This is a genomic window from Candidatus Palauibacter sp., assembly GCF_965208055.1.
In the GTDB taxonomy this organism is placed as follows: domain Bacteria; phylum Gemmatimonadota; class Gemmatimonadetes; order Palauibacterales; family Palauibacteraceae; genus Palauibacter.
The window spans coordinates 2,931,195-3,046,537 of sequence record NZ_CBDBNY010000004.1; the positions used below are offsets into that span (position 1 = coordinate 2,931,195).

The window sequence follows — 115,343 nt, forward strand, 5'->3', positions numbered from 1 at the left end:
GCTCTCCGGATCGAAGGTCGCTCCGGAAAGGGACTGGAGCGACAGCACGCGCCTCACCAGATCTGCCTGCCTCCCAATACCCTGCTTGCGAAAAATCTGCTGGAGGTGCCAGTGGACGCTCCGGTCCTTCCGACCAGTCGCCGCGGCGATCTCCCGCACGGTGTGACCGGCGGCCAGCATCACCGCCAACCGGCTCTCCGTCGGCGTGAGCCCGAGGGCCGACGCCACGAAAATCCGGATCAACCCGGACCCGACTTTCGGCCTCTCTCGCAAGCGGTGCCCCACATCCAATTCTGGTGGTGCTCCCCCTCAAACTACGTGGCCCAACCTCCCGAAGTCACCGTCAGAACTACCGGCGCGCCGGACCGCCCTTTCCCTGCAAGTTGGTGGTGCGAACCGGGCTCGTGACCGGACGACAATGTCTTGGAGGTGCCACGATTCGATTAGGCCGGGTGCGGATCGGGACACCGTCGCCCCCCGGACGACTTCCCGGAGCTTCCATAACGAACGGTGAGGATCATGTTCAGAATCCGACGTATCGCAGCACTCGGTGTCCTCGCCCTGGCGTGGCCCGCCGCGGTCGCGGGCCAGGATGGGGCGATCAGCGGAACCATCACCGACGAGACCGGCCTCGCCCTGCCTACGGTGAGCGTGACCGCGACGGGTCCGGCGCTCGGGGATGAGTCGCGTACGGCACTCAGTTCGGAGCAGGGACTCTACTCTCTGACCGGACTCCCGACGGGGACGTTCTCGCTGCGGTTCGTCTACCCCGGCTTTGCGATCGAGACGCGGGCGGGCGTCGCGGTTACGGCCGGCGACCGGACGTTGCTCGACGTCGAACTCGTCTCGCTGCGGACGGTGACGCTCGAAGAGTTGACCGCGGTGGTGACGGGAACACACTTCGCGGCCCCGCCGATCAGTCTTCCCTACGCAGTGGACGTCTCGACCCGAGAGTCGCTGCAGGAGGAAGGGTCGCCGCTGGTGGTCGACTTCTTCAAGCGGCTCGGGGCGAACCACGGCTCGCTGGGGGAACGGAACAGCTGGTACAACCGCAGCGGAGCGCTCGTCCCCGAGACGGTGGCCAGCGTCAACCTGCGGGGGCTGGGAGCTTCGCGAACGCTCGTGCTGTTCAACGGACGCCGGCAGGTGTACACACCGTCCCGGCTCCCCGGCGGCCGATTCGTGGACGTCAACGCCTTCCCGAGCATCGCGCTGGACCGGATTGAGGTGCTGAAGGAGGGGGCGTCGGCGATCTACGGATCCGACGCGGTGGCCGGCGTGGCGAACTTCGTCACGCGGCAGGACTTCGAGGGCTTCGAGGTCACCGCCGCTCACGACTACTTCAGCGGGGCCGGGGACTCGAACGCAGGCGCGATCTGGGGCGGCCGCCTTGGGGCGTCCACGAACGTGGTCGTCGCCGCAGAGTGGGCGGCGCGGCAGGAACTCATGCCCGAGGAGCGAGACTGGGGGCTGCGACCGTACCCGGGGCCCGGCGGCGGGGGCTGGTCATACTACGGGAACCCCGGGGCCTTCCTCATGCCGAGCCTGACCGGGAACGAGACGCCCGGTGAGTTCGTGAGCGCGCTCATCGGCTCGCAGTTCGGCGCCAACCCGAATCTGTTCGTGGATCCCGAGTGCGAGAACTTCGGCGGAGTGAACGAGGGTGTCACGTGCCGGTTCCGCTACCAGCCGTACGACAACCTGGTCGATAAGCAGAACCATATACGGGCCTTCGGCGAGATCAACGGCGAACTGGGCGCAAGCACGACGTTCCACCTCGAGGGCCTGTGGTCCGAGGCCACAATCCCGGACTGGCGGACCACGCCCTCGTTTCCCCCGATCTCCCTTTACGACGGCCTTCAGCTCGTCGTACCGGAAAACCCGGGCCGGCAGGCGTTCTGCGCGGCCAACGCGGGGCACGCCGGGTTCGCTTCCGCCGCCGACTGCCTGCAGGACGACTGGTACTTCTACGGACGGATGGTGGGGAACAGCGGCCCGGGACGGACGCTGCACCGGTCGTCGCGCACCCAGAGGATCGCGGCATCGATCGACCGGCACTTCGAGGAGACCGAGGGCCACCTGGACATCTCCGTCAGCTACTCGCGTGCCTCCGGCAACGTGAACCAGCCGGCGGAGTACGCCTACCGCAAATACCTCGCCTACCGCGGCTTCGGAGGCCCGAACTGCGGCGTCGATGTGGTCGTTGACCCGACTTCGCCGGCCGGCATGTCGCTCGGTTCGACCGGCGGCGCCGTGGCGGGGCAGGGCGACTGCATGTTCTACAACCCGTTCAGCAACGCGATCCAGCGCGCCGAGCAGCCGGGGACGCAATACACCAACGCCAACAACCCCGGATACGTGGCCGGTGCGGCCAACTCCCCCGAGTTGCTCGGCTGGATCAACGAGGAAGTCGATCTCTTCAACACCGCCGACCTGTTCGTGGCGGAGGCCACCTTCACGGGCCAGTTCACGGAGGCGCTCGGCTACGCGCTCGGATATCAGTTCCGCCGCTTCGACGTGACGGGGACGCCCAACGACGCCGGCAACCAGGCGCTCAACCCTTGCCAGGTGCCGGGGGATCGCACCTGCCTCGAGCAGGCGGGGCCGTTCACGTTCACGACGGGGTACTTCCCGTACGAGGACGGGCAGACCGTGCATCGCTTCTACGGCGAGATCCCGCTCAATCTCGGGGACCGGCTCGATCTGCAGTTCGCCGCCAACTACGAGTTCCACGACGTGGCGAGCAGCTTCGACCCAAAGGTCTCACTTCGGCTGAACCTGACCGACTCGGACAATCACGAGCTTTCTCTTCGTGGCTCGCTTCAGTCGACATTCCGCGTCCCGTCCGTGGATGACGTGAACACGGACCAGATCACGGCGCTCGAGTACGTGCAGGAAGTGGATGTCTACAAGGCGGTGGACACCTTCGGAAGCGCCGATCTGGACCCGGAACGGGCGGTGACGGGCAACGTGGGGCTCATTTTCTTTCACTATCCGAGCCGCCTGCAGGCGACTTTCGATTACTGGAGCTACGACTTCAGGGACGTGATCAACGTGATCCCCCATTCGAGTATCACGCGGCTCTATCACGAGGGGGGCGCCAGCCGCGCCGCGGTCCGGGGGTTCGTGAAGTGCCCGGACGGCTGGGGGACGGGGACCTGTGACGCGGCCCTCATCGAGCGCATCCGGATCGATCTGATCAACTGGCCGGGCATGCAGACCTCGGGCTTCGATTGGAGCCTGTCGACCCGGCGCACGCTCGGGAGCGGGGAGCTTGCACTCGGGATCGACGGCACCTACACGCGCACCTACGACATCAAGGCGCTCGAGGTCGGCGGCGTGGAGCTGGTGGGCGCGACGGAGGGCGTCGGGACGCTGAATCGCAACAACCCGCTCGCCTGGCCCCTGCCGCAGTGGAAGTGGTCGGCGTCGGCCGGATACCACGCGGATCGCTATTCGATCATCGGCAACGTCAACTACATCTCATCCTACGAGGACGACCTCAACGCGGGCGACCCGACGTATCCCCACCGCGTCATCGACGCCTTCGGCACCTTCGACGCCACGGTGATGATGAAGCTGACGGACAGCATCGACGCCTTCGTGACGGGCTTCAACCTGTTCGATACGGCGCCGCCGCTGGTCAATCAGGAAGGGGCCTACGACGGCCTCACGCACGACCCCAAGGGGCAGCGCCTCAAGGCCGGCATGACCTACACGATCAACTAGAGAGGTGGACCCTGGATCACCTGATCGCCAGATACTCGATCGAGGCGGAGAGACCGTCGTCTAACTCCTGCTGCAGGCCGGCGTCGATCCCCACGCCCGGAACGACCTTCGGAACTACGCCCTCATCAACCATGGAGTTGCCCAATTGATCCAGAGAGATTTTTCCGGAAGCACACGCCTCGCGATCTCCGCGGCGGCGGGACTGGTCGTAACGACCTTGTTCACGTCCGCATGTCGAGACGGGACGACCAACCCCGAGCGGGTGAACGACTCGCCAGTCGCAACCGGGACGATTCCCGCCCAGACCGTGGAAGTGGGAGAAACCGTCACCGTGGACCTGTCCGACCACCTGAGTGACCCGGATGGAGATGCGCTGACCTATTCGGCTCAGACCTCCGACCCCCGCGTGGCCACCGTCTCGGTGTCGGGGAGCAACGCGCTCGTGACCGGCGTAGCGAAGGGAGCGGCGACTATCACCTTGACGGCGACGGATCCGAGCGGCCTCTCGGCACAGCAGAGCTTCGGGGTCGAGGTGCCGAACCGTGCGCCGGAAACCGTGGGGAACATTGCGGACCTGGAACTGCTCGGTGGAGACACGGTCACCATCGATGTCTCCGGACACTTCACCGATCCCGATGGCGACGCCCTGACCTTCGAGGCCATCACTTCGGACGAAGGGGTGGCGACCGCTTCCGTGCAAGGCGCAACCGTCACCGTCGTCGCCGTTTCCGACGGCACCGCGTTGCTGACCGTCACCGCGGGCGACCCCGGGGGCCTCTCTGCGGAACAGGGCTTTTCCGCCACGGTGGATCGTTCGGGCGACCCGATGGTGAGGTTCCTGACGGGTCCGGTGTCAGTCCTCGAGGGGGAGAGGGTCGTCGTGGAACTGGAAGCGCGCCCGGTACCCGAATCGGCACTCGAAGTGGGCTACACGGTCGGGGGAGACGACGACCCGCAGACCGACGACGCGGACGCAGCGGACCACGACGCCGGGACCGGCGGTACGATTCGATTCGAGGCCGGATCAGGGCGTGCAACGCTCGAGATCACGGTCCGGGATGACCGCGAAGTCGACCCGACGCGCGAGGTCCTCGGAGTCTCGCTCGATACGCCGGCGGCAGGGGCGGGCTACGGCCTGGGTTCCTCCACCGTTGCTTTGGCGACCATCGAAGAGGGCGTGTGCGACCGGACGCCGCGGGTCCGGGACGAACTGATGGCCATCACGGCGGTAGACCGGTGCCACGCGATCGCAGGCTCTCATCTGGCGGCGATAAATGCGCTCGACCTGCGGGGGCCCGCGCCGCAGCGCTCGAACGTGGCATCGGATCTCCCCGGGGCGGAAGGAGCGCGGAGCCGCGGCTGCAGCCCTCGGGAGAGCTCCGCCCTGCGTGGACAGGGCCGCGGGCTCTCGGCGCCGGAGCTGGCGGAATGTTTGCCGATGGCCCAAGCGCGCATGTCGCCGGCGTCTCCGCCCTCGAGCGCAAGCGCGGGCGCGAGCACCGGAGAGCCCCTCACCGAACTGCGCGCCGGGGACTTCCTGGAGTTGACCGAACTGAAAGAGTTGCGTCTGCTCGACAACGATCTGACCGAACTCCCGGGGGGCATCTTCTCCGGGCTGAACGAGTTGCGCGTCCTCATCATGGACCGCAACCGGCTGGAGAAACTCCCCGGTGGGCTCCTGTCGGGACTCCCGCGGCTGGAGGTCTTCGCGGTCGCCGAGAACGAACTGACCCGGCTCCCGCCCGATCTTTTCTCCGGGCCTTCACGGCTGGAGGGTGTATGGCTGTACGGGAACAAGCTGACCGAACTGCCGGCGGGGCTGTTCACGGATCTCGACAACCTGGAGCAACTTCACCTCGCGGATAACCGCCTGGACGTCTTGCCGGCAGAGATCTTCGCCGGGCTGGGCCGACTCAGGATTCTCACTCTGCACAGAAACAGGCTGGCGGAATTGGACGCAGCGGTGTTTTCCGAACTCGGCGACCTGGAGCAACTGTATCTCTCGCACAACGGACTGACCGAGCTGCCCTCCGGCGTGTTCTCGAACCTCGGCGGCCTGGAGATATTGCTGCTCGCCGAGAACCGGTTGACCGGGCTGCCGCTTGACGTGTTCGCGAACCTCGGCAGTCTTGAAGGCTTGTACCTGGACGACAACCGGCTGCGGGGACTGCCGAACGGGCTGTTCGACGGCCTTACGGGTCTTGTGACGCTGCGCCTCGGCGGCAACCGGATCGCCGAGGTCGAGAGCGGCGCCTTCGCCGCCCTGTCCGGACTCCGATGGTTGCACCTGCATCAGAACCGCCTTGTCCGCCTCGAGCCCGGCGTGTTCTCGGGGCTCTCCGGATTGCACGGCCTGGCGCTGGAAGAGAACCGGATCCGTGATCTCGGGCCGGGAGTGTTCGACGGGCTGTCGCGTCTCGAAGTGCTCATCCTGAGAGACAACCAGTTGGACGTGCTGGAAGGCGGTGTCTTCACCGGCCTTCCCGCGCTGGTTGAGCTGTGGCTCTACAGCAACCAGATCGCGGAGCTGTCGGAAGACGTGCTCGCGGACCTTCCGCTCTTGAGGAAACTGAGCATGTGGGACAACCGACTGACCGAATTGCCGCCGGGAGTGTTCTCGGAGCTCACCAGGCTGGAGGAGTTGTCCGTTGCCCAAAACCAGCTCGCCAAGCTGCCGGAGGGGGTCTTTTCCGGCCTCGCCGCGTTGAAAGTTCTGTCTGCGGCGCGCAACGATCTTGCCGCGCTGCCCGACGGCGTATTCGAGGGACTTTCGGACCTGGCCTACCTCAATCTGGGCTCCAATCCGGGCGCGCCCTTCCCCCTCGATGTCCGGTTGGAAAGGACGGATACGCTGGATCTCAAGGCCCCCGGGCCGGCCAGGGTGGTGCTGTCCCTCGCGGAGGCGACGCCCTTCCCCATAACGATCCCGCTGGCCGTGGAGGGAGGAACGCTGTCCACCGACAGGGCGACGATCGAGCGAGGGCGAACCACGAGCGCCGAGTTCACCGTGACCATGAACCCGTCCAGCCAGACCGGCACCGCAGTTGTCCTGGGGCCGGCACCCCTGGTTCCGGAGCCGATGATCGGAGTGTATCCGGTTGCGGCCGACAGGCTGGTCCTCTTCACGACGGGAGGTTGACATCCATCGGCGGGTTCGCGCTGGAGCCGCCCTGTTCCTGGTCGGCGCCATCGCGTGCGTTGACGGCCCGTCCGAACCGGCTTCGATCGAATTCGGCGGCCGCTCGGCAAGCATCACATCAGTGCCGACGAACGGGGGGACGCTGTCCGGCGGTGGGTCGTGGCGCCTGGCGGCGGGACAGACGGTCACCACCAGCCTGAGTGCGATCCCCAACCCCGGCTACGACTTCGACCGTTGGACGGAAGACGGAACGACGCTCTCCACCGATTCGGTGTACCTCTCATTATTTCCGCCAGAACGAAGCGGGTTTCCTCGGCCCCTAGTGGTCGCAAATGGACGCCTCGCCCCGGAGTTGCTAGGCGTACACGCACCGGCGACGGGCTCGTGTGAACGAAGCTGGGGGTGCTCCGATCCCTAAGCTCGCGCCCAACCCACTCGATGTGGCGGCACGGAGAGCGGGCGCCACGTGCGCCTACCGTTACCGTCCCCGGCTGTTTTGATACGGTAAGTGGAGCACGGGTGGCGCGAACCACGGCAAGAAACAACGTAAGTTCAATCAGGACTGTACGATCTGCCCTTCGTGTCGCCGGATCATGTCTTGATCCGCCGTGCTGAAATGGCCGGCAAACGGCATCGGTTTACGGCATTCGGAGTGATCGAACACCCGGTCAAGCGGTCGTGCTTCCCCTTTCCTCAGTGGTACCTCCGCCGTGGCCGCTCTTCGGATCGACCGTCGTTCCGAAAAGAGTCTGCATCGACAACACGCGCCTCACCAACTCAGCCTGCCTCCCGATGCCCTGCTTGCGGTAAATCTGCTGCAGGAGCCAGTGGACGCTCCTTTCCTTTCGACCCGTCGCGGCGGCGATCTCCCGCACGGTGTGACCGGCGGCCAGCATCACCGCCAACCGGCTCTCCGTCGGCGTGAGCCCGAGGGCCGACGCCACGAAATCCGGATCAACCCGGACCCGACTTTCCGGGCTCACCGCCAGGACGATGGCGGCCACACGGTGCGTTCGGTCGTCCCTCGACTCCGCTCCCACCGGATTGACATGAACGATCAACGTCTTCGAAGGGGAAGGGCGCCGGATGACCATCGACCCACCGACCGCCTGACCGCCGAAGGGCGGCAGAGCACCCGCAAGCAACAGCTGAAGTTCGGCATTCTCCGCCTGTCTCGCAGCGCGAAGAAAACCTCCCGGGTCGATCAACGCGTCGCCCTGCCGCAGGATGTCACGGGCCACGTCGTTTGCCTCCACGACCCGACCCCGCCGATCCAGCTGGATGGCGCACGTGCGGGTGTTGTCGAGCAGGCCGGCGAGTGTCTCGCCATATGCGCGGGCATCGACGAGAACCTGTCGCACGCCGATGGAATGGCCCATGTGCGGCAGCAGGCGCTCGATCATCTCGACCTGTCCGGACGACCAGCCCGCCGACTCGCTGGAGTCGGCCAGGGCGACGACGATGTGCGTTCCCGCGGGCCCGTCCAGACGCACGTTGAGGCCGTCTCGCCCCCGCATGTCGCGCAACATCTCGTTGTAGACGGCCGACGTCTTCCGCTCGCTCTCGGTCAGGAGATCCCCGGTAGGCGCCACCTCGCCACTCGCCAGCCGACCGAAGGCGGGCAGGCGTTCGTCACGAGTCACGTAGTCACGGAGATACGCGCGCTCCCAATCCCTGCGCCGCCGCCGTCCGAAGACGAAGCGCAGCGCCAGGAGGTCCCCGTCGCGGTCCGGATACCCCGGGCCGAATCCGAGGCCGTGGCCCCTCGTTCCGGTGGCTTCGTTGAAGCCGGCAGCGGCGGAGAGCCAATACCCGTCCTCCAACGCCGCCCGTTGCAGCAGCGCGAGGGTACGCTGGAACAGATCCCCCTGGCTCACTTCGGCCTCTCTCGCAAGCGGTGCCCCACATCCAATCCTGGTGGTGCTCCCCCTCAAACTACGTGGCCCATCCTCCAGAAGTCACCGTCAGAACTACCGGCGCGCCGGACCGCCCTTTCCCTGCAAGTTGGTGGTGCGAACCGGGCTCGTGACCGGACGACAGTGCATTGGAGGTGAAAGAATTCGACTAAACGGGGTGGGGATCACGATGGCGGCGTGGGGTCGATGAGCGTGACCGGGATTGGGTTGATCCGCAGCCTGATCGAGCGTCGCGTTCCGCACGCCGTGGGCATCTATGCAGGTGCCTTCTGGGGTCTCTTCGAGTTCACCGAAGCAATCGTGGTGGAGCGGCTGCTGCTCTCAACGCACTACGACAACCTCGTCTTGTTGGCGGCCCCCCTTCTGCTGCCGAGCGTGATCCTGCTGGCGTGGTTTCACGGCAAGCCCGGCCGGGACAGGGAGACGCTCGCCCGGACCGAGAAGATCGGGATTCCGGCGAATCTGGCGCTGTGCGGGATCGTACTCTGGGCGGTCTTCGCCGGCACGGATCTCGGTCGCATGACGACTGCCGTGACGGTCACGGACGAGGACGGAGGCGTCGTCGAGCGGGAGATCGTGAAACCCGGGTTCCGGAAGTCCGTGGCCCTGTTTCCGTTCAACCTCGGACCCGGCGCCGGCGAGGACGACACGTGGCTCGCCTACGCGGTGCCGTTCGCACTCGAGCTGGATCTCCTGGCGGACGACTTCTTCATCGCGAAGGGGGGTTTCCTCGACAGGAACGAAGCCCTCTTCCGCGACCGCCTTATCGAACGGGGCTTTGCCGACCTCCGCGGCGTCCCGCTGACCCTCAAACGGGAGGTTGGCGAAGAGGCGCACGCGGAGTTTCTGACCGACGGCGAAATCGGTCGCACCGGTGATCTCTACCGGGCGGTCCAGCGGGTGTACAGGGTGGACGACGGGTCGCTGGAGAACGAGACCGTCCATGAGGGAACGGACCTCCTGGCGCTGCTGGACGACCTGTCGGTCTCGCTGAAGCGGGCGGTCGGGATTCCGGCCCGGGAGGGTGTGGAGGACCTTCCCGTTCGCGCACGGCTCTCCGACGACGACGCGGCCGTGGAGGCGTTATTCCGCGGCCTTGAGGCGGCCTTCGTCAGGGCCGATCTTGCTGCTGCCATCGAACTCACGACTGCGGCGATCGAGCGGGACCCCACCTTCGCGGCGGCCCAGTACATCCTGTCGACTTACGCGCAGCTCGCCAACCGGGGGGAGAAAGCCGCCGCCCCGATGCAGGCGGCCATCGATCACGAGTACCGGTTGCCGGAGCGCGTGCGCCTCGGTGTCAGGAAGGATTACTACCTTGCGCTGGGGGATCTCGAAAAGGCGGCCGCCGCCGCAAGGATGTGGGTCGAGCTCTACCCGGACGACCTGCTCGCGCTCACCAACTACAAGGAGTTGCTGGACGCCCTGGGCGACAAGGAAGGCGTGCTCGCAACGCTGGAGGCCATGCGGGATCTCGACCCGCGGAATGGTGATCTCCCCCAACAGATCGCCCGAGTTCACGAAGAACTGGGAAACGACGAACGGGCCCTTCGGGCGCTAACCGACTATGTAGACAGCTTCCCGGAGGATGCGAGCGGGTACGCGGGGCTCGCCGCGCTTCAGAAACGCCTTGGGGACTACGGAGCCGCGCGCGGTCTCCTGGACGACGCCATCCTCCTGGAGCCCTTCTCGGCGGCATTGACGGCCCAACTCGCAGCCCTTGAACTGGACGCCGGCAACTACGCGCAAGCATGGGCGGGATACGAGCGCGCCCTGGAGGCGGCCCGGACCCCGGAGCAGAAGATCGAAGTGCTCGGTGGGATCGCGAAGTATCACCTGCGCCGGGGCGAGGTGGTGCTTGCCGTGGAGGCCACGGAAATGTTGCTGGAAGGGGCGTCCGGCCTCACAAGCCCGGCGGAGGTCTCGGGTGTGCTGGTCCTTTTTCTCCTTGACATCCTTTTTTCCGGTGGCCGTGCGAGTGACCTCTCGGCCCTTATTGAAACGGCGAATGACCCGAACATCACCCAGTTCGGGATGATGCTCGGGATGGTCGAGTCGGCGGCGCCGGAGACCGCGCGCGAGCTCTACCGCACGTTTGAAGCGGCCGCTCCCTCCGATCCGACTCTCCTGCGGTTAATCGGATCGCTGGCGGAACGCGCGGGAGAATATGAGCCTGCCGCCGAAGCTTACCGGCGGGCCACGGGGCTGGACCGTAGCCTGAACTTGCACGGCGATGCCGGACGTGCGCTGCGCATGGCCGGGCGGCTGGACGAGTCCGAGGCCGAACTGACCGAAGCGTTGCGTCTGGTTCCCGGCGATCCGAGGGCGCACTTCGAGATGGCGCTGCTGCTGGAGGCCCGGGGTGACCTCGATGGCGCGGCAGAACATCTGCGCGGCGCGTTGACCGCCTGGGAGAACGCGGACGAAGACTACGAGCCGGCGACACAGACGCGGACGAAGCTGGACGAACTCGAGCGATGACAGCTCGCGAAAGGAGAGGCTGATCCAATGAAGATTCTCGCTTGCATGCTTGTGGTGGTTGCGGGGCTTGCCTGTGCGTCGGCGGCCTCGGCACAGGTCATTGGCGACGACGAGTTCCACTGGAACGTCAGGGAAGGGCGTGTGACCTACGCAGGCACTTTCATGACGGAAGACCCGGTACTCGGGCCCATTCGTCCCGCCCTTTCGATCGGGAGTTTTTCGATCGGCGAGGACTCGGACGAATTGTACGCCGCAGCGGGGCTCCGCTTGGGGGATCGCCTGTTCGTCCAGTGGGTGGCGGGCTACCTGAACTACGATGACAAGTTCGGAGATGGCGATGATGCCACCTTCAGCACGTTCGAGGGTGTCGGCGGAATCGGCACGGTAGGCTTTCAGACCGGCGACAGTGGATTCAGCGTGAAGCTGTTCCATCAGTTCGGAGACGACGCCGCTCACGATACGGTCCTGGGCTGGAGCTTCGGCATCTTTTCGCTGAGTCCCCTGTGACCTCGAGTGCGATTCGTTTGTCGCAGTCGAAAGCAACGTGGATCAACGGACTCGTACCGGCGTCAGATGTGGAAGCGGAGGAAGACTGCGGGGATTCGGGAGTCGCCGTCGTGCAGACCGAATTGTCGTTCGTGAACCAGTTGGTTGGTCTGCTCACGTTCGGCATCTATACGCCAGTAACTGTGCGGCTTGTTTGTGGCGCTCAGAATGGTGACGATGTTGATGCCGGTGAAGACGAGTCGAAGGACGGGAATCAAGATCAGGAAGCGGAGAAGGAAAGAGGTGGGGCCAGAGAAGGCGTCGAAGCAGTGATAGGGCGCCGACGCGCTGATCAACGTCAACGTGACTCGCTGCGCGACGGAGCAGGAGCGCTTCGAGGGGTCGAGGGAAATCGTCGAGCGAGTCGGAGACAACACCCGCCGCCGAACCGTGACGGAGCATCACGCGCGCACCAGGGTGGCCTTTCGGGCGACGTTCGAGGTCGTCGATCCGTCCACCGGTCTCGTGGCCGCTTCGCGCACGCTCGCCTACGAGCCCGAGTTGACCAATTCCAGCGTCAGCGGACAGCCGGACTTTCCGTCCCCGGGAGTGGTGGCGAGGCGAGCCTACCGCGGAACCATCGAGGACATCGCGCCGATGGTGTTTCACTGGGTCGAAGCGAGGGAACTGGTTTTCTTCGACGACGAGAGATGCGGCATGAACGTGGCCCACCGCGCCGTGGAGGCTGGCGACTACGAGCGCGCGCTCGAGATCTCGATTGCGAACGTCAGTTCCTGCCAGCCCAATCCGGCGGTGGACATCACCGACAGGGATGTGGCGGCCGCACACCACAATGTCGGCGTGCTGTATCGGATCCGGGGAGACTTCGAGTCGGCGCTGGCAGAGTTGACCGAAGAGGGCTTGAGCGCGGCGGTGATTGCGGCCATGGTGCGGCGCGCCGGAGGTTCGGACGCGGAGGCCGGGACCGCCGACGGCCGGAGGGGTGCGTCATGAGCCGGCGAGGTCGTCCGGCGGCCGTGCTCTTGCTGGTCGCCGCCGTGTTCGCGTCGTGCGGGGATGACTCGGCGGGACCGGACGCGGTGAGCGCCGCGGGATCCTGGGAACTCTGGTCGCTCAACGGGCAGGCGCCACCGGTCTCGGTCGACATACTGACCATTCACTCCGGGGCCCTCGACCTTCGTGGGAACGGCAGCTACGCCTTCGCGCTCAGCGGTGTGGTACTGGAGGAACGGTGGGGCGCAACCGAGTCCGGCGTGTGGAGCCAGACCGGAAACGCGGTCTCCCTGAACCCGAACGACGGGTGCACCAATCCTTGGTCATCCCCGCGCAACCAAACCCGTCGCCGGGCGTGTCTCCGGTTCGGTCGCTCTGAAACGGTACCGTCACGGAGGGGAATCAACTTGGCGATAACAAAGTGGGGATCGGCCGCAGTGGCAACGCTGCTCACGGTCGCGGTGATCGGCTGCGGCGCCGCGAGAGAGACAGCGCCTCCATCAGCCCCGAACCCGGTGTCGGCCGTCGGGGTCTGGGAGCTGGCAGAGATCGACGGGTCCGCACTGCCCTGGCTGATCCCGTCCGGACAGGTGACCTCGTGTGAGGCCAGGGCCGAAACGCTCAACCTGCGCGAGGACGGGTCCTACACGAGCGAGGCGACGACCGCCTGCAGCATGTTGGACGGAACGTGGCTGTCCGCGACGGCCTCGGAGGGCGGAACATGGCTGCAAGCGGGGACAGTCGTGACGCTCACACCGGAAGAGGGGTATGTAAGCGTTCGCGACGGCTTCACGATCCTCGAACCGTGCGCGAACGTCGGGACCATCACGGCCGAGACGATCCGGATTCCGACTGGGTGCATGAGCGGCGCGCCTCCGGTCTTTCGGCACTCCGGCGGATCCAGCGGCGTGGCTTCCGTCTACCGGCGCTCTGGCGGCTAGACCGTCCTGTTCAGACTCCGAGCCGCCCAGAAGGCGGACGCCTAGGGATGGTCTGAATAAGTCACCACCGCCAGATTGATGGACCAGGGGAGTTGAACGGGCGGTTCGGGAATCACGCTCATGTCACACGGACCCAGGAAGGTCGTATTCGGCCCGCTCGATCGAGTTCGGATCCTAATCTCTTCGACGAGGGCGTTGAACGCCTCTTGGGAGCGACTCCTGCCCATCTGATCTCCTGTTACTCGCAGAGATCGAGCCCTGCGAAACGCAACGTGCTGATGTTTTTTCGCAGCGGCAGAGTGCTGCCGAGCGTCTCTTCCCGCCACGCCCAGATCGGCTCAATCTCAGGCAGTCCACGCGACATTGCGACGCCGTTCAGCGCATAGGTTTGGCCTGCGGTAAACGTCACTGCGTCACCCTCGCAGCGCAGCACACCGGATTCTACGATGAGCGGCCAAGCGTCTCCGAACTCCTTCTGCGTGACTTGCCGCTGTCGCGTGCCCTCGGGAGGCGTGCTCTCGGGATGCGCGTTCTCGGGTGGTGCTGGGGAGAGCATGACCACTGCGACCCAGGCACCGAGGCACACAAGCACAACGTAGATGATACGCATACAGGGGCTCTCTTTCCGGGAATGGGTGCGAGCCAATGGGTGGGTAGCAGCGTTCTAGGTCAAGCGAGACGCACTCCGCTGTTTTGCCTCATGGACCGCTGCACCATCCTGCCTCGTCGCCCCGTCGCCCCGCGCGAATTGTGCCCGGCGGATCGAGCCCCAAGGTTCGCAGGGAAAACCGGACAGACGGTCGAACGGAGAGCGGATGATGTTCTACGCTGAACTGGTATCGGCGGTGTCGGCACTCGTAGCGGTCTGTGCGTTGTGCATTGCCCTAGGGGTTGCGCGACGAGAGAAGCGGGACCGTCTCGCTAGAATCAATCTTCACGAACCGGCCACGACCGGTGAGTACATTCAGGGAAAGGATGCCACACCGCCGCTAACCGGTTTGAGCTTTGGTGAGATGCTACGCCTTCGAGCGAGCAAGCCGAACGAGGACTTTTATTGGGAGCCGCACTTCAGCGTTTGGCGTACGGTTGTAGGGCGAATTCTGCGTTGGCCCGTGTTCGGTCTTCGCCGCTCGTGGGCCAGATGGGCAGATCGGAAACAGACGGCGCTCTTCGGGAGCATCGACGCCAAGCGTCTGCCCAACGACGGAGCGAAGCGACCTCCCCAGTACGAAAACGAGGCTTGTCAGGGATCGTCCCTGCGAGCCTCGCCCCCCTGTTGCGCCGCCGCGCCGCCGGGTGCCGGTCAGCTCCCCGATCCCCCCGTCGCCTCGACCCGCCGGAAGAAGCAAGCCTCAGCTTGAGACGTACGCTGCCCACGCCTCCATGAGCTCCCGCCGCCGCTCGAACAGATCCGAGCGCGCGTACGCGGCCTCGACCTGGTTCTTCACCATGTGAGCGAGCGCGGCCTCGGCGACCTCCCGCGGCTACCCCGTCTCGCCGCACCAGTCCCGGAACGAGGAGCGGAAGCCGTGCGGCACCGCCTTGATGCCGTTCCGCGAGAGCAGCTTCGAAGCTGTCCCGGCGTGAATCGACTTCCCCGTCACGGAGGGGAAGATCAGCCCCTTCCCGTGTGAGAAGCGCCGCGCGTCCTCGAGCAGCTCGATGGCTCTCGTGGTGAGGGGGGCGCGGTGCGTCCTGCCCGACTTCGCGCGGTCCGCGGGGACCTCCCACACGCGGCCCTCGATGTCCATCTCCGACCAGACGGCCTTCCGGACTTCCCCGGGCGGACCGCGGTGAGGACCTGAAACTCGAACGCCGCCTTGAGCGGCGGCCGGACATCGGCCGCGCGCACCGTCGCGACGGCCTGGGCGACCTCCCCGTGCGGGATGGCCTTGAAGTGCTTCTTCTTGACGCCGCCCTTCGGCAGGGCTGCGGCGATCGCGTCGCCGGCGGGATTGTCCGTGCGGTAACCTTCGGCGATGGCCCACTTCATGACGGTGCCGATCCGCTGCCCGACCCGCTTCGCGGTGGCCCGCTTCACGTTCCACGTGGGAGTGAGGACGCGCATCACGTCCGTGGTCGAGACGGTGTCCACGGGCATCTTGCCGATGTGCGGGTAGGCGTAGGTCTCGAGAGAGGAGCGCCACTGCGCCTCGCTCGTCGAGCCCGGCCGCCCACGAGTCCCGGTGAATCGCGATCACCTTCTCAACGGCCTCCCGGAACGTCGGGATCCCGTTCTGGGCGCCCGGCTGGAGCGTCCGCGGGTCCCCGCCGGCCCGTGCCAGCTTCCGGAACTCGAAGGCGAGTCGCGCGCTTCGGCGAGCGTCGTGTACGGTCAGCCGCCCAGGCCGAGGTCCACGCGGCGTCCTCGAACCGTGCCGCGCCAGATCCACTGCCTTGATCCGGAGGGCCGGACGCGTAGGATGAGTCCGTGCTGGTCGCAGTACTTTCCGGGCGTCGTGACCGTACGCACGAAGGCGGCCGTGAGCATGGAACGCCTCGGAGCCTGCGTCGATGAATCCTGTCGGTTTTTCTGTGCGGTCGTCGTCATTTCGTCTCCCCCTTTCTGTCCCACAAAACGTGTGGTATCGAACGAGACTGTGTGGTGCTCATGCAACAACGACGATGCCGCAGGGAGAATCAGGTCAACAAGTTAGCGGTACACATGGAACGGTGCGGAACGGTTTGCACCGGCGCTCTGTCGGATACGTCGTCGATTTCATCGCATTCCTGAGGCACGAAGATCAGTACCTCGGTTCAGTCGACCTGCTGACCTTCTTCCAGTACCTGGTGGACAAGGGATACGCGCCGGCCCACCACTATTTTGCGGCTATAGAGCTGGGTAATGAGGCGAGGAGTGGCACCGGTGAGCTCTGGCTGAAGAAGTTCGAGGTGACTCAACGCTGATCGAGGCATTCAGATAGGAAGCAGCCGACCATGAGGGGGCGAGGACGAAGTGGACCAGCCAGGCGCCAGGAGCCCGCACCCCATCGGCCTGCTGGGCCTCGGCATCTATCTGCCCGAGCGCGTCATGACCAACGACGAATGGGCAGAGCACGTCGACACCTCGGACGAGTGGATCGTGGCGCGCACCGGTATACACACGCGCCGCATCGCGGGGGATGACGAGAGCACGGCCGATCTCGCGCTGGCCGCGGCGCGGGCGGCTCTGGCCGACGGCGCCTTCGAGCCCGCGGATATCGACGAGATCATCCTGGCGACCGACACGCCCGAAGGAACTCCTCACCCGATGAACGGGTGTTCGTCAACGTCCACGAGTATGGCGACACGGGTGCCCTGCTGCGCTTCCAGGCCGCCCGCGGACAAGACCTGCTGGCCCATCCCGGTTGCTCTTTAATGAGAATCTCTTATCATTACGGCCGAAACACTCTCGGCCACTCCCCCGGTGCGACCCCACCGGCAGCGAGCGAGAGCAAGCCCGGGTTCCAGGACGGGGATGATGAAGCGACTCATCGCAGTTCCATTTCTTCTGAGCATGGGCCTGAGCGCCGCCGCCGTGCCTTCGGCCGCGCAGGTGCAACAGGACGAGGGCATCCTCGAGGGGATCGTCCGGTCGACGGAGGGCGGGATGCCTCTCGCGGGCGCGACGGTCACGGTCGTCGGCACGGGCCGCGGCGCCGTCACGCACGGAGACGGCGCGTTCCGAATCGCCGTGCCGGATGCCGAACAGTACCAGCTCCGGGTCGATCGCCTCGGGTACGCAACGACGACCCTCGAGGTCGGCCACGGGGAGTCGGCCACGGTCGACCTTGAAGTCGCCGCCGTTCCTTCGCCGGATCTCGTCGTCACGGCGGTCCTGAGCCCCACGGCTGCGAACGAGGCGATCCGGCCTTCCGCCGTCTTCGCGGGGGAGGAACTGCAGCGACGGATGGCGGGAACCGTCGCGAAGACGGTTGCAACGGTTCCGGGCGTCGCCGTGAACAGCATGGGGCCCGGCACCGCCCAGCCGGTCATCCGCGGCCTGACCGGAGACCGGATCCTGATGCTCGAGGACGGCCGGCGCGTGGGCGACGTCATCAACAGCGGCCTCGACCACGCCTCGGCGCTCTCCCCTTCCACGGCTCGGCGAATCGACGTGATTCGCGGGCCGAGCGCGATTCTCTACGGCAGCAGCGTCCTCGGAGGCGTGATCAACGTGGTGCGGGAAGAGATACCCCGCGCGGTGCCGTACCGCCCGACCGGCTTCGCCTCAATGCAGGCGCAGTCGGCGACGCGCGCCCTCGGGGGAAGCGGCGAGATGACCGTCGGAATCACCGAACACGTGCCCCTCCGCGTCGAGGTCTCGAAGCGAGAGTCAGGGGATCTGCGGACGCCCATCGGGAGGCTCGCGGGAACGCAGACCGACGTATGGAGCGCGTCGGCCGGCACCTCGTGGGTGGACGATTGGGGATACGCGGGCGGTTCATTTCGCGTCTTCAGGAACGACTACGGGATCCCCGGAGGCTTCCTCGGCGGCCACGCGAACCCGGTGCGCACGGAGCAGGAGAGGGTCGCGGGCCGCTTCCGCAGCGTCATCCGGCCCGGGCAGGGTCTGGAGGCGATCGAAGTCGATGCGGGCTACACGTCGTACCAGCATCACGAGATGGAGTCCTCCGGCATCCTCGGTGCGCTGTACGAGCGCGAGATCGTGAGCGGGGAGGCTCGGGCACGGCACGGGCGATGGGGCCCGTTCACATCGGGCGCCATCGGAACGAGGGTCTCGTGGGAGTACTTCGGATTCGGGGGGGTCCTCTACACCCCGAACGCCTGGCGCAGGACACAGGCCGCGTATCTCCTCGAGGAGATCCAGCTCGATCCGGTCTCGATCGAGGCCGGGCTCCGCTACGATCGGGTCGAGCTGGAACCGGACCAGGAGGATCAGTTCTCCGACATCGGACACATCCGCGCACGTTCCTTCGGCGCGCTTTCCGGGTCGCTCGGCGCGCTTCTGCGGCTGTCCGGCCCCCTCACGGTGGGTGGGAGCGTGGGCCGTGCCTTTCGCACCCCGGATGTACACGAACTCTACTCGGAGGGGCCGCACCTCGCGTCCAATTCATTCGACGTCGGCAATCCCTCGCTGGAGACGGAAACCGGACTCGGGATCGACGTGTTCGGGCGGATCACGGGACAACGCCTGAGCGCCGAGGCGACGTGGTTCCGAAACGCCATTTCGGGCTACGTCTTTCCGCAGGCGACGGGGGAACTCAGCCGCATCCGGCTCCCCATCTACCAGTTCGTGGGCGAGGACGCCGTTCTGACCGGCTTCGAGAGCGTGCTCGAGTGGTCGGCGCCGGCCGGATTCAGGGTGGAGGCCGTCGCGTCGTACGTGCGCGGCACGATGCGCGCCACGAACGAACCCCTCCCGTTCATGCCCCCGCTCCAGGGTCGCCTTGCGATCGGCTATTCGCCGGTGGACTGGTTCGTGGAGGCCGAGACGCGGATGGCGAAGAGCCAGGAGCGGACGGGAAGGTTCGAGCAATCGACCGACGGATACGCGATCTTCGGCCTCTCGGGCGGCGTGCGTTTCACCTTCGGCGGGCGGCTGCACGCCGTCACGCTCCACCTCGAGAACCTCGGCGACACCGAATACCGGCATCACTTGTCGAGGGTGAAGGAGATCATGCCCGAGGCCGGAAGAGCGCTCAGCGTCTCCTACCGCGTCGTATTCTGAGCCCCGCCCTTCATATCGTTCACCCGCCCTTCCGGTGGCGGACGATTCGAGTTGACGGCCGCGCAGGGAGTTTGCATCCTCCGGCACGCGACCGGTTCACCCTCCGGCCGAGTCGTACCAGGGAGGCACATGATGCTCAGGAACATCCTCGCCGCGATCGTCGGCTACATTGCCATCGTCGCCGTGCTCTTCGCACTCTCATCGCTTCTGTGGCTGCTGCTGGGCCCCTCGCGCGCCTTCCAGCCGGGTACGTGGGAGGTAGCCGGCGGCTGGATACTCGGCTCCATCGGGCTCGGGTTCGTGGGGGCGTACATCGGCGGACGAGTCTGTGCCCGGGTGGCGCACGATGCCAAGGGCGCCACGATTCTGATCGCCATGATGATCGTGCTCGGAGTGGTGTCGGCCCTGATGCCGGTGGAGATGGCGGCGGGACCCCGCCCCGATGACGTGTCGATGCTGGAGGCGACCATGAGCGCCAGCCAGCCGGCATGGCTCCCCTGGCTCAACCCGCTGATCGGGGTCGTGGGCGTCTGGCTCGGATCGCGGAAGTTGCGCGCGTAGCCGTCCATCCCCCGGCTTGGGGGGAATACGCAATATGTAGAAAAAAAGTTGGCCCCTGCGTCCGTTAGGTAGACGACCAGGAATGGGTCGCCCCGGCGCACAGGGGCCGCTCATAAGCCTCGTTGATGGCCACGCTACACGGCGCAACAAACGGCGTCAAGCTCCACCCTTACCCATGAGTACACCACCGCGTCGCGGCCGGGTTCGCCAGCGGTCGTATCGGATTCCCGCATGTACGGTTCCCCCGAATTGTCGTAGGCTCTGGGACGATGTGGCCAGCGATTTGCGCACATCGCCGGGGGCCATCAACGACAGAAATCAACCGTCCGTGAAAGCGGGACAGCTCCAAAGCTCCAGGGAGGCCCATAATGCTCAGGAACATCCTCGCCGCCATCGTCGGCTACATCGCCATGGCCGCCGTGCTCTTCGCACTCTTCTCGCTTCTGTGGCTGGCGCTGGGCCCCTCGCGCTCTTTCCAGCCGGGTACGTGGGAGGTATCCGGCGCTTGGGCACTCGGCTCGGTCGTGCTCGGGCTCGTGGCGGCGTACATCGGCGGACGAGTCTGTGCCAGGATGGCGCACGACGCCAGGGCTGCCACGATGCTGATCGCCATCGTGCTCGTGCTCGGGCTGGTGGCGGCCCTGATGCCGGTGGAGATGGCGGCAGGGCCGCGCCCCGACGACGTCTCGATGATGGAGGCGACCGCGAGCGCCCGCCAGCCGGTCTGGATCAGCTGGCTCAACCCGTTGATCGGCGCCGTGGGCGTCTGGTTCGGATCGCGGAAGTTGCGTGCGTAGCGCGAGGAACGGCATTGACGAAAGAAACTTGCTCCCCGCCCGACACGCCGGAAGGCCTCGGGCGGGGTTATTTTTTGACTCGAGAAACCGTCGAACTCCGAAACCGCGTTCAGGGGCAGCATGTCTGGTTGGACGAGTTTCGGACCCGATGCCGTGCTCTTCGAGCGCACTCCGTAGGGATCAAACGCAAGAGCCCCGAGCACGAAACGGCCTCGGGGCTCTCCTATCTCAGCGTCTTGCTGCGCCCGAAGGTTCTGTGCAGTAGAGGACGACCTGAGACCTACACATGAAGTGTCGTCAGACCCCACCCATAGCGCAACTTATGGAGTTGCCAGGCTATCCATCGAAGGCCTTCGGAGTGCGCTTTCAGCGGAGCGGCTGAGTGCCTATGCCCTGCCTCGGGACACCGACGAGGTCGACTGCGTGGCTGGGTACCCGTGGAATCTGGCGCTGTGCAGCGCCCTCCACCCGGCGCTTCATACCCTTGAGATTACCGTCCGGAACCTACGCCAGGAGCGGGCGAAGGGTCGAAACGCGCGCTGGACCGCGGCATGAGGCCGGTGCACCCGGGCGAAATCCTGCGCGAGGAACTCGAGGAGGTCGGGCTGTCGGCCAACGCGTTGTCCAAGGCGCTCGGCGTGCCGGTGAACCGGGTCACCATGATCCTCAACGGCCAACGCGGCGTGAGCGCTGATACGGCGTTGCGGCTGGCCAGGTACTTCGGGACAACGCCGCAACTCTGGTTGAACCTTCAGAAGACCTGGGAGCTTCGCCGGACCGAGATCGAGGCGGGCCGCGAGATCGCCGAGCAAGTCACTCCGCGGCACGCGGTGGTGTAGGTCTTCCGGCATACGTCCAGCGTCCGCGCTTGACCCACAGAGAATCGTTGCCGTTATGCCGTTGTAACCGGCGGACCATACCTCATCGTCGACGAGACCGGCTACGCCCCCGTCTCTCGCAATGGCGCAGCTAACGGTGGGACCGCAGGAGACCAAGCCCGGTTCTCAGCAGATCCACGATCGGGAGTGACTCGACGGTGTGAATATCGTGCCACGCGCAAAGGTCGGTGCTGCCGTCGACTTCGTGGGTCAGGGAGCCTCCGAGCACTTCGGCAAAGTAGATGATTCTGAGACTGTGCGTGGCGAGGCCTCCGTCCGGTACGACGAGCGAGTCGATCCCCGCCACGCCGGTGGCCCGAACGAGCAGTCCGGTCTCTTCTCGAACTTCTCGCACCATCGCTTCGGCGGGATCTTCACCAAACTCGACCCCGCCGCCGGGAAGGGTCCAACGACCTGCCCATTCCGAGACCCGCGTCGAGATGCGACAAACGAGAATCTGGTCCAACCGCAACACGACACCGTACGCGGCTATCCTGGTCGAGGCCTTTGTAGACAATGGTGTCTCCTGGAACCGGGTCACGCCCTCGGCTGGTTGCACCTGAAGCGCTCGGCGTGTCCGCGCCACGCTCGCTCCAACTGCGCGAGTTCGCCTTCAAGCGCGCGCCGTTCCTGCTCTTCGTGCAGCGCCATATCCAGCGCGAGGCGCGTGGGCTTGGGCATCTTGCGGACCGCGACGGGGAAGGCCTCCACGACCTCGTTCGAGCCGACGGGGGTTGCAAGTCACATTTGCGGACCGCAGACGAGCGGGATCAGGAGTGGATCCCGACTCCAAGAAAGTCTGTGGGCTTTACGATTCCGATGCCACGGAAGGGGTCCAGCACGAGAAGATCGGCATCCCCCGTGACGATCCAGTCGGCACGACCGCAGACTGCCAATTCAAGCACCCGGTCGTCCTTGGGGTCGCGACAGGCCCGGATCGTCTCGGTGATCTCTACCAAGTGCGCGTCCCGGAGCAGCAGTCCAAGAAATCGTTCTCGCTCGCTCGGCGTGACATATCGGTCAAACTTCGGGCGAGACACCACGTCATGAAGTTCCCTCATCAAGGGGACTGATACGAGAATCTCGCCCGTGTCGTAGGCATGCGCGAGGGCAACTCCGGGCGTCGCATTCTTGGAGAGCATGGCACTGATGATCGCGTTCGTGTCAAAGACATATCGCATCATCTAGTCTCTCAGGAGCTCCTCCAGAATCTCGGGAGTCAAGCCCCGCGTCCGCGCGTTGCGCGTGATCTCCGCCATGACATCGTGGAGCGACTCTCCGGTCCGCGTGACGTCACGCAGGCGAAGATTGAGGAGGAGATCCAGCTTGCGACGATCCTGGTCCGACGCGGCCCGATAAGCGTCGGCCAGATCCGGATCCACGGCGATAGTGATTGTGTCCGTCACTCGCGTCCTTCCCCCCGAGGTGAACTCGTGGTCGGTTGCCTCCATGATAACGGACAAAATATAGCTCGGGACGGCCTCCCAAGGCGATGCCGGCGGAGCTGATTCCGACGCAGGCCGTCCAGCCATCCCGAGCCATGCCGTCAGGCTGTTAATGTAACCTGACACGCTCACATCGATCCCTCTGTGGCGAGGGGCCCGCTCGAGGCACGGTAGCGATACATTGACCGGACAGATAGGCTAGGTTGCGATGCTACTATGTCCGGTACGGGTGGAGGAGGTGCAAACCACATGTTGGACCAGTCAGGCGCACGGGTAGCCCGAAGGCGACGAAGGTCGAGACCCCTGCCCCCTCGGGTATGAGGCCAATCGCCGGATGAGTGACGCGAGACCGTTCAGCCGCATCGCCTTCTTCGGGACGGTCGAGGATTGCTTGCCGGACGACGGGTTTCGGGCTTTGGCGAGACAGCTGTCCGCCGCCGGTCGGGCTGGACCGTCTCCGAGCCTGGTCGTGGCTCTGGCGAGTGCGCTGCTGGGCCGGGACCGGCTCAAGCTGCCGGGTTGGGTGGATACGGACACACGCTACCTGGTGGTGCTGGACGTGCCGGAGCAGGCGGTGCTTCGTCTCGCCTCGAGGCTTCGACTCCACAAGCCGGATCGGCGGCTGCAGGTGTGCCGGGACCCTTCCGTCGTGAAGCGTCTGGTCATCGCGCTCACGCGACCGGCCGCGTGGGAGGGCATCCTTGACGCCTATGTCCTCGAGAACTCTCTGGTGGTCGTCCTGGGGGACATGAGCGTGTGGCAGTTCCCGGTCGGAAGGCTTCCCAAGGTCAGGCGGTTCGAGCCGGCCGCGGTCCGCCGGTTCGTGATCGATTCCGCCGGATCCTGCCTGCATTGGCCCGATGAGGACGTGCACATGGGTCCGTGTCAGATGTTGCAGGCCGTGGATCCCGTGCATCTCGCCGAGGTGGAGATCCGCCGGTACGAGATGGAGAACGTGTCGCAGGCCCTCCGTGAAATGAGGCATGACCGGCAGTTGAAGCAGACGGAGATCCCGGGGCTGTCGGAGAGGCACGTTCGGCGGTTGGAAAGGGAGGAGATACGCCTCAGCGTCGAGGCGGCGAGCAAGTTCGCGCGGGCGCTGGGGCTGACGTTGTCGGAGTTCCTCGACGAACTGAGTGGGCGGATCACGGGTCTACGAAGGACGACGGAGTCGAGGCGGGGATGATACTCTACGACCCCGATCCTACAGATCAGAACGACCACGCGTGGAACGAGGATGACGTGAGAACGGCGGGCTGGTGCTGCACCGGCCTCCTGGATGCAGGCGGTCAGTGGTATCTCACCTTGGAAGAGGGTTCTTCAGGGGACGTGATCGGAACCGTCGAGTACATCGAGGCGGGCGGTCCGAGCATGCAACCGAGGATCGTTTCGGGGACGGTAAGCGGGAGACACAGCGGCGCGGACGTCTCGTTGGGCTTCCGCTACGATGACGGGCGCCGAGGCAGCTTCACGGGAGCGCAGAACGCCGAAACCGCGTTCCGCGGCAGCATGTCTGGTTGGACGAGTTTCGGACCGGATGCCGTGCTCTTCGAGCGCACTCCGTAGGGATCAAACTCTCCCTCAGGTCGTCGCCTCCGGCCGCGTGTCACACTTTCACCCGCCACTGACAACTGGGATTCCGCCGAGCAGCCGGAGAGCACGCCCGCTGGCTCCTTACCAGCACCGCTCGCCCCGCGGGCGTCAACTTCGCATTCTTGTGTACGCTCAGCGGGTCCTCCGACGAGTAGGGTGTGAGCTCTCTGATACGAATGTGACTGCAGGTAAACGAACGCACCATCCACCGAACGGAGGGACCGCCCGCTTGGTTGGCACGGCGGGCTTGGCCCTAGTCGTCGCATGCGGCGACGGGACGACGGAACCGCCTCCCCCTCCTCCACCGCCGATTCCATCCCGCGCGACGACGGTCGACGTGAGGCCGGCGGAGGTCGAACTAACGGCGCTGGGCGAGACAGCGCGGTTCTCCGCTCAGGTGCTGGACCAGAACGGACAGGCGATGGGGGCGGCGGTCGCGTGGTCGAGCGGAGATTCGTTGGTGGCGACGGTCGACGCATCGGGGCTCGCGGCGGCCGCGGGCAACGGGATGGCTACGATCACGGCGACATCGGGCTCGGCCTCGGGGAACGCAGCGGTCACGGTAGCCCAAGCGGTGAGCGCGGTCGTGGTTTCCCCCTCGGCCGACACGCTCGTCGCCGGCGACACGCTGCGATTGGCGGCTGCGGCCACCGATGCGAACGGCCATGCCGCCGAGGTTGAGGTTTACTGGGCTTCAGGAGACACTGCCGTGGCGGTCGTGGACGCATCCGGGCTCGTGACGGGGGTCGGAGCGGGGGAGACGGACGTCACGGCGACGGGGGCCGGAGTGACCGGGCGGGCAACGCTCGTGGTGGCGGCCGCCCCACCTGAGACCGTGGCCGTCACGCCGGATACGGTCTCGCTGGTCGCCCCGGGAGTGACTGTGCGACTGAGGGCCGAAGTGCGCGATCGGTTCGGGCGCACGATCCAGGGCGAGGCGGTCGCCTGGGCGAGCGGGGACACCCTGGTGGCGCGGGTCGATACGGCCGGGCTCGTGACTGCGATGGGAAGGGGGACGACCACGGTAACCGCGATGGCGGGGTCCGCTTCCGGAAGCGCCGCAGTGGCCGTGCTGCGGTCGGTAACATCGGTGGCCGTGGCGCCCGTGGCCGATACCATCGCGCCGCGGGATACGCTGCGACTCGCCGCCACGGCGTTCGACGAGAACGGTGCGGTCCCGGCAGCGGAGTTTTCCTGGTCGTCGAGCGATCCCTCCGTCGCAACCGTCGACACGACGGGGCTGGTGCGCGGGGTAGCCGCCGGAGTCGCCACCATCCACGCGACCTCCGGACCGGCACGGGGCGGGGCGGAGATCGCCGTCGTGAACTCGGAGCGCGCAGTGCTGGCGGCGCTCTACGAGGACACGGACGGGCGGAACTGGACGAACAACAGGGGTTGGCTCACCGGCGCGCCGCTCGACCAGTGGCATGGCGTTCAAGTGGACCACACCGGTAGGGTCGCCGAACTGCGACTGGCCCGCAACGGGCTTGCGGGTCCGCTCCCCAAAGAGATGGGCAGCCTCGAGCACCTGCGGCACTTCGACGCCTGGGAGAACAACCTCGCCGGGCCCATTCCCGCGGAGTTGGGAAGCCTCGCACGGCTCGAATTTGTGCACCTCGGCGGCAACGACCTTTCCGGTTCCATCCCCCCGGAGCTGGGCAACCTTGAGCGGCTGGCGTTCCTGGAACTCGGCCGGAACGAGCTTTCCGGTCCGATCCCGCGGGAGCTCGGGAGCCTGGTCCGTCTTGAACACCTCTACGCCGGCGGGAACGTTCTGTCCGGTTCCATCCCGCCCGAACTGAGCAACCTGCGGAACCTTGAAACGTTGGCGCTCGGCTGGAACAGGCTCTCCGGTCCCATCCCTCCGGGGCTGGCAGGCCTCGAGCGGCTGGCGGTGCTGGAACTCACGGTAAACGACCTCTCGGGTCCGATCCCTCCAGAGTTGGGAAGGCTGACGCACTTGGAGCGGCTCATGCTCGGCCACAACAAGCTCACGGGCCCGATCCCTCCGGAACTGGGCGGCCTCTCCAGCCTCAGACGCCTGGACCTCGGTCCGAACGATCTCCGCGGTCCGATCCCTCCCAGTCTGGGCGATCTTGCCAGCCTGGAGTCACTGGACCTCAGATCGAACGAACTCGAAAGTGTGATTCCGCCAGAACTGGGTGCGCTTGCCAGCCTCCAAATGTTGGATCTCAGATCAAGTGCGCTCACGGGTCCGATCCCTACCGAACTCGGCAAGCTGGCGAAGCTGAAGATGTTGGATCTGAGATCGAACAAGCTCACGGGTCCGATCCCTCCGGAGCTGGGTAGCCTCTCCAGCTTGGAACGTCTCCTCCTCGAGCGAAACGCCCTCTCGGGGCCGGTTCCGCCCGAGTTGGGTCGGTTGGCGAGTGCGAGGGAACTGGAGCTGGCCGCGAACGATCTTTCCGGTCCCATCCCGCCCGGGCTTGGACAGGTGGTGCTCCTGGAGCGGTTGGGCCTGGCAAGTAACCCCCGGTTTGGCGGGGACACTCCCCCGCGAACTCGCGGCCCTTGCCCGACTGGAGAGGCTCCAGACCGGCGGCACGGGCTTGTGCGCGCCTGACGATCCGGATTTCACGGCGTGGCTCGAAGGCATCCCGGAGCGGTGGGTCGCACCGTGCGAGGATGTCGCGCCGCGCGTGTACCTGACGCAGCCGGTGCAGTCTCGCCGGTTCCCGGTCGCGCTGGTGGCGGGCGAGGAGGCGCTGTTGCGCGTCTTCGTGACAGGGGACGGGGGCGCGAGTGAACGCATCCCAGCCGTTCGGGCGACGTTCTATCTGGACGGCTCCGAAGTGCACGTTGCGGAGATGCCGGCGGGCTCGGCTTCGATACCGGCCGAGATCGTCGAAGGAGATCTGTCGATGTCGGCGAATGCGCGGATCCCGGCCGAGGTGGTGCAGCCCGGGCTGGAGGTCGTAGTCGATGTCGATCCGGGCGGCACGCTCGACCTGGAGGCACTGGGCGTGGCCCCACGGATACCCGCCGAGGGCCGCTTGAGTGTGGACGTGCGGGAGATGCCCGTCCTCGATCTGACGGTGGTGCCGTTCCTTTGGGCCTCGGCTCCAGACTCGACGATCATCGGAGTCGTCGCGGACATGGCGACGAATCCGCAGAACGCCGAACTGGCTCTCACGCGCACGATTCTGCCAGTGGCGGGCCTTGAGGTGACCGGCCATGCGCCGGTGTGGAGCACCAGCAACAACGCCTACACGCTCCTTCGCGAGACGGCGGCTATCCGTGCCCTCGAGGGCGGTACGGGCCATTACATGGGCATGATGTCCGGCGACCCCTCGGTCACGGGTGCCGGCGGAGTGGCCCGCTCGCCGGGCCGGGTGAGTGTCTCCGGCCTCTGGGAGGATCGTGGCGGGCCGAGCAGCGTCATTGCGCACGAGCTGGGCCACAACATGAGTTTGGGGCACGGCTGGCACGAGAACGCTGCGACCGACGGGGCTGTGGATCTCTCGTACCCCTACCGCGACGGCAGCATCGGCGCATGGGGATATGACTTCCGGGATGGCGGCCGAATGGTCGCCCCGGCGACGCGTGATGTAATGGCTGGCGGTGGCCTCGCTGGCTGGATCAGCGATTACCACTTTACGAAGGCGCTCCTGCATCGCCAGCGGGAGGAGGTGCCGGCTGCCGGGGCGCGGATCGAGGGTCTGTTGGTCTGGGGAGGGTTAGTCGACGGGGCACCGTTCCTTGAGCCCGCCTTTTTCGTGGACGCGCCGGTGCTCCTGCCGGAGTCAGCGGGCGCTTTCCGGATCACGGGCCGGTCGCACGGAGGGACCGAACTCTTCTCCTTCACGTTCGCCATGCCCGAAGTGGCCGACGTGGACGGATCGAGCTTCGCCTTCGTGCTTCCCGTGGATTCGGGGAACGGGCTCGCGAGCATTACTTTGGCGGGGCCCGGCGGATCGGTCGCCCTTGAGGGCGCGGGGGACCGAGCGACCGCCATCCTGTTCGATCACGCGGCGAATCAGGTGCGCGGTATCCTGCGAGACCTGCCGCCCGACGGGCTCGCTCAGGCCAGAGCGACGGCGATGTTCCTCGACTCGGGACTGGAAGTACTGTTCAGCCGCGGGCTCCCCACGTGGAGATAACTGTCCTTTTTCCGTGAAACTCGGGGGTGTGGACTTACCCCGTCGCTGTCAACGAGAAGACGCATCGGCGCTCAGAGGCGATCCAGGGACGATCACTCTCATGAGTTCCCGGTCACTCACAGATGCGCCCTCCACGTCTACTCGGGTGGCTCCGGTTGCGAGGTACAGGGCTTTCGTGGCCCTGGTGGCGGTCGCGTAGTCGCCCGTGGTACGCTTTCGTCGTCCGGCAGAGTCTCCTCATCCTCATCGACCACGGGAGCGTCGGGCGTGCAGTCTCCCTTTGCGATGTGACCAGCCTCATGGGCGATGCGGAAAGCGACCCGGCCCGGCTCGTCATGCCTGTGACCCAACACGACGACGGGCGTGTCCTCGACCACCGCGGCAAGTCCCTGGAAACCAGGCGTCGGCAGCACGTGGGCTGGAACAACAGGAATCCCTCGCGTCCACAGGTCTTCGACGATGGCGTCCAAGACTGAGCTGCCGTCGAAACCCCCGATCTCCTGACGCCAGGCGAGTCCGTCCGATGGGGGGCGCGCGGGTGCCGGCACCGGCTCCTTCAGGTTGCGCACCACGGTGCCGGCGATCTTCATCGCAGCGTGGATTACCGGCGCCAGACGGTCGCGGTCGATGTCACGGACGCACCGAAGTCGGACATCGGGGTATCCCAAAGGCTCCAGCGTTGATTCCGGGTCGCTCACGGTCGAGAGCGGGATTGCCAGGAAGCGGCCTACCCGGATCTCGATTTCGGGGAGGAGTTCCGGTTCGTTCAAACAGCTCTGATCCCACCAATCAGGCAGGATCGCGGCAGAGACGAACTCGCTTCCGAAGCCCGCCTGGTGGAGCCGACGAATCAGCAATGGTATGGATTGCGTCGCGAGACTACTCCTCCAATCGATGGTTTCGCCGAGATATCTGAGGGCGCCCAGAAGGCATCTGCTTTCTTGGGCGCCCAGAAATGTAACCTGACACGCTCACATCGATCCCTCTGCGGCGATGGGGGCCGCTCGAGCTGACGCTGTCGGAGTTCCTCGACGAACTGAGTGAGCGGATCACGGGTCTGCGAGAGAATGGATGACGAAAACGACACCATCGTTGCCGCAGCACAACTCCGACTTCGTCGCCAGCGATACGTGGGGCCCCCGGAAGCGGAGCGGCACTCGGCCCAGCTTGATGACGAACGGTTGAGATTGCGGCGGACCGTTGAGTTACAGCCGCTCAGGCTCCGAGGACGTTCACCTCCGGTGCCGGGGCCGATACCTTTGCAACCAACATGGCAGGGTCCATCTTGAACACACCATCTCGGGTCACGGCCCCCTTCCTGGAAAGGATGATCGCCTTGGAGGTCATAGGTCACGCCCCGGCCGACTTGTACCTCGACCCCGAAAACCCGCGGCTCGCGAGCGAGTTGTTTTCCGTCGACGACCAGGAAGACATTCTCCGCTGGCTCTGGCGCAACAAGTCGGTCAACGAGTTGGTGGATTCGATCCTCGCGAACGGCTTCTGGGGCCATGAGGAGCTATTCGCGACCGAGGAAGATGGCCGTTGGGTTGTCGTCGAGGGCAACCGGCGGCTCGCGGCCGTCAAGATCCTCCTGGATCCCGGCCTTCGGGAGCGACTTGGGATCCACCTGCCCGAGAAGCCGTCCCGGAAAGTTCTCGAATCGATCCAGCAACTCCCCGTGATCCACTCGACGCGAGAGGAGCTGTGGAGCTTCGTCGGGTTCAAGCATGTTAACGGGCCGCAGGCTTGGGACTCCATCGCCAAGGCCGAATACGTGTTCCGCGTACGGCGCAACTTCGGCCTGAGTCTCGCCGACATCGCGTCGGGGATCGGCGATCGTCACGAGACCGTGGCGCGCCTGTACCGAGGGTATGTCGTTCTTCAGCAGGCGCAGGACGAGTTCGAGTTCGATACGACCGACACCCAGCACAAACGATTCCCCTTTTCCCACCTTTGGACCGCGCTGGGCTACGTGTCCATCCGGAACTACCTGGGAGTCGATCCCACGGCGCTTGAGCGCGAGAACCCCGTCCCCCGTGATCGACTGCGGAGATTGCGGCACCTCATGGAGTGGCTCTTCGGGAGCCAGTCCGGGAACATCGAGGCAAGGGTTCGTCGCCAGAACCCGGATCTTCGCAACCTTGCGCGCGCGCTTGAGGTTCAGCAGGGCGTGAACTTGCTGGAGAGCGGAAGCTCGCTTTCCGTAGCGCTGGACGCTTCGCTTGGCGACGCCCACCTGTTCCGTACTGCGCTCACGAAGGCTGAAACGAGCGCAAGGGAAGCCATGAGGTTTGTTTCGACCGGGTACGCAGGTGAGGAGGGCCTGCTGGAGACAGCAACCAGCCTCCTTCGACAAGCGGAGTCACTCAACGCCCTCATACATCGATGAGGCTGTGTCGGACATCTGGTGGGCGGTTCTGGAGCAGACCGACGAGTTCTCCGAGATGATTCACACGGTACCGCTCACCGTGGACGAGTGGCGCCGTCAGCGCGCGATCTACCGGGACCCGGGGTCGGCGTCACGTCTGGAACGTGCGTTCGCCGCGTTCTATCTGAACCGCTGCAATCGCTCCGGAATCATCCGCAACGGGGGTGTGATCGGCGGAATCAAGCAAACCGGGAAATGGCGTATCGACGCACGGTTCAACCGGAAGGGGCTCGTGGAGCGGTGCCAACGAGTCGCCCGGCACGGGGCGCGGATCCGCTTGTCCGCACAGGACGGGATCGACTTCGTTCAGAGACTTGCGAGCGACGGCGTGTTCTTCTTCATCGATCCGCCGTACTTCGGGAAGGGGCCGACGTTGTACCTGAATGCCCTCGATCCGCCGTATCACGCGGCGCTCGCCGAGGTTCTCAGGACGCTGAAAGACAGCCCGTGGATCCTGACGTACGACAACTGCCCGGAGGTACGAGCGCTCTACGAGGAGTGGGCGACGGTCAGGTCCTATTCACTCCGCTATTCGGCCTCCAGCCGTCGGCGCGGAGGGGAACTCTTGATCGCTCCTCGTTGGATGATTCTCCCCACGGAGACGGGCTCGGCGTCGATTCGCTGGCATTCGGCCTGAGCTTTCCGCCCGACGCCATGTGGCGAGCCGCGGCGCCGGCACCATTGACCAGGGGAAGGAGAGCGTTGATAGCTCGCCTGGCATCGTCGCCTTCGAACGAGTGCGGGCCTTTACGTGAGAGCGGTCCCTTGTGGATCTCGACGCGAAAGCTGGGTTCGTCGTCGTCGGCCCGAATCCGCGCGAATTGGGTGACGTGCTCCCGTGCGAGCTCGTAGCGCGTGCCGTCGGAACGCCGGAACTCCGCTACATTGGCCTGCCTGTTCAGCAATCGTTGCACCGTCGCCAACGCCAGCCCGGCGCCGGCGCCGCTCAGCGCGGCTGCGCCAGCTCCCCCGATTAACCCGCCCGTCGCCAGGTTGATGGTCGCGTAGGTACCGAGGTTCGCCGCCACCCCCGCCGACCCGGCCGCAATCCAGCGCCGACGCCGACGGCAGAACTGGTCGCCGTAGCGCCAGGCGGCGAACTCGGGACGGAGGGGCTCGCCGATGCGGACCAGTTCGAGGCCTTCGGTGTGCCGGGCCAGGCCGACGTTCTCGGTGGACGTGCGGATCCGCGTCGCGCGGAACAGCCTTTCGCAGGTCTCGACGGCCTCCCAGAGGGGCGACTCTTCGCCGGATCGAAGGCAAGGCGACGGCCGACGGGGAAGGCCTCCACGACCTCGTTCGAGCCGAGGGGCTTCTTGCAGAACATGCAGGTCCGGTACACGGCGGTCGGGAACGCTCGGGTTCAGGGGAGTTGGGGTGGGGATCATGTTGCTCGTCGCATCGGGCAGCGGCAACGGTCGCGCACCTTACGTTGCAGAAATCGACCGCCGTGAGTTCGCTTCGCCACTGCACCATCGTCTCCATGCCCACGCTACGCCGCATGGCGCGGAGCGCGGTCGGTCCCTCACCCGCCCCGCGGAACCCCACGCCCATGTCGACCGGAGCCCTATACCAGCGACAGGCTGCACAGGAGAAGGGTGGTGGAAGACGGGCGGGATGTCATGGCTTCGATCACGTCCGGCTCAGGTGGCGATGAGCGGGTGCCGTCTCGAGGAGAAGCCTATGGGCGCCAGGTCGGGGGGCAATTGGGGAGGATCGATATTGTTGAATAGTAGTGCAAAAGGATACCTTGTTCATGGCCCCCACCCTATTTGGGGGGGTGTCCTGTCAAGGCTACGTGGCCTTCGATCGAGAGGTGAAGGATGTCCGCCCAGCCCTCGCCGGGACCGAACTTCAGCCACGGGCCGGCCTGCGGCTCGCTGGCGGCCATCATTCTGCTCATCGGCGCCGTTCCGGCCGCCGCGCAGTCCGGGCCGGCAGCGGTGGTGTGCGTGGGGAGCGAGCGGCAGACCCTCGAGGCTGCGGGTCCCGTCCGGCGCGTCATCACGGAAGACGTGGCCGTGGTCTACCGGGTCGGCGTGCGGGCCGACGACCGGGAGGGGATGGAACAATCCCTTCTCTCGGAACTGGGCGACCCCGCGGAAGCGTCGTGCACGTGGTCGAACCCCGGAGACAGCTACATCGTGATCATCCGGTACACGGGGGCGATCCGGCGCGACCTGACGCTGGACCCGGATGACCCGCGGTTCCAGGCCTTCTCGGTAGGCTACGGGACGAGCGCCGAGGCGGCCGAGGAAAACGCGACGAGGGTCGACGCCCGTTTCATGACGTACGCCGACGAGAGCGGCTACGAGGTGCTGGTCGCGGAGAGCTGGGCGGCCGCTGCCGCCGGAGTCCCGGGTGACGCGGCCGCCCGCTCCCAGCCGGGCAGCGAGCGGCTCGATCAGCCTGACTCCCCGGTTGGCGGAGCGCCGAGTACCTCCGCGCCTCCCTTGGTCGGCCTCGAGACGTGCGCGGGCCAACCCGTGGGGTCCACATGCTGGATGGAAGTGGCCAACCAGCCGGGGTGCCATCTCTGGAACCCGGGTCTCCACGCGGGTGCCACGGTCACATGGATTGGCGAGTGTTCCGGTGGTTTTGCGCAAGGAACGGGAACGGTTCATTGGCGCTACGACGGTGGATGGCAGACTGCGGACGGGTCCTTCCTTGACGGCAAGCAGCACGGAACCTGGGTCGTCCACCAAGCGGACGGGGGTGTGTCTGAAGGCCTCTTGGTCAGCGGCCAGCGGCAGGGGATCTGGACTTGGTGGTTCACAAACGGGGACGTTCTGGAGTCGCCGTTCGTGAACGGCGAGGAGAACGGAACGGAGATCGAGTGCGAGCGTTCCCCCGGCGACGTCATCGCTTGGTTGATCTCGAACGTTGACGGCGAGGAGATTGGCCGGGAAACCGTCGGTCCCCTCGATTCGGACGCGCCGGCCCTGAGGGTCCGATGCGCCGCCCTCTTGAGCAAACCAAGGCCCGGGCCGTGAGCGCCGCCAGGTCCCATGCGCGAAGGCCGGAGATCTGCGGGAACCACCGCGGCGCGGTAACCGTTGCGACCACCGAACGTGGTGTCCGGGCGGAACCCCCGTTGATGAATCCGGGCTTGCGGCGTGCGTCGGCAGCGGCCGTCAGCACACTGGCGGGGCTGACTCTCCTGGTCTGCGTCCGTCCCGCCGCCGCCCAACAGGACCTTGGCTCCGTCGTGTGCGTGGCGAGCGAACTCGAATCCCTCTCGGGTGCGGGCCCCGTGCGGCGGGTGATTCGGCGGGACACCGAAATCGTCTACCGCGTCGGGGTCGACCTGTCCAGTCAGGCCGAGGCCGAACGGGCTCTCAGGGCGGAACTCGAAACATCAGGGGAGGTCTCGTGCGCGTGGTCGCAACCCGGCCAGAGTCACGTCGTCGTGGTGAGCTACAACGGCGTCGTGCGGCAGGATCTCACGATCGACCTGGAGGATCCCCGGTATAAAAAGTTTCGCGGTCGGGTACGGCACGAGTTGGGAGGAAGCCGACAGTTCGCCTGGCGAGCAACCACAAGGTCCAGTTTGTCGAATCTAGATGCGAACGAAAGGTCGAGAAGGTACCAGGACAGAACTTTTCTTGAGAACCAGAAAGAACGCCTTCGCGCGGACCGCCAGCGCCAGTACCGGGAGGTAGGATCCCTTTTCGCTGGCATCTGGGATGGACTAAGAGTTCTTCGCAACAGAGGAAGTGCCCAATTCTTGGTAGTCGGTGCGATAGCGTCAGTCACTGCGTTCATCCTCCTCTTTGAAGTGATATCGTTGAGATCCGCTGATCGTGGCGGCTACGTTTTGTCGATTATGCTCGTTGTCGTCCTCATGTATATCCTGTACTACTTCACAGCCCAGCGGTCTCGGGCGAACCGTCACACCGCGATAGCCGCCTCAGTGTGCTCACCAGCTAATAGGGTGTATTCTTGGGCATGCACGTGAAGAAAAAGCGTAGGAGACTGAAGCCATGAAAACAGGTACGACCGATGCCACATTCCGCGTCTGGCGGACGTTCCGAACCGGTCTCGATGTGGCCAGAAGGAAGGCACTCACCATCATTGCTCTTGCGCTCGTCTCCAGATTCGTGACGTTCGAGGTCATTTCCCGAGTCACCACCTTTTCAGGCACGTTCGGGTTAGAGTTAGACCTAGCTCAAATTGAGCGAGTGCTGGTGTTCTTCGGTTCACTTCTCCTCATGTGGTTCGCGGTTGTGCCGCTGACGATTCAGGCCATCGAAGCGCCACCACGCATGGAGCCAACCGGGACGCTTCTCGCGCGAGTATGGCGTGACGGGAGCCGACCCTATCGCGCCCTCTCGCTCAGCAGCTTTCTTCGGGGCCTTGGAATCGTGCTAATCACCAGCGCCGTTGTGGTTGCAACGTGGCTACTGTCTTTCGGGTTCGCGATCACTGCCAAGATGGTCGTCGAGTCCTCGCTGGTCACTGGTCTCGCCCTCAGCGGGCTAGCTCTCGGGCTGGTTGTCGGTTTGTCAGTGGTTTCGCTGAGGTGGTCTGTCGCGCTTCCCGTGATGATTATGGAGAACGTGCCGGCAGGAGAGAGTTTGCGGCGAAGCTGGCGCATCACCAAGTCGCAGGTATTGCGATTGTATGGGTTGGGCATACTCACGGCGGCTGTGACGCTCATACTGAGTGGATTGATCGGCTATGGTCTTGACAGAGGAGCGAGTCTGTTCTCAGAGACGCCCGGCGATGGTGTTCTCGCACTCGCGTTGTTTCTCGGTCAGACGGTAGGCCTTTTCATCGCGGCTCCGATCACGTCTGCGTCGTACTACTACCTGCGAGGAAACTAGCTAGCGTAGTGAGGACTGCATGCCGGGAGCGCGGGGCCCTCACCCGAACCGTGTGGCCTCGGAGGTGGAGGAGGCGATCCTGGTCCACGCCTTGGCGCACCCGACGCACGGGGCGCAGCGGGTGGCCGACGAGCTGATGCTCAGAGGCGTGCAGGTGAGTTCGGGAGGGGTCAGAGGGGTGTGGATCCGTAACGGGGTCAAGACGAGGCACGAGCGTCTGTTGCGGCTGGAGAAGACGGTCCGTGAGAGCGACTTCGAGCTCACCGAGGAGCAGATCCAGGCGCTGGAGCGCTTCGATCCCGAGTACCGGGAGCGTCACATCGAGGTGAAGAAGACGGGCGAACTGGTGGCCGTGGACACCTTCTTCGCGGGGACGCTGAAGGGGGTGGGCAAGGTTCTACAGCCAGATGGTATTGGACTGCTTCAGCCGCTACGTGTGGGCCCGGTTCTACACCTCGAAGATGCCGGTGACCGCGGTCCAGATCCTGAACAACCACGTACTGCCCTTCTTCGAGGAACACGGGGTGAAGGTCGAGACGGTCCTGAGCGACAACGGGCGCGAGTTCTGCGGCCGGGAGGACCGGCACCCCTACGAGCTGTTCCTCCAGCTCGAGGAGATCGAACGCCTCCACCGCACGCTCCTGGACGAGCACCTGAGGGTGAAGGGACGGACCACCTGGTACGAGTCGGTCAGCGAGATGCAGGAGGATCTCGACGCCTACATCGAAACCTACAACCGGAACCGTCCGCACCGCGGCCGCGGCATGGAGGGGCGGACGCCGTATTAGGTGTTCAAGAAGGGGATCCGGAAGCCCAGGACCCCGAAGCAGTCAACCAAGCAGGAGGTGAAGCCCGCAGCCTGAAGCACTGCCCTCGGCGAGGCCGGGTATCAGGTGATTGCCGTACTTGTACATCCGGGGTAACTGGGGGTGAGGATTCCATATTCCCTCGCGGTCCGGGTCACCGGCGCGCCGGATCGGTTTTCGAGGGATGTCAAAGAGATCGAGTTCACGGTGGCATCCGGTATCGATACAAATTGCGGGGACCGGTGCCCAAGCCATTTACGGATCTCGACCTGGCCGTCTCCGACGCCGGACGGGCAGGGCGGTACCGCTGCTACTTGAGATGCCGCAGCGGTTGACAAGTCAGACCGGGAGAGACGAAACGATGACTCGAAGGCGAAGCTGGGGCGGAACGGTGTTGGGCGCCGCGATGCTGCTCCTTGGCCCCTGGACGGGCGGTGGCGACCTCACCGCGCAAAGCGAGGAAACCCACTCGGTGGCCGCCGAGAGGATCATTGGTCGGCTGCTGGACCCTTGGCCGGAACGCGGTTTCCCGAGCGACGGGGGCGCGTGGGGACTGGTCGTCGGCCGGTTCGCCAAGGGCGACGCGAAGGCACTGGAGTTCACAGCCAGCGCGGGAGAGACCTACCACATCATTGGCGCCGGCCTCGATGGCGCGGATGTCGATATCAGGCTGTTTGGTCCCCAAGGCGAGCTCATCGACGAAGATGTCCTGGATGATGACGTCCCCGTGGTGATCTTCACCGCCGAGGCCCGGGGCACCTACCGAGCCGTCATGTCCGCGGCCGCCGTCGGCAGCGGAGGCTCGTACGCCGGGATGGTCGTGCTGCAGCCGCCGGAAAACGGTAACGAGGCCGCAGGTTCGCGCGACCCGAGGGACAAGAGCGGGGACCAGTGGTGATTTCGTCGGCTCGGGGTTGTCGCGCTGGCGACTCGGGCTGAGCCGAAGACCGGCCGAGCACAGACCTCGTCACCGGAGCAGGAGGAGAATGGGCATGCCCGCGGAGACCCGCCCCATCGAGCCCCCGCACTACCCGATCATCTACGTGCGCGGTTACGCGGCGACTATGCGAGAGATCGAGGAGACGGTCGGCACGCCCTACATGGGCTTCAGCCTCGGCTCGAGGAAGGTTCGGCAGGGGCACGCGGATGATCGGCCGGTACGGTTCATCTTCGAGTCGCCGCTCATCCGGCTGATGAAGGATGAGGATTACATCGACGCCTACCGGGACGGCGACTTCGTGAGCATGGGCCGGCGCGTCGACTCCCGTTCGGTCTGGATCTTCCGCTACTACGAGCAGGACTCGAAGTCCTTCGGCGACGGCGAGAAGGACACGATCAAGAGCTACGCCGAGGACCTCCGCAAGTTCATCCTCCGCGTCCGTGAACGGGTGTGCCTGGGCCACCCCGAGGAGCTCAAGAAGTTCAAGGTCTATCTCGTGGCGCACTCCATGGGCGGGCTGATCTTCTTCTGCTTCGTAGGAACGAACTACAGGGACTACGGCGCGTTCCTCGGTCTGTCGAAGCGCGGCACCGGCCCGAGCAGCGACGGACTCGTGATGATGAAGAACGCGTGGGTCGACGGCGCACCGTGCGCATTCGCCCACCGGAGCCACAGCGGGCCGTTCGGGATCGTCAACTCCGAGGAGGGATACCAGAACCTCCGCCGGTTCCTCTTCGGCCAGGTGCGGATCGACGCCCTTCTGGCCGTGGACGAGATCACGCTGCCGCGGGCGGTCGAGAAGAAGAAGGATGAGGGCAAGAAGATCCGGGCCCGGTACAACATCGACGCGTGCGCCAAGGTGCGCGGCGGCGGGTGCTACCTTAGCGAACGCCGGGTCCGGAACGAATCGGCCATCCGCAAGAGGTACGAGGACTTGGTCGAGGAGAAGAAGCCCGCGTACCTCTTCTCCGGCTTCCTCCTCGAGAGCGCCAAGACGAGCACGAAGGACACAGCCCTCGCCTTCGCGATCGAGATCGCGATCGAGGTTCCCGTCTTCGATGTCGAAGAGAAGTTCTGGTTCGACGAGCACTTCGAGGGCGAGACACTCCTGAACGAGACGGTCACCCTGCACCTCCGCTGGCGTGACGGCGGCAAGACCACGGTCCGGTACGGTCTCCGGACCCGCCTCGGCAGCGGCCACGCCACCAAGCGCGTCGCGCTCGCCGAGCCGGATGGGCAGAGCCGGGTGCGTGTCGAGATCCCGCTCGGCTTCAAGAAGGGCCTCAAGAACCCGCCCCGGCCGGGCTTCCGCGGCCGCCTGCTACTGATGGCGTCACCGTGGAATACGTGACCCAGTCGCCCTGACGCCAGCACGCGACTCTGCGGACGACGTGCCCGGCGATTCGCACCTGAGACGCTCAAGGATCATTCCATTCCTTGGTCACCCGCGACAGGGAAACGCAAGAGCCCCGAGGACGAAACGGCCCCGGGGCTCCTATCTCAGCGTCTTGCTGCGCCCGAAGGTTCTATGCAGTAGAGGACGACCTGAGACGTACACCTGAAGTGTCGTCAGACCCCACCCATAACGCAACTTGTGGAGTTCTTCCCTAGAACCCGGCGCACACGCCGCCGGATCTTCCGCGCTCAGGCCGAGGCCATCATCAAGTGATGCCGGCCCCGGGCCGGATGGCCGGACCGGTGATCTGCCGCTCGACCGTGTCGAGGGACTCGTTGAGGAGAGTGGCCGCCCGGACCGGCGAGATCAGCTCTTCACCGAGTGCGCGCCAGACAAGGCCTTTGAAGCGCTGGGGCTTCTCGAACGCCCCGAACCCCTGGTTGCCATCGATAGGTTCCGGTTCGGATTTCCGCCAGGAGCGGGCGAAGGTTCTAAACGCGCGCTGGACCGCGGCGCGAGGCAGCACGCCGACTTGGCCAAGGCGTACCAGCATGGCCGCCGCTGATACACCGTACATGTGCTTGAGGCGGACGATTTCGTGATAGGTGATGCGGCGGCGGCCTTCCCCCGCTTCTTGAATGAGATGTTGGCCCGGGACAAGGAAGGCGCCTGCGAAGCGGTTCATGGCCGCTTCCAGCTTGATGGCCGGGTTGCCGGTGGAACGGATGATCCTGTGCGCGAGTTCGTGGGCCAGGGTGAGGCGTTTGCGCTCGACGTTGGTCCGGCTCGATACGAGGACGGCGTCGGCGACCGGCTTACCCTCCCGCAGGACCTGGCAGGCCAGCCCGTTGATGCTTCCCCGCCGACCCGGACTTCACTCACTAAACCCCAAGAACCGGCGGAGCGAGGAAGCTGCCCAACTCCTGGGCGAGTTCTCGCCACAGGCCGGTGACGTGACCCACCGTGCGCATGAGCGCGGAAACGGGCACGATACCGGATCAATCGCTACGTTCCCACCGACCCGATTCGCACGATCCCAACCGGAGGCTTCCATGGCCAGTGCCGAGCAGCTCAAGGCGTTGCTGAGGTCGCATCTGGAGGGCGACAACGACCGATTCATCTCGGTCGCCATGCAGGTCGCCGCCCACGAGGCGAAGGTCGGGCACGGCAGACTGGCCACCGATCTGCGCGACATTATCGATAAGGCCAAGAGCCGGGGTGAGGCAGGATCCCCGGTCCCGATTGGTCGGCCGCGCGGGGAGCTGGCCAACCTGCTCCAGGTCTCCTACCCCAAGGCGCGGCTCGGGGACATGATCCTCGGAAAGGCCTTGGCGAGTCGGATTCACCGGGTCGTTCGCGAACAGCGCCACGCCGGCGAGATCCTCGACCACGGCCTCTCGCCGAGGCGCAAGCTCCTGCTCGTGGGCCCTCCAGGCACCGGGAAGACGCTGTCCGCCTCCGTTCTGGCCGGGGAACTCCGTCTCCCGCTGCTTCAGGTTCGGCTCGACGGCCTGATCACCAGGTTCATGGGAGAGACCGCAGCCAAACTGCGCCAGATCTTCGACGCCACCGGCCAGACAAGAGGCGTCTACTTCTTCGACGAGTTCGACGCCATCGGGTCGGAACGCGGGCTCTCCAACGACGTGGGAGAAATCCGGCGCGTGTTGAACAGCTTCCTCCAAATGATCGAGCAGGACGACTCCCACAGCATGGTGATGGCAGCGACGAATCATCCAAGGGTGCTCGACCGGGCACTCTTCCGTCGCTTTGACGACATCCTTCACTTCGAGATGCCGGACGTCCCCCAAATCGCCGAGCTACTGCAAACGCGGCTTGGTTCGGCCGCCTCGCGGGACATCGCGTGGAGCGACCTCGCCGACTGCGCCGAGGGCCTGAGCTTCGCGGATGTGGCGCGCGTAGCAAACGATGTTCGCAAAGACGCACTGGTCGGGCAGCGGGCGCGGATCCAGGCAGAGGAGATTCGGGTCGTGATCGACGAGCTCAAGGCGGTCAGCAACAGGCTGGCGGAGCCAAGCGCGTAGTCGGCGCATCCCCACAATGGCGAACGGAAACGATGGGCGGAATCGGCACTTCATTCTCGAAGGCGTAACAGAAACCGAGGCGTATCGGTATCCAGGTGGTGGTGGTGGGGATGGCCCGGAGATTCCCGAACGCGACCGGAGCACCCACGCCGCGGCGCTCCGAGGGCAACTGAGCAAAGTTCGCGCAACTGCCGAGGCCACTGCGGGTGCCCAGCGGGACGCCGGCATGGAAGAGGGTCTCGGACTTCAAGTCGAATTCGAGAGTTTCTCGGAGTTGGAGCTGGCGTTCGAGAGTTTGGCTCGAGAGAACCAGGGAATCGAGTTGCTGAATGTTCGCCGTGGGAAAGAAACCACGCGCGCCACGGTTTTTGTGCCCGACGGCAAGCTCGATCACTTCGAGAACTTGATCGTAGCCTATCTGGAGCGCCGCAAAGATTCTCGTGATTATCCTCGAGACAACAGGCGGCTGCTCGACACCATCCAGCAGATCCGGGCGGCCAGTCTTAGGGCGCTCTGGACCGATGACGATGAAGCGTTCCCCACGAATGAGGGTGAGCCGGTGTGGTGGGAAATCTGGCTAACCGTCAGGGGGAATCGACAAGCAACGACCGATGCGTTTCGCGAGAGAGCCGGTCTCCAAGGCATGCGCGTGGCCAAGGGAGAGCTGGGGTTCCCGGAGCGTACCGTCCTCTTGGCGCGTGCCTCGGTGGAGCAGCTGCGGGCGTCCATGGTCACACTGAACAACATCGCCGAACTGCGGCGCCCGAAGGAGACGGCGGAGTTCTTCGATTCCTTACACCCTTCGGAGCAACAGGAATGGCTCGAAGACCTCTTGGCCAGGACTCGCTATCCGGACGGTGACGAAGATGTCCCCTATGTCTGCTTGCTCGACACGGGCGTCAATCGTGGTCATCCGTTGCTGTCCCCCGCGTTGGCCGTCGACGACCTGCACACTGTGGAGCCTGGTTGGGGAACCGACGACGGCGACGGTCACGGAACGGAAATGGCAGGACTCGCTCTGGCCGGGAACTTGACGGAAGTGCTCGCCGGAAGCGGTCCGGTCGACTTCGGGCATCGGCTCGAATCGGTGAAGCTACTCCCGCACGATGGCGCGACTGGTACCGATCCGGAGCACCACGGATACCTGACGATCGAAGCTGCTGCTCGACCCGAAATCACCGCTCCGAGCCACAGACGAGTGTTCGGCATGACCGTCACGGCTCGAGACAACCGCGACCGAGGACGGCCGTCTGCGTGGTCATCGGCCCTCGATGCATTGGCGGCCGACTCATCCGCACGCGGTGGCCATCCGCGGCTGCTCGTCGTATCGGCGGGCAACGTCAACGACCCCATGGCGTGGAGCAACTATCCGGCAAGCAACGACTCGGACGGTGTGCATGATCCGGCCCAGGCCTGGAACGTGCTGACGGTGGGCGCGTGCACTGACTTGGTGCGCGTAACCGGACCGGGCACCAGCGGATACGCACCTATCGCCTCGAAGGGGGGTTTGAGTCCGTATAGCACCACATCTCTGCCATGGGAAAGGCACTGGCCGCTGAAGCCGGATATCGTGATGGAAGGTGGGAATGCCGCACGTGACTCCCTGAGCGCGGTGCCGCTCCCGAGCCTCAGCCTCTTGACGACGAGCCACCGCCCTGCGGAGCGAGCCTTCACCACGGCTCACGCCACCAGCGCATCGTCCGCGCTCGCTGCCCGCTTGGCAGCCAGGGTGATGGAAGCATATCCGGGCCTCTGGCCGGAGACGGTTCGCGGGCTGATCGTGCATTCCGCCGAGTGGACCGACGCGATGACGGACGCGTATCTGCCCGCAAGCCAGAATCGATCGAAGGGAGACTACCAGAAGCTTCTGCGTCGCTGCGGCTTCGGAGTACCGGATCTGGATCGCGCCCTCTGGAGCGTCGCCAATTCTCTGACCATGGTGGTGGAAGAGACCCTGGTCCCCTTCGAGCGTGGCAAGTCGGGAAACGTGGTGACTCGGGAAATGCAGCTCCACAATCTCCCGTGGCCACAGGGGTCCCTTGAGGAGCTTGGCAATACGCCGGTCGAGATGCGCGTGACCCTCTCGTACTTCATTGAGCCGAATCCGTCGCGGCGAGGAGTCCGATCACGATACCGATATGAGTCGCACGGTCTTCGCTTTGACGTGAAGCGACCGCTCGAAACCATCGACTCATTCCGCGGTCGAATCAGTGCCGCGGCCCGTGACGACGAGTATGCCAGCGGCACGAGCGGTGACGATCCGGCGTGGCTGATCGGTACGCAAAGCCGCCATCGGGGATCCCTTCACGCCGACATTTGGCGTGGAACCGCAGCCGATCTTGCCAGTCGGGGAGCTATCGCGGTGTATCCCACGGCCGGATGGTGGAAGACGCGTTCGGCGCTAGGGCACTACGAACGAGCGGTGCGGTATTCCCTGGTGGTCAGCATCCGGGCGCCTGACGTTGACGTGGACCTCTACGCCGAGGTCGCGAACCAGATTGATGTCGGCGTGCCGGTCGAGATTTAGAGATTCCTCGCTGACGGAGAGGGTGTCGCACTACGCACGCCGAGACGTCACCCTGAGGCTCCCGCGGCTACGTGGGCGAGGACGACCCCATGGACCGACTGCTGTGGCACTTCCTGCCAACCGATCAGGAAGGCTCGCCGGACCCTCCCCTAGGAGCTTGCGCCGTAGAAGCCGATGGTGCGGCGCGGTTCGGCTGGCTATGGTGATGCCGTGCTGTGACGGGTTCACGTTCGGCGCGGGGAGTTGGCGATGAGTGCGAGGTCTCTACCGTACGATCCGGAGAGGATGAGGACGAGGTTCCGTCCGTACGATCCGGACCAGCAGTTGCTGCTGCCTCAGGATCTTCGTGAGTGGGTGCCGGCGGGGCACTTGGCGCATCATGTGAGCGATCTGGTGGACGCGGCGGACCTGTCGGCTTTCTACGCGCGTTACGAGGGGGACGGGCGGCGGCGGAGTCCGTACGATCCGCGGATGATGGTGAAGGTGCTGGTGTACGGGTACGCGACGGGGGTGTTTTCGTCTCGGAAGCTGGCGCGGAAGCTGGAGGAGGACGTGCCGCTCAGGATGCTGGCGGCGGGGAACTTTCCGGCGCACCGGACGCTGTGCGAGTTCCGGAAGAGGAACCTGAAGGCGTTCGGTGCGTTGTTCGCGGAGGTGGTGCTTCTGGCGCGGGAACTGGGTCTGGCGGGGTTGGGCCGGGTGGCGGTGGACGGGACGAAGGTTCGGGCGAACGCGAGCAAGCGGAAGGCGATGAGCTACGGGCGGATGGGTCCGGAGGAGGCGCGCCTGGAGGCGGAGATCGCGGAGTTGCTGGCGCGTGCGGAGGCGGCCGACGCGGAGGAGGACGAGCGGCACGGGGAGGACGTTCGGGGCGACGAGCTGCCGAAGGAGTTGAAGCGGCGGGAGGACCGGCTGGCGGCGATCCGGGCGGCGCAGGCTCGTCTGGAGGCGGAGGCCCGCGAGCGCGACGACGCGCGGGGCCGGGAGCCGGAGTGGGATCGCAACCCGAAGGGGGGGAGTCCGTACAAGCTGGACTACGGGGAGCCGGAGGCGGACTCGCAGACGAACTTCACGGATCCGGAGAGCCGGATCATGCGGACGAGCACGGAGGGCTACCAGCAGTGCTACAACGCGCAGGCGGTGGTCGACGGCGAGAGCCAGCTGGTGTTGGGGGCGGAGGTGACCGACAACGCGAGCGACCAGGGGCAGTTGGTGGAACGGGTTGACGAGGTGTCCGGGCGGTTGGGGGAGACGCCGGGCGAGGTGCTGGCCGACGCGGGCTACTCGAACGAGGAGGACCTGGCGGCTCTGGATGCGCGGGGGATCGACGGCTACGTGGCGCTGGGCCGGGAGGGCGGGGCGGCCGCGGAGCCCGACCCGGAGACGTGCCCGGCGAGGGCGCGCATGGCGAAGAGGCTGAAGACTCCGGAGGGCCGGGCGGTGTACGCGAAGCGCAAGTGGATCGCGGAGGCTCCCATCGGGTGGATCAAGGAGGCGATGGGGTTCCGGCGGTTCAGCATGAGGGGCCTGGAGAACGTGCGCGGCGAGTGGGATCTCGTGTGTCTGGCGCTCAACGTGCGGCGCCTCCACATCCTTCGGGCCGCGTGAGGGGCCGGAAACCCGTGTCGGGCGTTCCCCGGGGCACAAGAAGGGGTCCGCGACCCCGCCCGAACGCCGCCCGCCGGGCCGTCTCCCCGCCAACAACGCGTTCCCGCCCGGAAAACGACCGATACTTCGGCTCGCGGGACCCCGCGGGCGGCATCCGATCGCTTCCGCCGCGCTCCTGCGGCGCAGGCTCCTAGGTGAGTGGCGGTCCAGGAACTCGTCGGTGTGCTCGGGAAGGAGCAGGTTGTCGGCGATCGCGGCGATCTCCTCGGCTTCGCGCCACGCTCGCTCCAACTGCGCCAGTTCGCCTTCGAGCGCGCGCCGTTCCTGCTCTTCGTGCAGCGCCATCTCCAGCGCGAGGCGCGTGGGCTTGGGCATCTTGCGGACCCATCCGGGCCCGGACAGCCGGACCTTCTTCCCGCGCCCGGGCGCAGGGAGTTCGCGCGCAGTGGTGGCGGACCCTCGCTCGGCGGAATCGGCGATGAACCGATGCGGGTCGCCGTGGGATTCGATCCGGGACACCGCTTCCCGGATGTGGCGAGCCGCGGCGCCGGCGCCATTGACCAGGGGAAGGAGAGCGTTGATGGCCCGCCCGGCATCGTCGCCCTCGAACGAGTCCGGGCCTTTCCGTGAGAGCGGTCCGTGGTGGATCTCGACGCGAAAGCCGGATTCGTCGTCGTCGGCCCGTATCCGGGCGAATCGGGTGACGTGCTCCCGTGCGAGCTCGTATCGCGTGCCGTCGGAACGCCGGAACTCCGCTACGTTGGCCCGCCTGTTCAGCAATCGTTGCACCGTCGCCAACGCCAGCCCTGCGCCGGCGCCGCTCAGCGCGGCTGCGCCAGCTCCCGCGACCAACCCGCCCGTCACCAGGTTGATGGTCGCGTAGGTACCGAGGTTCGCCGCCACCCCCGCCGACCCGGCCGCGATCCAGCGCCGGCGCCGACGGCGGAACTGGTCGCCGTAGCGCCAGGCGGCGAACTCGGGGCGGAGGGGCTCGCCGATGCGGACCAGTTCGAGGCCCTCGGTGTGCCGGGCCAGGCCGACGTTCTCGGTGGAAGTGCGGATCCGCGTCGCGCGGAAGAGCCTTTCGCAGGTCTCGACGGCCTCCCAGCGCTCTTCGAGGGGGGTGAGGTTCCAGCGCTCACAGCTGCGGCAGACCACCCAGAGGCGACCCTTCGCCGGATCGAAGGCAAGGCGACGGCCGACGGGGAAGGCCTCCACGACCTCGTTCGAGCCGAGGGGCTTCTTGCAGAACATGCAGGTCCGGTACACGGCGGTCGGGAACGCTCGGATTCAGGGGAGTTCGAGGGGGATCATGTTGGCCATCGCATCCTGCAACGGCAACGGGGCAAGCACATAACGACCATCGTGACGAGAAGACGATCATCCTCGCAATCCAACGCCTCGATCATTGCCCCGATGGGATCGAAAGCCGTCAGGTCAATGCCCTAAGGCTCGAGGCGTTGCTCCGGCTGTTCTGAAGGTCCTCGCAGGCTGTCGGCGATAAGCTGCACAGGAGGAGGGCGGCGGCAGACGAGCGGGAGGTCATGGCTTCGCCCACGTCGGGCTCAGGTGGCGATGAGCAAGTGTCGTCTCGAGGAGAAGCCTATTGGGCGCCGTGGCGGCGGGCATGGGCCGGCGTGGAGTCGGTGCCAGCCAAGGCGCACATGTCCCGTTACTGACCGCTCCTGGAACGGATCCACAAGGATGGGAACAGGCGACGACAGGAGAAGTTTGGGACCACCCAAACACGAGAAGGGTCGACGACGGAGCACCCAACAAGTAGAATGCCCTCGCGGGATCCATCGACGAGCAACTCTAGAGGCGGCTGCGACCATGAGTCAGAACCAATCAGCGAAGCAAATGATCGCACCGGCCGTGATCTACCGAAGTGACGCTCGATCTCTCCCGTTGGCGTCGGAATCGATAGACCTTGTGGTCACGTCGCCTCCCTACTACAAGACACGCGATTACGGTCTCGATCTTCAGATCGGACAAGAGAGCAGCCCGGAAGAGTATGCGCAGGAGATGGCAAGGGTACTGAGCGAAATGAAACGCGTTCTGAAACCGTCCGGCTCAGTGTTCATGAATATCGGTGACACCTACAACGGCCACCGCAGCCTAGCAGGGATTCCGGGTGCCATCGAGGAGGTAGCACGCGGCCAGAGATGGAAGGTCCGGAACCGCATTGTATGGTCCAAGATCAGAGGGATGCCGACGCCGATTCGAAACCGCCTTCCGACGCGACATGAGTACATACTTCATTTGACCAAATCAACGAAGTACTTTTACGACCTTCATGGCTACTCGGAGTACCTAGGCGAAGGCGCCGCACCAAGTGACGTTTGGGAGTTTCCACCTTCCGGTCACAAAAAAGATCACTTAGCCCCGTTCCCCAGCGAGCTTGCAGAGCGTGCCATCATTCTGGCCTGTCCACGCGCGGTCTGCCCGTCATGCGGGTGTCCTCGAGAGCGACAAATGAAGAAGACAACGTCTCTCAATCTTAACCGACCCCAGGCACGGCGAGCTCAGGCGCTGGCCGAGGCGGTAGGTCTGACCACCGACCACATCGCAGCCATCCAGGCAACCGGCATATCAGACACCGGCAAGGGGCGCCAGATCCAAGGACAAAAAAACTCAGCGTCCGTACAGCGTCTCGCATCCGAAGCGAAGCAACTCCTAGGAGGTTATTTTCGCGAATTCACTTTTCCGCGATGGGAATCTGCCGGGTACACTTCATGCTCCTGCATGGCGGGATTTGTACCCGGACTTGTGCTCGACCCGTTTGCCGGTTCAGGTACTACACTCGAAGTTGCGATCACGCTCGGTCGTCGGGCGGTCGGCGGTGACATTGCCGCCGTGCCGGTTTCGACCTTAACGAAGAACGGAGTTGAGCCGCCATGGTCCGGCGATGCTAGCTGTGGCCCGATCCGGGGGGGAAACGGCGCGAGGTGTTGACGGTCGATGCGTCCAGGTCTGCCCCCAGATGGAGCATGCACTCGATCGGCATTCCTTGAATTGCTGTAAGGCAGCTCCACCCATGGCCCGACGCTCCGAATGGCCTCTCTAACCACCTCGTCATCAATGGAACTCAAACCTCCTCGACTCACCAAGCGCGCCATCTCGCTGTTCTTCCGAGTAGGATGCGAGAGGCAACTCTTGCTCTACCTCTACAGTGACGACGCAAGGTCCGCCCTACAAATGCCTCCTCGCCAGAGTGGACGGGCTGGGCTCGGCTTGGTTGGTCGGCACGGGCTCCAGTGGCAAGCAGACAAAGTCCGGGAGCTTGAGGGCGCCTTTGGTGCTCCAAACGTGATCCGACGCCCCGGTAGGGACAAGGCTGGAGGGATCCCGGAAACACCGCTGGACTCCGTCTTGGCCTCCCTAACCGACTACCAGTTCCTGGTTGAAGGAAGCTTTTCCGCTAACACCCGCGCCTTTCGAGACGCCGTTGGAATGTTGGCCCTGCAGGATCTCAACGGCCTGACGCTCGATCTTGGGGAGATGCGACCGGACCTGATCCAAGTACTGCCACGCCTTAGCGAACACCAGGTCGACTGGACAGACCTGCCAACCGCCTACTGCGAGGAGATTCTCCCGAGTGGGCGCACTCGTCAGATTGACCCTGCCCACGACTCCCGTGTCCGTCTACGTGTTGCGGACATCAAGATGACGAGCGAGCCGGGTGCTCACTACTTCGCTGAGGTCGTCCTCTATTCGATGGCGTTGGCCGGATGGTTGGAGGATCAAGGCCTGTCGAACGACTACCTAGTCGTGGCGGCTCCTGCCGTCGTCCCCGGGTCGCTGGAGGATTCCGATCTCATCACCCAAGCACTACGGTGGCACGGAACGGGATACGTCCCGACCGCTGCCGAGCTGAGCCAAGTCTTCGAGGGTGACTTAGAGATCGCGCCGGTAGAAGCATTTGCTCCCCGCCTCCGACATCTTATTTCCAGTACTCTTCCGAGGCTCCTCAAGACGCCGTGGACAGATACCGCATACCATGTTGATTATCGGTGCGCCGGATGCGAGTTCCTGGGCGACCCTTACATTCTAGACAAGAACCGTCACCCTACCCAGGATCCGCTTCACTGCTGGCCGAATGCCGCACAGATCAACCACCTCTCTCGTGTGTTTGGCCTTTCCAGGGGTAGCGTGTCAGTCCTTGAGGACCATCAGGTCGCCGACGTGGCGGCGCTGGCCGGAATCGATGAGAACCACGCGGCTTTGTCGGACCATCAGGGCCTCCGAGCGAAACGCACGGTATACCCGTCGCGAGCCGATGCGTTGGAGCAGGTCACCTCCACCATCATCCCGGACAGCGGGGGGGATGCCCTCATGCCCAGATGGCCTGACCTCCATGTCTATGTATTCGTCGACTACGATCCTGCCACCGCCATGACGATCTCGTTCGGGCTTAGGGCGTTCTGGCTAGAACCCCGTCCTTACGGGTCGGAACTTGAGCGCCAGACTCGACGCTGGGGTCGACCGAGCGGCGATACGGAAGTGTTCTTGGTAGACCGCCGCGGCGTAGCCAATGAATGGCGCGAGTTCCGAAACTTCCTTCGCCAGATCAAGCGTATCTTCCGCGAGGTACAGCGCCAGGATCAGGCCGATGAAGCTGCGGAACGACGGAATCGCAAGACACGCCGCAGCAGCTATCAGATCTACCTGTGGGACGATGCCCAACGACGGCACTTGGTCCGACTGGTTTCGCGCTACCTTCCGAAGATTCTGGCGGACAAGGAACTCCGGGTGCTCGCGTGGTTGTTCCCTCCTCCCGAACTCCTCACCAACGCAGAGGACGCAACGAGGCGCAGCCCGTTCACCCTCGTGTACGATGTCGTACGAAACACTGTCGCACTGCCGAACCCTCACCACTACACACTTATGGACGTGGCGAGCACGCTCAATGACACGCCTGTGACTTCACCGAGCGTGCACCCCCTCTACAGCGATACGCTGAGCAACCTGCTGCCACCTGAGCGGATCCACGAATTCTGGCTAAAGCGCGGCAGCTGGCAGGAAACTCAAGCCCTCATCGTGGAGACGGCCGAGAAGAAGCTCCGGGCTCTCGGGCTCGTCGTCACCACCCTAGAGCGACGGCTGAAGGATGAACTCAGCCGGCTCAGCGCTCCTCTGATACCAACGCCACCAAACAGGACGGCCGGACTAGCACCGGTGAGCCACCTCTGGCTCGAATTCACTCACTTAAACGGTGCTCTCGCGTCGCTAGAGGCAGATCGTATACGCGCGATGCCTCCACACGAGCGAGAAGCCCGATTCAGGTCAGCACGGCTATTGAGGTGCCTCGAGGGAACGGAGCGCCGGGATGCCCTTCCTCACCTTCAGCGCGTGGCCCCCACTCCGCTAGGAGCCTGCGCCGCAGGAGCGCGGCGGAAGCGATCGGATGCCGCCCGCGGGGTCCCGCGAGCCGAAGTATCGGTCGTTTTCCGGGCGGGAACGCGTTGTTGGCGGGGAGACGGCCCGGCGGGCGGCGTTCGGGCGGGGTCGCGGACCCCTTCTTGTGCCCCGGGGAACGCCCGACACGGGTTTCCGGCCCCTCACGCGGCCCGAAGGATGTGGAGGCGCCGCACGTTGAGCGCCAGACACACGAGATCCCACTCGCCGCGCACGTTCTCCAGGCCCCTCATGCTGAACCGCCGGAACCCCATCGCCTCCTTGATCCACCCGATGGGAGCCTCCGCGATCCACTTGCGCTTCGCGTACACCGCCCGGCCCTCCGGAGTCTTCAGCCTCTTCGCCATGCGCGCCCTCGCCGGGCACGTCTCCGGGTCGGGCTCCGCGGCCGCCCCGCCCTCCCGGCCCAGCGCCACGTAGCCGTCGATCCCCCGCGCATCCAGAGCCGCCAGGTCCTCCTCGTTCGAGTAGCCCGCGTCGGCCAGCACCTCGCCCGGCGTCTCCCCCAACCGCCCGGACACCTCGTCAACCCGTTCCACCAACTGCCCCTGGTCGCTCGCGTTGTCGGTCACCTCCGCCCCCAACACCAGCTGGCTCTCGCCGTCGACCACCGCCTGCGCGTTGTAGCACTGCTGGTAGCCCTCCGTGCTCGTCCGCATGATCCGGCTCTCCGGATCCGTGAAGTTCGTCTGCGAGTCCGCCTCCGGCTCCCCGTAGTCCAGCTTGTACGGACTCCCCCCCTTCGGGTTGCGATCCCACTCCGGCTCCCGGCCCCGCGCGTCGTCGCGCTCGCGGGCCTCCGCCTCCAGACGAGCCTGCGCCGCCCGGATCGCCGCCAGCCGGTCCTCCCGCCGCTTCAACTCCTTCGGCAGCTCGTCGCCCCGAACGTCCTCCCCGTGCCGCTCGTCCTCCTCCGCGTCGGCCGCCTCCGCACGCGCCAGCAACTCCGCGATCTCCGCCTCCAGGCGCGCCTCCTCCGGACCCATCCGCCCGTAGCTCATCGCCTTCCGCTTGCTCGCGTTCGCCCGAACCTTCGTCCCGTCCACCGCCACCCGGCCCAACCCCGCCAGACCCAGTTCCCGCGCCAGAAGCACCACCTCCGCGAACAACGCACCGAACGCCTTCAGGTTCCTCTTCCGGAACTCGCACAGCGTCCGGTGCGCCGGAAAGTTCCCCGCCGCCAGCATCCTGAGCGGCACGTCCTCCTCCAGCTTCCGCGCCAGCTTCCGAGACGAAAACACCCCCGTCGCGTACCCGTACACCAGCACCTTCACCATCATCCGCGGATCGTACGGACTCCGCCGCCGCCCGTCCCCCTCGTAACGCGCGTAGAAAGCCGACAGGTCCGCCGCGTCCACCAGATCGCTCACATGATGCGCCAAGTGCCCCGCCGGCACCCACTCACGAAGATCCTGAGGCAGCAGCAACTGCTGGTCCGGATCGTACGGACGGAACCTCGTCCTCATCCTCTCCGGATCGTACGGTAGAGACCTCGCACTCATCGCCAACTCCCCGCGCCGAACGTGAACCCGTCACAGCACGGCATCACCATAGCCAGCCGAACCGCGCCGCACCATCGGCTTCTACGGCGCAAGCTCCTAGCCCGGTCCGATGAGCTGCTTGTTTACCAGCTGAGCCCCGACTCGCACGAGTTCAACGCAAGACCAGGAGACTTCGGATACGCGATTGTTCCCGACGCCCATTCCAATTTGCTGGACCAGCATCCTTACCCTCTAACAAAGGACACCAGCATCCAAGCATGGGGTAATACCGTCGCAGACGCCAACCTGACGGCTGTGACGATTGAAAGCATCGAGCGTCAGCGGGGGCTTATTGCACTCCGCCCGGACTCACGAAGCCGGTTCGCCGAACTGACAAGTGAGGCCGGGCTTTCATTCGCCGGTTCATGTACCCTTGATCGCGTAGAGAGGGACTACCTTACGAAGAAAGTCAGGCTCACTCTGCGCGGAATAGCAAACCCATCGATTGCTCAGCCTGACCGGCGCATGCTGGAGGCCTTGGGGCTTCCGTCCGGGACGACGGCGGGCACGAGCCCACTCACTCCGGCGGCAGAGGTTCTTTGGGATGGGTCGCGCTTGCAGAAGGCACGAAGCGGCAGGGCCGTCGCACCACTTCGGAAGAGTTTCGAGCCGGCCCTTCGCGACGTTGGCAAGGTCCTCATGGATGACCAGTGGAGCGCCTTGGCGACCGCTCTGGATCGCCAACTTACTCTCGTCTGGGGTCCACCCGGGACGGGGAAAAGCTACACACTTCGGGCCATCATCCTCGGCGCGGTGCTGGACGCAGCGAGCCGCCGCCAGCCACTACGGATCCTGGTATCCGCCAACACATACCCGGCGGTCGACAACATTCTCCTTCGGCTTCACGACGATCTCCGCGAACTCCGTTCGGTTGGAAGTTGGCCGTGTACGCTGCATCGGATTCAGAGCGATAGAAGGCCGGTCGAGCACGATTTCGATGGCCGGTATCGCATGGTCGAGAATGTGCTACTGAATCGAGTCAAACCGTCCGCGGACGTGCGAGCCCTACTACGATCGCTTGACGAGCCGGACGGCATCACGATCGTAGGCAGTCCTACGCAGCAACTTCACAATCTCGCGATCGCCGGGCTGACAAGTCCCCCGGCGAGTGCAACTCAGCGAGAGTGGTTCGATCTTATCGTTCTGGATGAAGCCTCACAGGTAGACGTAGCGAACAGCACACTTGTGTTCTCGAAGCGGGCCGAGGGGGGCACATGCGTGTTGGCGGGGGACGACCTTCAGCTACCGCCCATACATCCCGCCACCCCACCCCTCGATCTGGACAACGTCGTCGGCTCCATCTACAACTACTGTCGGCATCACCTCCGCGTACAGCCGGTCCCACTGAACGTCAGCTTCAGGTCTAACTCCACGCTCATCGCCTTCACTCGCGAAGCCGGCTACCAGCCTAAGCTGAGAGCCCACTCTCCTGATCTGCGAGTCCGTCTAGGCAAATCCGATTCGAAGGCTCCAGCAGAATGGCCTTCTGATCTAACCTGGACTCCGGACTATGCGAAGATCATGGATCCGGCCTACCCGATCACTTCCATCGTGTACGAGGATCGCCGTAGCGGTCAGGCCAACCGATTTGAGGCGGAGAGTATCGTCTCGTTGGTGTGGTTGTTCCGACAGGACCTACTCTACGGGCTGGACGGCGAACTCGATCCGCTCGGGATCAAGATCCAAGACGGACGATACAGTGATCCAACGACGCCGCAGCCTGCCCAATTCTGGCGGCAATCACTGGGAGTCGTCGTCCCGCACCGGGCACAAATGGGGCTAATCGTTGCGCAGCTTCAATCGATGTTCCCGGACGAGTCGCCAGATCTCATACGCGGCGCTGTGGACACCGTCGAGCGGTTTCAGGGTCAACAGCGCGACATCATTCTCGCGTCGTTCGGCATCGGGGATCCCGACGTGATCGCGTCCGAAGAGGAGTTCCTCTACAACCTGAGACGTTTCAACGTCATGGCCTCCCGAGCCCGAGCCAAGCTGATCGTCTTCTTGACCGAGTCTCTTATTGAGCATCTGTCGAACGATCAGGACGTGCTCGAGGAGTCGTTATTGATAAAGCGGTTTGCTGAGCAGACCTGTACCTCCGCTGGGACCGTGACGCTGTATGAGTCGGGCGAAGCAAGGACCTGCGACCTTCGAAGAGCTCCCTGGCCGGGGCCTGCCGCTACCGCCGTCATTCACTCCTGAGCGAGTCACCGGTCACGTCCTGTGGTTGAACATAAGGGCAAACACGCGGCGAGTTCGTTGCGCCTCTCGCCCATTGCTCCCAGGGACGCTCAAAGGAGCTTGGGGCACAGCAACCTAACGGAGGGCCTGATTCACGGACGCCCGGTCCCATAGTTCTAATACGCGGATGAATAGCTTCCGCGTCGCCATAGCATCTCCGAGAGCTGTATGACGCGCAGAAGCTGGGGGTCTGATGTCGAAGTACCGAAACGCACCCTCCGATGACAGGGCATTTTTGGGGATCACGCCAGACAAATGCAGCAGATATAGGATCGTGTGAGTGTCAATTACTCGGTGCGATATCAATGGCAGTTGATCTAGGCCGGCCCGGAAGGCCAGTTGCCGGAGGAAAGCAACATCGAAGCCAACGTTATGGCCCACCACGGTTATTTGGTCTCCAAAAGCAGTTTCGATGTAGGAGGAGAGCGCCGCGCATGCGTCGTTGGCGGACAGACCACATGCTTCCCAGGCGGGTCGCGACTCTTCAAAGTACCCGGCGGCAGTCCTCTGCCATTCGGGCTCGCCTTCGTTAACGTAGAGTTCTAGAGAAGATTTCGAAGGGTCCACTGGTACAAAGGCGAGTGACAAGATCTGGTGTCGAAAGGGGTTGATGCCGCTGGTTTCGACATCAATTGCCACCAGTTTCTGGAGGGAGTCAGTTCTCGTCATGTGCTTATTCTGCGTGTTCTTGCGTGCGCAACGCAACGTAAGTCTCCGTGATGAGGTAATTCCCCCACAGCGTCCAGTTGTACAGGTAGCTCGACGAGAACCCCCAAACTGCCGAAAGTGACCCTGCCACAAGTGCAATTGTTGCGAGCCAATGAGGTTCGGGGGCCTGTGGGCCGTTGACCCATCCCGAGATAGCGCCCGAGACTGCGACAACGACGGTCGCCCAAAACGTCAAAGCGGCAGAAACCGCCAGGGAACGATGCAGCGTGTACTTGTTTTGATATGTAGTCACTAAAGATGGAATCCGCTGCTGCAACAAGTACGTCTTTGCGGCCGGGTAGAAGAGGGACCACGACAGGTCAAGCTTTTTGCCGAGGAGTTGCTCTCCAGCCCACTTCCACGCTGGTTTGAGCCTCAAGTCATAAGAAGGCTCTTGCTTTGGAGGCCGAAAACAAAGCGTCTCCAGGAGATGGTCCCAAAAGCCCACCCGCTCATGACGCTTTCCCCGGCGGGCCATCCAGGTAAGGAAGTGGCCAACTAAATACGCGAGGGCAATCATCAGCAGAACGCTCATGAACGCGGACCACTCGATCGCCTGCTTTATTGAGTCGCGTGCGTCGGACAAGGTTAACGTAGGGACCGCACGGCAGGTCACCCACGGAACCACGTCGGCTGCAGCAACCCAGAGCAGAGACCACATGAGTACGGCGAGGGTGCCAGGCAGGAGGATGCCGAAAAACTCGTATCCGAGGTTCGTGAGCTTTCGGATGAGGGCATCCATGGGCTAAGCCCTCTGGGTCCCATCATTAAGGAGGCGGACGAGGTTCCGACTTCTTCGTCGAGGCGAGAAGTCCCGCTTGCAAGGCACTCGGTGGGGCTCACCGTCTAGATGGACGCAGAGCTTCTCGCGCCATGTGGGCGAGGAGATTGACCGGCGAGGCTGAACCAACTCGCGGATCGAAGCGACGTATTCGACAAAACTCTTCAACTTGCGGTGTGCCCTTCGCTGTTCCTCCCGCAGCCAGGAGTCCGGCTGGTCATCACCTTCCAACGTACCTAGAGGCACCCCCACACGCCAAGTTGTCAATGGGTATCGAAAGTGTCTCACATCGAGCGAAGGTGGGCGGGGTCCTACGGCGGTCACGAGGTTGACGCTCCTGGCGGGGAGACATCGGGGGCGCCGCCGGGGTGGATGGCCTTGGAGAGATCGGCGCGGCGTCGCATGCGGTAGCTGTTGCCGCGGACCCGGTCCCACTCCTCGAAGCCCTTGCTGGAGGTGAGCAGGGTCGAGGCGTGCTCGTAACGCCGGTTAACGAGCTGGAAGAAGAGGGGGGGGCCGCTTTGGGTCACCGGGAGATAGCCGATCTCGCTGACGATCAGCAGCGCCGGGTGGGAGAGGGTCTTGAGGCACCAGTTGAGGTTGCCGGCGGCCCGGGCCTCCTCGAGGGAGTCGATGAGTTCGGCCAGGGTGTCGCCCAGGGTCTTGAGCGCGGGGAGTCGGCTGGTGCGCAGCGAGATCTGGGCGGCGAGGAGCTTCTCCATGGCCTCGGCGGCGGTGGTTCCGCCCCCATCCACGCCCGCCAGGACGTCGTCGAGCGCCTCCAGGGCGCCGGGCAGCTTGAGATCGGCGAGCTGGGCCGCGATGCGCTCCCTGCGGGAGGGCCGCTTCACGACACCCCGCCTGCGATCTTCGCGTACTCGGCCAGCGGACGGCGCTCGACCTCGACGATCTTCGGCGGTGTCGCTTCACGGGTCGTGGAGTCCTCCGGCTGCGGCGGCGCGGCCAGCGACCGGTAGGGCTGCGCGGCCAGAGGCGTGAGGTAGGGCCGCTCCCGCTCGAAGCGGTCGGCGGGCCGCTCCTTCAGCGTGCCGTGGATCCGCACGTTCGCCTCGTCCTCGACCCAGCGCCGGGCCCGGGCGTTGAGGTCGGCGTCGGAGACGAACTCCGTCTGCGCCCGGTACGGACGGCAGGCCCGGATCTGGAAGCCCCAGTGATGGCTGAAGCGCAGGAACTCCCCGTTCTCCAGCAGCCGACCGCCCTCCGCGCGTCGGTCGGCGGTGACCACCGCCTTCATCCGGTCGAACAGAAGCTCCGACGGCACCCCGCCGAAGTAGACGAAGGAGGACTCCAGACCCCGCATCACGACCCGCATCGTCTGCCGCTCGTAGTAGCCGAGCCACATGAGACGCGAGTAGCCCAGCACCACCACCAGCGCGTGCCGCCTGCCCCACGGAAGCCGGAAGTCGGCGAAGTCCACCTGCCCCTGGTGGCCCGGAGGCGTCTCGAAGCGCCTGACCGGCTCCTCGGGCTCCCGCGGCCGCACCTCCCGGAACAGCCATACCGCGCTCAGCTTCGGGTACGCGACCAGACGGGCCCCGATGATCCCCTTGTACGGATCCAGCTTCGACGGCGACGGGCCGCTGCGGTCCGCACCTGACCGCCTCATCGTCCAGTTCCCGGTCCAGCTGTCCCGAGGCGATCCAGCGGTCCACCGTACGGCGGCTGACCCCCAGCCGCCGCGCCACCTCCGACTTGCTCGCGCCCTCCTCCAGGTAGTGCCGCGGAAGCACCCGCGTCTCTCTCCCGATCATCGCGTCTTCTCCTCTTGCGAGTGAAGACGCCATCGTGACGCGGCACGATCCGCTACTCCAGAAACTCCCCGGCACCCACCCGGACCGTGCCATTTTCGATGCCCGGATGTGTGCAGTTTTCAACGCCCGCCGACACTCACGGCGGTGCGGCTGCTGGCGGAGATCCGCGCGGCGGGATACCGCGGCGGTTACACCTCACGGGCCAACCCCTCGGCCAGCTAGGGGGGCTTCTCGGTCTGCGACGTTCAAGACCTGGGCTCTAGCGATTCCCCACCTTGCCGGTCGGCTGCCTTTCAGGAAACTCGTGACAACGCTGGGGAAGAGGGACGAGCGCTTCGTCAAAGGTGTTTGGGGTCGCATCTCGTACCCGCCAGAATTCGCGAGGCCGGCTTCAATCGCCGTCTCGGAATCACGTTCGGCATGTCCCGACAAGGCGCCTCCTCCTCCTACTTCAACGGCCAAACCTTACGACCCTTCAAGACGTCATCCGCGACCGTATAGGTCTCGAGATGTTCCCATAGCCCGAAAAAAGCATGGATCCGGTGCGTGTAGCATGCCTGCTGCGCCAGTTTCGACAAGAGGTCGGACAGCCAACGGACGACGGTTAGAGCATGAAATCGGCCAAATTTCTGAACCACCCTCGCTTGAGCCGTGAGAAGCGACGCCGTGCTCGCATCCTGCATAATATCGCCCGACTCGGTGGTCTGAAGGACCATGGCAAACGGAGATGTGACTTCCTGTACCGCCGCCGCGTTCGCTTCAGCACGGGTCTGAATGGGTTGTCCCTTGTAGTGAGGTTCGAGGATCAATGTTGCGACCTCCGCCCACCAGCGCGCGATCGGCTCTTCTTTGGAGAGACTCGGATTGCCGAGTGCCGCAAAATTGGCATAGCGACCACGGCGGGCATCCGCGAACGCATCAAGGCTATCAATGATCTTGACGCTGATTGGATCGGTTGGACGGTCGTACTTCAGCCTCACGTCATGTCTCGTTTCGATTTCCGCGGCAGCGTCGAAAAGCCGCACTAGCTTATGTCCGTACTCCTTGACCATGTTATCACTTGGCATTGTGCCGTCGTTGGAGATCGCGTGGTCCACGACGAGGACTAGCTTCGCTAGCCGCTCTAGTCCAACGGATAAACCGAAAAACGCAATATAGTATTCACCCATATTATCTCCGTAGCCAGCCCGTCCGAGGCTGGTCGCACCGACGCCGAGCAAATGACGCACAAGCTTTGTCTCTCGACCAATCGAGTGCCACTCCGGTATACTGAAAGGGTTGTCAGTCATCGCAGCTCTCCAAGAGGTAGGACCAAAAGGTGTGTAAGAAGCGAGGCGACGTACCTTTCAGCGGACCAGTAACAGCGGATCCGGGGTGAGGCCCGGAGAAAGGACGTCGCCTCATGGGCAACGATACGCGGGAGAGGTTCGCCGGGCCAGCGTGGGATACGCCGGAGGCGTGGGTGCGCGAGCAGGCGCGGGACATGATCCAACAGGCGCTGGAGGAGGAGGTCACGGAACTCCTGGGCCGGATGAAGTCGGAGCGGCGGGTGGCGGTGGACGCGCCTCCGGGCTACCGGAACGGGTACGGCAAGCCGCGCCGGCTGGCGATGAGTTCGGGGACGATCGAGGTGAGGCGGCCCCGGGTGCGGGGTCTCGAGGAGCGGTTCGAGAGCCGGGTGCTTCCCTTGTTCCAGCGCCGGACGCGGGAGGTGGGGGAGCTGATCCCGGAGCTGTACCCGCACGGGCTGGCCGAGGGCGACTTCGAGCTGGCCTTGCGGGGCCTTCTTGGCGACGGGGCGCCGTTGTCGAAGTCTTCGGTGGGGCGGCTCGGGGCGAAGTGGACGGCGGAGCACGAGGCGTGGAGCCGCCGGCCGCTGGACGACCGCGAACTGGTGTACGCGTGGGCCGACGGGATCTACGTGAAGGCGGGCCTCGAGAAGGACAAGGCGGCCCTGCTGGTCGTCATCGGGGCCATGAGACGGGACGAGGGAGGTGCTGGCGGTCGCGCCGGGCTACCGGGAGTCGGTCGAGTCGTGGTCGGCGATCTTGAGGGACCTGAAGGCCCGGGGCCTGGGGACGCCGAAGCTTCTGGTCGCCGACGGGAACCTGGGATCCGGGGCGCGGCGCGGGAGGTGTGGCCGGAGGCCGCCGAGCAGCGGTGCCGGAACCACAAGACGGCCAACGTGCTGGACCGGCTGCCGAAGCGTGAGCGGGCCGTGGCGCGGGAGATGCTGCGGGCGGCGGCGTACGCGCCCTCGCGTGCGGCGGCGAAGGAGGTGCGCAAGGCGTTCGCCGGCCGCTACGGGGACGCCCGGGCGAAGGCGGTGGAGGTGCTCGAGGACGACTGGGACCGCATGACGGCGTTTTACGACTTCCCGGAGAAGCACTGGCGGCGCCTGAGGACGACCAACGTCGTGGAGAGCCCGTTCGCCTCGGTCCGGCTGCGCACGACGGCCGCGAAGCGCTTCAAGCGGGTAGACAACGCCGCCGCGCTGATCTGGCGGCTGCTGATCGTGGCCGAGAAGCGGTTCGGGAAGCTCAATGCCCCGGAGCTGCTGCGGGACGTGTGCGAGGGAAGAAGGTTCGAGGACGGAAAGCCCGTCCCCGAGGGTCAGGAGAGGATCGCCGCCTGACGACGTTTACACACCTGTTGACCCGACCTCGAAATTCGCCGCGTCAAGCCGCCGAGACACCGGGGGCTCCAGGCCGGCGAAGTTCGCTCCGTTGGTCGCCGAGCTTCACGACCTGCCGAAGCCTCAGGCCCGGTCCCGCGCCGCCCGACCGACCGTGGATCTTGAAGCTCCTTCCGCCTTGGGTCATGCTTGCCTCGGCGGGTCAGGATGTTTCGTGGCTGTCGGAGTTCCAGGTGGCGACGGCGTGGCTGTGGGGCCTTCACCTGCTAACTGAGGAGGGATGATGAGTGAGATCCAATGCCCCTGGTGCAGTACGACCTGTAATGCCGGCGGCAGTGGGCCGCATCATTTCTTGGTTAGATGCGATGTGTGTGGCCAGTTCGAGCTTGAAGGATTCTTTGAGCCAGCGGACGCGTCGCAACACCTGACCCCGATGCAACGCGTCTCGCTTTCACATTATGCTCGCACCAAATGGGACGTATACGCTTCTTGGCTCGAAAGAGTGCCGTACGAAGACACGCCCCAGCCACAGGCCGCGAAGATAACGCCCGATGTCGTGACTCGAGCGCGAAACGGAGAGTTCCTCGCAAGCCGCGCGCAACAGGCCGACAATGCGATCAGGCACATCGGGGACCGGGTGCTACAAGACGGTTCACCCGCGACGATCCCTTATGACGCGAAGCCGTTCGCGGCCGCCATCGGAGCGCCGAACAAAGCGAGTGTACTGCAGCTCATGGGCGAACTTGAAGAGCACAAAATCGTGTCATGGGACGCTCCGACTGGGGCCTATCCCCCTAGCGCCATCCCCCCTTATTACGCAGACCTTCGGCTCGCTGGCTGGGAGCGGTACGAAGCCATGACACATGGGTCGCATGACGGCGGTTACGGCTTCTTCGCTTGGCAGTTTAGCAGCGAGCACACCAAGCGCGTCTTCCAGGAAGTCTTGAGGCCCAAGTTCAATGATCTCGGCTGCCCGCTCAAGGATCTGAGTGACCTCAGCCAGCCCGGCGTGATCGACAACATCATGCGAGACCGGATCCGAAACGCCTCGTACGTGATCGTTGACCTGACGGACCATAACCGCGGAGCTTACTGGGAGGGAGGCTTCGCGGAGGCGCTTGGTAAGCCGGTCGTGTACATCATGGAACAGGCGGCGTTCGACGAGAAAAAACCGCACTTCGACACGAACCATTGCACGATCGTCTTCTGGGGGAGTGACACTGACGAGGAGTTTGTGGAAAAACTCGTGGCGACGCTCCGGCAAGATCCGGGCGAGATCGGCTTCTAAGTGGGTCCGGTCGGGAAGTCCGTAAGAGCAGGACTGATGTCGTGTGGATTGGCCACCGCCCGGTGCCGGCGCCGCTCAGCGCGGCTGCGCCAGCTCCCGCGACCAACCCGCCCGTCGCCAGGTTGATGGTCACGTAGGTACCGAGGTTCGCCGCCACCCCCGCCGACCCGGCCGCGATCCAGCGCCGGCGCCGGCGGCGGAACTGGTCGCCGTAGCGCCAGGCGGCGAACTCGGGACGGAGGGGCTCGCCGATGCGGACCAGTTCGAGGCCTTCGGTGTGCCGGGCCAAGCCGACATTCTCGGTGGACGTGCGGATCCGCGTCGCGCGGAAGAGCCTTTCGCAGGTCTCGACCGCCTCCCAGAGGCGACCCTTCGCCGGATCGAAGGCAAGGCGACGGCCGACCGGGAAGGCTTCCACGACCTCGTTCGAGCCGAGGGGCTTCTTGCAGAACATGCAGGTCCGGTACACGGCGGTCGGGAACGCTCGGATTCAGGGGTGTTCGACGGGCATCATGTTCGCCCATCGCATCCTGCAGCGGCAACGGTCACGCACATTATGCCGGTGGAAGTCCGAGCCTCCAGGGTTGGCCTTCTTCGAGGAACACGAGGTGAAGGTTCGGACGTTGCTGAGCGACGACGGCGAGAGTTCTGCGGGCGCGGTCGAACGGGTACATCGAGCGCTCCACTGCACGCTCCCGGCCGAGCACCTGAGGGTCACGGAGCAAACGACCTGCCAGGTGTTCGAGAAGGGGATCCGGAAGCTCCGCGCCCGGGAAGACGTCAGCCAGGAAGGAGGTGACGACCGCGGCCTAAAGCCCTGACCTCGGGGAGGCCGGGTGTCAGGTGGTTATCGTACTTGTACATCCAGGAGACCGATCAGACGACGGTCCGCGCGTATCTGCGTCCTTTCATTCGTAACCACGACCAAGTCTTCCTCGTCTGGCAACCTCTGGCCTCAAGACGCCCGGTCCGCCGCGCGCGTCACAACCCGTAGCTACAGCTGACTCCTTCCGCCAGCTTCGGAGAACCGAAGCCGACAGCGTCTCAAGATTCCTCCAGAACAGGTGCCTTACCTGTTACGCGCGCGAATTCCTCCTCGTCCTGCAATTCCTGGCACAGATAATCGACCCAAGCCGTTGTGTACCCGTACCCGTTCGCTAGTTCGTCGTACACGCAAAACTCCGGTCGCGTACGCGCCTTCTCTTCTGCATCGCCAGCCGGTCGAACCCCGTACATCCTCCATGCTTGCGTGTGAGTATGCATATTGACCCTGAACGGGAGACGCTCGCGAAGTCGTTCCACCACCTCCGACGGTTTCAGCAACCCCTCGCTCACGACCGGTACTCGCTTCTCCTTTATCAGTGTAATGGCCTGCTGCAACTTCTCCATCGCTTCGGGTTTCGTCTTGTCGTAGGGTACCCACTCCACTGCGAGATCCGCGTTCCGCTCTCGTACTGCCAGCTTAGGAAGTAGAAACACTCTCATGGAATAAGCCGAACTCTCGAACACACCTGGAGCTAGATTGGCCCGAAAACGCTCGATGAACTCAAGCACGTCTTTCGCCTGCGAAGTCTGGAGTCGGCGCAGCGCCTCCTGTTGTGCTTCGGGGCGCAAGGCCGAGAACTGAAGCGATACGGCAAGTTGCCCTCCAACGGCTTGGGTTTCGCCGAACTCTTTCGTCAACAGCTCCTCGAAGTTCATGAGCATGGCTTGGCATTCGCCGTATAGGGCTGGATCAAGCTCAGGATAGTACCTGTGTTCGATCTTGTTTCGGAGCGCTAGCATGAACTGTAAGTTCGCCCGCTGAGGAGGATTCATATCGCCATAGTATTGTCTCAGGCATTCGCGCAATTCCCAGTGGCAGGGTTCGCCATCAATTCTCTTGTATCGTATTTGACGACCGGTGCCCGGCTGACGGTACCAAGGTTTTTGACGGCGTCGATAAAAGAACGCGTGGAAGAGAGATGTCCATGCCACGGTCATGAGCATCGTGTAAGTGCGCGTCCGAAACGCCGTCCCAGGTCTGTTGTAGTTCTCTACCGCCGCAAGGCACGCTGATCGAGCCTTCTCCAGATGAGCTACGACGGTGCGAGCTAATCGAGGCATGAGCTCAGCTCCTGGTAATGCGACATGATCGGATCGTATATAGGCGCGCCGTGGATGGAGATCATCGGCACGCGTTTCATGAGCCCTGGTCGGCGGAGAGCAGTTCGAGATCGGCTAAGCGAATCGGGATCCATTAGCTATCAATCTGCAGTTGCTCCCTCCCTGTTCGCCTTCAGCGACCGTCCTCTTTTGTCCTTCCATTCGTCCAAACCGTTTGACGATCTGCCAGCGCACACGCTGGAAGCCAGAGACGGGGAGTTGAACAGGTGGTCCTCCGCGAAACGCAACCCTTTCTCATCTTCCGCTAATATCCCACTGTCGATGAGGCGTTGTCGCATGGTATACGAATTCGGAAAGTGCTTCTTCAACGAGGGCGTGGACGTTCTCCGCGCCCGTGAGCCCTTCCTTACCATGAAGCCGGTGCTCGTCTCAAAACCCGAGGCGTCACACTGCTTCACCTTCAAGTAATAGAGATCGCGGTTAGTAGAAGACTCGAGTGGCACGAACGCATCAACGCCGAGAACAGGTAGCAGTGACAACACTTCATCGAGATATCCCTCCATCTCGGCTTGATCGGCCTCCGAGAGCCCAGGGCGCTGCTGGTCGACGCTGTTCTCCAGACGGCACCGCTTATACAACCGAGCCAACTCCAGCAGCCGAGCCTCGAGGTATTTTACTTCCGCCTTATTCTTCGGCGTTCCGGTAGTAGTGAAGACGATGACCTGCTGCCAGAAATCCCTCGTACTGTAGTGCTGATCTAGGCGAGCGCGGACCGTCTCAGCTTCACCCACGTAAATGCTGGGGCGATCGTCGTCACCGGGACCAATCAGAATGTAGACGCCGCTTCTCGAAAACTCGTCGCGTTTTTTCACTCTCGGATATGCGCCCCGGGGACAAACGATTCCTTGTCCGATCCAGTTGGATTTCTCGACGAGTCGCAGGCCGTCGGGCCGACCGTCGGCGACGAAGATTTGAATCTTGAACGGACGCGGGCCGGTCATCTCACCACCTTCCTCGGCTTGAAGGCGCGCTACCTATGGGGTCCGTGTCTCGGAACGTCTCCCATCAACGGAAGCGGGATTGGCTACTGACTTAGGAAGTTCCACCAGATTCTGCAACCCTTCAACGGTGTAGTCGTAGTTGCACGCCTTGAGGTACGCGCGGCGATCTACCTGAGTCTCGTCGATCGACTCGTGCCGGATCGTCGCCCCAGTCCCCTTGGCGGGCTGTAGGAGATCAGGCCCACGCGTGGGGCGACTGCAACGGATGTGGTGGAGGCGGTCGGGGTGGCGATGGAGGACGGCCACGGGAGCTATCCGGCTGTGGCGCGACACGTCAGCCGTAAGCATGGGAAGCCGCGGCTCCGAGCGGTCAGGCGTCTGGAAGACGCCTCCGGGGGCTCGTGGCCAGGATATAGAACTTCGATCGATCAGCCGAGGGCTGGAAGGGTCAATCGAAGCCCTCCAAGGTCTTGCCGACCGGCCGCCGTGTGAGAGGGTGGTGTGAGCGGAAAGGCCGTGAGGCGGACCTGACCAAGCGAATGAGTACGGACAGAGGTCAGTGCTCTTGTTCCGATCCCTTCCGGTCTTCGGCACGTTTCCTTGCTTGTTCCTGCCAGAACTGGACCAGCCGAGCTTGGTTCATACGGTCCGTGGTAGAGTACTTGGCTCCGTATGAGAACAGCGAATCGCATCCCTCGCAGTGCCAGAAGAAGTTCGACAGACCCTTCACGTTCCCGAGCGTCCTCTCCTCGCAGTACGGACATCTGATGCGGCCTTGGTCGTCGCGAGAACTCGGGACACGACGGTCGGCGTCGCCGGCACGGGAAATCTCGCGGAGCACCAATCGCTCATACATGAGTGTCATAGCAAATCCTATTCCAGGTTGTTTGTAGAGCGTTGCTGCTCTGCATCCATGCAGGATGCCGGTTGTAAGCCCGAGATGCTAGCACGGGACGTCAGCGCGTCCCGGTCCCACCCCAGCTGTACCGACCGTCGTTCGCTCACCGGTGTCGCCCTCCCTGAATCCCCCTGACCAACCTCGCCGCACCACAACTCTAAGTTAGCACATCGTCCCCCCTCGAAGATGGCGTTGCATGCAATTTTCCGACCTCAAAACGGTGAGTCATCAAGTATCACTCTTCCACGGAACGCAAGACAATTCTCCATGTACACTGACACATGCACTGCGTCTTGCGGCTCGCGAAGCCGGAAGGTCTTGCGAGCCGTGTTGTCAGTAAATCGTCCCTCCCAACTCTTCGGTCGCGACGCGCCGTCAACATGAACCTCAACCAATCCTCGGCGCCCAACGAGCTTCCTGCTGAACTCGACATCTATCAGTCGTCTCCCTCGACCTGATACATTGAGTATGTAAGGATACCGTCCGAAAAAAAACCCGGCAAAGCCAGTTCGGATCTTCTTCGCCCACACGGCGTCAACGCCATCAGCTAGTCCATCCATCAAGGTCACGCGCTCACCAAGACTACGGCAAAAGATACCTCTCAACACTGGATGGATTGGTAGACTACCAGGAATCACGACCTCTGCGCCTCTCGCCTTCTTGGCCACATCTGATCGCGGGAGCCCGTCCCCGTACACATCTCGCCACGGGATAGTCTTCATGAAATAGTCGCGCCTGTCGCTGTGCCCATGTCTATATGACGCCAGCGTCCCGCTGGAGAAGCGTGCATCATCCCGCCCCACAACTTTAACAAGATCAAAAACGAAGAACACTGGCACCGGGCAATGTCCGCTCCCTCTCTCCGCGGGTGGTTTAATGCCCTCGTTAACGTATTGAGTAGGTGTCCTCGGTCGAAAGTAAAGCCGTACGAAATCCAGGTGATCCTGATTGGTCCCGGCGATGATCGCCAGATTCGCGTTCTCGTGGACCATCAATCCGCGAGCCTTTGCGCCAGCACGGGAGTAAAGTACGCCGCCATTCAGGATGTTGATGGCGTTACTGACGTCCGTGTAGTGGTACAAGAACCGAGGCCACCATGGCCGACCTTGCTTCTTCAACTGCTCTTCCCACCGAACAACGTGATCTCGCAAATCCTCCCGCCAGTCCTTCATCCGACCGCCGATGCGAGCTCTGTCTGAGTATCACGTCTATGCGAGCCGCTAAACTGCAACTGCAAACCCTGAGTCTGTCGCCGTATAAAATCCTCATAATCCTCACTGAGCGTGACGCGGGAAACGTATGGGAGTTGTGCCAGAAGGGGAAAAACGAGCGAATACTCGCGACCGATACGCCCGGGAGCGTCACGGGAGAGTACCGTGCCTGTATTGTTTAGACGATACCATAGAGATCGGACATCTTCTGCAGGTATATGGACGCGAGAGCCAGGGGTTCGGTCAAACACCAAGTTGTTATCCGTGACATCGGTGAGCTTGAAGCGCGACTTGGATGTGAAGGTTCGCAGATCTAGATCGTCTTGACGCAGCTGGAGGAGATGATGCCATAGGTCATCGAATGATGCCGGGGGATGAAAGGATGAAAACAAATCTATGTCCTTATGCGCGGACATAACATCGGATGATTCGTGGCGCCGATGTACGTATACCGGAATCGGTAAGGAGCGGAGGTAGTGTTCCATCAACGGTCGCACCTGCGTGTCGAAATCCAATCGTCCGTTCCCGCAGCCGAGAAGGGGAAACGAAAGCGAGTCGATTCCTCGATCCTGATACGTAACTATCAACTTCTCGAGCCCCGCACGGATGTATTCAATCTTCGATGGAGATCGCCAGTGCGCCTTGGTCGGAAAATTCAAAACCCACCGCCCAGGGGTGCGATATAGCCACAACTGTCCGACGCGCAAACGGCCAGCGTTACAATGATCACGATAAAGGTTGTACATATCGGGATACCGTTTCTTGAACTCGAGCGCAACGCCTTTCCCCATGACGCCAACTGTGTTCACGGTGTTTACCAACACACGTGCCGACGAATCGAAAAGCGGACTATCAACGTACCGAAGCAAGGTCACAACTCCTGCTGTAGGATTGAGTATGCCATACGTGGCAGACTGATGTTACCGTGACAGGCTATCATTGCGAAAGGTCGCGAATCGCGAGACCTACGGACATGATGTGGTGACCGCGCGGGACATGCTGATCTGTGCCTAACGGGGAGGGAGCTCCGATGAGGGTACGTGGGACAGGTGCGGTCGCGGCCCGCCGCGCTAGTGGTTGACGGAGATGGTGGGGGTCGTCGCGAGCCGGCGGCGATGCCGGGCGGATGCGGAGATAGGTGCACGCGGTTCGCTACGGCGATCCCATCTCCCGCGGTCACGGCGTCCATGGTCGTGTCGATCAGGCGAGGCGCCCGGCAAGGCTCGCCGGTGACGCGCAAACAGCCGGCCGCCGGTTGGCCGGCCAGGGCGTCGCGGGCCTCCGCCGTACGCAGCAGATCCATCCAGATTACGTAGCGACCGCCCGGTCGGACACCGTGTGGAGGCGTTACTCGCGGCGAGCTATCGGTGTCCGTCAACTGCTTGGCTTCGGTGCGACGAGACGCACGGCGGCTTCGTCGAAGCGCGACAAACGCGGCTAGCCGGGAGTGCTGACGAGACGATCGCTCGTCTCGCCAGCCAGCCTTCTGTTGGCCGGCGCTTTTTCTCATGCATCGGCGAGCGAGATCGGCGCCACGCTGCCGACCCGGAGCGGCCTCCCTCCTAACGGTATCCATCTCGTATAGTATAGCAGTCTGGGCGTTGTGCGTCGGTAGCACCTGCTACCTGACTCTCTGCCACTCCAACGTATCGTGTACTAGTCCTGCGCGAACCGGGCAACGGCGTGATGTTAGCGATCCTCCCGAATGGGTGCCGATGAGACCGTGGACTCATCACGAAGCCGGAACGGCAGAGCCTGCATTCACGGCGGCGACTGCGGATCCGTGAGGAGCTGGGTCCGGCTCCGGCTCCCGGCGCACCCGGAGCTGCAATCGAGCCTTATCCGTGGCGATGACGTCCACTTGGGTGACGTCGCAAGCGAAGGCCGGAGTCGGGTCGCCCGGGGTTCGCCGGTCGAGCCGTTTGCTGTATACTGACGACGGAGCTGACCCGAAGCCCGGCGAGGCCGATCCACCGCCAAGGCAACCGAGAACTAATGATCACAGGCGAGCTCAAGTCCAAGGTTGACCACATCTGGAACACGATGTGGTCGGGGGGCATCTCAAACCCACTCTCCGTCATCGAGCAGCTGACCTACCTTCTCTTCATCAAACGGCTTGACGAGCTGCATACGCTGAAGGAGAACAAGGCCGCGCGCACCGGCAAGCCCATCGAGGAGCCAATCTTCGCTCCCGATCAGGGCGCCGTTCGCTGGTCTCGCTTCAAGGAGACCGCTCCCGAGAAGATGTTCGCGACCGTGCGCGACGAGGTGTTCCCCTTCATGAAAGCCTTGGGGCAGAATGGGGAAGCCGATGCCGCGGGAGGCTCGACGTACGCACAGCACATGAGGGACGCTCTCTTCATGATGCCCACGCCCCGCGTGCTGGCGAACGTGGTGGATCAGCTCGACGGCATCGACATGGCCGACAGCGACACCAAGGGCGACCTCTACGAGTACATGCTCGACAAGATCGCGACGGCCGGACAGAACGGGCAGTTCCGTACCCCGCGTCATATCATCAAGCTGATGGTCGACATGGTCGCCCCGACGCCCAAGGACGTCATCTGCGACCCGGCCTGCGGTACGGCGGGCTTCCTTATCGCCGCTGCCGAGTATCTGGTCGAGCACCATAGCGAGACGATCTACAAGGATGCTGCAGCCCGCCGCCGCTTCAACGAAGGCACCTTCCACGGCTACGATTTTGACAGCACGATGCTGCGCATCGGCAGCATGAACATGTTGCTGCACGGCGCGGAGAATCCGGACATCCGCTACCGGGATTCTCTCGCCCAGGTCGCCGATGACGATTCCGAGAAGTACTCGCTCATCCTCGCCAATCCGCCCTTCGCCGGTAGCCTCGACTACGAGTCCACCGCCAAGGACTTGCAGCAGATCGCCAAGACGAAGAAGACCGAGTTGCTGTTCCTCGCGCTTTTTCTCCGCCTGCTCCAGCCAGGGGGGCGCGGAGCGGTCATCGTGCCCGACGGCGTGCTCTTCGGATCGACCAAGGCGCATAGGACGCTGCGTACGATCTTGGTCGAGAAGCAGAAGCTCGACGCCGTCATCTCCATGCCCGCCGGTGTTTTTAGGCCCTATTCCGGGGTCTCCACGGCGATCCTGCTCTTCACCAAGACCAACTCCGGCGGCACGAACCACGTCTGGTTCTACGACATGCAGGCAGACGGCTACTCGCTGGATGACAAGCGCACGCCGCAGCCGGAGACGAGCGACATTGGCGACATTCTCGCCCGCTGGCAGAACCGCGAGGCAGAGGGCAAGCGCGCGCGGAAAGATCAGAGTTTCTTGGTGCCGAAGGCCGAGATCGCGAGCAACGACTATGAATTATCCATCAACCGCTACAAGGAGGTTGAATACGACGCAGCCGAGTACGATCCACCGATGGTGATCGTGGAACGGCTTGCCGCGCTGGAGGCTGAGATCACGGAGGGGCGGCTGGAGCTGGAGCGGATACTCAGGTGAGCTTCCAAGAACTGCCGTTTCTCGACGTATTCGAGGATGCAACTGGCGGGAACATCAAGACCCCACGGACGGAGTTTCTCGAGGAGGGAGCCTTCCCGGTTGTGGATCAAGGTCAGCGTCTCGTTGCCGGTTTCGTGAACGAAAGATCGCGCGTCTGTCGCGCAACTCCACCGGTCATCGTCTTTGGCGACCATACCAGGGCGATCAAATATGTGGATTTCGAATTCGCAATGGGAGCGGACGGGACGAAGGTGTTGGTGCCGAAGGTCGAAAGCGACATCAAATACTTGTATTATGCGCTGAAAGCCATCGAGATTCCCGCAGCAGGGTACAGTCGACACTACAAGTTTCTGAAGGAAACCGAAATCCGACTCCCGCCCCTCGCCGAGCAGGAGCGGATTGCGGGGATTCTAGATGCGGCAGATACCTTACGGGTCAAGCGCCGCGAAGCCCTCGCTGAGCTCGATACTCTGCTCCAAGCCACCTTCCTCGATATGTTCGGCGACCCCGCCACCAATCCCATGGGGTGGGAGGAACGAACTCTTGGAGAGCTGGCCCGGAATAGTTTCCGCAACGGCCTCTCACCCTCAACCCAAGGGACCATCGATGGCGAGGTCCTCACTCTGTCTGCAATCACTCGTGGTCGATTCGACTTCGCCGCAAGGAAGAGAGCCCGCTTCGATAAACAGCCATCTCCTTCACAGAAGCTGAGCACCGACACTTTTCTTATCTGTCGTGGAAATGGGAACAGGCAACTGGTCGGCATTGGGGTATACCCGGACCGCTCATCAAGTCGCATCTGTTTTCCCGATACGATGATTGGCGTAGCGGTTAGACCGGACATCATAGCGCCTGCCTATCTTCAGAGTGTGTGGTGTACGAGCCGGGTTCGCACGCAGATCGAGCGTGGTGCACGAACCACCAACGGAATCCACAAGGTGAATCAGGGACTCCTTTCCTCCATCGTGTTCCCAGTTCCACCCGCGGACCTTCAACTTCACTTCACCGCAGTTGCCGAATCTGTTGGGCAACAAGAGGCTTGCCACCGCGCGCACTTAGCAGAGCTCGATACCCTCTTCGCCTCCCTGCAATCCCGCGCTTTCAGCGGGGACCTCTAATCGCCAGTGGAGGTCTCTGCGAACTTCGCGTTTCTGCAGCAGGAGTTTCCGCATGTGGCGGAGAGCGCGAGTTTTGCAGAGCGGCACGTCCTCGGCGATCCGCGGGCGTCGTGCTTTCATTCCCGACACGCACTTGAGCGCCTGCTCAAGCGCATCTACAAGGTCGAGAGAGCTCTGAAGCCACCGAGAGTTACCAACCTGGATGGCTACATCAGCGACCCTGCGTTCCGCGAACTCGTGCCCACCATAGTGTGGCGGAAGGCTGACTTCATCCGGCAGGCGGGCAACGTGGCGGTCCACGGCAACAAGCCGCCGGCGCCGGAAAAGGCGGTGGCTGTCCTACGCGAACTTTATCACGTTCTTTATTGGACGGGCCGGACTTACCTGCGCAAAGGCGCTGAGAGTCTGCAAGGCACGACCTTCGACGAATCCCTCATCCCGCGAGTGGAACCGGCAACCACACCAGCCAGCCTTCAGGAGCTGGAGACCCTGAAGGCAGAGCGGGATGCGGCGGCGGCGGCTCACAAGGAGATTGAGGGAGAGCTGGAGGCGTTGCGTGAACGGCTCGCGGCCATCAAGGCGGAGAACGAAGCGGTTGACGAGACGCATGACTGGGATGAGGACAAGACCCGCAAGCTCATCATTGATCTCGATTTGGAGCGGGCCGGTTGGTTTCTAGACCGGGCAAGGGACCGGGAATACGAAGTCACTGGGATGCCGAACGAGTCGGGGATCGGCTACGCGGACTACGTCCTGTGGGGAGACGATGGCAAGCCGTTAGCCGTGGTCGAGGCAAAGAAGACTACGGTGGATCCAGAGAAGGGACAGCAACAGGCGAGGCTCTACGCAGACTGCCTGCAGGAAATGCACGGGCAGCGGCCGGTCATCTTCTACACTAACGGCTACAAGACCCGCCTGTGGGATGACCTTTTCTATCCACCGCGGACCGTCGCCGGGTTCTACAAGAAGGACGAACTGGCATCCCTGATCGTGCGCCGGACCCAGCGAGAGGCTTTGGACGTGGCGCAGGTAAGGGGCCGGATCGTGGACCGCTATTACCAAAAGCGAGCGATCGGGAGCATCGCGGAGCAGTTCGCAAACGCTCGGCGCAAGGCGCTCCTGGTGATGGCCACCGGCAGCGGCAAGACCCGAACGGCGATCGCGCTGGTGGATCTCTTGCAGCGCGCGGGGTGGGTAAAGCGAACGCTGTTCTTGGCCGACCGGGTGTCGCTGGTGAACCAGGCCGTGAGCGCGTTCAAGGCGCACCTGCCGGAATCGAGCCCGGTGAACCTCGTCACCGAGAAAGACAAGGTCGGCCGGGTCTACGTCTCCACGTATCCGACGACGATGGGCCTGATCGACGAGACGGAGGGGAACGAGGCTCGGTTCAGCGTCGGGCACTTCGACCTCGTGATCATCGACGAGGCGCACCGCTCGGTCTACCAGAAATACGGAGCGATCTTCCGCTATTTCGACTCGCTGCTCGTCGGGCTGACGGCGACACCACGAGAGCAGGTGGATCGGAACACCTACGCGCTCTTCGATCTGGAGCCGGGCGTTCCTACGGATGCATATGAGCTGGAGACCGCCGTCGCGGACGACTTCCTCGTGCCGCCGCGCGTGCGGCAGGTGGATCTGAGGTTTCCGCGCGAGGGCATCGACTACGATGCCCTGAGCGAGGAGGAGAAGGAGCAGTGGGAGAGCCTCGACTGGGGTGACGACGTGGATCCCGATGCGCTTCCGGGCAGGGTCAACGCGTCTGCGATCAACAACTGGCTCTTCAACAAGGACACCGTGGACAAGGCGCTCCGGAACCTCATGGAGCACGGCCACAAGGTCGACGGCGGTGATCGGCTGGCCAAGACCATCCTGTTCGCCCGCAATCACGAACACGCAGAGTTCGTCGAGAAACGGTTCAACCGACACTACCCGCAGCACGCGGGACACTTCGCCCGGGTCATCGACCATTACGCGACGTACGCGCAGAGCCTTATCGACGACTTCTCGCAGAAGGACAAGGCTCCGCATCTCGCGATCTCGGTGGACATGCTCGACACCGGTATCGACGTGCCCGAGGTGGCGAATCTGGTCTTCTTCAAACCGGTCTACTCGAAGATCAAGTTCTGGCAGATGATCGGACGTGGAACGCGGCTCTGCCCCGACCTCTTCGGACCCGGTGAGGACAAGCAGGATTTTCGCGTCTTCGACTTCTGCTTCAATTTCGACTTCTTCAACGAGAACCCGGAGGGGATCGAGGCGGGTGGGGGAGTGCCGCTCGGCACCCGCCTCTTCCGCTCTCGCGTCCAGCTCCTGTCCCACGTCAAAGCGACGCCCGCCCTGGCCCCGGACATGAAGTTCGTGCATTCGCTGACCGATCAGCTTCACGGCGAAGTGGCCGCGATGAACCGCGAGAACTTCATCGTGAGGATGCACGTTGAAGCGGTGAACCGCTTCCGCGACCGGAAGGCATGGTCGCAACTCAGCGACTCCGATGTCGAGGTGCTGCAGATGGAGATCGCTGGACTTCCATCCGAGACCGAGACGGACGACATCGAGTCACGGATGTTCGACCTCACCGCGCTTCGCCTGCAGCTTGCCCTCGCCGAGGGCAACGAAACCGCCTTCGAGGATCATCGGCGCCGGGTCGTCGAGATCGCCATGCTGCTCGAAGAGAAGAGCACGATTCCCGCGGTGAGGACTCAACTCGGCTATCTGGCTGCCGTCCAAGAGACCGATTTCTGGGAAGGCATTGCTCTCGGTGGCCTCGAGGACCTTCGGCTACGCTTGCGGGGGATCGTCCCCTTCCTCGACAAGAAGAAGCGCACGATCGTCTACACGGACTTCCAGGACGAGGTTTTGAGACTCCGAGACGGATGGGCGCCCTACATGCCGAAGATGACCGGGGCTCAGTATGAGAAGAAGGTCAAGGAGTACCTGCGCAATCATCTCGATCACTTGGTCATCCGCCGGCTGAGGACCAACCAACCCCTTACGGAGGCCGATCTGAAAGGGCTGGAATCAACCCTGGTCGAGATCGGCGAAGAGGACGGGGAAACGCTGTTCTCCGGGCTCCTTGCACGCAGCGAGTCACCTTCGCTCACCCATTTCGTAAGGAGCTTGGTGGGGTTGGATCGAGCGGCGGCGCAGGCCGCGTTCTCCGGTTTCTTGGCCGACAGGAGCCTCACACCTACCCAGATCCGCTTCATCGAAATGGTGATTAACCAACTCAGCACCCGAGGAGTCATCGAAGCTTCAGCGCTCTACGAGCCTCCGTTCAGCAATCTGCACGCGGAGGGGCCGGACGCGCTCTTCGACGGCAAAGCGGAGGTGATCGAAGGCGTGTTCGACGTGCTCGAACAGGTCAATTCAGGACTGGTTGCTTAGCCGCTCTACGGGTAGAGCGATTAACGACTAAAGAACCGTCTGTCCTCCTCTCGCCTACCGCCAGCGTGTTTCAAGGGACTGCATTAGTCAGGTCACGTAGATTGTTGACGATGAGCGATTGAACATCCGCAATACTGCGTCGCTTCAGGGTTGCGATTTCTCGTACTGCTCTTACCACGTCACCTGCTCCAATCGGGTTTCCCTCGCGTTGCACGAAAGGCCCGTCGGTCTCGGTCAGCAGCCGATGTTCTGGTATTTCTTGCACGATGCGTCGACCGTTCGGCGAAGCCAACATTCGTTCGTTCACTGAGAAATAGCAGCCGAACGCGACAGCGCGCCGAGCTTCCCCAACACTTCCCGAGAACCAGTGGAGCACGACCGTTCCTCGCTGTCTCGGCAAATGCTCTTCCAACAGATCCAGCACCAGTTTCGCTGCCCTCACACTATGTATGCTGAGGATTTTGTTCCCTTCGCCGGCGGAAAGGCGCAGAATGCGTTCGAATACTGATTTCTGGAGTTCAAGCGAGCGATAATGCTGCGGCCCCGCATCGAGCCCCACCTCACCGACGTATCGGGAGCGCCGAAACAGCTTCTCGAAAAGCGAAATCTCTCCCGATCGCTCCGCGACGAGCTGAGGGTGCAGGCCGAGTCCGACCCGGACGAACTCGCTCACCTCAGCAAGTTCTGCGTTTCTCGCAAACGCCTTCGGGGTCGTCGTTACCGCCAAAGTCGCTGTGCGCCGTTGCTCGCAGGCCGCTATCGCCGCCCGCAGGTCCGGGTATAGATCCAGGTGCGCATGGAAGTCGACATAGTCCGGTCTCATGACCTAACCCCACCACCTGGCCTCGCCTTCACGCCATGTAGCAACCCACCCACCTCGAGCACGCCACGACGGAACACATCGGCGTAGGCCGGGATCTCGTCAGGAGCCTCGACCAACGGTCCCGGCTTGTGCACCAGTATCTTCGCAAGCCCCGGGGCCGCCTTGATCCGCTTCACCATGAGCTGGAACGAGCGAACATGCTCACCCTCCGCCCCGTCTGTCGCTAACGTTTTCGCGCGCAGCTTCTCGACGGTGTAGAGTGTCGGGTCCTTGACTCCCAGGCCGGCCTTCAAGGAAGCCCTGCGGATCAGACAAGGCACGCAATAGCCGCAATGGCGAGGTGACAGCTTCCTGTACCGCGCCTTTGCCGGGGAAGAGCAAGACATCGAGTCGCCGATGATCTTTCGAAGGAAGGCACCGTCGGCGCAGCCTGAAACCATCTCTCCTTTGGTCATGTGTCGATACGGATTCGAGAAACTCACCGAGAGCCCGACCGCGTCGACCAAGCGCCTCATCCCCGCGATGACGTGGGGATGAGCCGTCCGTGTGCTGAGTGCCCCGAGCCGTAGCGGATCCAGTGGGACGTTCAACGCGATTAGCCCGTTTTCCGGGATGTCCACAGCCATGGGCCGATCGAACGCCGATGCCGCCAGCGCCGCGAGCGCGTAGAAGAGGAAGGACCGACCTCGTTGCGTCGCCTCCTTCTCGCGGGTCTCGAGGTGGTGCCTGTCGAACCCAAGCCTCACTCTTACGCTCTTGATCTCATCCCCGCGGAAGTGCTTCTCCAGCGCCCTCAGGACACAGGTTTGGGCTTTCGCGGTCTCCGCGTCCCAGTAGTGACTCACGAAGAGCGGGTGCCTGCCTTTCGCCAACAGATTGATCGCGCCGATCAAACTGTCCAAACCGCCGGACAGGAGGCTCACCTCGGTGAAATCGTCGATCGCCACACGTCTCGGCTGCATTGCGAGCGCCATCGTTCGGTCCGACCGCGCGTGGAAGAACACGCGCCAACGATCACCCGTCAGGAATCTGAGGAGCGCCTCGATACTCTGTCTCGCGTCGTTCCAAACCTTCGGTGCTGACACCGGGACGTAGAGATCAACCTCGCGAGTCCAACCGTCCTGGGCGTTGATCCGCCGCGACACCCGCGTGTCCCCTGCGGTTACCAGCGCCGCCAAGACAACCAGGTCGATCGCACGTTCCGACGAACGCAATCCGAGCGATGCGACTTGATCGAGCGCATGCCTGATCCCAAAGCCCATTCGTCGGTCGCTGTCAAGGAAATTGATCTCGTAGACAGCGGAGTCGGTCTGGACTGGTTTGACCGAGGTCATGTCATCGGGACCGAGTCGGCCGACGAGGCTGAACCTTCTCATCTGTCATCTCCCAGCACCATGACAAGATCGAGCGCCGCCGCGTAGAGGTCCTCGACGAAGCGATCGATGACGTTACCGTCCAGATCGTCGAGTTCACTGCCGCGCGCCTCGAACTCGTCACGCACGCACCCCTCGACGAAATCCCGCAGCATGTTTTGCGCCCGCTCGACCCCGGCGATGTCGGCCGGAACGGACAAGGCGTTCGTGCCGACCTCGTTTAAGATCTTGCCCTCGATCGATCGACTCACGACGCCGATGAAGAGCTCGCGGAGGTCGTCAGCCGACAGCTCGTCAAAACTGCCGACACCAGCGGCTGCGAGATCCGCGACGGCCTCGAGCATTGCGTCCCTCGCAATTGCTTCGTCGATGGTCCCCCCGGGAGGGCAGAGCATGTCGGTCAGGGCAACGAAGACGTCCTCAGCCGGCGCGCCCGCCATGCCGTCGAGATCGAATCGGCGTAGCGCCTCGGCAGGCCCTTGGCTCGCAAAGGAACGCGCGAGCTCGGCGATGCCGCCAGCCACAGCTCGTGAATTCGGCATTCGGCGTGCCGCCGCGCGTCCGCCTCCGCTTGCGCTCACATACCTTCCGGCACCGCGCCGGATCGCCTTGGCATCCGAAGTCCTCGCGCCTCTGGTCATATTGCCGCGTGCGCCTCCCAACCCCGAACTGGCCGGGACCGCAGGCATCGGCGGGTATGCCGTCGGAGGAGCGGGCGTCGGTGCGGCGCCACCGTCATCGTCTGTCCCGCCATCCGGGGGGACGTCTCCCGCGCCATCAGGCGGGGCAATCGGGCTCGACGCCGGCTCGTCGACCCAGCTCGGTAAGAGGCCGGACTTAGATCCCTCGAACGTCCCCGATGTTCCCATCAGCGGCGCCCCCTTGTCTTCGCGAGCTTGGTGGCACCAGTAGCCGCAACCTTTAGCGGTCTGTTTTCATCTTGCTTCGCCCATGCATCCAGCAAGCCGTCGAACTCCGCCTTCACATCCTCTTCGGCGAACGTTCCCGTCCACCCGGTAACCACCCACGGACCGAGTCTTGAGACCGGAAGGTCTCTCAGGAAGGCCAAGAGCGAACGGCATAAGAATGGGTGGTGGCGGGATACCTCGGCCAAGCCACGCGCGCCTGCCGGCTCCTCAGCCAATTCTTCCGCGTCGCGGACCTTTGCCCGCAGCGCATCGAACACCTGTTCGGCCTCCAACGGTTGCAGCCGCGCCACTTCCCCCGAAGCCTGCCTCACCAGAAGCGGGGAGCCCAGCAGCTTGGCGACCAATTCATCCAATCCCCCGAGGGATGTGACCGCCCCGAACACGCTGCGGCGGTCCCTGGTGACGAAGACGTACGGTCTCAGATCGTGCCTGGCCACCGGCGGTTCGATGGCGGCCCACTGCTTGGCCCATTCGAGATTAGGCAATCCAGGCGGCGATGCTTGGTCCGCCGCGGCCTTGCCCTTTTCGTCCGTGGGCTTCGTCTCCAATGCGCCATGGGGCTCCTGCCGTACCACCGCCTCCAGGGCGTCCAGTTCTTCAAACGCGCCCGTGTTGGCAGACCCCCGCGCCATGGCGTCGTAGAGCTCCGGGGCAAACTGCTCGGCGAGCATGATCTTCGCAAGCACCGAGATGTTGAGTTCGTCCCGAAACCCTCGTTCCTCCGCGATCGCGAGACGTAGCATCATCGTGTTGATAAACCGCTTGATCTGTCGCGGATTGCCACGCGCTCCGTCCGCCAGTATCGGCGCGATCCGGCCCGAAAGCTCCAGCGCGCGTTCAACCGCTTCGGGCACCGATCCCAGCGCCTCTACGATGGCGGTCCGATCGAGACCGGGGCCCTGCCAAGGCCGACGCAACACCTCGCGGGCCAAGCCAGCGATCTCTGAAAACTCGTCCGACTCTTCGCCGAAATCATTGAGCACGAGGAGCAGCGTCACGTAGATGCGCGTCTCCGCGTAGCCGAGAGACGGTAGGCGGAACGGCACCTGAATCAACTTCTCCAGATAGTTGCGAGCATAGGTCGCTGGCCCCGTGGTGACGGGCAGATCCGGAAAGTGCTGACGCACGGCGTATTCGATCATCCCCTCGTCGGCGGCAATCACGAACGCGGCGCGGGGCACGAAGAGGAAGAGTCGGATCGCCTCCAGTGTCTCGATCGCGATCTCCGGTAGGCACCGGTCGAGATCGTCAACCAGCACGACAAGCCGGTCGATGTCCGCGCGCTGCAAGAGCTCTTCGAACTCCGCCCGGAAGGCGTGCATCTGTTCGGGCGCGCTGTCCTCCTCGACCTCGCGCAGGAAATTGTTCGCGCCTCCCACCAGGGTCGCAAGATTCTCGGCCGTCGCATCTTGTCCGCCCTTCGCCAAGACTGCGCGCGCCGCAGCGCCGAGATCCTTTATCGTCTCGGGATGCGGAATACCGGTTGCGAGTGTCATGCCGTAGGAACTGGCCTTGCGCGCGACCTTCATCCAATCGACCCGCCGCAAGACCTTCTCCGCCTGATCAGCGAGCTTGCGGTGCGTCGGGCGTTTCCGCAGCAGCTCGTCGACGATGGTCTCGATCAGGACGGCCTTAGCGTCCTCGAACCCTTGGAACAGCCAACCGTTGAACCGCACGCACAGGATACGTTCGCTACCCTCGAACGCCTCCTCGACCATCATGAGCACGCTAGATTTCCCGGCGCCCCAGTCGCCGTGAACACCAACGCTCAGCGGCTCGTCAGATTCCTCGGCCACCACCCGGACTACAGTCCGGGCGATGGCCTGGTAGTAGAGCAGATCGACAGCTGTCTCATTGTCCGCGACGATCATGCGAGCAAGAGTTCCTTTGACGGCATGCTACGAGACCGCCTTTGAGTCATCATGGGCACCCTCCTCAGCGTTTCGCCTCTCGCCTACATCCATCGCCCTACTCATCGAGTTTCGCCAACGCCTTACTGCATCGCTCGTCTTGCTGAGAGAGCGTTGCTGACACCTCTTGGCCGTCCGCCAAAGCTGCGAGCACCTCTCCATGGAGCATCGTGAACCGAGGTGGAACCGCTTCCCCGATCATCTGACGGACACCGGTGGGCCCCCATTTGTCCATTGAATCTCCCCACAGGAAGGTGGTGGGGAAGGTCTGAAGCCAGGCGCATTCGGCCGGGCTTAGGACCCTATTCTCCCACGGATGAAGCGTCCGGTCGCTCCCGATATGCCCGCTCGCAGTGGTTATGGTTGCGGCCGGTCGAGCCGGATCCATCCTCCGGTAGGAGGAGCTTCGGAATCCCTTGATCAAACGCCATGAGCCATCCGGATTTCGCACAGTCGGTCGCAGCGTTGGGCTGTGGCATGTCGGACACACGGCCTCGGCGCAGTCAATACTCGTCTCGTCGCATCGCCCGCAGTGATCCGTTTCCCACGCACTGGCGCCGCTGCCGGGCGGTATCGCGGACACCATCTCGTATCTGCGGTCGAGCCAAACGGGAACCCGGTGCATCGGATGGTCGTTCGAACTCGCCGTCTCGGCAGCTCCCGCATCGAGCGCGGGCAGGCCCGATTCCCGTAGAGCGTCGTCAATCGTCACGAAATCCGGGGAATCCGGACCTCCGTGGGTAGGAGCCGGAAACGGCGCGCGTCCGGTTCTGCTGAGCACATCAAGAGCTTCCGTGTCTTTCCTCACCAGCGTCAGAAACGCCCGCGAGCGATGCTGCGGAATGCCGAACTCGCACAGGTCGACGACCGTCGCGTAGACGCAGTAATCGGATTCCAGTCGATCGCAGAAGATCTTCGCGGCAGAACGGGGAGTCGCGCTGCTTGGATCCCAAACCTTGCGCCGCAGAAACGCGGGCACGTTCTCGACCACGACGAACGTTGGCCGTAGCTCCTGGGCGACTTCGGCGATGGGCAACACGAGCAGATTGCGATCATCCCGAGAGCCAGCATCCGGATCGTTCTCTTTTCCGCGGTCTCCTCTGGCCGAGCTCATGCCTTGGCAGGGAGGACAGCCCGACAGCAGCACCGGAGCCTCCGAGCCATGCGCATCTCTAAACGAATCGACCACGACGGGCCAGGTGCTCCGAAGATCCCCCGCGACTGCAACAGCACCGGGATGATTCAGCCTTGCGACCTCCAAGCGTTTCTCAACCAGCTCCGAAACCACGCAAAACCGGAACCCGGCAGCCGCGAACCCCACATCGCCGGCGCCGCAGTTCGAAAAGAGGCTGACGGCTCTCACGGCGAATCCGAATCGGTGTCCACGCGTTTCTCTTCCACGCGGACTCGATCCTCTGCGGCAAGGAACATCTCATTAGCCGTCACCGCGCGCGCCAGGAAGTCATTCCAGGAGATTCGTGCGATGCGAGCCTCGGTGTTTTCCCAATACCTGTACGCCGCATCCTTGTTTCGATCGGTGATCCGTACGGCGTTGCAAACCAAGTCAACGACCCACTCGTCGGGGAAGTTCGACGCGAGTTCCCGGTTTGCGGCGAAGAAATCGCGGAATGCTTCGAGGTAGTTGTGGAGTCGGTTCCAGTCGTCGTTACCGAAACGGTGTCCGACCGCCTTGATCTCAACTATGTGAAGCCTGCGGCTAAGGTTCACGAGCGTAAAATCGGGCCGTTTGTTGCCGTGATCGATGGAAAAGACCACCTCTTCGCCGTGCAGCTCCTTGTAGTACGCAGCAAACTGCCTCGCGAACAGTCTCAGGCTTTGATTCGCCGTGATCGGCGTCCATGTCGCGTCGATCAGCCACGGAGCGTCCGCGACGATCCGCTGCAGCACATCCTCGGCCCCGCCCTCGTCCAGTACCTTCTCAAGCTTCCGGATCGCCCTGACGCGTTCGTATGCGATCTGCGCGTACGAAGCCATCTCCGCAATCCGGGTCTTCGAGAACAGATCCAGAAGCGAGTCTATCCCGCCGTCCTCGCCAAACATTTCCTGGTTGAATGTTTCGAATGCGTCCATGAGCGCCTTGTGCGGGGCAACGGACAGGACGACCTCAACGAGACCGTCCACATACTCTTGGTCGCCGAGTTCGTCTTCGGCGGCAAAGCGGCCGATCTGTTTTCCGAACTCCAAGGCTGTGGAAACGATGTCGTTGTCGGCGAAGCGTTCCTTGGCCTTAGCTTCCAACCCGGACGCTTCCAGGAAAAGCTGCTCGACCCTCTTCCGCCGAGGGCTCCGGGAAGCCGCAGCGATCTTCCTAATCCATTCAGCGCCCCACGCTCGAAACGGTCGCCCGTAGTCGGACTCCCACAGAATGTCCTGTCGGTCTGTCGTGACGAGGTCTTCCCCTTCGTCCTCGTCGAGCCATTCGGCGTGGATTTCGCCTACAAGGTAGGAGCGCACAGTGAACTCGCCCGTGAATCCCGCCGACTGTCCGAACGCCCGAGTTGTCGCCACGATCTTCCCGCGGGCATAGATGCGGACGCCAGCCATTTCCTCGTTCTTGTAGGCTCCCTTGGCCAGTCCCATCCAACCCGATACGGGCAGGGTGCGCTCCTCGTTCGGTAGCGGCACCGGCTTTTGGGACACGTCGACCTTCGTACCTTCCATGAGCGGTATATTAAGCGATCCGATCTCGAACGGGGGGTTCTCCTCGGGATTGCGCGTGTCTTCGACGCTCACCTTGAAATCGCTCTGGCGCAGCCCGAATCGTCCTGCCATCTGCCGGTGAAACGTCTCTTGATTCGGAACCCTCTTCGGCAGGAAGTCGATGAGCCGGACCGTAGTCCCCGCCTCGGGTCGATATGTTTGATCCTGGTCGCCTACATCCATTGGAACCGGAGAATCTTCGTCGGCCAGGATCTTGTCGTAGTCCATGACGAAGTGGGAAACCGCGTAGCCATCGACCGTCTCTTCGCCTCCGGCGGTGATAATCTCGATGCGCTTGCAGATGCCGAAGGGAGCGAGCTTGCCGATACCCTTCCGTCCCATCACCGGACGTTCCTTCCGTCGCGACTGCGTACCTTGAGTCGGATCAGCCCGACGATCCTTCCCGACCCGGAGAAAGTGCGCGTTGGCTTCGCCGCGGGTCATTCCGTGCCCGTCGTCCTCGACCTCGATGACGTAGCCGTAACCCTCTACCTCCCCTGTGTCCCGGTTCTTCCGCGCGAGCAGCGTGGCCAGCGGGACTCGAACCACAACGTTCGCCGCGTCCGCGTCGTACGCGTTGGCGATGAGCTCGGCAACCACCGCGCTGACGCGATCGTAGAGGCGGACCCCCAGCTTATCCACGGTCATGCGGGAAATCCGCATGACGTAGCGTTCAGAGGCTGTGCTGTCCGGCATTCGTGGATCCTGTCGGAGTGAGTCGACCGGTGCGGTCCCTCGCGGCCTGAGGGGTGCCTGACGGGAATGTAGCGTACGCGGTTCGTCCAGACATCCGTTGGCTGACGCCGACCCTACCCGGCTTGGAGAGAGTGGATCGGCGGGCGTCCGAGACGTCGGCGATGGCCGAGGAAAAGCCGAGATCTCTGGCGAACGAAGGCTCGTGTGAGGCTGGTGAAGCACCGTCCCCTGCGGAGCCGCTGCTTCACCTAGTTCGCATCCTGAGGGGTCCTTGGTTGAACTGCTGGGCGACAGGTTGTGCGTGAGGTCGCTTTGGATCGGAGCACTTGGCGAAGATCGGAGTCGGCGGGAGAGAGGGCCCGGGTAGAGTTGGTGAAGCACCGTCCCCTGCGGGGCCGCTGCTTCACCGAGCTCGCGCCCGAGACGGGCGCTCGGTTGAACCACCGGGTCGACTCAGTCGTCCGTGAGGTCGGTCCAGGATTGGGACCGGGGCGAAGGTTGGATCGGGTAGGAGATTGAGTGGGCCCGGGTAGATTTGAACTACCGACCTCACGCTTATCAGGCGTGCGCTCTAACCAGGCTGAGCTACGGGCCCCGAAGAAGACCGGCGCGCAACCGTTCCGTGCTGAGGGAGGGTCGGGCGCCGGGCGGACTCCATCCTATGGGTGCGGCGCGGCGCGTTCAAGTTTCCTGGGCACCGGGGATTCCGCTCTTGGGCTCGTCATCCCCCGCCGGGTGTCATTCTCGACCGCAATCGACAGTTGCCACCCGCAGGTCGACCACGACGACCCTAACCATCGGAGGGCCCGTTCCCGGCCGTGGGGGTCCTACGCCTTGGGCCAGTGAGGGAGCAGGTTGAGGCTTCATGACCGGGGAGCGTGGGCCCGGGTGGAGTTGGTGAAGCACCGTCCTCTGCCGAGGCCGCTGCTTCACCGAGCTCGCGCCCAGCGGGGCGCTCGGTTGGCGAAGCACCGTCCTTCCGCTTATCAGGCGTGCGCTCTAACCAGGCTGAGCTACGGGCCCCGAAGAAGACCGGCGCGCGACCGTTCCGGCGCGGCGGGTTCAAGTTTCCTGGGCGCCGGGGACTCCGTTTTCTACTACGTAGCTGGCGCGCGTGGCGATCGGTGCGTCGGGGCGGGTGACGTAGGGCATGACGCGGAAGTCGGTCCGCAACCGCTCCGGCGCCAGGCTGCAGCGGACGTAGCCGCGTTGGGCGTTGAAGAACTTGATGTGGGGGTTGTGGCTCATGGCGTTTTCGCCCTGGGGGCCGGAGTCGGCGCCGTCTCCGCTGGAGCTGATGGAGGTGCCGGCGAATTCGGTGCCGACGACCGGAGAAGCTGGGCGGTCGAAGTCGAGTTTGAGGTCGTTGACCCAGTTGGTGTGGAGGTCGCCGGTGAGGACGATGGGGTTGGACGGGCGGCGGTCGTGGAGGAAGGTCATGAGGCGGGTGCGGTCGGCGGGGTAGCCGTCCCATTTGTCCATGGGGAGGGTGAGGGTCTCGTCGCCTTCGAGGAGGCGGGCCATGAAGACCTGGTTGGCGAGGACGTTGTAGCGGGCGGCGGACGAGTCGAGGCCGTCGAGGAGCCAGTCGGCTTGCCGGCCGCCGAGGATGGTGGCGTCTTCGGCGTGTTGTTCGGGGCAGGGGGGTTGGCGGCGGCCTCCGCAGGGCTGGAGGGTGCGGTACTGGCGGGTGTCGAGGACGTGGAGGCGGATCAGGGAGCCGAAGTCGAGGCGGCGGTACAACTGGGCGTCGGGGCCGATGGGGAGGGAGGTTCGGCGGAGGGGGAAGTGTTCGTACAGGGCCTGGAAGGCGGCGGTGCGGCGGGCGAGGAAGGACTCGCGGGACATCTGCTCGGTGTTGTGGGGGCCGGCCCAGTCGTTGTCGACCTCGTGGTCGTCGGGGGTGAAGACCCAGGGGGCGGCGGCGTGGGCGGCCTGGAGGTCGGGATCCCTTTTATATAGGGCGTAGCGGGCGCGGTAGGCCTCGAGGGTGCGGGGTTCCTCGGTGTCGTGGCGGCGCACGAGGTTGTCGCCGATGCCGGGGCCGCTCTCGTAGATGTAGTCGCCGAGGTGCACGATGAGGGCGGGGGACTCGGCGGCCATGTGGCGGAAGCCGGTGTACCAGCCGCGCTCGTAGTGCTGGCACGACACGAACACGAAGTCGAAGCGGTCGGGGAGGGCGCCGGGGGCGGGGGCGGTGCGCGTGCGGCCGACGGGGCTCGTCGCGCCGGCGGCGTGGAAGCGGTACCAGTAGTCGCGCGCGGGGTCGAGGCCGTCGACCTCGGCGTGCACGGAGTGGCCGAGTTCCGCCAGCGCGGCGGCCTCGCCGCGGCGGACCACGGTGCGGAAGCGGTCGTCGGAGGCGACTTCCCAGCGCACGGGGGTCGCGGCGCGGGGGTCGCCGGGCAGGTCGAGCAGGCGCGTCCACAGGACGACGCCGTCCGCCGTCGGCTCGCCCGAGGCCACGCCGAGTTCGAAGGGGAAGCGCTGCGCCGAAGCCCGGTGGCGGGCGCGCGGGCCGAGTTCGCGGCCGCCCGCGGAGGCGCCGGGGCCGAACTGGGCGAGGGGGAGCGGCGCGAGCGCGCAGAGGGCCGCGGAGCGGGTCCAGGCGGCGAGAAAATCGCGGCGCGTGCTCATGGTGAAATCCCTCCCGCGAGGGCCCGTGTTCGATTGCCGCCGCCCGCCTGCCGGTCTAGCTTCACTCGCATGAAAATCCGTCCCTTCGGCGCCCTGACGGCGCTTCTCGCGGCCACCCTCCCGGTCCTCTCCGCCTGCAGCAAGCAGACGGCTTTCGGAGAGGCGAACAGCCTCATCATCCTCGCTCCGGACGATCTCTCGCAGCAAGTGGAGGAGGAGACCCGGCGGGTCCTGGAGCCCACGATCTTCACGAGCCGTGACGAGAAACAGTACGAGGTCAGCTTCGTCGACCCCGGTCACGAAAACGTCGGCCAGCTGAAGCTGTTCCGTAACCTCATCGTGTTCGGGACGGTCGACGACCCGTTGCTCATCGAGGTGGCGGCGGAGGAGGGACAGGACCTCGCCGCGCTGGAACCGGGCCGCGTCTTCCAGGCCTCCAACGTGTGGGCGCTGGGCCAGACGGTGACGGGCGTTCTGCTCCGCTCGGGCCGCGAAGCCGAGTCATGGGTGGCGGCCCTGCCGTCGGTCCTGAACGCGGTGGACACGAACTACCGCCAACTGGTGCTGCGGCGGATGTTCGCGACGGCGGCCGACACCGCGCTCAGGACGGATCTGGGGCGGCGGTTCGGGTTCTCGCTGCTGGTCCCCGAGGTCTACGACCGGATCGCCCGGGATCTCGGCGGAGGCGACAGCCTCGTCATCCTGCGCAACGACAACCCGGACCCGAGCGAACTCATCCGTTCGGTCCTCATCGACTGGCGCCCGAACGTCGACTCGCTGACGAGGGAGCTGGTGCTGGAGTGGCGGGCGGAGATCGACGCCGCGCACTACAACGTCCCGCAGCGCATCGACGACACGAATTCGAGCGTGGTGAGCTTCATGTGGGAGGGCCGCCCCGCGCTGGAGGTGACCGGCGTGTGGCAGGATGAGACGGGCGGGTTCCCCGCGGCGGGCCCGTTCATCGTGTGGCTCGTCGACTGTCCGGCGCGCACGTACTTCGTCGATGCGTGGCTCTACTCGCCGGACCGGCCGAAGTACGAGTACATGCTGCAACTGCAGGAGATACTCGGGTCGTTCCGCTGCGTCGAGTCCGGCGCCTAGCCGGACAGGGTCGCCTGGATGTCGTTCGTTCATCTTCACACACATAGCGAGTACTCGCTCCTCGACGGCGCGAACCGCATCGACGACCTGGTCGAGCGCGCGGTCGAACTCGGCATGCCCGCCCTCGCCCTCACGGACCACGGCAACCTCCACGGCGCATGGGAGTTCCAGGAGAAGGCCCGCGCCCGGGGGATCAAGCCGATCATCGGCTGCGAGGTCTACGTCGCGTACGGCGACCGCCGCTCCCGCAAGCTGGAGGAGGGCGCCCCGGCCCACTACGCCCACCTCGTGCTGCTCGCCGAGAGCCGGCGCGGCTACTCGAACCTCGTAAAGCTCTCGTCGATCGGGTACACGGAGGGCTTCTACCGCCGTCCCCGCGTGGACCGCGAGATGCTCGAGCGGCACGCGGACGGGATCGTCTGTCTCTCCGCCTGCCTCGCCGGCGAAGTCGCGCGCTACCTGCAGCACGAGCGGTACGAGGAGGCGAAGCGGGCCGCGGAATGGCACGCGCGGGTGTTCAGCGACCGCTACTGGCTCGAACTCCAGGACCACGGGATCCCGAAGCAGGATGTCGTGAACCGGGGCATCATCCAGCTCTCCGAGGAACTCGGCCTCCCGCTCGTCGTCACCAACGACGCGCACTACATGCGGCGGGAGGACGCGGACGCGCACGACACCCTCCTCTGCATCGGGACGGGCAAGGACAAGGACGACCCGGACCGGCTCCGCTTCCACGGCGAGGAGAGCTACTTCAAGACCGCCGACGAGATGGCGGAACTCTTCCCGGACCTGCCCGGCCTGCTCGCCGAGACGGTGCGGATCGCGGAGCGCTGCGACGTCAAGGTCGAGAAGCAGTACCAGTTGCCCGGTTTTCCGCTCCCGGACCGTTTCTCCGAACCCATGGAGATGCTGCGCCACGAGGCGACGGAGGGGGCGAGGGCCAGGTACGGCGATCCCCTGCCCGAGGCGGTGAGCGAGCGTCTCGACTACGAACTCGGGGTCATCGAGAACACCGGATACGCGGGTTACCTGCTCATCGTCTGGGACTTCATCGTCGCGGCGCGCGAACGGGACATCCCGGTGGGGCCCGGCCGCGGATCGGCCGCGGGATCGATCATCTGCTACGCGCTCGGCATCACCGATGTGGATCCGCTCGCGTTCGACCTCCTCTTCGAGCGCTTCCTGAATCCGGAACGCGTCTCCATGCCGGACATCGACATCGACTTCTGCTACGAGCGCCGCGGCGAGGTCATCGACTACGTGCGGGAGAAGTACGGCCAGGCCTCGGTCGGGCAGATCATCACGTTCGGGACGATGAAGGCGCGCGCCGTGATCCGGGACGTGGGCCGGGTGCTCGGCTTCTCGCCTTCGGACACGGATCGCCTCGCGAAGCTCGTGCCGTCGACGCCGGGGTTCTCGCTCACGGTGGCGGAGGCGAGGAAGAAGGTGGGGGACCTCGCCGAGCGCGACCGCGAGGACGCCCAGGTCAAGAAGCTCCTCGACTACGCGGAACGCATCGAGGGACTCGCGCGCCACAGTTCCGTGCACGCGGCGGGCGTCGTGATCGCGCCGGGACCGCTGGACGACTACGTGCCGATCTGCGCGGACACGAAGAGCGGCGCCGTGATCACGCAGTTCGACATGAACGCGCTCGAGAAGGCGGGCATGCTCAAGATGGACTTCCTGGGCCTGCGCACGCTGACCGTGATCGCCGACGCCGCGCGCAACGTGGAGGAGCGGCACGGGATCCGCGTGGACTGGGAGGAGATCGGCCTCGAGGACCCCGCCGTGTACGAGATGCTCGCGGCCGGCCGCACGAGCGGGGTGTTCCAGTTCGAGTCCAGCCTCGCGACGGACAAGCTGCGCGCGATGCGCTGCGACCGCTTCGACGACCTCGTCGCCGTCAACGCGCTCATCCGCCCGGGCCCGCTCGATTCCGGGATGACGGACGTCTACATCAAGCGCAAGCGCGGCGCGGCGGTCGAGTACCCGCATCCCGACCTGGAGGAGATCCTCGAGCCGACGTACGGGGTCATCACCTACCAGGAGCAGGTGATGCGGGCCGCCAACCTGCTCGCCGGGTTCTCGCTCGCCGAAGCCGATGTGCTCAGGAAGGCGGTGGGGAAGAAGGACGCCGAACTCACGGACAAGGTGCTCGGGGAGTTCGTCAAGCGCGCGGTCGAGCGCGGCGTGGCGAAACCGAAGGCGGGCGAGATCGCCGAACTCATCCGCACCTTCGGCCGCTACGGCTTCAACAAGGCGCACAGCGTCGCGTACGCGCTCCTCTCCTACCGGACCGCGTGGCTGAAGGCGCACTACCCGGCCGAGTTCATGGCCGGCCTCCTGTCCTCGGAAATCGGGAGCACGGATGCGGTCGTGTCGTACATCGCGGCGGCGCGACCGCTCGGCATCCGGGTGCTTCCCCCCTCGGTGAGGGAGTCGGGGTATCGCTTCACGGTCGTCGATGATCCGGATGCGCCCGGAAAGTCGGCGATCCGCTTCGGGCTCGGCGCGATCAAGGGGGTGGGACACTCCGCGATCCGGTCCATGCAGGCGGCCCGGGAAGAGGCGCCGTTCGAGAGTTTCATCGATTTCCTCGAACGGATCGACCTGCGGTTAAACAACTCGCGCGTGATCCAGGCCCTGATCGGCGCCGGGGCGCTCGACGACCTGGGCGACCGCGCCGCCCTCACCGCCGGCCTCGAGGTCATGCTCAACGAGGCGCAACTGCGGCGGCAGGAGGCCGAGAGCGGCCAGACGAGCCTGTTCGGGGGCGACTCGGCGGAGACGCGGCCGGAGGTCGAACTCCCCGTCGTGTCCGCGTGGAGCGAGCGCCGCCGGCTGCGCGAGGAGAAGGAGCGCCTCGGGTTCTACATCTCGGGACACCCGCTCGAACGCTACCGGGATCTCGTCGACCTCTACGCGCTGGACGCGAAGACGACGAACCTGCGCGAGCGCCGGGACCGGAAGGTGGAGGTCCCCTGCGTCATCACCGAGACGTCGGTGCGCACCGCGCGCAAGGACGGCCGGGAGTGGGCGCGCCTCACGATCGAGGATTTCCACGGGACGGCGACGACGCTCGTCTTCGGCGATGTGTGGCAGAAGAACCGCGATCTGCTCACCGACGACCGCCCGGTCCTGATCGCCGGCACGGTGTCGAACAACTCGCGGGACGACGACGATCCGCCCATTTTCCTCGACTCCGTGCGGCCGCTGGCGGAGGTGCGGGACGAGGGCCAGGTGGGGATCCTGATCGAACTTCGCGAGGACGAACGGCCGGAGCCCGGCGCGTTCCTGCGCGCCCGGGAGTTGCTGGAGGCTTCGCCGGGGCGCGGGCCGCTCTACGTCGAAGCCGTCGAGGCCCCAGTGGCCCCAGTGGCCGCAGCAGCCCCAGCGGCCGCAGCAGCCGGCGAAGCCGGGAACGGGGCGCCGGAAGACGACGCGCGACCGCCGCGCTTCAGGTCGCGAACGCTGCGCGTGGCGCCGACTCCGAGCCTGGTCGAGGAACTGCGCGGGCTGCTGGGCGGAAGCGGCGTGAGACTGGTCCGGAATCGCTGACGGTTCCTCGCCCATCACGCCGCCCGTTCCTGGTCCGTCCGGCGGCCCGTCCGGCGGCCCGTCCGGCCGCCCGCTGGCCGGATCACCACCCGCGGGGCCACCTTATGCAGGCGGCCGACGGCTGGATGATGGCTGTGTCGGCTCCGGGACCGAGAGATAATCGCGTATGTCGATAGAACAGGAAGGCCTGGCCGAACTCCGCAACCACGTGGAGGAGCTTCGGACCAAGGCCAGAGAGCGCGGGATCGACGTGAGCGCCGAGTTGGGGCCGCTGGAAGCCCAACTCGCCGCCGCGCACGATGAGGCCATGGCCCGCCTGTCGCGTTTCGACCGTGTGAAGCTTGCCCGCAACCAGGACCGTCCCTTCTCGCTCGACTACATCCGGGGGATCGGCACGGACTTCTTCGAGTTGAGGGGCGACCGGGTCTTCCGCGACGACCCGGCCATCGTCGGCGGCTGGCTCAAGCTCGACGGCCGCTCGGTCATGGTCATCGGGCACCAGAAGGGCCGGGAGATGAAGGAGAACCTGCGCCGCAACTTCGGTTCTCCCCATCCCGAGGGATACCGCAAGGCGAAGCGCCTGATGCGGCTGGCCGAGAAGTTCGGCCGCCCCGTCGTCACCTTCATCGACACGCAGGGGGCGTATCCGGGCATCGGGGCCGAGGAGCGGGGCCAGGCGGAGGCGATCGCCCGCAACCTCGCCGTGATGGCGGGCCTGCGGGTCCCCATCGTGAGCGGCGTCATCGGCGAGGGAGGCTCGGGCGGAGCCCTGGGCATCGGCGTGGCGGACCGCGTCCTCATGATGGAGAACGCGATCTACTCGGTGATCTCGCCCGAAGGGTGCGCCGCGATCCTGTGGCGGAGCCGCGAGCACTCCGACAAGGCGGCGGAAGCCCTCAAACTCACCGCCCGCGACCTGCAGGATCTGGGCGTGGTGGACCAGATCATCCCGGAGCCGAGGGGCGGGGCGCACACGGACCCGGAGGCCGCGGTCGAAGCCATGGGCGCCGCGATCCGGCGCCACCTGCGGGAACTCGCGAAGCTGGAGCCGGACGACCTGGTCGAGTCGCGGCGGGACAAGTACTACGCCATCGGCGCCTGGGAGGAGAGGTGAGCGAGCGCCGCCGGCCCCGTCCCGTGCGTCCCGGCGCGCCCCGTTCCGCGCGTCCCGGCGGGGAGTCGGGCGGCGGCGCCTCTCGCGAGCGTCGGCCCGGACCGGATCCGGTGGCCCCGAGTCCCGCCGCCCCGAGTCCTGCCGCCCCGAGTCCCGCCGCGACGCCGGATCGCGTCGGGTCGCCGGGTCCGGGGGCGGGCGCCCCGAGCCAGGTCCTCGAGGTCCGGTTCAAGGGCCTTCGTTCCGACTTCTTCGCCTTCAGCGGCGCCCCCGCGCTGACGGAGCGCGAGTACGTCGTCGTGGAGGCCGACCGCGGACAGGACATCGGGCGCGTGAAGCGCGCGGCCGCCGCCGGGGACCTGGCGTGCGAAGGGGGCTGCGACAGCGTGGGCGACCGCGCCGTGCCGCTGCCGTCCCGCCGCGTGATCCGCCGCGCCGCCCCGGCCGATGTGCTGCGGCTGCGGCAGCTTCGCGCCCAGGAACTCGAGGTGCGCCGGCGCACGCGCGAACTCGCGGCGAAACACCGGCTGCGGATGAAGGTGAGCGAGGCGGAGTGGCAGTGGGACCGCAACAAGCTCACGGTGTACTTCACCGCCGAGAAGCGGGTCGACTTTCGCGCCCTCGTGCGGGAGATGGCCCGCTCGTTCCGGACCCGGATCGACCTCCGGCAGATCGGGGTCCGCGATGAGGCGCGCCGTCTCGGCGGGCTGGGCCGCTGTCGCCGCGAACTCTGCTGTCGCTCGTGGCTCACGTCCATCGAACCCGTCACGCTGCAGCTCGCGAAGGACCAGGGCCTCTCGCTCAACCCGAGCCAGATTTCGGGCGCCTGCGGCCGTCTCATGAACTGCCTCCGCTACGAGCACGCCGTGTACACGCAGGCCAAGAAGCGCTTCCCGCCCGTGGGCCGGACGATTCAGACCGCCCAGGGCCGCGAGAACGTGAAGTCGTGGGATCTGTTCGAGGAGACGGTGTCGCTCCAGGCGGGCGACGGGGAGATCCGCACCATCCCGCTCGCGCAGTTGCGGGACGAGCGGCGCACGGCCCGGCGCGCCGAGCTGGACCGCAGGTAGTGTCCCGCTTCTATCTCACGACGGCGATCGACTACTCGAACGGCGACCCGCACCTGGGACACGCCATCGAGAAGATCGGCGCCGACGCGATCGCCCGGTACCGCCGCGCCCGCGGGGACGAGGTCCATTTTCTCATCGGCATGGACGAGCACGGGCAGAAGGTCCAGCAGGAGGCGGAAAAGCAGGGATCGGAACCCCGGGAATGGGTGGACCGCATCGCCGAGGCCTTCCTGGATGTCTGGCAACGCCTGGGCCTGTCGAACGACGATTTCATCCGGACGTCGGAACCGCGCCACCACCGCGGCCTGACCGCGCTCATGAAGCGGATCGCCGCGAACGGGGACTTCCGCCGCTCGAAGTACGAGGGCCACTACTGCGCCGGCTGCGAAGCCTTCAAGAAGGACGATGAACTGGCCGACGGGCGCTGCCCGCTCCACCCGGGGCGCGAGGTCGAGTGGACCGAGGAGGAGAACTGGTTCTTCCGGCTCTCCGACTACCGGGACACGCTCCTCTCCCGCCTGCGGCAAGACCCGGCGTCCGTCCGGCCCCGCACGCGCCGCAACGAGATCGCCCGCCTGCTGGAGTCCGGACTCGACGACATCTCGGCCTCCCGGGCGAGGATCCGCTGGGGCGTCCCCTTTCCGGGGGATGAGGAGCACACGGTCTACGTGTGGTTCGATGCGCTCTCGAACTACATCACGGCCATCGGCTATCCGGACGGCGACGCGTTCGGGAAGTTCTGGCCCGCGGACCTCCACATCATCGGCAAGGACATCACGCGCTTCCACTGCGTGTACTGGCCCGCCATGCTGCTGGCGGCGGGCGTGGCGCCGGCGAAGAGCGTGTGGGCCCACGGCTTCATCAAGATCGGCGGGGCGAAGCTCTCGAAGTCGGCGGGCACGGAACTCGGGCTCGTCGAACTCATCGAGCGGCACGGGCCGGACGCGCTGCGGTACTTCCTGCTGCGGGAGGTGCCGTGGGACGGCGACCGCGACTACCCATCGACGGAGGCCTTCATCGAGCAGTTCGACCGCCGCTACACGTCGGACCTCGCGAACGACCTCGGCAACCTCCTGAACCGCGTGGTCTCGATGGTCTCCCGGTACCGGGGCGGGGACGTGCCGCCTCCGCGGGGAGGCGCACTCGCGCGGAAGACGGCGCGGGCCCTGTCGGAGTACCACGCGGCGATGGAGGGCTACCTGCTGCACCGGGGTCTGGCGGCGGCGTTCGACGTCGTGCGCGCGGCGAACGGGTTCGTGGACGAGTCGAAGCCCTGGGCGCTGGCGAAGGCGGAGCGCGACGGCGGGGATGACGGCGGGGACGGGGGCGCAGACGGGGGCGCAGACGGCGGCGCAGACGGGGGCGCGGACACGGGCGCCCTCGACGGGGTCTTGTCCCAGCTCATCGCGGCGCTCGGCGCGGTCGCCGCGATGCTCGCTCCCTTCACGCCGGGGAAGGCGGCCGAACTCTGGCGGACCCTGGGGGGCGACGGCCCGCCGCCGGCTTTCGAGCACCTCGAACCGTCCGTGGCCGGGCTCCGCGCGGTGCGTCCGAGCGGCGTGCTCTTCCCGCGCCCCTGATCGCCCACAGCCCGCCCACAACCCGGACACGACCCGGAACGCTGCCTCCCGCAGCGGGTAAAACGTTGACACTGGTTGCCCACCGCGACTAGCTTCATCGGTCGATGTTGCGGCTGCGGACGGGGTTGCCGCCGTTTCGCGGCGACCCGCCCGGAAGCTCCTCTTTATGGCTGGATGACTTGATAAAACCTACGTACTGGACGATACAGATACTGCCCGGGAGTGGCGGGCGGGCGCGCAGCTATCGCGTGGAGAAGCGCCGCGCGAAAGCTGTCGGCGTCGTGGCGGCCGTGCTCCTGATGATGGCGTCCGCCTTCGTCGCCACCGTGCTGGGGCGGCAGGACGCGGCGGAGCAACTCGCGCGCTATCGAGCCGAGAACCGACAGCTGATCAGCAGCCTGCAGGCCATGGAGCGCCGCAGCGGACAGTTCAGCCGGGCGCTCGACGATCTCTCGGTGCAGGAACAGAGGTTCCGGATCGTCGCCGGCCTTCCGCTGCTCGATCCCGACGTCTACTCGGTAGGCGTCGGCGGTCCCGGCGGCGTCGACCCGACGAACGACGAGTTCTTCGAGATCGCCCCGGACCTGGCGCGGGAAGCCGGCGATGTGGCGGTCGACATCGAACAGTTGCTGCGGCGCGCGGACCTGCTTCGGAGCAGTCTCACCGAGGCGGCGGATTCCGTCGGCGTGCGGCGTGAGCGGTATCAGCGCATTCCCTCGATCTGGCCGGTCATCGGGGAGGATTCCTGGCTTTCCTCCGGCTTCAGCCATAACCGGCTGCATCCGATGCTCGGACTCCGGCGCCCGCATACCGGGGTCGACATTTCGGCCGATTTCGGCAGTTCCGTGATGGCGACGGGAGCGGGACAGGTCACCTTCGCCGGCTCGAAGAGCTCGTACGGCCGTATCGTCGAGATCGATCACGGCGACGGCTATGAGAGCCGCTACGCTCACCTGGGCCGCATCGCGGTTCGCGTGGGCGCACGGGTCCAGCGTGGCGACATCATCGGGGAGGTCGGCATCTCCGGGATGGCCACGGGTCCGAATCTCCACTACGAGGTCCTGGTCGATGGCCGCGCCGTGAATCCGGTCGGCTACTTCCTGGACGGCTACCGCCGCTAGCAGGAGCTTCTTAGATTCCGCCCACTTATCCGGACACCCCAACTGGAGTTCGATTGATGTCGAAGTTGCGCGCGGCTGTCCCGCTTCTTGCGATCCTCCCGTTGCTGACCGCCTGTGGCAGCAGAATCACCGTGCAGGTGACGGCCGACGAGGCCGCGTCCGAGCCGGTGGATGACCTGGAAGTTCAGTTTATCCCCTTCGATCGCGACTCCCTGTTCGCCGTCATCACCGGGCAGGCCGCGACGCCGGAGCCGTCGATCCCCGCGGATCTCGAACAGGCCTCCCTGACCGAACAGGACTTGCGGGACCGGTGGAGCACGGCGGAGTCGAGTTGGAACAACGTCCGCGATTCCATGCGGGCGATCACCACCCAACTCGACAACCTCGACGATCGCAGCAGGGAGTACCGGGAACTGTTCGACCGGTTCGGCGACCTCGAGGATCGCGAACGGGCCCTGGACCGCCAGCGGCAGGCGGCGTTCGACGAGTTCAACGAGATGCAGCTGGCCACCCAGCAGCGCGTCGACTCGATCTGCATCGTCATCGATTCCTGGGAGGAAGCGGCCTTCGCGGGGTATGGCGACCTGGAGAGCGATCTGCTCACGGCGCTGGGACGAGAGGTGCTGGCGGACACCACGGACGCCGATGGGGTGGCGTGGGCGTCGGCGTCCGGCGGGCCCTGGTGGGTCCACGCGCGGGTGAACACGGCGGGCGGCGAACTCTACTGGAACGTGATGGTCGACGAGGCTTCGTCGGACACGCTGCGGCTGGAGCCGGGCAACGCCGATCTGCGGCAGGGTGTGCGTCAGCGCTGCTAGGTCCTTACCGGCAAGACACGGGCGGCCTTCGCGCCGCGCGCAGCCCCGCGGGCCCCTGGCTGCCGGGTAGCAGGGGGACGCATGGGCGATAAGCCGACGACGCTCAGGCTCGAGATCGACGCGGACAAGATCGCGTGGCTGATCTTCGACGCCCCCGACTCCCAGGTGAACCTCCTCACTTCCGAGGTGATGGGGCACCTGGACCGCCACCTCACGGAACTCGAGTCGCGGATCGCCACCGGCCATCCCATCGCGGTCGTGATCTGGAGCGAGAAGCCGGACACGTTCATCGCCGGCGCCGACGTGAACGAGATCGCCGGTATCGAGGACGAAGAGGACGGCAGGCGGAAGAGCGCCATGGGGCAGCGGATCTTCAGCCGGCTGGGACGGCTCGGGATCCCGAAGGTCGCCGCGCTTCGCGGCGCCTGCCTGGGCGGAGGCACGGAACTCGCGCTGGCGTGTGACTGGCGCCTGGCCGCGGACACGCCCGCCACGACCATCGGCCTGCCCGAGATCAAGCTCGGGTTGATTCCCGGGTTCGGAGGCTCGGTCCGGCTGCCCCGCCTCATCGGGATTCAGCGGGCCCTCTCCATGATCCTCACGGGCAGGAGCCTCTCCGCCGCGCACGCGTATCGATACGGTCTCGTCGACCAGGTCTTCGAGGAAACGGGCTTCCAGCATTCCGTCGCGCAGGTGGCCCTGGACGCCGTGCTCGGGCGGGTCGAGCGCGTGCTCCCGCATGCGACGGCGCGCGACCGCTTCCTCGAGAACACCGGCCTGGGTCGGCGCCTTCTGTTTCGGGGCGCCCGCAAACGCGTGCGCAGCGCCTCGGGGACGCGCTACCCGGCGGCCCTGAAGGCGATCGATGTCATCGAGGACACGCTGGACCTGCCGATCGATGAGGCACTCGCCATCGAGGCGGAGGCCCTCGGTGAAGTGGCCACGACGACCGTCTGCCGGAACCTCGTTCGGTTGTTCCGCGGAGGTCGCGCCGCGAACAGGACGTTTGCGCCGGAGATCGCGGCACAGCAGCGGGAGGTCAAGAAGGTCGCCGTCCTCGGGGCCGGCGTCATGGGCGGCGGGATCGCCGAGCTTGCCGCCGCGCACGACCTCTCGGTCATCCTCAAGGACATCGACCGGGAGGCGCTCGATGTGGGACTGCGCCACGCGAGCGAACTGCTCCGGAAGGCGGGCAAGCGGGGAATCATTGCGCCGGAGGAGGTGGGGCTGAAGTTCGCGCTCATCCATGGAACGCTCGACTACGAGCGCTTCGACGAGGTCGATGTCGTCATCGAAGCTGTCGTCGAACGGCTCCATGTGAAGCAGCAGGTCCTTCGGGATGTGGAGGCGGCACTCCCCCCGCACGCCGTCTTCGCGACCAACACCTCCTCGTTGTCGGTGACGGAGTTGAGCCGGGTGGCCGCCCGGCCGGACCGGGTCGTCGGCCTGCACTTCTTCAATCCGGTGCACCGCATGCCGCTCGTGGAGATCATCCGCGGGGAGTCTTCCTCGGATGCGGCGCTCGCCACGGCGTTCACGCTCGCGCGGCGGCTCGGGAAGACACCCGTGCTGGTCGCGGACCGGCCCGGGTTCCTCGTCAACCGGCTCCTCGCGCCGTACCTGAACGAAGTCGGGTTCCTGCTGAAGGATGGTGCGGACGTGGTCCGCATCGACCGGACGCTGAAGGAGTTCGGGCTGCCGATGGGGCCGTGCCGGCTGCTTGACGAGGTCGGTTTCGATGTCGCCGCGCACGTCGCGAAGGAGATGGCCCGTGCGTTCGGAGACCGCATGCGCCCCTCCGCGGCCCTGGAAACGCTCACGGGCCTGGGCCGACTCGGGAAGAAGAACGGCCGCGGCTTCTACACCTATTCGGATCGCGACGAGCGCGTGGACCGGGAGGTGGGCCGCGCCTTCGGCTCGGGGGGCGGCGGCGTGCGACCCGAGGAGATCATCGATCGCTGCCTGCTGATTTCCGTGAACGAGGCGATGTACGCGCTGGAGGAAGGCGTGGTCGCGGGGCCGGGCGACGTCGACCTCGCGATGGTGATGGGCACCGGATTCCCGCCGTTCCGCGGCGGACCGCTCGCGTGGGCGGAGTCTCGCGGAGCGCGGTCCGTGCGCGACCGTCTCCTCGAACTGCGCGAGCGGCAGGGGGACCGCTTCACTCCGGCGCCGGGACTGGAAAGGCTCGCCGACGCGGATGGATCGTTCACGTCCGACGCCTTGCGGCGGGACCCGGGGTCTCCGCCGGACATGTAGGTGGGTTTCGACCTCCTCGGGGCACGGCGCCGCGCGCTGCGGGCCGCGCGCCGGATCCCGGAAGATGCGCCCCGCGTCGACGTGGAGGTTCGTCGCGGCAGCCACGTGCAGCGCTTACGCCAGGAGTTGCTCGTGGACGGCCCGAAGTGGAAGGTCACGCTTCAGATCCTCGATGCGCGCTTCAAGCCGGTGAGGATCGACGCGGCCACGACCCTGCGGCCGGGCTCCCTCCTCATGTGGTTCCTTCGGCCCGGGCAGCCCTTCGAGGTCGGGGCCTTCTACCACCCCCGCGGCGCCTTTCAGGGCTACTACATCAACCTGATCCGGCCTCCGCGACTGCAATCCTCACGCTGGGTCATCGAGGACCTGTATCTCGACGTGTGGCTGCCGGAGCGAGGTAGCGGGGTGTTGCTGGATGAGGACGAACTCGACGCCGCCGTGGCCCGCGCGGAGCTGTCGAGCGCGGAGGCGGACGAGGTGCGCGAACTCGGGGCGCGGCTGCTGGCCATGTCGCGGCGCGCCGGACGCCCCCGGTGGTTGCCCCGCGGCGTGGGGAGGGCGCCCGCGGGATCCGTGCCGGCGCTCCGTCTGCGCCGGGACGCTCCGGGCACCTTCCATGCCGCGCGGATCTCGGGCCGCATCATCGCCTTCGGGCTCTACCTGTTGGGTGCGGTCTCCGCGACGTCCGCCGGTTTCGCCGCGTTCACCGACGCGTTCCTGATCGCGGGTCCGGCACAGAATGCCTGGCGGCTGACCGTGGTGGGCGAGGCGCTCGTCCTGGCCCCGCTCGCGTTCGGCGGCTGGCTGCCCGCGACCCGTTGGCCACAGCCGCCGCTGACGGACGAGCGCTCCCTCTTCGTCGCGACGCTCGCTTCGGGACTCGCGGTGCTCGCGCTCAGCGAGCGCACGGAATGGGCCGGAGCGCTCCTCCCCGTGTACGCGACGCTGGGCCTCTTTTCGCTGGTCTTCGCGGTCTGCCGCTGGTGGTTCGACCGGGAAGTTCCGGTATACGCGCTCGCGGGCGTGACGATGACGCTCGTCGCGCTCGCCTTCCTGATCGCAGCGTGATCGCAGCTTGATCGCACCGTGACCACACCGTGACGGCGCGCGGTCGCCCGACACCGGATCCGGATCACCCGACACCGGCGCCCGGCGCATCCCGTATGAGGAACGCATGAACGATCGATCCAAACGAAGAGTCCGTTTCCTGGCCGCGTTCGTCGGCCTCTTCGCGGCCGTGTGGTTGCTCTGGGACACGCCCTTCGTGTATCCGGTGAAGCTCTTCGTCGTCCTGCTGCACGAGATCAGCCACGGGCTGGCCACGCTGGCGACGGGGGGCCGGATCCTCGCCATCGAGGTGACGCCGCGCGAGGGAGGACTGTGCCGGTGTCCCGGCGGGAACGCGTTCCTGAGCCTGTCCGCGGGATACCTCGGGAGTCTGCTGTGGGGCGGGCTGATGATCTGGGGCGCGGAACGCTTCCCGACGCTGAGTTCGTGGTTCTCCGCGGCCCTCGCCGTGATCGTGGGGGGCATGACGCTGCTCTTCGCGCAGCAGTCCTTCGCCGTCGCGTTCGGGCTCGCCTTCTCCGCGGCGCTGCTCGCGGTGGCCTGGCGGGCGAGCGCCGGAGTGAACCGCGTCCTGCTCACGGCGCTCGGCCTCACGAGTTGCCTCTACGCGGTGCTGGACATCAAGAGCGACATCCTCGACCGGCCGGAGTTGCGGTCGGATGCCCGGATGCTGGCCGAACTCACCGGCGTGCCCACGCTCCTGTGGGGCGGGCTGTGGATCGCCGTCGCGCTGCTGTTCTGCTTCGTCCTGTTCCGCTGGGCCTGGCGGCGGGCGTAGCGGTGCGCTGCGCCTGGCGGCTCCCGGCCACGGCCCGCTATCTGCCCGGGTCGCGCCGAAGCCACTCCAGCGGCTCGTAGGCGCCGATGGGCCACGGGAAGACGACGGGACTCTCGTAGCCGTCCTCGGACACGCTGGCCACGCCGAAGAGGTAGTTGTCGATGACGATGTTCTCGAGCGTGTGCTCCGTCACGTCGCCCGCGAAGACGCTCCATTGCCACTGCGGCGCGTCGGTGAGCCGCCAGTAGACGCGGTATCCCGCGAGGTTAGGGGCGTGCTCGGCGGGGACGGGGTCCCACCTCAGCGTCGTGGACGGCCGGACGGCGCCCTCGACCGCGACGTTCCGCGGCGGCGCGGGAGCCCACGCCATGGCGGCGAGCGAGATCGCGTTGACCGCCGTCAGCTTCGCGGCGAAATCGAACTCGACCTCGTCGATGACGTCGCCGTACTCGACCCCGTCTTCCACGCGGATGTCCTGGTGCTGGCGCCGGTAGTCCTCGTTCGCCTCCATGATCCGGACGGCGGGGAAGCCGGCGTCGTTGAACGGCCGGTGGTGCCCGCCGCGCCCGAACCGGTCCAGCCGGTACACCATCATCATGTCGAGATTCGGGACGTAGCCGTCGGCGAGGCGGTCGATGAGGCGGGCCAGGTTCCGCGACGGGGAGTCCACCTCGCCCCCGGTGACGCGCCGCCGCGCGGCGACCTGCTCGGTCTCGTCCGCCCGCGTGCCCTCGGCGAAGACGCGCGCGACCGTGTTGTCCGAGACGCCGTTCTGGCCTTCGATGTTGCCGATCATGTCGTTGTTCAGCACCGCTTCGATGCGCCAGCCCTCGTCGAGCGCGACCCGGGCCATGTGCCGCCCGCCGAACAGCCCCTGCTCTTCGCCGGAGAGTCCCGCGTAGATGATGGATCCGTTGAACTCGTACTGCGTGAGGACCCGCGCGGCCTCCAGGACGCCAGCCATCCCGGAGGCGTTGTCGTTCGCGCCGGGGGCGTCGGAGATGCCGTCCAGCGCGTCCGACGCGCGCGAGTCGATGTCGCCCGACATCACGACGTAGCGGCCCGGGTCCGTCGTCCCCCGCTGGATCGCGAGCACGTTGACGACGGCCGTCGTGTCGGGGATGCGCGTCGTGCCTCCGACGAAGGAGGTCTGGTAGGAGACCTCGAGGCACCCGCCGCACGCGGCGGAGATCTCATCGAACTGCGTCTTGATCCAACGCCGCGCGGCCCCGATGCCGCGGGTGTCGGACAGCGTATCGGACAGCGTGTGACGCGTGCCGAAGCCCGCGAGCCGCCGGATGTCCGCCTCCACGCGCGCGGCCGAGACGGAGGCCACGATGTCGTGGAGCGCCGTGAGTTCCGCCTTCGGCTCCCGGGGTTCCTGGCCGCGCAACGAGCGTGCCGAGACGGGCGCCGCCAGTGCGGTGGCGAGGACGATGATCGTGAGAGGCTTCACGGGTTGCTCCGGAGATGAGGTCGTATCGCTGTCGGGCCGATATCTTATCGAGATGCTCGCCCGCGGACAGCGGGCCGGTTAGCGTCGCGTGTCTCTCGGCGCCGTCCGGCGGCAATTCCTCACCACCCAACCACCCTGACTGGTCGACCCGTGAATCGAACCGAACGTACAGGACAGCGTACAGGACAGCGTACAGGACAGCGTGTCTCGAATCTCTTCGGCATGACCCTGCGCCAGGCGCCGGGGGAAACCGAGATCGAGTCGCACAGCCTCCTCGTGAGGGCCGGCTACGTCCGCCAGCTCGCGGCGGGCATCTTCTCCTATCTGCCTCTCGCCTGGCGGTCGCTGAGGAAGATCGAGCAGATCCTGCGCGAGGAGATGGACCGGATCGACGGGCAGGAGCTGTCGATGCCCGTCGTGCATCCGGCGGAGCTGTGGCAGGCGACCGGCCGCTGGTACGACATCGATGCGACGATGGCCCGGTTCGTCGACCGGCGCGACCGCGATCTGCTCCTGGCGATGACGCACGAGGAGGTGGTGGCCTTCCACGCGGCGTCCGAGATCCAGTCCTACCGGCAGCTCCCGGCCATGGTCTATCACATGCAGACCAAGTTCCGGGACGAACTCCGCTCCCGCGGCGGACTCATCCGCGTGCGCGAGTTCATCATGAAGGACTCCTACTCGCTGGACCGGGATCCGGAGGGGCTCGCGGTGCAGTACGACCGGCACTACGAGGCGTACGAGCGCATCGGGCGCCGCTGCGCCCTGCCGCTCACGGCCGTGCGGAGCGATACGGGCATGATGGGCGGCAAGATCGCCCACGAGTTCATGTACGTGACCCCGATCGGCGAAGACAGCCTCGCGCTCTGCGACGCCTGCGGCTACGCGGCGAACCGGGAGGTCGCCGAGTTCACGCTCGAGCCCCGCGAGGAGGAAATGTCGCCGCTGGAGCGGGTCCACACGCCCGGAACGGCCACGATCGAGGACGTGACGGGGCTGCTCGGGATTTCGGCGCGGGAGACCGGGAAGATGGTCTTCTACACGGGCAGCTTCGCGGGGGAGGCGGGGGCTCGCGAAGAGAAGCTGATCGCGGCGATCGTGCGCGGCGACCTCGAGGCGAACCCGATCCAGGTCCAGAACCTCGCGGGAGCGCTCGAGCTTCGCCCGGCGCACGAGGAGGAGATCGCGGCGGCCGGGATGGTGCCGGGGTTCGCCTCGCCGGTGGGCGTGGAGCCCGGCGCCGCGATCTTCGTCGTCGACCGCTGGGTGTCGGAGTCCGCGAACCTGGTGCTCGGAGCGAACGAGGCGGACTACCACCTCCGCAACGTCTGCTGCGGACGCGACTACGAGCCCACCGTCGTCGGGCCCGTCGCCCTTGCCTTCGAGGGCGCCGCGTGCGGACGCTGCGGCGAAGGGTTGCGCATGGCCCGCGGCGTGGAGGTGGGGAACATTTTTCAGCTCGGCACCCGCTACTCGGAGGGGCTGGAGGCGATGTACACGGATGAGGAGGGGGTCGAGCGCCCGATCTGGATGGGCTCGTACGGGATCGGGACGGGGCGCCTGCTGGCCTGCGTGGCCGAGGAGCACCGGGATGACTACGGCCTCAAGCTGCCGATCTCCGTCGCCCCGTATCACGTCTCGCTCGTCGTGCTCGCCCGGGAGGAGGAGACGTGGGCGACCGCGGACCGGGTGTTCGAGGAGTTGTGCGCCGCCGGGATCGAAGTGATCTACGACGACCGGCGGGAACTCCGCGCCGGCGTGAAGTTCAACGACGCCGACCTGCGCGGCCTCCCGCTGCGCCTCGTCATCGGCGAGCGCTCGCTGGCGGCGGGCGGCGCGGAACTCAGCCACCGGGGCGTCCGGGAGAGCCGGATCATCCCGCTGGACGACCTCGTGGTCGAACTCCGGCAGGAAATCGACGCGCTCCTGTCACAGCTCGCGCTCGACGACTGACGCGCGCGGGTGGCCCGGTCGCCCGGTTGCTCAGGCGGCGCGGCGCACCGGGGCGATCAGCCTCCGAGCCGCACCCGCAGGCCGCCGACGAGCGTGCGGGGCGCCCCCACGCGAATGAACCCGTTCGCGTCGTGGGACATCTCGGCGACCGCATCGAAGAGGTTCTGCACGCTCGCGAACGCGCTCAGCCGGCTCGTCAGTTGCCGCCGAAGCCGGACATCCAGGAGGAACGAGGCCGCGATCTCCCCCGTGTTGAGGTCGTTGTCGAACCGGGCGCCCAGATAGCGGGCGGTCGCGACCACCTCCAGCGTGGACGGGTCGATGTGCCCGACCCGCAGCATGGCGCGGTGCGTCGGGCTCCCCTGCACCTCGTTACCGATCAGGTCCGGGCGGCCCGGCGCGTCGGTGACCTCGGTCGGGTTGTACTGGTGGTTCACCGCCAGCAGCCAGGCCCCCGCCGGCCGCACCTCGACCTCGGTCTCGAGCCCGATGCTTCGCAGCGTTCCCACATTGTCGCGACGACGGCACACGCCCCCGGCCGCCACGAAGCCGCACGGCTGAATCACGCCGGAGGTCTCGGCCTCCTGGATGGTGACGTCGGTGATCGCGTCGCTCACGCGGGCCCAGAAGCCCGTGAGCCGGATGAGGACGCCGGGGTCGGGCCGCAGATCGAGCCCCACCTCCGCGCCCAGGACCCGCTCCGGATCCAGCGCCTCGTTCGATTCGTTGGCGACATTCCCGGCCGCGCGGAACGGCTTGTAGAGTTCGTTCAGCGTCGGGACGCGGAGGCCGCTGTAGAAGCTCCCGCGGAGCGTCGCCCGGTCGGACGCGGCGAGCAGGACGCCGAGGTTGTGGCTCAGTCTGCTGCCGCTCCGGTCGTCGAACGCGTTGTCCGTCAGCACGTTCCCGTCGTCGATCTCGAAGACGCGGCGCATGCCCGAGGCGTTGCGCCACAGGTCGAGGCGCAGGCCGCCGTACACCTGCCACCGGTCGTTCACGAGAATCCGGTCCTGGGCGAAGAAGCCGTACAGCGTCTGATCGCCGCCGGTCTCCCGCTGTCGCGCGAACGCGCCGCCGCTGAACAGGTATTGCTCCGAGGCCTCCCCCGTCGCGCTGAGGATGTCGGTCCCGAGCGTGAGGTTATGGCTGCCGAGTCCGGGCTTCTGCCACACGAGATTCGCGCCGATCCCGGACGAGGGGACGTCCTGGCTGATCGAAGGCTCTTCGCTGTTTCGGCCCGCGGCGACCCCCGAGAACGAGTTCACGTAGGACTGCGACTGCAGGTAGGCGTTGACGGCGAGCGTGGAACCGTCGTCGCCGTTGAAAGTCATTCCGACCTGGCCGAACCCGGCCTCCGTCGTGTTGTTGCGGAGGGGGGTCGCGTTGTCCTTGTCCTGGTCGAAGTAGTTGCCCTGGGCATGGATGCGCATCCCGTCGCCGACCTGGAACTCGACCTTCGCGCGCAGCGCCCCGTGACTCGACGCGGAGGGGATGTCCACCGCGCCGCGCAGACTCGGCTCGGTCAGGACGTAGCCATCGCTGTCGAAGAACTCGCCCGCCACGTAGCCGCCGGCGCGGTCGTCGCCGAAGGAGGCCATCGCATCGCCGCGGAAGGTGGACTGGCTCCCTCCCTGGATGCCCGCGGAGAACCCGCCGGCACCACCCGAGCGCGTGATCACGTGGACGACGCCCGCGAGGCTCTGGCTCCCCCAACTCACGGTCGCGCCGCCGCGCACGATCTCGATGCGTTCGATGACTTCGACCGGAACCTGGCTCCAGCGCACCCAGCCGAAGTAGGGGTCGTTCAGGGGGACGCCGTCGACGAGCACGAGCGTGCGGCTGGCGGCGGTGCCTCCCAGTCCGCGCAGCGTGACGGCCTGCCATGAGGGATGCGCGACGCCCGCCTGGAAGGGGAAGCGGAAGTTGAGGCCGGGCACCTCCTGAAGGACGTCCTGGAGCGTCTGCGCGGCGGAGAGGCGCAGTTCCTCGCGCGTCACGGTCGTCACGTTGACGGGGACCTCTCCCACGGAGGTCGGGGCGCGGAGCGCCGAGACGATCAACTCGCCCAGCGGAATCACGCTGTCCGCGGGTACCGGATCCTGCGCTTCGAGCCCCGCCGCCGGCCACAGCCCGCACGGAGCCAGCCCGCACAGAGCCAGCACGAGAAACCCGCAGCGAGTACGTCCGGGCGATCGAAGCCCCGCTTCACGTCGCGTCATTGAGACTCTCCTCGAGGAGTTCCCTCACGATGGCCGGGTCCGCGCGTCCGTGCGTCGCGCGCATGACCTGGCCGACGAAAAAACCGGCGAGACCGGTGTGCCCGGCGGCGTAGCGCGCCACCTCGGCCGGGTGAGCGGCCACGACACCGTCCACGACCTCGCGAATCTGATCCGCGTCGCCGATCCGGCCCAGCCCCTCGCACCGAACGATCTCGCGGGGGCTTCCGCCGTCTTCCACGAGTCGCGCGAGCAGCGACTTCGCCACCGCCCGCGAGATCGAGCGCTCGCGAACGAGTTCGACAAGTTCGGCCAGCGCCTCCGGCTCGAGGGCGCCGGCGTCGCCTTCGCTGCCCCCGGCGCCGCGGACCTCGTGCACGAGCCAGGTCGCGATGGCGGCCGCATCCGTTCCCCCGCGGATCGCCCGCTCATAATAGCGCACCGATTCGGCGGAACCACTGAGCAGGTCGGCGAGTTCATCCGGCAGACCCAGCGCATCCCGAAAGCGGTCGAAGGCCACCTGGAGCGCCGGGTCGGCGCGCCTCGCCACGTCGCGGGCTTCCCGCGCCGAGTCGACCCCGGGAACGGCCGGCCCGGTCGAGGTGTCTTCCGCCGGGGTCCGCGCCTCGGGGGGGGCGGCGTCGCGGGTGTCGCCCGACTTCGCGCGCCGGCTCCAGGCGTCCCGGAGCGTCACCGTCCGGTTGAAGACGAGCGGTCCGGCGGCTCTCGTGGCTGCGGCTCTCGTGGCCCGGTCCCGGACGAAGTAGCCGAGGCGCTCGAACTGACAGGCCGTCTCGGGTGGATCGTCGGCGAGGCTCGGCTCGCCGCGCGCATGGGTCAGCACCTGCAGCGAATCCGGGTTGAGGGCCTCCCGGAGGCCCTCGGCGCCTCCGGCCGGGTCGGAGACGCGGAACAGGCGATCGTAGAGGCGGACCTCCATCGGCACCGACTCCGTGGCGGACACCCAGTGGATGGTCCCCGCCGGCCGACGCCCGTCGGGCGCCGCTCCGCTTCGCGTCGCCGGGTCGTACGTACAGTGCAGGCGCACGATCCGGCCGGCGTCGTCCTTCTCCACCCGCCGGCACGTGACGAAATAGCCGTGCCGCAGGCGCACCTCGCGCCCGGGGGCGAGCCGGCGGAAGCCCGGAGCCGGCTCCTCCGCGAAGTCATCCCGCTCGATGTACAGGACCCGGGTGAACGGGACCTTCCGCGTTTCCGGCCACCCTTCGGGCGGGGCATCGGCGCCGCGCGGAAAGTAGGGGGCCTCGATCCAGTCCACCTCGCCCTCCGGGCAGTTCTCGATGACGACCTCGAGGGGACGCAGCACGGCGAGCACGCGCGGCGCCCGCCGGTTCAGCGCCTCGCGCACCGCCCATTCGAGCGTGGCGATCTCCACCCGGTTGTCGGCTTTGCCGATCCCGACCTGTCGGCAGAAGGCGCGAATCGCGTCCGGGGGGATGCCGCGGCGCCGGAAGCCGGCCAGCGTGGGCATGCGCGGGTCGTCCCAGCCCGAGACGTGTCCCTCCTCGACGAGGAGGAGGAGTTTCCGCTTGCTGACGATCGTGTAGTCCAGGTTGCGGCGCGCGAACTCGTACTGGCGGGGCCGCGGATCCCAGGAGCCGAGCGCCTCGCCGCCGCCGCCCTCCGCTCCCGGGATGCGGTCGATGCGGGCGGACGCGGGACGGGTGTGCTCGATGAACCAGTCGTAGAGCGCGCGGTTGTCCTGAAACTCGAGCGTGCAGAAGGAGTGCGTGATGCCCTCGATGGCGTCGGACTGGCCGTGCGCCCAGTCGTAGAAGGGGTAGATCGGCCACTCGTCGCCCGTGCGGTAGTGGTGCGCGTGCCGGATTCGATACATGAGCGGGTCGCGCAGCTTCATGTTCGACGAGGCGAGGTCGATCCGCGCGCGGAGGACGTGCGCCCCATCGTCGAACTCGCCGGCGCGCATGCGCCGGAAGAGATCCAGGTTCTCCTCCGTCGAGCGATCCCGATACGGGCTGGGCCGGCTGGGTTCGCGCACCGACCCGCGGTGCGCGCGGATCTCCTCCTCGGACAGGCTGTCGACGTAGGCGAAGCCATCCTCGATCATCCGCAGCGCCATCCGGTACAGCGCCCCGAAGTAGTCCGACGCGTAGCGGATCCCGCCGTCCCACCCGAACCCGAGCCAGCGGATGTCCCGCGCGATCGCCTCGACGTAGGACGGGTCCTCCGTCGTCGGGTTCGTGTCGTCCATGCGCAGCGTCGTGCGGCCGCCGTACTCCCGCGCCACCTCGAAGTTGAGGCAGATGGCGGAGGCGTGGCCCACATGGAGGAAGCCGTTGGGTTCGGGCGGAAAGCGCGTGAGCACGCGCCCTCCGTGCCGTCCGCTCTCGACATCCTCGGCGACGATCTGACGGATGAAATCCGGACGCTCTCGTTGCGGCATGGGGGGGAAACTATGCGCTTGACGGGGGATTCCGAACAGGCGCGCGACCGGATGCCGCGTCCCATGGATCGTCCGTCGACAAAAAAAGGGCCGGGTCCCCTTACGGACCCGGCCCAACCGGCGGCGTCGCGAGCGATGCGGCTTCGCTCAGGACCTCGCGTGGGTGTCGAAATCCACAGCCACGGGGGCCGCCGCAACGGGCGTCTCCGGACAGGTTACGGTTTCGGGGGCGTCCGGGGCTTCCGGCGTCCCGGCCGCCTGCGCGCCCTGCACGGACCCACTGTGCGTGCCCAGGATCAGCCCCACCGCCATCACCAGCCAGGCCAGCGAGCCTGTGGTCGCCCACTTCGAGAATCTGTCCATGTGATCCATCCCTCCTCGGCCTCCTCGGAAATCGGCGGTTGCGACCTGTACTCTCGTGATACGGCAAAAAAGAGAGAAAGTTTCCATCGGTTCCTGAACTTTCGACTCCGGAATCGACGAAATGGTTGGCAGGCGGCCTGTCCCGGTCGACGTCGCGGAGGGTCACGAAGGCCTCGTGAGGCGGGCGAGCCAGGCCCCGTTTCCATCCTCGAACGCCACCTCCAGCCGCCAGCCCGCCCGCGTGGCGTGACGCGCGAGCGTTTCGGGATCGACGTACAATTCGCGAAAGGGCCGGCCCACGCGGCCCGCGTGGGAGAGTTCGATCCAGGCCTGGCCGGGATACCCGCCGGCAGGGGGCCAGCCCGCCGTCGCCGAGGGTCTGCGAGCGACGGCTTCCGCGCCATCGATCAGGACCTGCCCGCCCGGCGACAGGAACCGGGGGGCGTGCGCGAGGAAGCGGTCGAGGCCCGCGAGGGTGCCCACCGGCCCCAGCCCGTTCATGAGCATCAGGACCGTGTCGAAGCCCGGTCGCCACCAGTGGCGGAAGTCGGCGTGCACGACCGACGCGGCCCCGCGCGCCCGCAGCAGACGAGCGACGGCGGCGGAGCCTTCCACCGCGACGACGGGGCGTCCCCGCGCCTCGAGCGCGAGGGTGTGCGGTCCCGCGCCGGCCCCGAGATCGAGCACGCGGCCGCGGCACAACTCGACGGCATAGCGCTCGAAGTCCATCCATTGATCCGGGGTCCGAAAGAAGAACCCGACCGGCAGCGATGCGTCTTCCCCGAGACTGCTGCGCAGCCGAAGTCCGGGATCCGATGCCCCCGCCGCGTACGCGGCCAGCGCGCTCGCAAAGGGGGCGAGCGGTGGGGTTCGCCCGCGATAGAGGCCGGGCTCCCGCGCGGGAGCGGGCCGGGGCGTCACGGATGGGGCCGAAGCGTCACGGGTCGGGTAGCAGCGCCTGCGCCGCGGTGGGTTCATCCAGGTCCCGGACCCATATCGACTTGACGCGTCCCGTATGGCCGGAACGAATCTCGATGTCCGAGCGGGGGAGGCGGAGTCGCCGCGCGAGGAACTTGAGCAGCGCGCGGTTTGCGGCACCGTCCACGGGCGGTGCCGCCACGCGAATGCGGAGGGCCTCCCCATGAACGCCCGCGATGTCAGTGCGACTCGCGCGCGGCTGGGTCCGGATTCGCAGAATGCCGCCCCCGGGGGCCGCGGAATACCAGTTCAGCGCCACCTCAGGGCCTCGAACACCGTTCGGCACGCGTTGCAGTAATATTGGGCGGTCGACGCTTGTCCCCCGAAGGTGGCGAACGGGTCGGAATCGTCCGAGCCGCAGAAGGGGCAGGGGATCGAAACCGGCATGGCGGACGATTCGACGGGATCGTCGAGCGTCGACCGCCCCGCCGGCCGGTCGGGTTTCGCGTCGCCGGACACGGTTCAGTCCAGGAGGAGCGTGCGGTTGCGGTCGCCGCGCACTCGCGCGAGAGAATCTTCATCGGGCCCGCCCCCCGCCGTGCGCCGCCGCCGTGCGCGGTAGCCCTCCCAGGCCGGTTCGCGGGCGCTGACCCAGCCGGCGTCGGACGCGCCGGCATCGGCCGCCCGGGCGAGTCCCGTCTCCGCGGCGAGCGGCCCCACCCGCTCGAGCCAGCGCGCCCGCGCCCCGCGCGCATCCCCCCTCACGATCCCGTGGTGGGCGAGCGTCGACACGAGCGGGTCATCCCCGGCCCCGAACCAGCACAGACACGCGTTCCAGGCCGCTCCGAAGGCTTCGGTCAGCGCCGTGCGTCCGCCCTCGGCGCTCAGCAGGCGGGAGGTCCACCCCTGTCCGTGGTCGAAATGGAAGCGCTCTTCCTCGAGCAGTTTGCGCACCTTGTAGTGGATCGGTTCGTAGCGGCTCTCCACGAGCATTTCGAACTGGACCGAGAGCGCCGTGTCCCACAGGAAGTTAAGGGCGAGAAACTCCTCCCACGATGCGACGTCCCGGTCGAGCAGTTCCGAACTGTGGTACTCGTCGGCCCCGCGTTCGTGCTCGAGCGCGGACGGATCGTGGCCGAAGTCGCGCAGCAGCGCATAGAGGATGCGGGCGTGCCCCCACTCATCCTGCGCCATGGCGGAGCAGGCGATGCCGGCCTCGACCGAGGGCGCCCCGAGAATCCAGTCCGAGTAGCGGAGGCCGAGCAGTCGCTTGTTGTCGGCGAGGGCGAGAAGGAGGTTGCCGAGGTGTCCCGACACCTCCTCCGGCAGGTCCTCCGCGGACCGGAAGCCGCTCTCCGTCATCGTGAATCCGCCGGGGCACGCCCGGCCGAACCGCCGAGCGTGAACGGGGCCTGCGGCCGATTCACCGCCGCGAACGCATCGCGCGGCGCGACCGTCATCTCGAACCACTTCGCCTCGTCGTACGTCTGCCACGCGTAGACGCGCGCCAACTGCTCGTTGGGGGCGGACACCGCGCCCACGTGCTCGAAGCGGTCCGCCCTCTTCTTGCGCGCGAACACCTCGTAGACGCGTCCGTCACCGCTCACGTCACGACTCCGACGGAGCGCAGAAGCGCCCGGCCGCGCGAGGAGATGGCGGCGGTCGTCCACGGAGGATCCCACCCCGTCACGATCTCGACCTCCCGGACGCCGTCCAGTTCCAGCAGGCGTTGCCGCACGTCCCACTCGATGAAGTCCATGCAGGGGCAGGCCGTGGCCGTGAAGGTGAGATGGACGGTGAGGGTCCCGGCTGCCTCGTCTCCCTCGACCCCGCGGACGAGTCCGAGGTCGACGATCGAAATCGGAAACTCGGGGTCCGCGACTTCGTAGAGCGCCCGGCGCGCCCGTTCCGCGAGATCCTCGGCCGGTTGGGCGAACGCGGGAGGGGGCGGCAGTTCCCGACCGCCCTGCGTCTCCCGGAGGACGGCGCCGAAGTTCATGCCCGCTTCGTACCGCGGGACGTAGCGCGGGAGGGACCGCGGCAGGCGCCGAGGCCGCGCCGCGCCGTGAGCCGTGCCGCCGCCGTTCATGCCGCGAGCAGCCGCTCGACCGCGAATCGACTTCTCCGCAGCGAATCGACGTACTGCTCGTTCATCGGGCCGCGCGCCTTCCAGCGCTCGAACACCTGCTTCCAGGTGATCGTCTCGTTGAAGAGCCAGCGCCGCGCCTTCGGGTCGTACTGGCAGGGAAGCTCGTAGGTCAGCTCCACTTCGTCCGTATCGGGGTCGCAGCGCGCCGGAAGGTCGTAACCCAGCTCCTCGCACAGCGGCACGACCGCCCTGAGCCAGGTCTGGCGGAGCTGGTCGTTCGTCATCCCCTTGAGGCGGAAGTCGAGTTGCGCGTTGTGGTGCTTCCGGTCGTCCGGCATGCCGAACCACTCCACGCCCATCGGAAACATCCAGTCGAGCGTCCGCTGAACCGCTTCCTTCGCGGCGCCCCCCGCCTCGGCGAAGCGGCGGATCCAGACCTCCCCGTGCCGCAGGTGGAAGTTCTCCTCCATGCTCACCTTCACGAGGCCGCGCTTGAGGGGCCCGTAGCTCGTGTTGCGGTGTACGTCGCCCAGCAGCGTGATCCCGGCCCGGTCGTAGAGCGCGTTCGCCGAGACGAGTGCGGCCCAGTCCACGAGCGGCTGGTCGAAGCCGTAGGGGTGCTTGAAATGAGCGGGTTCCCGCTCGTAGAGCAGCCAGTGGCGGTCCACGCCGAGATCCTCGAGCAGGCGGTACGCGATGTTCGCGTGCCCGAGTTCGTCCTGAATGATCGCCGTGGCGGAGACCATCGTGTTCGTGGACGGAGCGTCGCGCGCGGCCATGAAGTAGGCCGGCGCGCTGATCAGTTCCGTGTCGCCCTGGACCGTGAGCTGCGTGATCAGCGCCCGCTTGTAGGTTTCCGTCATGTCCTCTTCGGACTCGACGATGAACCCTTCCTGTACCTTCCGCTGCAGTTCCTCGTCTGTGAAACGTCCCATACCGTGGCGCCTCTCCCGCCCGCACCGGATCCTCCGCCCGGCGGGCGAACGTTGAATCTACATTGAACTCGCGTCGGGCGTGTCCGGGGTCGCGCCGGCCGTGTGCGAAGCCAGCCGCCGTCCGGCCCGGAAACGAATCGCGCCCCCTCGGAGCGCGAGCGTCATCCGGTCGCCGTCGACCTGGAACGCTCTCACGGAACGAAGCGCTTCGAGCAAGCGCTGCTCGAAGTCCGCCTGCCGTTCCCGGCACTGCCCGCGCATGGCCGCGACGCCGTAGAACCGCAGGGCCTCCGCCTCGTGCACCCGGAAGCTCCCGAACATCCGATTGCAGCCCGCGAATCCCGCCAACTGCCCGGTGACGTCCCCGGCGTCGCGCAGGTCCGCCTGGAATCTGAGCGTCACCGGTTCACGCGGCGCGCGGAGGTTCGCGCTCCAGTCCCCGCTGTCGAACGATTCAAGCTCCCATTCGTGCGTGTACAGCGCAGGCGTGGCGGCTTGCGCGTCCTCCCCGTCGTCCCCGTCCTCCCCGTCGACGACGTCGATGAGCGTGATGGAAGCGAGTCCCCGATCCGTCAGCGCGAAGTAGGGGGTCCGGTCGACCGAGGGGCGGACCGTGACGGGGTCGCCCGGCCTGCGCACCCGGACGCTCATCCGGATCACGCCGTCGAGAATCTCCGCCCGGAGGACGTCGATCCGGTCTCCGATGAGGCGCGCGGACACGTCCCGCAGCTGATCGCCGTCCCTCAGAACGGCATGCAGGGTCAGGAACCGCTCCCGCCCGTGATCCGCCGCGAGCACCGCGACGGCGTCGACGTCCGAATCGAAATCGAGATCGCCGTCGGCCGTGAGGAGAAGTTCGTGTCGCACGTTGTCCTCACTGACCCCCGTTCCCGCCGTGAGCGTGACCTCGCCACCGTCCAGCGTGAGGAACGTCGCGTCCTCCAACACCTCCCGGCTCGGGGTTACGGGCTCTTCGCCGCATCCGATGGCCGCGAACGCGCCGACGAGCAGCCCCGCGCGCAGCAGATTCCGTCCGCTCCTCACTCTTCCTCCATGTAGGGATACCGGTAGTCGACCGGCGGGTCGAAGGTCTCCTTGATCGTCCGGGGGGAGACCCAGCGCACGAGGTTCAGAACGGATCCGGCCTTGTCGTTCGTGCCGCTCGCGCGACCGCCGCCGAAGGGCTGCTGGCCGACCACCGCGCCGGACGGCTTGTCGTTGATGTAGTAGTTCCCCGCCGCATTCCGAAGCGCCGCGCCCGCGCTTCGAACGGCCGCCGGGTCGCGCGCGAACACGGCGCCCGTGAGCGCGTACGGAGACGTCTCGTCGACCAGGGCGAGCGTGGATTCCCAGTCCGAGGCGCGGTACGGGTGCAGGGTGACGACCGGCCCGAAGATCTCCTCGCACATCAGCTTGTGCCCGGGATCGTCCGCCTGGACCAGCGTGGGTTCGATGAAATAGCCCCGGCTGTCGTCGCAGCAGCCGCCGGCGAGGATGCGCGCATCGCCGGATTCGCGAGCGTAGTCGATGTACGACTTGATGCGGTCGAACGCCGGCCGGTCGATCACCGCGCCGAGGAAGTTCCGGAAGTCCGCCGGGTCGCCCATGCGAAGTTCTCCGGTCATCGCGACCGCCCGGTCCCGCACATCCTCCCACATCGTATCGGGCACGTACACGCGCGATGTCGCCGAGCACTTCTGTCCCTGGTACTCGAAGCCGCCCTGCACGATCGCGACCGCGAGCGCCTGCGGGTCCGCGCTCTCGTGGGCGAGGATGAAGTCCTTCCCTCCCGTCTCGCCGACGAGTCTCGGATAGGCCCGATAGTTCTCCACGTTCTGCGCGACGGACTTCCAGAGATGCTGGAACGTGCCGGTCGAACCGGTGAAGTGGATGCCGCCGAGTTCCGGGCTCGACAGCAGGACATCGCTGATCTCCGAAGCCACGCCGGGGATGAAGTTGATCACGCCCGGCGGGAGCCCCGCGGCTTCGAGGAGCTTCATCACGTAGTAGGACCCGAGCACGCCGGTGGTCGAGGGCTTCCAGATCGCGACGTTTCCCATGAGCGCGGGAGACGTGGTCAGGTTGGCTCCGATGGCCGTGAAGTTGAACGGGCTGATGGCGTAGACGAACCCCTCGAGCGGGCGGTGGTCCATGCGGTTCCGCACGCCCGGCCCGGAGATGGGCTGCTCCGCGTGCACGCGCCCCGCGAAGAAGGAGTTGAAGCGCCAGAAATCGACGACCTCGCACGCGGCGTCGATTTCGGCCTGGATCGCCGTCTTGCTCTGCCCGAGCATGGTCGCCGCGTTGAGCTTCATCCTCCACGGGCCGGCGAGCAGTTCCGCGGCGCGGAGGAGAATCGCGGCCCGGTCCTCCCAGGCCCAGTTCGACCACTCCGCCCAGGCCGCGCGCGAGGCGTCGATGGCGGCCCGGGCCTCGGCGGTCCCGGCGATGTGGCAGCGAGCCAGCACATGGCCGTGGTCGTGCGGCATCGTGACGTCGAACGTC

86 protein-coding genes, 1 tRNA gene and 6 pseudogenes (2 of these 93 cut by a window edge) are annotated in these 115,343 nt (G+C 65.5%); 48 read left to right on the top strand and 45 right to left on the bottom strand.

Going from position 1 to position 115,343, the window contains the following annotated elements; translation table 11 throughout:
* Window positions 1–285 carry the 5' portion of a helix-turn-helix domain-containing protein gene (locus ACOGXI_RS13000; protein ID WP_419940202.1) on the bottom strand. 24 nt of this gene lie to the left of the window's left edge, so only the first 285 of its 309 coding nucleotides appear in the window; the start codon lies at window positions 283–285; the stop codon falls past the left edge of the window.
* 234 nt (window positions 286–519) lie between these two features.
* Here ACOGXI_RS13000 and ACOGXI_RS13005 point away from each other — a divergent pair, with 234 nt between their 5' ends.
* The 3 genes from ACOGXI_RS13005 to ACOGXI_RS13015 all read left to right on the top strand — a co-directional run bounded on the left by ACOGXI_RS13005 (window position 520) and on the right by ACOGXI_RS13015 (window position 7,286).
* On the top strand, window positions 520–3,729 hold the full coding sequence (locus ACOGXI_RS13005) for a TonB-dependent receptor (protein WP_419939272.1): 3,210 nt from the start codon (window positions 520–522) through the stop codon (window positions 3,727–3,729).
* A gap of 145 nt (window positions 3,730–3,874) precedes the next feature.
* Window positions 3,875–6,868: a leucine-rich repeat protein gene (locus ACOGXI_RS13010; RefSeq protein ID WP_419939273.1), complete on the top strand. Its 2,994-nt coding sequence runs from the start codon at window positions 3,875–3,877 to the stop codon at window positions 6,866–6,868.
* Between the two features lie 121 nt (window positions 6,869–6,989).
* Entirely contained in the window at window positions 6,990–7,286 is a 297-nt protein-coding gene (locus ACOGXI_RS13015) for an InlB B-repeat-containing protein (protein WP_419939274.1), read from the top strand.
* 250 nt (window positions 7,287–7,536) lie between these two features.
* Here the strand turns inward: ACOGXI_RS13015 and ACOGXI_RS13020 are convergent, their stop codons facing one another.
* Window positions 7,537–8,745 (bottom strand): helix-turn-helix transcriptional regulator, encoded by a 1,209-nt coding sequence (locus tag ACOGXI_RS13020; RefSeq protein WP_419939275.1) that lies wholly within the window; start codon window positions 8,743–8,745, stop codon window positions 7,537–7,539.
* A 225-nt stretch (window positions 8,746–8,970) separates the two neighbouring features.
* On the opposite strand from ACOGXI_RS13020, the gene ACOGXI_RS13025 reads away from it, so the two are divergent.
* From ACOGXI_RS13025 to ACOGXI_RS13045, 5 genes and pseudogenes are all read left to right on the top strand, one after another.
* Window positions 8,971–11,265, top strand: a complete 2,295-nt coding sequence (locus ACOGXI_RS13025) for a tetratricopeptide repeat protein (RefSeq protein ID WP_419940203.1) — start codon at window positions 8,971–8,973, stop codon at window positions 11,263–11,265.
* Window positions 11,266–11,292: 27 nt separating this feature from the next.
* A complete protein-coding gene (locus tag ACOGXI_RS13030; protein WP_419939276.1) occupies window positions 11,293–11,772 on the top strand; it encodes a hypothetical protein in 480 nt (159 codons plus the stop codon).
* Window positions 11,773–11,840: 68 nt separating this feature from the next.
* Window positions 11,841–11,909: pseudogene (locus ACOGXI_RS13035) on the top strand (hypothetical protein); the annotation flags it as partial.
* A 205-nt stretch (window positions 11,910–12,114) separates the two neighbouring features.
* Window positions 12,115–12,765, top strand: a complete 651-nt coding sequence (locus ACOGXI_RS13040) for a hypothetical protein (RefSeq protein ID WP_419940250.1) — start codon at window positions 12,115–12,117, stop codon at window positions 12,763–12,765.
* Window positions 12,762–13,706, top strand: a complete 945-nt coding sequence (locus ACOGXI_RS13045; RefSeq protein WP_419940251.1) for a hypothetical protein — start codon at window positions 12,762–12,764, stop codon at window positions 13,704–13,706. Before ACOGXI_RS13040 ends, ACOGXI_RS13045 begins: the two co-directional genes overlap by 4 nt.
* A gap of 238 nt (window positions 13,707–13,944) precedes the next feature.
* Here the strand turns inward: ACOGXI_RS13045 and ACOGXI_RS13050 are convergent, their stop codons facing one another.
* The 4 genes and pseudogenes from ACOGXI_RS13050 to ACOGXI_RS13065 all read right to left on the bottom strand — a co-directional run bounded on the left by ACOGXI_RS13050 (window position 13,945) and on the right by ACOGXI_RS13065 (window position 16,257).
* A complete protein-coding gene (locus tag ACOGXI_RS13050; RefSeq protein WP_419939277.1) occupies window positions 13,945–14,316 on the bottom strand; it encodes a DUF2511 domain-containing protein in 372 nt (123 codons plus the stop codon).
* An 874-nt stretch (window positions 14,317–15,190) separates the two neighbouring features.
* Window positions 15,191–15,457 (bottom strand): hypothetical protein, encoded by a 267-nt coding sequence (locus ACOGXI_RS13055; RefSeq protein ID WP_419940252.1) that lies wholly within the window; start codon window positions 15,455–15,457, stop codon window positions 15,191–15,193.
* Between the two features lie 248 nt (window positions 15,458–15,705).
* Window positions 15,706–15,807 (bottom strand): annotated as a pseudogene (locus ACOGXI_RS13060) (hypothetical protein); the annotation flags it as partial.
* A 234-nt stretch (window positions 15,808–16,041) separates the two neighbouring features.
* Window positions 16,042–16,257 (bottom strand): Arm DNA-binding domain-containing protein, encoded by a 216-nt coding sequence (locus tag ACOGXI_RS13065; RefSeq protein WP_419939278.1) that lies wholly within the window; start codon window positions 16,255–16,257, stop codon window positions 16,042–16,044.
* Between ACOGXI_RS13065 and ACOGXI_RS13070 the strand changes: the two genes are divergently transcribed.
* The 6 genes and pseudogenes from ACOGXI_RS13070 to ACOGXI_RS13095 all read left to right on the top strand — a co-directional run bounded on the left by ACOGXI_RS13070 (window position 16,221) and on the right by ACOGXI_RS13095 (window position 21,574).
* Entirely contained in the window at window positions 16,221–16,613 is a 393-nt protein-coding gene (locus ACOGXI_RS13070; RefSeq protein WP_419940253.1) for a hypothetical protein, read from the top strand. The two genes, ACOGXI_RS13065 and ACOGXI_RS13070, sit on opposite strands and share 37 nt — an antisense overlap.
* A gap of 124 nt (window positions 16,614–16,737) precedes the next feature.
* Window positions 16,738–16,947 (top strand): annotated as a pseudogene (locus ACOGXI_RS13075) (3-oxoacyl-ACP synthase); the annotation flags it as partial.
* 219 nt (window positions 16,948–17,166) lie between these two features.
* Window positions 17,167–19,377, top strand: a complete 2,211-nt coding sequence (locus ACOGXI_RS13080) for a TonB-dependent receptor (protein WP_419939279.1) — start codon at window positions 17,167–17,169, stop codon at window positions 19,375–19,377.
* A 132-nt stretch (window positions 19,378–19,509) separates the two neighbouring features.
* A complete protein-coding gene (locus ACOGXI_RS13085) occupies window positions 19,510–19,938 on the top strand; it encodes a hypothetical protein (protein ID WP_419939280.1) in 429 nt (142 codons plus the stop codon).
* Between the two features lie 368 nt (window positions 19,939–20,306).
* The gene (locus ACOGXI_RS13090; protein ID WP_419939281.1) at window positions 20,307–20,735 is read left to right on the top strand and encodes a hypothetical protein; all 429 of its coding nucleotides are present in this window, start codon (window positions 20,307–20,309) and stop codon (window positions 20,733–20,735) included.
* A gap of 551 nt (window positions 20,736–21,286) precedes the next feature.
* Entirely contained in the window at window positions 21,287–21,574 is a 288-nt protein-coding gene (locus ACOGXI_RS13095; RefSeq protein WP_419939282.1) for a HigA family addiction module antitoxin, read from the top strand.
* A 130-nt stretch (window positions 21,575–21,704) separates the two neighbouring features.
* Here the strand turns inward: ACOGXI_RS13095 and ACOGXI_RS13100 are convergent, their stop codons facing one another.
* From ACOGXI_RS13100 to ACOGXI_RS13115, 4 genes are read right to left on the bottom strand one after another with little or no spacing between them, the layout of a single operon-like run.
* On the bottom strand, window positions 21,705–22,199 hold the full coding sequence (locus ACOGXI_RS13100) for an NUDIX hydrolase (protein WP_419939283.1): 495 nt from the start codon (window positions 22,197–22,199) through the stop codon (window positions 21,705–21,707).
* Complete coding sequence (locus ACOGXI_RS13105; protein WP_419939284.1) at window positions 22,151–22,324, bottom strand: hypothetical protein; 174 nt, start codon at window positions 22,322–22,324, stop codon at window positions 22,151–22,153. The genes ACOGXI_RS13100 and ACOGXI_RS13105 overlap by 49 nt, the downstream gene beginning before the upstream one ends.
* A gap of 59 nt (window positions 22,325–22,383) precedes the next feature.
* On the bottom strand, window positions 22,384–22,797 hold the full coding sequence (locus tag ACOGXI_RS13110) for a putative toxin-antitoxin system toxin component, PIN family (RefSeq protein ID WP_419939285.1): 414 nt from the start codon (window positions 22,795–22,797) through the stop codon (window positions 22,384–22,386).
* Window positions 22,798–23,019 carry a hypothetical protein gene (locus tag ACOGXI_RS13115; RefSeq protein ID WP_419162376.1) on the bottom strand — a complete coding sequence of 74 codons (222 nt, stop codon included), beginning with the start codon at window positions 23,017–23,019 and terminating at the stop codon, window positions 22,798–22,800.
* Window positions 23,020–23,392: 373 nt separating this feature from the next.
* On the opposite strand from ACOGXI_RS13115, the gene ACOGXI_RS13120 reads away from it, so the two are divergent.
* The 4 genes from ACOGXI_RS13120 (at window position 23,393) to ACOGXI_RS13135 (ending at window position 28,772) form a co-directional block, all read left to right on the top strand.
* Window positions 23,393–24,244, top strand: a complete 852-nt coding sequence (locus ACOGXI_RS13120; RefSeq protein WP_419939286.1) for a hypothetical protein — start codon at window positions 23,393–23,395, stop codon at window positions 24,242–24,244.
* Entirely contained in the window at window positions 24,241–24,624 is a 384-nt protein-coding gene (locus ACOGXI_RS13125; protein WP_419939287.1) for a hypothetical protein, read from the top strand. The genes ACOGXI_RS13120 and ACOGXI_RS13125 overlap by 4 nt, the downstream gene beginning before the upstream one ends.
* 364 nt (window positions 24,625–24,988) lie before the next feature.
* Window positions 24,989–27,235, top strand: a complete 2,247-nt coding sequence (locus tag ACOGXI_RS13130; RefSeq protein WP_419939288.1) for an Ig-like domain-containing protein — start codon at window positions 24,989–24,991, stop codon at window positions 27,233–27,235.
* On the top strand, window positions 27,222–28,772 hold the full coding sequence (locus ACOGXI_RS13135) for a hypothetical protein (protein WP_419939289.1): 1,551 nt from the start codon (window positions 27,222–27,224) through the stop codon (window positions 28,770–28,772). Before ACOGXI_RS13130 ends, ACOGXI_RS13135 begins: the two co-directional genes overlap by 14 nt.
* A gap of 137 nt (window positions 28,773–28,909) precedes the next feature.
* Here the strand turns inward: ACOGXI_RS13135 and ACOGXI_RS13140 are convergent, their stop codons facing one another.
* Window positions 28,910–29,629, bottom strand: a complete 720-nt coding sequence (locus ACOGXI_RS13140; RefSeq protein ID WP_419939290.1) for a hypothetical protein — start codon at window positions 29,627–29,629, stop codon at window positions 28,910–28,912.
* Between the two features lie 479 nt (window positions 29,630–30,108).
* On the opposite strand from ACOGXI_RS13140, the gene ACOGXI_RS13145 reads away from it, so the two are divergent.
* The 7 genes and pseudogenes from ACOGXI_RS13145 (at window position 30,109) to ACOGXI_RS13175 (ending at window position 39,123) form a co-directional block, all read left to right on the top strand.
* Complete coding sequence (locus ACOGXI_RS13145; protein WP_419939291.1) at window positions 30,109–31,161, top strand: ParB N-terminal domain-containing protein; 1,053 nt, start codon at window positions 30,109–30,111, stop codon at window positions 31,159–31,161.
* Window positions 31,162–31,165: 4 nt separating this feature from the next.
* Complete coding sequence (locus ACOGXI_RS13150) at window positions 31,166–31,837, top strand: DNA adenine methylase (protein ID WP_419939292.1); 672 nt, start codon at window positions 31,166–31,168, stop codon at window positions 31,835–31,837.
* Between the two features lie 1,186 nt (window positions 31,838–33,023).
* Window positions 33,024–34,193 carry a hypothetical protein gene (locus ACOGXI_RS13155; RefSeq protein ID WP_419939293.1) on the top strand — a complete coding sequence of 390 codons (1,170 nt, stop codon included), beginning with the start codon at window positions 33,024–33,026 and terminating at the stop codon, window positions 34,191–34,193.
* 990 nt (window positions 34,194–35,183) lie between these two features.
* Entirely contained in the window at window positions 35,184–36,026 is an 843-nt protein-coding gene (locus ACOGXI_RS13160) for a glycerophosphoryl diester phosphodiesterase membrane domain-containing protein (protein ID WP_419939294.1), read from the top strand.
* 13 nt (window positions 36,027–36,039) lie between these two features.
* Window positions 36,040–36,889 (top strand): annotated as a pseudogene (locus tag ACOGXI_RS13165) (DDE-type integrase/transposase/recombinase); the annotation flags it as partial.
* Between the two features lie 337 nt (window positions 36,890–37,226).
* A complete protein-coding gene (locus tag ACOGXI_RS13170) occupies window positions 37,227–37,730 on the top strand; it encodes a hypothetical protein (RefSeq protein ID WP_419939295.1) in 504 nt (167 codons plus the stop codon).
* Window positions 37,731–37,824: 94 nt separating this feature from the next.
* Window positions 37,825–39,123: a hypothetical protein gene (locus ACOGXI_RS13175; protein ID WP_419939296.1), complete on the top strand. Its 1,299-nt coding sequence runs from the start codon at window positions 37,825–37,827 to the stop codon at window positions 39,121–39,123.
* A gap of 310 nt (window positions 39,124–39,433) precedes the next feature.
* On the opposite strand, the gene ACOGXI_RS13180 is transcribed toward ACOGXI_RS13175, so the two are convergent.
* Window positions 39,434–40,021, bottom strand: a complete 588-nt coding sequence (locus ACOGXI_RS13180) for an ImmA/IrrE family metallo-endopeptidase (RefSeq protein ID WP_419940204.1) — start codon at window positions 40,019–40,021, stop codon at window positions 39,434–39,436.
* 199 nt (window positions 40,022–40,220) lie between these two features.
* On the opposite strand from ACOGXI_RS13180, the gene ACOGXI_RS13185 reads away from it, so the two are divergent.
* The 5 genes from ACOGXI_RS13185 to ACOGXI_RS13205 all read left to right on the top strand — a co-directional run bounded on the left by ACOGXI_RS13185 (window position 40,221) and on the right by ACOGXI_RS13205 (window position 48,300).
* Window positions 40,221–41,210 (top strand): AAA family ATPase, encoded by a 990-nt coding sequence (locus ACOGXI_RS13185; protein WP_419940205.1) that lies wholly within the window; start codon window positions 40,221–40,223, stop codon window positions 41,208–41,210.
* Between the two features lie 16 nt (window positions 41,211–41,226).
* Complete coding sequence (locus ACOGXI_RS13190) at window positions 41,227–43,737, top strand: S8 family peptidase (protein WP_419939297.1); 2,511 nt, start codon at window positions 41,227–41,229, stop codon at window positions 43,735–43,737.
* 285 nt (window positions 43,738–44,022) lie between these two features.
* Window positions 44,023–45,345 (top strand): IS1182 family transposase, encoded by a 1,323-nt coding sequence (locus ACOGXI_RS13195; RefSeq protein WP_419937292.1) that lies wholly within the window; start codon window positions 44,023–44,025, stop codon window positions 45,343–45,345.
* A 198-nt stretch (window positions 45,346–45,543) separates the two neighbouring features.
* On the top strand, window positions 45,544–45,975 hold the full coding sequence (locus tag ACOGXI_RS13200) for a hypothetical protein (RefSeq protein ID WP_419939298.1): 432 nt from the start codon (window positions 45,544–45,546) through the stop codon (window positions 45,973–45,975).
* Window positions 45,976–47,178: 1,203 nt separating this feature from the next.
* Complete coding sequence (locus ACOGXI_RS13205) at window positions 47,179–48,300, top strand: DNA-methyltransferase (protein ID WP_419939299.1); 1,122 nt, start codon at window positions 47,179–47,181, stop codon at window positions 48,298–48,300.
* 1,473 nt (window positions 48,301–49,773) lie between these two features.
* Here the strand turns inward: ACOGXI_RS13205 and ACOGXI_RS13210 are convergent.
* The gene (locus ACOGXI_RS13210) at window positions 49,774–50,220 is read right to left on the bottom strand and encodes a hypothetical protein (RefSeq protein WP_419939300.1); all 447 of its coding nucleotides are present in this window, start codon (window positions 50,218–50,220) and stop codon (window positions 49,774–49,776) included.
* 686 nt (window positions 50,221–50,906) lie between these two features.
* Window positions 50,907–52,229: an IS1182 family transposase gene (locus tag ACOGXI_RS13215; RefSeq protein WP_419937292.1), complete on the bottom strand. Its 1,323-nt coding sequence runs from the start codon at window positions 52,227–52,229 to the stop codon at window positions 50,907–50,909.
* Window positions 52,230–52,286: 57 nt separating this feature from the next.
* Between ACOGXI_RS13215 and ACOGXI_RS13220 the strand changes: the two genes are divergently transcribed.
* Window positions 52,287–54,506, top strand: a complete 2,220-nt coding sequence (locus ACOGXI_RS13220; protein WP_419939301.1) for a DEAD/DEAH box helicase — start codon at window positions 52,287–52,289, stop codon at window positions 54,504–54,506.
* A gap of 114 nt (window positions 54,507–54,620) precedes the next feature.
* Here ACOGXI_RS13220 and ACOGXI_RS13225 read toward each other — a convergent pair whose 3' ends face one another.
* The 6 genes and pseudogenes from ACOGXI_RS13225 to ACOGXI_RS13250 all read right to left on the bottom strand — a co-directional run bounded on the left by ACOGXI_RS13225 (window position 54,621) and on the right by ACOGXI_RS13250 (window position 59,095).
* Window positions 54,621–55,214, bottom strand: a complete 594-nt coding sequence (locus ACOGXI_RS13225; RefSeq protein ID WP_419939302.1) for an exonuclease domain-containing protein — start codon at window positions 55,212–55,214, stop codon at window positions 54,621–54,623.
* Between the two features lie 4 nt (window positions 55,215–55,218).
* A complete protein-coding gene (locus ACOGXI_RS13230) occupies window positions 55,219–55,995 on the bottom strand; it encodes a hypothetical protein (RefSeq protein ID WP_419939303.1) in 777 nt (258 codons plus the stop codon).
* A 359-nt stretch (window positions 55,996–56,354) separates the two neighbouring features.
* The gene (locus ACOGXI_RS13235) at window positions 56,355–56,885 is read right to left on the bottom strand and encodes an ATP-binding protein (RefSeq protein WP_419939304.1); all 531 of its coding nucleotides are present in this window, start codon (window positions 56,883–56,885) and stop codon (window positions 56,355–56,357) included.
* Entirely contained in the window at window positions 56,882–57,661 is a 780-nt protein-coding gene (locus tag ACOGXI_RS13240) for a DDE-type integrase/transposase/recombinase (protein ID WP_419939305.1), read from the bottom strand. The genes ACOGXI_RS13235 and ACOGXI_RS13240 overlap by 4 nt, the downstream gene beginning before the upstream one ends.
* A 40-nt stretch (window positions 57,662–57,701) precedes the next feature.
* Window positions 57,702–57,899, bottom strand: a pseudogene (locus tag ACOGXI_RS13245) (hypothetical protein); the annotation flags it as partial.
* Window positions 57,900–58,252: 353 nt separating this feature from the next.
* On the bottom strand, window positions 58,253–59,095 hold the full coding sequence (locus tag ACOGXI_RS13250; protein WP_419939306.1) for a hypothetical protein: 843 nt from the start codon (window positions 59,093–59,095) through the stop codon (window positions 58,253–58,255).
* A gap of 113 nt (window positions 59,096–59,208) precedes the next feature.
* Between ACOGXI_RS13250 and ACOGXI_RS13255 the strand changes: the two are divergent.
* From ACOGXI_RS13255 to ACOGXI_RS13265, 3 genes and pseudogenes are all read left to right on the top strand, one after another.
* A pseudogene (locus ACOGXI_RS13255) lies at window positions 59,209–60,441 on the top strand (IS256 family transposase).
* Window positions 60,442–60,724: 283 nt separating this feature from the next.
* Window positions 60,725–61,729 (top strand): hypothetical protein, encoded by a 1,005-nt coding sequence (locus ACOGXI_RS13260; RefSeq protein WP_419939307.1) that lies wholly within the window; start codon window positions 60,725–60,727, stop codon window positions 61,727–61,729.
* A gap of 584 nt (window positions 61,730–62,313) precedes the next feature.
* Window positions 62,314–62,550, top strand: coding sequence for a hypothetical protein (locus ACOGXI_RS13265; protein WP_419939308.1), 237 nt, complete (start codon window positions 62,314–62,316; stop codon window positions 62,548–62,550).
* Window positions 62,551–62,773: 223 nt separating this feature from the next.
* Here ACOGXI_RS13265 and ACOGXI_RS13270 read toward each other — a convergent pair whose 3' ends face one another.
* The 4 genes from ACOGXI_RS13270 to ACOGXI_RS13285 form a co-directional block, all read right to left on the bottom strand.
* A complete protein-coding gene (locus tag ACOGXI_RS13270; protein ID WP_419939309.1) occupies window positions 62,774–63,835 on the bottom strand; it encodes a DUF3644 domain-containing protein in 1,062 nt (353 codons plus the stop codon).
* Between the two features lie 140 nt (window positions 63,836–63,975).
* Complete coding sequence (locus ACOGXI_RS13275) at window positions 63,976–64,836, bottom strand: GIY-YIG nuclease family protein (RefSeq protein WP_419939310.1); 861 nt, start codon at window positions 64,834–64,836, stop codon at window positions 63,976–63,978.
* Window positions 64,837–65,946: 1,110 nt separating this feature from the next.
* Window positions 65,947–66,816, bottom strand: a complete 870-nt coding sequence (locus tag ACOGXI_RS13280) for a DarT ssDNA thymidine ADP-ribosyltransferase family protein (protein WP_419939311.1) — start codon at window positions 66,814–66,816, stop codon at window positions 65,947–65,949.
* An 86-nt stretch (window positions 66,817–66,902) separates the two neighbouring features.
* The gene (locus ACOGXI_RS13285) at window positions 66,903–67,820 is read right to left on the bottom strand and encodes a macro domain-containing protein (protein ID WP_419939312.1); all 918 of its coding nucleotides are present in this window, start codon (window positions 67,818–67,820) and stop codon (window positions 66,903–66,905) included.
* Window positions 67,821–68,940: 1,120 nt separating this feature from the next.
* Here ACOGXI_RS13285 and ACOGXI_RS13290 point away from each other — a divergent pair.
* From ACOGXI_RS13290 to ACOGXI_RS13300, 3 genes are read left to right on the top strand one after another with little or no spacing between them, the layout of a single operon-like run.
* A complete protein-coding gene (locus ACOGXI_RS13290; protein WP_419939313.1) occupies window positions 68,941–70,425 on the top strand; it encodes a type I restriction-modification system subunit M in 1,485 nt (494 codons plus the stop codon).
* Window positions 70,422–71,543 carry a restriction endonuclease subunit S gene (locus ACOGXI_RS13295; protein ID WP_419939314.1) on the top strand — a complete coding sequence of 374 codons (1,122 nt, stop codon included), beginning with the start codon at window positions 70,422–70,424 and terminating at the stop codon, window positions 71,541–71,543. The genes ACOGXI_RS13290 and ACOGXI_RS13295 overlap by 4 nt, the downstream gene beginning before the upstream one ends.
* Before the next feature lie 54 nt (window positions 71,544–71,597).
* Window positions 71,598–74,927, top strand: coding sequence for a DEAD/DEAH box helicase family protein (locus tag ACOGXI_RS13300; RefSeq protein WP_419939315.1), 3,330 nt, complete (start codon window positions 71,598–71,600; stop codon window positions 74,925–74,927).
* A gap of 70 nt (window positions 74,928–74,997) precedes the next feature.
* On the opposite strand, the gene qatD is transcribed toward ACOGXI_RS13300, so the two are convergent.
* From qatD to ACOGXI_RS13340, 8 genes are all read right to left on the bottom strand, one after another.
* Window positions 74,998–75,750, bottom strand: a complete 753-nt coding sequence (gene qatD / locus ACOGXI_RS13305; protein WP_419939316.1) for a Qat anti-phage system TatD family nuclease QatD — start codon at window positions 75,748–75,750, stop codon at window positions 74,998–75,000.
* Window positions 75,747–77,126: a Qat anti-phage system QueC-like protein QatC gene (gene qatC, locus ACOGXI_RS13310; protein ID WP_419939317.1), complete on the bottom strand. Its 1,380-nt coding sequence runs from the start codon at window positions 77,124–77,126 to the stop codon at window positions 75,747–75,749. The genes qatD and qatC overlap by 4 nt, the downstream gene beginning before the upstream one ends.
* Window positions 77,123–77,992, bottom strand: coding sequence for a Qat anti-phage system associated protein QatB (gene qatB, locus ACOGXI_RS13315; RefSeq protein ID WP_419939318.1), 870 nt, complete (start codon window positions 77,990–77,992; stop codon window positions 77,123–77,125). Before qatB ends, qatC begins: the two co-directional genes overlap by 4 nt.
* A complete protein-coding gene (gene qatA / locus ACOGXI_RS13320) occupies window positions 77,992–79,923 on the bottom strand; it encodes a Qat anti-phage system ATPase QatA (RefSeq protein ID WP_419939319.1) in 1,932 nt (643 codons plus the stop codon). The genes qatB and qatA overlap by 1 nt, the downstream gene beginning before the upstream one ends.
* A gap of 97 nt (window positions 79,924–80,020) precedes the next feature.
* The gene (locus tag ACOGXI_RS13325; RefSeq protein WP_419939320.1) at window positions 80,021–81,325 is read right to left on the bottom strand and encodes a DNA cytosine methyltransferase; all 1,305 of its coding nucleotides are present in this window, start codon (window positions 81,323–81,325) and stop codon (window positions 80,021–80,023) included.
* Window positions 81,322–83,379, bottom strand: coding sequence for an ATP-binding protein (locus tag ACOGXI_RS13330; RefSeq protein WP_419939321.1), 2,058 nt, complete (start codon window positions 83,377–83,379; stop codon window positions 81,322–81,324). The genes ACOGXI_RS13325 and ACOGXI_RS13330 overlap by 4 nt, the downstream gene beginning before the upstream one ends.
* A 520-nt stretch (window positions 83,380–83,899) precedes the next feature.
* Window positions 83,900–83,974 (bottom strand) — tRNA-Ile (locus ACOGXI_RS13335).
* Window positions 83,975–84,441: 467 nt separating this feature from the next.
* Complete coding sequence (locus tag ACOGXI_RS13340; protein ID WP_419939322.1) at window positions 84,442–86,016, bottom strand: alkaline phosphatase D family protein; 1,575 nt, start codon at window positions 86,014–86,016, stop codon at window positions 84,442–84,444.
* A gap of 69 nt (window positions 86,017–86,085) precedes the next feature.
* Here ACOGXI_RS13340 and ACOGXI_RS13345 point away from each other — a divergent pair, with 69 nt between their 5' ends.
* The 10 genes from ACOGXI_RS13345 to ACOGXI_RS13390 all read left to right on the top strand — a co-directional run bounded on the left by ACOGXI_RS13345 (window position 86,086) and on the right by ACOGXI_RS13390 (window position 100,483).
* A complete protein-coding gene (locus ACOGXI_RS13345; protein ID WP_419939323.1) occupies window positions 86,086–87,117 on the top strand; it encodes a DUF4837 family protein in 1,032 nt (343 codons plus the stop codon).
* Window positions 87,118–87,135: 18 nt separating this feature from the next.
* Window positions 87,136–90,675, top strand: coding sequence for a DNA polymerase III subunit alpha (gene dnaE / locus ACOGXI_RS13350; protein WP_419939324.1), 3,540 nt, complete (start codon window positions 87,136–87,138; stop codon window positions 90,673–90,675).
* A gap of 166 nt (window positions 90,676–90,841) precedes the next feature.
* Entirely contained in the window at window positions 90,842–91,789 is a 948-nt protein-coding gene (locus tag ACOGXI_RS13355; RefSeq protein WP_419939325.1) for an acetyl-CoA carboxylase carboxyltransferase subunit alpha, read from the top strand.
* Window positions 91,786–92,859, top strand: a complete 1,074-nt coding sequence (locus ACOGXI_RS13360; protein WP_419939326.1) for a PSP1 domain-containing protein — start codon at window positions 91,786–91,788, stop codon at window positions 92,857–92,859. The genes ACOGXI_RS13355 and ACOGXI_RS13360 overlap by 4 nt, the downstream gene beginning before the upstream one ends.
* Window positions 92,859–94,439, top strand: coding sequence for a methionine--tRNA ligase (gene metG / locus ACOGXI_RS13365; protein ID WP_419939327.1), 1,581 nt, complete (start codon window positions 92,859–92,861; stop codon window positions 94,437–94,439). Before ACOGXI_RS13360 ends, metG begins: the two co-directional genes overlap by 1 nt.
* Window positions 94,440–94,618: 179 nt before the next feature.
* Window positions 94,619–95,560 carry a M23 family metallopeptidase gene (locus ACOGXI_RS13370; RefSeq protein ID WP_419939328.1) on the top strand — a complete coding sequence of 314 codons (942 nt, stop codon included), beginning with the start codon at window positions 94,619–94,621 and terminating at the stop codon, window positions 95,558–95,560.
* Window positions 95,561–95,616: 56 nt separating this feature from the next.
* Window positions 95,617–96,378 carry a hypothetical protein gene (locus tag ACOGXI_RS13375; RefSeq protein WP_419939329.1) on the top strand — a complete coding sequence of 254 codons (762 nt, stop codon included), beginning with the start codon at window positions 95,617–95,619 and terminating at the stop codon, window positions 96,376–96,378.
* Window positions 96,379–96,459: 81 nt separating this feature from the next.
* Complete coding sequence (locus ACOGXI_RS13380) at window positions 96,460–98,637, top strand: 3-hydroxyacyl-CoA dehydrogenase NAD-binding domain-containing protein (protein WP_419939330.1); 2,178 nt, start codon at window positions 96,460–96,462, stop codon at window positions 98,635–98,637.
* Window positions 98,638–99,705 carry a DUF402 domain-containing protein gene (locus ACOGXI_RS13385; protein WP_419939331.1) on the top strand — a complete coding sequence of 356 codons (1,068 nt, stop codon included), beginning with the start codon at window positions 98,638–98,640 and terminating at the stop codon, window positions 99,703–99,705.
* Window positions 99,706–99,811: 106 nt separating this feature from the next.
* Window positions 99,812–100,483, top strand: a complete 672-nt coding sequence (locus ACOGXI_RS13390; protein WP_419939332.1) for a M50 family metallopeptidase — start codon at window positions 99,812–99,814, stop codon at window positions 100,481–100,483.
* A gap of 37 nt (window positions 100,484–100,520) precedes the next feature.
* Here ACOGXI_RS13390 and ACOGXI_RS13395 read toward each other — a convergent pair whose 3' ends face one another.
* Window positions 100,521–101,939 carry a M28 family metallopeptidase gene (locus tag ACOGXI_RS13395; RefSeq protein WP_419939333.1) on the bottom strand — a complete coding sequence of 473 codons (1,419 nt, stop codon included), beginning with the start codon at window positions 101,937–101,939 and terminating at the stop codon, window positions 100,521–100,523.
* A gap of 222 nt (window positions 101,940–102,161) precedes the next feature.
* On the opposite strand from ACOGXI_RS13395, the gene ACOGXI_RS13400 reads away from it, so the two are divergent.
* Entirely contained in the window at window positions 102,162–103,892 is a 1,731-nt protein-coding gene (locus tag ACOGXI_RS13400; protein ID WP_419939334.1) for a proline--tRNA ligase, read from the top strand.
* A gap of 56 nt (window positions 103,893–103,948) precedes the next feature.
* Here ACOGXI_RS13400 and ACOGXI_RS13405 read toward each other — a convergent pair whose 3' ends face one another.
* The 12 genes from ACOGXI_RS13405 to pruA all read right to left on the bottom strand — a co-directional run.
* The gene (locus ACOGXI_RS13405) at window positions 103,949–106,111 is read right to left on the bottom strand and encodes a TonB-dependent receptor (RefSeq protein ID WP_419939335.1); all 2,163 of its coding nucleotides are present in this window, start codon (window positions 106,109–106,111) and stop codon (window positions 103,949–103,951) included.
* Window positions 106,098–108,533, bottom strand: a complete 2,436-nt coding sequence (locus ACOGXI_RS13410) for a glutamine--tRNA ligase/YqeY domain fusion protein (RefSeq protein WP_419939336.1) — start codon at window positions 108,531–108,533, stop codon at window positions 106,098–106,100. The genes ACOGXI_RS13405 and ACOGXI_RS13410 overlap by 14 nt, the downstream gene beginning before the upstream one ends.
* 147 nt (window positions 108,534–108,680) lie before the next feature.
* Window positions 108,681–108,896 (bottom strand): hypothetical protein, encoded by a 216-nt coding sequence (locus ACOGXI_RS13415; RefSeq protein ID WP_419939337.1) that lies wholly within the window; start codon window positions 108,894–108,896, stop codon window positions 108,681–108,683.
* Between the two features lie 162 nt (window positions 108,897–109,058).
* Window positions 109,059–109,817 (bottom strand): class I SAM-dependent methyltransferase, encoded by a 759-nt coding sequence (locus ACOGXI_RS13420; protein ID WP_419939338.1) that lies wholly within the window; start codon window positions 109,815–109,817, stop codon window positions 109,059–109,061.
* A gap of 16 nt (window positions 109,818–109,833) precedes the next feature.
* Window positions 109,834–110,133, bottom strand: coding sequence for a DUF167 domain-containing protein (locus ACOGXI_RS13425; protein WP_419939339.1), 300 nt, complete (start codon window positions 110,131–110,133; stop codon window positions 109,834–109,836).
* A complete protein-coding gene (locus tag ACOGXI_RS13430; protein ID WP_419940206.1) occupies window positions 110,124–110,261 on the bottom strand; it encodes a hypothetical protein in 138 nt (45 codons plus the stop codon). The genes ACOGXI_RS13425 and ACOGXI_RS13430 overlap by 10 nt, the downstream gene beginning before the upstream one ends.
* Before the next feature lie 75 nt (window positions 110,262–110,336).
* Window positions 110,337–111,176 (bottom strand): Phenylacetic acid catabolic protein, encoded by an 840-nt coding sequence (locus ACOGXI_RS13435; protein ID WP_419939340.1) that lies wholly within the window; start codon window positions 111,174–111,176, stop codon window positions 110,337–110,339.
* The gene (locus tag ACOGXI_RS13440; RefSeq protein ID WP_419939341.1) at window positions 111,173–111,421 is read right to left on the bottom strand and encodes a hypothetical protein; all 249 of its coding nucleotides are present in this window, start codon (window positions 111,419–111,421) and stop codon (window positions 111,173–111,175) included. The genes ACOGXI_RS13435 and ACOGXI_RS13440 overlap by 4 nt, the downstream gene beginning before the upstream one ends.
* The gene (locus tag ACOGXI_RS13445) at window positions 111,418–111,813 is read right to left on the bottom strand and encodes a metal-sulfur cluster assembly factor (RefSeq protein WP_419939342.1); all 396 of its coding nucleotides are present in this window, start codon (window positions 111,811–111,813) and stop codon (window positions 111,418–111,420) included. Before ACOGXI_RS13445 ends, ACOGXI_RS13440 begins: the two co-directional genes overlap by 4 nt.
* A gap of 86 nt (window positions 111,814–111,899) precedes the next feature.
* A complete protein-coding gene (locus ACOGXI_RS13450; RefSeq protein WP_419939343.1) occupies window positions 111,900–112,838 on the bottom strand; it encodes a Phenylacetic acid catabolic protein in 939 nt (312 codons plus the stop codon).
* Between the two features lie 57 nt (window positions 112,839–112,895).
* A complete protein-coding gene (locus ACOGXI_RS13455; RefSeq protein ID WP_419939344.1) occupies window positions 112,896–113,882 on the bottom strand; it encodes an META domain-containing protein in 987 nt (328 codons plus the stop codon).
* Window positions 113,879–115,343: the 3' portion of an L-glutamate gamma-semialdehyde dehydrogenase gene (gene pruA, locus ACOGXI_RS13460; protein WP_419939345.1), read on the bottom strand. It continues 182 nt past the right edge of the window; the window shows 1,465 of its 1,647 coding nt (coding positions 183–1,647); the start codon falls outside the window, past its right edge; its stop codon occupies window positions 113,879–113,881. The genes ACOGXI_RS13455 and pruA overlap by 4 nt, the downstream gene beginning before the upstream one ends.

Bases quoted from the DNA above. Each gene is read 5' to 3' on its own strand.
- ACOGXI_RS13005 (WP_419939272.1), top strand. From the start codon at position 520: ATGTTCAGAATCCGACGTATCGCAGCACTCGGTGTCCTCGCCCTGGCG.
- ACOGXI_RS13025 (WP_419940203.1), top strand. From the start codon at position 8,971: ATGAGCGTGACCGGGATTGGGTTGATCCGCAGCCTGATCGAGCGTCGC.
- ACOGXI_RS13030 (WP_419939276.1), top strand. From the start codon at position 11,293: ATGAAGATTCTCGCTTGCATGCTTGTGGTGGTTGCGGGGCTTGCCTGT.
- ACOGXI_RS13045 (WP_419940251.1), top strand. From the start codon at position 12,762: ATGAGCCGGCGAGGTCGTCCGGCGGCCGTGCTCTTGCTGGTCGCCGCC.
- ACOGXI_RS13050 (WP_419939277.1), bottom strand. From the start codon at position 14,316: ATGCGTATCATCTACGTTGTGCTTGTGTGCCTCGGTGCCTGGGTCGCA.
- ACOGXI_RS13055 (WP_419940252.1), bottom strand. From the start codon at position 15,457: ATGGACATCGAGGGCCGCGTGTGGGAGGTCCCCGCGGACCGCGCGAAG.
- ACOGXI_RS13070 (WP_419940253.1), top strand. From the start codon at position 16,221: ATGAATCCTGTCGGTTTTTCTGTGCGGTCGTCGTCATTTCGTCTCCCC.
- ACOGXI_RS13065 (WP_419939278.1), bottom strand. From the start codon at position 16,257: ATGACGACGACCGCACAGAAAAACCGACAGGATTCATCGACGCAGGCT.
- ACOGXI_RS13080 (WP_419939279.1), top strand. From the start codon at position 17,167: ATGAAGCGACTCATCGCAGTTCCATTTCTTCTGAGCATGGGCCTGAGC.
- ACOGXI_RS13085 (WP_419939280.1), top strand. From the start codon at position 19,510: ATGCTCAGGAACATCCTCGCCGCGATCGTCGGCTACATTGCCATCGTC.
- ACOGXI_RS13090 (WP_419939281.1), top strand. From the start codon at position 20,307: ATGCTCAGGAACATCCTCGCCGCCATCGTCGGCTACATCGCCATGGCC.
- ACOGXI_RS13095 (WP_419939282.1), top strand. From the start codon at position 21,287: ATGAGGCCGGTGCACCCGGGCGAAATCCTGCGCGAGGAACTCGAGGAG.
- ACOGXI_RS13110 (WP_419939285.1), bottom strand. From the start codon at position 22,797: ATGATGCGATATGTCTTTGACACGAACGCGATCATCAGTGCCATGCTC.
- ACOGXI_RS13120 (WP_419939286.1), top strand. From the start codon at position 23,393: ATGAGTGACGCGAGACCGTTCAGCCGCATCGCCTTCTTCGGGACGGTC.
- ACOGXI_RS13125 (WP_419939287.1), top strand. From the start codon at position 24,241: ATGATACTCTACGACCCCGATCCTACAGATCAGAACGACCACGCGTGG.
- ACOGXI_RS13155 (WP_419939293.1), top strand. From the start codon at position 33,024: ATGTCCGCCCAGCCCTCGCCGGGACCGAACTTCAGCCACGGGCCGGCC.
- ACOGXI_RS13160 (WP_419939294.1), top strand. From the start codon at position 35,184: ATGAAAACAGGTACGACCGATGCCACATTCCGCGTCTGGCGGACGTTC.
- ACOGXI_RS13175 (WP_419939296.1), top strand. From the start codon at position 37,825: ATGCCCGCGGAGACCCGCCCCATCGAGCCCCCGCACTACCCGATCATC.
- ACOGXI_RS13185 (WP_419940205.1), top strand. From the start codon at position 40,221: ATGGCCAGTGCCGAGCAGCTCAAGGCGTTGCTGAGGTCGCATCTGGAG.
- ACOGXI_RS13190 (WP_419939297.1), top strand. From the start codon at position 41,227: ATGGCGAACGGAAACGATGGGCGGAATCGGCACTTCATTCTCGAAGGC.
- ACOGXI_RS13195 (WP_419937292.1), top strand. From the start codon at position 44,023: ATGAGGACGAGGTTCCGTCCGTACGATCCGGACCAGCAGTTGCTGCTG.
- ACOGXI_RS13205 (WP_419939299.1), top strand. From the start codon at position 47,179: ATGAGTCAGAACCAATCAGCGAAGCAAATGATCGCACCGGCCGTGATC.
- ACOGXI_RS13215 (WP_419937292.1), bottom strand. From the start codon at position 52,229: ATGAGGACGAGGTTCCGTCCGTACGATCCGGACCAGCAGTTGCTGCTG.
- ACOGXI_RS13225 (WP_419939302.1), bottom strand. From the start codon at position 55,214: ATGACGAGAACTGACTCCCTCCAGAAACTGGTGGCAATTGATGTCGAA.
- ACOGXI_RS13230 (WP_419939303.1), bottom strand. From the start codon at position 55,995: ATGGATGCCCTCATCCGAAAGCTCACGAACCTCGGATACGAGTTTTTC.
- ACOGXI_RS13240 (WP_419939305.1), bottom strand. From the start codon at position 57,661: ATGAGGCGGTCAGGTGCGGACCGCAGCGGCCCGTCGCCGTCGAAGCTG.
- ACOGXI_RS13250 (WP_419939306.1), bottom strand. From the start codon at position 59,095: ATGACTGACAACCCTTTCAGTATACCGGAGTGGCACTCGATTGGTCGA.
- ACOGXI_RS13260 (WP_419939307.1), top strand. From the start codon at position 60,725: ATGAGTGAGATCCAATGCCCCTGGTGCAGTACGACCTGTAATGCCGGC.
- ACOGXI_RS13270 (WP_419939309.1), bottom strand. From the start codon at position 63,835: ATGCCTCGATTAGCTCGCACCGTCGTAGCTCATCTGGAGAAGGCTCGA.
- ACOGXI_RS13275 (WP_419939310.1), bottom strand. From the start codon at position 64,836: ATGACCGGCCCGCGTCCGTTCAAGATTCAAATCTTCGTCGCCGACGGT.
- ACOGXI_RS13290 (WP_419939313.1), top strand. From the start codon at position 68,941: ATGATCACAGGCGAGCTCAAGTCCAAGGTTGACCACATCTGGAACACG.
- qatD (WP_419939316.1), bottom strand. From the start codon at position 75,750: ATGAGACCGGACTATGTCGACTTCCATGCGCACCTGGATCTATACCCG.
- qatC (WP_419939317.1), bottom strand. From the start codon at position 77,126: ATGAGAAGGTTCAGCCTCGTCGGCCGACTCGGTCCCGATGACATGACC.
- qatB (WP_419939318.1), bottom strand. From the start codon at position 77,992: ATGGGAACATCGGGGACGTTCGAGGGATCTAAGTCCGGCCTCTTACCG.
- qatA (WP_419939319.1), bottom strand. From the start codon at position 79,923: ATGATCGTCGCGGACAATGAGACAGCTGTCGATCTGCTCTACTACCAG.
- ACOGXI_RS13330 (WP_419939321.1), bottom strand. From the start codon at position 83,379: ATGCCGGACAGCACAGCCTCTGAACGCTACGTCATGCGGATTTCCCGC.
- ACOGXI_RS13340 (WP_419939322.1), bottom strand. From the start codon at position 86,016: ATGAGCACGCGCCGCGATTTTCTCGCCGCCTGGACCCGCTCCGCGGCC.
- ACOGXI_RS13345 (WP_419939323.1), top strand. From the start codon at position 86,086: ATGAAAATCCGTCCCTTCGGCGCCCTGACGGCGCTTCTCGCGGCCACC.
- dnaE (WP_419939324.1), top strand. From the start codon at position 87,136: ATGTCGTTCGTTCATCTTCACACACATAGCGAGTACTCGCTCCTCGAC.
- ACOGXI_RS13355 (WP_419939325.1), top strand. From the start codon at position 90,842: ATGTCGATAGAACAGGAAGGCCTGGCCGAACTCCGCAACCACGTGGAG.
- ACOGXI_RS13375 (WP_419939329.1), top strand. From the start codon at position 95,617: ATGTCGAAGTTGCGCGCGGCTGTCCCGCTTCTTGCGATCCTCCCGTTG.
- ACOGXI_RS13380 (WP_419939330.1), top strand. From the start codon at position 96,460: ATGGGCGATAAGCCGACGACGCTCAGGCTCGAGATCGACGCGGACAAG.
- ACOGXI_RS13390 (WP_419939332.1), top strand. From the start codon at position 99,812: ATGAACGATCGATCCAAACGAAGAGTCCGTTTCCTGGCCGCGTTCGTC.
- ACOGXI_RS13400 (WP_419939334.1), top strand. From the start codon at position 102,162: ATGACCCTGCGCCAGGCGCCGGGGGAAACCGAGATCGAGTCGCACAGC.
- ACOGXI_RS13405 (WP_419939335.1), bottom strand. From the start codon at position 106,111: ATGACGCGACGTGAAGCGGGGCTTCGATCGCCCGGACGTACTCGCTGC.
- ACOGXI_RS13410 (WP_419939336.1), bottom strand. From the start codon at position 108,533: ATGCCGCAACGAGAGCGTCCGGATTTCATCCGTCAGATCGTCGCCGAG.
- ACOGXI_RS13415 (WP_419939337.1), bottom strand. From the start codon at position 108,896: ATGGACAGATTCTCGAAGTGGGCGACCACAGGCTCGCTGGCCTGGCTG.
- ACOGXI_RS13430 (WP_419940206.1), bottom strand. From the start codon at position 110,261: ATGCCGGTTTCGATCCCCTGCCCCTTCTGCGGCTCGGACGATTCCGAC.
- ACOGXI_RS13435 (WP_419939340.1), bottom strand. From the start codon at position 111,176: ATGACGGAGAGCGGCTTCCGGTCCGCGGAGGACCTGCCGGAGGAGGTG.
- ACOGXI_RS13445 (WP_419939342.1), bottom strand. From the start codon at position 111,813: ATGAACTTCGGCGCCGTCCTCCGGGAGACGCAGGGCGGTCGGGAACTG.
- ACOGXI_RS13450 (WP_419939343.1), bottom strand. From the start codon at position 112,838: ATGGGACGTTTCACAGACGAGGAACTGCAGCGGAAGGTACAGGAAGGG.